This is a genomic window from Methylovulum psychrotolerans, assembly GCF_002923755.1.
Taxonomy (GTDB): domain Bacteria; phylum Pseudomonadota; class Gammaproteobacteria; order Methylococcales; family Methylomonadaceae; genus Methylovulum; species Methylovulum psychrotolerans.
In genome coordinates, this window is the sequence record NZ_PGFZ01000007.1 from 2,141 (window position 1) to 109,693 (window position 107,553).

86 protein-coding genes, 3 tRNA genes, 1 pseudogene and 1 riboswitch are annotated in these 107,553 nt (G+C 52.4%); of the genes and pseudogenes, 54 read left to right on the forward strand and 36 right to left on the reverse strand.

Features of this window, described 5'->3' with window-relative positions:
• The 5 genes and pseudogenes from AADEFJLK_RS26000 to AADEFJLK_RS14750 all read right to left on the reverse strand — a co-directional run.
• Positions 1–3,793, reverse strand: a pseudogene (locus AADEFJLK_RS26000) (DUF6531 domain-containing protein); the annotation flags it as partial.
• A 5-nt stretch (positions 3,794–3,798) separates the two neighbouring features.
• On the reverse strand, positions 3,799–6,429 hold the full coding sequence (locus AADEFJLK_RS14735; protein ID WP_103974800.1) for a transglutaminase-like domain-containing protein: 2,631 nt from the start codon (positions 6,427–6,429) through the stop codon (positions 3,799–3,801).
• A gap of 12 nt (positions 6,430–6,441) precedes the next feature.
• Entirely contained in the window at positions 6,442–7,119 is a 678-nt protein-coding gene (locus AADEFJLK_RS14740) for a hypothetical protein (RefSeq protein ID WP_103974801.1), read from the reverse strand.
• Between the two features lie 11 nt (positions 7,120–7,130).
• The gene (locus AADEFJLK_RS14745; RefSeq protein WP_103974802.1) at positions 7,131–8,438 is read right to left on the reverse strand and encodes a leucine-rich repeat domain-containing protein; all 1,308 of its coding nucleotides are present in this window, start codon (positions 8,436–8,438) and stop codon (positions 7,131–7,133) included.
• A gap of 373 nt (positions 8,439–8,811) precedes the next feature.
• Positions 8,812–9,381, reverse strand: coding sequence for a hypothetical protein (locus AADEFJLK_RS14750; protein ID WP_103974803.1), 570 nt, complete (start codon positions 9,379–9,381; stop codon positions 8,812–8,814).
• A gap of 425 nt (positions 9,382–9,806) precedes the next feature.
• Between AADEFJLK_RS14750 and AADEFJLK_RS14755 the strand changes: the two genes are divergently transcribed.
• The 8 genes from AADEFJLK_RS14755 to AADEFJLK_RS14790 all read left to right on the forward strand — a co-directional run bounded on the left by AADEFJLK_RS14755 (position 9,807) and on the right by AADEFJLK_RS14790 (position 18,353).
• Positions 9,807–10,790, forward strand: coding sequence for a glycosyltransferase (locus AADEFJLK_RS14755; protein WP_103974804.1), 984 nt, complete (start codon positions 9,807–9,809; stop codon positions 10,788–10,790).
• The gene (locus AADEFJLK_RS14760; protein ID WP_103974805.1) at positions 10,790–12,733 is read left to right on the forward strand and encodes a capsule polysaccharide biogenesis protein; all 1,944 of its coding nucleotides are present in this window, start codon (positions 10,790–10,792) and stop codon (positions 12,731–12,733) included. The genes AADEFJLK_RS14755 and AADEFJLK_RS14760 overlap by 1 nt, the downstream gene beginning before the upstream one ends.
• 113 nt (positions 12,734–12,846) lie before the next feature.
• Positions 12,847–15,279, forward strand: coding sequence for an endopeptidase La (gene lon, locus AADEFJLK_RS14765; protein WP_088620403.1), 2,433 nt, complete (start codon positions 12,847–12,849; stop codon positions 15,277–15,279).
• Between the two features lie 194 nt (positions 15,280–15,473).
• Complete coding sequence (locus tag AADEFJLK_RS14770) at positions 15,474–15,746, forward strand: HU family DNA-binding protein (RefSeq protein ID WP_088620404.1); 273 nt, start codon at positions 15,474–15,476, stop codon at positions 15,744–15,746.
• 12 nt (positions 15,747–15,758) lie between these two features.
• Positions 15,759–15,834 (forward strand) — tRNA-Val (locus AADEFJLK_RS14775).
• Between the two features lie 6 nt (positions 15,835–15,840).
• A tRNA-Asp gene (locus AADEFJLK_RS14780) sits at positions 15,841–15,917 on the forward strand.
• 80 nt (positions 15,918–15,997) lie between these two features.
• The gene (locus tag AADEFJLK_RS14785) at positions 15,998–17,878 is read left to right on the forward strand and encodes a SurA N-terminal domain-containing protein (protein WP_103974806.1); all 1,881 of its coding nucleotides are present in this window, start codon (positions 15,998–16,000) and stop codon (positions 17,876–17,878) included.
• 118 nt (positions 17,879–17,996) lie between these two features.
• Entirely contained in the window at positions 17,997–18,353 is a 357-nt protein-coding gene (locus AADEFJLK_RS14790) for a DUF2489 domain-containing protein (RefSeq protein WP_146054619.1), read from the forward strand.
• 9 nt (positions 18,354–18,362) lie between these two features.
• Here AADEFJLK_RS14790 and AADEFJLK_RS14795 read toward each other — a convergent pair whose 3' ends face one another.
• The 3 genes from AADEFJLK_RS14795 to AADEFJLK_RS14805 form a co-directional block, all read right to left on the reverse strand.
• The gene (locus tag AADEFJLK_RS14795) at positions 18,363–19,712 is read right to left on the reverse strand and encodes a cyclic di-GMP phosphodiesterase (protein WP_103974808.1); all 1,350 of its coding nucleotides are present in this window, start codon (positions 19,710–19,712) and stop codon (positions 18,363–18,365) included.
• Between the two features lie 153 nt (positions 19,713–19,865).
• Positions 19,866–21,602, reverse strand: a complete 1,737-nt coding sequence (locus AADEFJLK_RS14800; RefSeq protein ID WP_103974809.1) for a sulfite reductase subunit alpha — start codon at positions 21,600–21,602, stop codon at positions 19,866–19,868.
• 83 nt (positions 21,603–21,685) lie between these two features.
• Complete coding sequence (locus tag AADEFJLK_RS14805) at positions 21,686–27,175, reverse strand: glutamate synthase-related protein (protein WP_103974810.1); 5,490 nt, start codon at positions 27,173–27,175, stop codon at positions 21,686–21,688.
• 253 nt (positions 27,176–27,428) lie between these two features.
• Here AADEFJLK_RS14805 and AADEFJLK_RS14810 point away from each other — a divergent pair, with 253 nt between their 5' ends.
• The 10 genes from AADEFJLK_RS14810 to ihfA all read left to right on the forward strand — a co-directional run bounded on the left by AADEFJLK_RS14810 (position 27,429) and on the right by ihfA (position 36,876).
• Entirely contained in the window at positions 27,429–28,646 is a 1,218-nt protein-coding gene (locus tag AADEFJLK_RS14810; protein ID WP_103974811.1) for an FAD-dependent monooxygenase, read from the forward strand.
• A gap of 23 nt (positions 28,647–28,669) precedes the next feature.
• Entirely contained in the window at positions 28,670–29,665 is a 996-nt protein-coding gene (locus AADEFJLK_RS14815) for an Rpn family recombination-promoting nuclease/putative transposase (RefSeq protein ID WP_103974812.1), read from the forward strand.
• Between the two features lie 76 nt (positions 29,666–29,741).
• Positions 29,742–29,818: transfer RNA gene (locus AADEFJLK_RS14820), tRNA-Val, on the forward strand.
• A gap of 66 nt (positions 29,819–29,884) precedes the next feature.
• The gene (thrS, locus tag AADEFJLK_RS14825) at positions 29,885–31,792 is read left to right on the forward strand and encodes a threonine--tRNA ligase (RefSeq protein WP_103974813.1); all 1,908 of its coding nucleotides are present in this window, start codon (positions 29,885–29,887) and stop codon (positions 31,790–31,792) included.
• A gap of 23 nt (positions 31,793–31,815) precedes the next feature.
• Positions 31,816–32,340, forward strand: coding sequence for a translation initiation factor IF-3 (gene infC / locus AADEFJLK_RS14830; protein WP_088620412.1), 525 nt, complete (start codon positions 31,816–31,818; stop codon positions 32,338–32,340).
• Between the two features lie 139 nt (positions 32,341–32,479).
• Positions 32,480–32,677 (forward strand): 50S ribosomal protein L35, encoded by a 198-nt coding sequence (gene rpmI / locus AADEFJLK_RS14835; RefSeq protein WP_088620413.1) that lies wholly within the window; start codon positions 32,480–32,482, stop codon positions 32,675–32,677.
• Positions 32,678–32,688: 11 nt separating this feature from the next.
• Positions 32,689–33,051 carry a 50S ribosomal protein L20 gene (gene rplT, locus AADEFJLK_RS14840; RefSeq protein ID WP_088620414.1) on the forward strand — a complete coding sequence of 121 codons (363 nt, stop codon included), beginning with the start codon at positions 32,689–32,691 and terminating at the stop codon, positions 33,049–33,051.
• 132 nt (positions 33,052–33,183) lie between these two features.
• Complete coding sequence (pheS, locus tag AADEFJLK_RS14845) at positions 33,184–34,182, forward strand: phenylalanine--tRNA ligase subunit alpha (RefSeq protein ID WP_249028065.1); 999 nt, start codon at positions 33,184–33,186, stop codon at positions 34,180–34,182.
• A gap of 17 nt (positions 34,183–34,199) precedes the next feature.
• Positions 34,200–36,575: a phenylalanine--tRNA ligase subunit beta gene (pheT, locus tag AADEFJLK_RS14850; protein ID WP_088620416.1), complete on the forward strand. Its 2,376-nt coding sequence runs from the start codon at positions 34,200–34,202 to the stop codon at positions 36,573–36,575.
• Between the two features lie 4 nt (positions 36,576–36,579).
• Positions 36,580–36,876: an integration host factor subunit alpha gene (ihfA, locus tag AADEFJLK_RS14855; RefSeq protein WP_088620417.1), complete on the forward strand. Its 297-nt coding sequence runs from the start codon at positions 36,580–36,582 to the stop codon at positions 36,874–36,876.
• Between the two features lie 180 nt (positions 36,877–37,056).
• Here the strand turns inward: ihfA and AADEFJLK_RS14860 are convergent, their stop codons facing one another.
• Complete coding sequence (locus AADEFJLK_RS14860; RefSeq protein WP_088620418.1) at positions 37,057–37,404, reverse strand: hypothetical protein; 348 nt, start codon at positions 37,402–37,404, stop codon at positions 37,057–37,059.
• A 208-nt stretch (positions 37,405–37,612) separates the two neighbouring features.
• Complete coding sequence (locus AADEFJLK_RS14865) at positions 37,613–38,965, reverse strand: leucine-rich repeat-containing protein kinase family protein (RefSeq protein WP_103974815.1); 1,353 nt, start codon at positions 38,963–38,965, stop codon at positions 37,613–37,615.
• Between the two features lie 567 nt (positions 38,966–39,532).
• On the opposite strand from AADEFJLK_RS14865, the gene cobS reads away from it, so the two are divergent.
• Genes cobS through AADEFJLK_RS14880 form a run of 3 tightly spaced genes read left to right on the forward strand, consistent with a single transcriptional unit; the run spans position 39,533 to position 41,330 of the window.
• Complete coding sequence (cobS, locus tag AADEFJLK_RS14870) at positions 39,533–40,279, forward strand: adenosylcobinamide-GDP ribazoletransferase (RefSeq protein WP_103974816.1); 747 nt, start codon at positions 39,533–39,535, stop codon at positions 40,277–40,279.
• Positions 40,264–40,827, forward strand: a complete 564-nt coding sequence (cobC, locus tag AADEFJLK_RS14875; protein WP_088620224.1) for an alpha-ribazole phosphatase family protein — start codon at positions 40,264–40,266, stop codon at positions 40,825–40,827. The genes cobS and cobC overlap by 16 nt, the downstream gene beginning before the upstream one ends.
• Before the next feature lie 5 nt (positions 40,828–40,832).
• The gene (locus AADEFJLK_RS14880) at positions 40,833–41,330 is read left to right on the forward strand and encodes a bifunctional adenosylcobinamide kinase/adenosylcobinamide-phosphate guanylyltransferase (protein WP_088620225.1); all 498 of its coding nucleotides are present in this window, start codon (positions 40,833–40,835) and stop codon (positions 41,328–41,330) included.
• A 5-nt stretch (positions 41,331–41,335) separates the two neighbouring features.
• On the opposite strand, the gene AADEFJLK_RS14885 is transcribed toward AADEFJLK_RS14880, so the two are convergent.
• Positions 41,336–41,968 carry a glutathione S-transferase gene (locus AADEFJLK_RS14885; protein ID WP_103974817.1) on the reverse strand — a complete coding sequence of 211 codons (633 nt, stop codon included), beginning with the start codon at positions 41,966–41,968 and terminating at the stop codon, positions 41,336–41,338.
• A 125-nt stretch (positions 41,969–42,093) separates the two neighbouring features.
• Positions 42,094–42,294, forward strand: a riboswitch (cobalamin riboswitch).
• Positions 42,295–42,414: 120 nt separating this feature from the next.
• Here AADEFJLK_RS14885 and AADEFJLK_RS14890 point away from each other — a divergent pair.
• Together AADEFJLK_RS14890 and AADEFJLK_RS14895 are read left to right on the forward strand one after the other, a co-directional pair.
• Positions 42,415–44,262, forward strand: coding sequence for a TonB-dependent receptor domain-containing protein (locus AADEFJLK_RS14890; protein ID WP_103974818.1), 1,848 nt, complete (start codon positions 42,415–42,417; stop codon positions 44,260–44,262).
• 108 nt (positions 44,263–44,370) lie between these two features.
• Positions 44,371–44,937, forward strand: a complete 567-nt coding sequence (locus tag AADEFJLK_RS14895) for a hypothetical protein (protein ID WP_103974819.1) — start codon at positions 44,371–44,373, stop codon at positions 44,935–44,937.
• A gap of 58 nt (positions 44,938–44,995) precedes the next feature.
• On the opposite strand, the gene AADEFJLK_RS14900 is transcribed toward AADEFJLK_RS14895, so the two are convergent.
• Complete coding sequence (locus tag AADEFJLK_RS14900) at positions 44,996–47,416, reverse strand: beta strand repeat-containing protein (protein ID WP_170065127.1); 2,421 nt, start codon at positions 47,414–47,416, stop codon at positions 44,996–44,998.
• A gap of 25 nt (positions 47,417–47,441) precedes the next feature.
• Positions 47,442–47,579 (reverse strand): hypothetical protein, encoded by a 138-nt coding sequence (locus AADEFJLK_RS24595; protein ID WP_170065128.1) that lies wholly within the window; start codon positions 47,577–47,579, stop codon positions 47,442–47,444.
• Positions 47,580–47,601: 22 nt separating this feature from the next.
• On the opposite strand from AADEFJLK_RS24595, the gene AADEFJLK_RS14905 reads away from it, so the two are divergent.
• From AADEFJLK_RS14905 to uvrB, 4 genes are all read left to right on the forward strand, one after another.
• On the forward strand, positions 47,602–50,106 hold the full coding sequence (locus AADEFJLK_RS14905) for a glycogen/starch/alpha-glucan phosphorylase (RefSeq protein ID WP_103974821.1): 2,505 nt from the start codon (positions 47,602–47,604) through the stop codon (positions 50,104–50,106).
• Positions 50,107–50,108: 2 nt separating this feature from the next.
• Positions 50,109–50,579: a tRNA (uridine(34)/cytosine(34)/5-carboxymethylaminomethyluridine(34)-2'-O)-methyltransferase TrmL gene (trmL, locus tag AADEFJLK_RS14910; RefSeq protein ID WP_103974822.1), complete on the forward strand. Its 471-nt coding sequence runs from the start codon at positions 50,109–50,111 to the stop codon at positions 50,577–50,579.
• A 61-nt stretch (positions 50,580–50,640) separates the two neighbouring features.
• On the forward strand, positions 50,641–50,778 hold the full coding sequence (locus AADEFJLK_RS24600) for a hypothetical protein (protein WP_170065129.1): 138 nt from the start codon (positions 50,641–50,643) through the stop codon (positions 50,776–50,778).
• Between the two features lie 35 nt (positions 50,779–50,813).
• The gene (uvrB, locus tag AADEFJLK_RS14915) at positions 50,814–52,817 is read left to right on the forward strand and encodes an excinuclease ABC subunit UvrB (RefSeq protein ID WP_103974823.1); all 2,004 of its coding nucleotides are present in this window, start codon (positions 50,814–50,816) and stop codon (positions 52,815–52,817) included.
• A 2-nt stretch (positions 52,818–52,819) separates the two neighbouring features.
• On the opposite strand, the gene AADEFJLK_RS14920 is transcribed toward uvrB, so the two are convergent.
• Positions 52,820–53,230: a thiol-disulfide oxidoreductase DCC family protein gene (locus AADEFJLK_RS14920; RefSeq protein WP_088620233.1), complete on the reverse strand. Its 411-nt coding sequence runs from the start codon at positions 53,228–53,230 to the stop codon at positions 52,820–52,822.
• Between the two features lie 86 nt (positions 53,231–53,316).
• Between AADEFJLK_RS14920 and mepA the strand changes: the two genes are divergently transcribed.
• The gene (gene mepA, locus AADEFJLK_RS14925) at positions 53,317–54,147 is read left to right on the forward strand and encodes a penicillin-insensitive murein endopeptidase (protein ID WP_088620234.1); all 831 of its coding nucleotides are present in this window, start codon (positions 53,317–53,319) and stop codon (positions 54,145–54,147) included.
• A 135-nt stretch (positions 54,148–54,282) separates the two neighbouring features.
• Positions 54,283–55,209, forward strand: a complete 927-nt coding sequence (locus AADEFJLK_RS14930) for a choice-of-anchor A family protein (RefSeq protein ID WP_103974824.1) — start codon at positions 54,283–54,285, stop codon at positions 55,207–55,209.
• Positions 55,210–55,295: 86 nt separating this feature from the next.
• Here the strand turns inward: AADEFJLK_RS14930 and AADEFJLK_RS14935 are convergent, their stop codons facing one another.
• The 14 genes from AADEFJLK_RS14935 to AADEFJLK_RS15000 form a co-directional block, all read right to left on the reverse strand.
• Complete coding sequence (locus AADEFJLK_RS14935) at positions 55,296–56,645, reverse strand: esterase-like activity of phytase family protein (protein WP_103974825.1); 1,350 nt, start codon at positions 56,643–56,645, stop codon at positions 55,296–55,298.
• A 285-nt stretch (positions 56,646–56,930) separates the two neighbouring features.
• Entirely contained in the window at positions 56,931–58,379 is a 1,449-nt protein-coding gene (gene pyk, locus AADEFJLK_RS14940; protein ID WP_088621653.1) for a pyruvate kinase, read from the reverse strand.
• Positions 58,380–58,383: 4 nt separating this feature from the next.
• The gene (gene gap, locus AADEFJLK_RS14945) at positions 58,384–59,397 is read right to left on the reverse strand and encodes a type I glyceraldehyde-3-phosphate dehydrogenase (RefSeq protein ID WP_088620237.1); all 1,014 of its coding nucleotides are present in this window, start codon (positions 59,395–59,397) and stop codon (positions 58,384–58,386) included.
• A gap of 251 nt (positions 59,398–59,648) precedes the next feature.
• A complete protein-coding gene (locus AADEFJLK_RS14950) occupies positions 59,649–61,898 on the reverse strand; it encodes a methyl-accepting chemotaxis protein (protein ID WP_088620238.1) in 2,250 nt (749 codons plus the stop codon).
• Positions 61,899–61,967: 69 nt separating this feature from the next.
• Complete coding sequence (locus tag AADEFJLK_RS14955) at positions 61,968–65,180, reverse strand: hybrid sensor histidine kinase/response regulator (protein ID WP_103974826.1); 3,213 nt, start codon at positions 65,178–65,180, stop codon at positions 61,968–61,970.
• 20 nt (positions 65,181–65,200) lie between these two features.
• Complete coding sequence (locus tag AADEFJLK_RS14960; protein WP_088620240.1) at positions 65,201–65,698, reverse strand: chemotaxis protein CheW; 498 nt, start codon at positions 65,696–65,698, stop codon at positions 65,201–65,203.
• 16 nt (positions 65,699–65,714) lie between these two features.
• On the reverse strand, positions 65,715–66,077 hold the full coding sequence (locus tag AADEFJLK_RS14965; RefSeq protein WP_088620241.1) for a response regulator: 363 nt from the start codon (positions 66,075–66,077) through the stop codon (positions 65,715–65,717).
• A gap of 70 nt (positions 66,078–66,147) precedes the next feature.
• A complete protein-coding gene (locus tag AADEFJLK_RS14970) occupies positions 66,148–67,077 on the reverse strand; it encodes a response regulator (RefSeq protein WP_088620242.1) in 930 nt (309 codons plus the stop codon).
• Between the two features lie 704 nt (positions 67,078–67,781).
• Positions 67,782–69,932, reverse strand: a complete 2,151-nt coding sequence (locus AADEFJLK_RS14975) for a RelA/SpoT family protein (RefSeq protein ID WP_088620243.1) — start codon at positions 69,930–69,932, stop codon at positions 67,782–67,784.
• Between the two features lie 13 nt (positions 69,933–69,945).
• A complete protein-coding gene (rpoZ, locus tag AADEFJLK_RS14980) occupies positions 69,946–70,185 on the reverse strand; it encodes a DNA-directed RNA polymerase subunit omega (protein WP_088621654.1) in 240 nt (79 codons plus the stop codon).
• 155 nt (positions 70,186–70,340) lie between these two features.
• A complete protein-coding gene (locus AADEFJLK_RS14985) occupies positions 70,341–71,513 on the reverse strand; it encodes a phosphoglycerate kinase (RefSeq protein WP_088620244.1) in 1,173 nt (390 codons plus the stop codon).
• Between the two features lie 30 nt (positions 71,514–71,543).
• Positions 71,544–72,101, reverse strand: a complete 558-nt coding sequence (locus AADEFJLK_RS14990) for a thioredoxin family protein (RefSeq protein WP_103974827.1) — start codon at positions 72,099–72,101, stop codon at positions 71,544–71,546.
• Positions 72,102–72,110: 9 nt separating this feature from the next.
• Positions 72,111–73,094: a methenyltetrahydromethanopterin cyclohydrolase gene (gene mch, locus AADEFJLK_RS14995; protein WP_088620246.1), complete on the reverse strand. Its 984-nt coding sequence runs from the start codon at positions 73,092–73,094 to the stop codon at positions 72,111–72,113.
• Between the two features lie 38 nt (positions 73,095–73,132).
• Entirely contained in the window at positions 73,133–74,224 is a 1,092-nt protein-coding gene (locus AADEFJLK_RS15000; RefSeq protein ID WP_103974828.1) for an ATP-grasp domain-containing protein, read from the reverse strand.
• A 412-nt stretch (positions 74,225–74,636) separates the two neighbouring features.
• Here AADEFJLK_RS15000 and AADEFJLK_RS15005 point away from each other — a divergent pair, with 412 nt between their 5' ends.
• The gene (locus AADEFJLK_RS15005; RefSeq protein WP_103974829.1) at positions 74,637–75,122 is read left to right on the forward strand and encodes a flavin reductase family protein; all 486 of its coding nucleotides are present in this window, start codon (positions 74,637–74,639) and stop codon (positions 75,120–75,122) included.
• A gap of 88 nt (positions 75,123–75,210) precedes the next feature.
• Here AADEFJLK_RS15005 and AADEFJLK_RS15010 read toward each other — a convergent pair whose 3' ends face one another.
• From AADEFJLK_RS15010 to AADEFJLK_RS15020, 3 genes are all read right to left on the reverse strand, one after another.
• The gene (locus AADEFJLK_RS15010) at positions 75,211–75,690 is read right to left on the reverse strand and encodes a hypothetical protein (protein WP_103974830.1); all 480 of its coding nucleotides are present in this window, start codon (positions 75,688–75,690) and stop codon (positions 75,211–75,213) included.
• 155 nt (positions 75,691–75,845) lie between these two features.
• The gene (locus tag AADEFJLK_RS15015; RefSeq protein ID WP_088621198.1) at positions 75,846–76,976 is read right to left on the reverse strand and encodes a hypothetical protein; all 1,131 of its coding nucleotides are present in this window, start codon (positions 76,974–76,976) and stop codon (positions 75,846–75,848) included.
• Entirely contained in the window at positions 76,973–77,884 is a 912-nt protein-coding gene (locus AADEFJLK_RS15020; protein ID WP_146054620.1) for a hypothetical protein, read from the reverse strand. The genes AADEFJLK_RS15015 and AADEFJLK_RS15020 overlap by 4 nt, the downstream gene beginning before the upstream one ends.
• Positions 77,885–78,106: 222 nt before the next feature.
• Between AADEFJLK_RS15020 and AADEFJLK_RS15025 the strand changes: the two genes are divergently transcribed.
• Positions 78,107–78,772, forward strand: a complete 666-nt coding sequence (locus tag AADEFJLK_RS15025; protein ID WP_088621196.1) for a response regulator transcription factor — start codon at positions 78,107–78,109, stop codon at positions 78,770–78,772.
• Positions 78,773–78,785: 13 nt separating this feature from the next.
• Entirely contained in the window at positions 78,786–80,123 is a 1,338-nt protein-coding gene (locus AADEFJLK_RS15030) for an ATP-binding protein (RefSeq protein ID WP_088621195.1), read from the forward strand.
• A gap of 43 nt (positions 80,124–80,166) precedes the next feature.
• Here AADEFJLK_RS15030 and AADEFJLK_RS15035 read toward each other — a convergent pair whose 3' ends face one another.
• A complete protein-coding gene (locus AADEFJLK_RS15035; RefSeq protein ID WP_088617975.1) occupies positions 80,167–81,051 on the reverse strand; it encodes a carbon-nitrogen hydrolase in 885 nt (294 codons plus the stop codon).
• Positions 81,052–81,192: 141 nt separating this feature from the next.
• On the opposite strand from AADEFJLK_RS15035, the gene AADEFJLK_RS15040 reads away from it, so the two are divergent.
• From AADEFJLK_RS15040 to lpxA, 7 genes are all read left to right on the forward strand, one after another.
• A complete protein-coding gene (locus AADEFJLK_RS15040) occupies positions 81,193–82,371 on the forward strand; it encodes a glycosyltransferase family 4 protein (protein WP_103974833.1) in 1,179 nt (392 codons plus the stop codon).
• Between the two features lie 27 nt (positions 82,372–82,398).
• Positions 82,399–83,553, forward strand: coding sequence for a glycosyltransferase family 4 protein (locus AADEFJLK_RS15045; RefSeq protein ID WP_103974834.1), 1,155 nt, complete (start codon positions 82,399–82,401; stop codon positions 83,551–83,553).
• A gap of 67 nt (positions 83,554–83,620) precedes the next feature.
• Positions 83,621–84,943 carry a UDP-glucose dehydrogenase family protein gene (locus AADEFJLK_RS15050; protein ID WP_088617972.1) on the forward strand — a complete coding sequence of 441 codons (1,323 nt, stop codon included), beginning with the start codon at positions 83,621–83,623 and terminating at the stop codon, positions 84,941–84,943.
• Positions 84,944–84,958: 15 nt separating this feature from the next.
• Positions 84,959–85,843, forward strand: a complete 885-nt coding sequence (gene xerD, locus AADEFJLK_RS15055) for a site-specific tyrosine recombinase XerD (protein WP_088617971.1) — start codon at positions 84,959–84,961, stop codon at positions 85,841–85,843.
• A 55-nt stretch (positions 85,844–85,898) separates the two neighbouring features.
• Entirely contained in the window at positions 85,899–86,792 is an 894-nt protein-coding gene (locus AADEFJLK_RS15060; RefSeq protein ID WP_088617970.1) for an Rpn family recombination-promoting nuclease/putative transposase, read from the forward strand.
• A gap of 24 nt (positions 86,793–86,816) precedes the next feature.
• Positions 86,817–87,587 (forward strand): ATP-binding protein, encoded by a 771-nt coding sequence (locus tag AADEFJLK_RS15065; protein WP_103974835.1) that lies wholly within the window; start codon positions 86,817–86,819, stop codon positions 87,585–87,587.
• A 62-nt stretch (positions 87,588–87,649) separates the two neighbouring features.
• Positions 87,650–88,423 carry an acyl-ACP--UDP-N-acetylglucosamine O-acyltransferase gene (gene lpxA, locus AADEFJLK_RS15070; protein ID WP_088617968.1) on the forward strand — a complete coding sequence of 258 codons (774 nt, stop codon included), beginning with the start codon at positions 87,650–87,652 and terminating at the stop codon, positions 88,421–88,423.
• Positions 88,424–88,427: 4 nt separating this feature from the next.
• On the opposite strand, the gene AADEFJLK_RS15075 is transcribed toward lpxA, so the two are convergent.
• Positions 88,428–88,790, reverse strand: a complete 363-nt coding sequence (locus AADEFJLK_RS15075; RefSeq protein ID WP_088617967.1) for a nuclear transport factor 2 family protein — start codon at positions 88,788–88,790, stop codon at positions 88,428–88,430.
• A 109-nt stretch (positions 88,791–88,899) separates the two neighbouring features.
• On the opposite strand from AADEFJLK_RS15075, the gene AADEFJLK_RS15080 reads away from it, so the two are divergent.
• The 3 genes from AADEFJLK_RS15080 to AADEFJLK_RS15090 all read left to right on the forward strand — a co-directional run bounded on the left by AADEFJLK_RS15080 (position 88,900) and on the right by AADEFJLK_RS15090 (position 91,386).
• Positions 88,900–89,580, forward strand: a complete 681-nt coding sequence (locus tag AADEFJLK_RS15080) for an HAD family hydrolase (RefSeq protein WP_249028058.1) — start codon at positions 88,900–88,902, stop codon at positions 89,578–89,580.
• A 50-nt stretch (positions 89,581–89,630) separates the two neighbouring features.
• Complete coding sequence (locus AADEFJLK_RS15085) at positions 89,631–90,593, forward strand: beta-ribofuranosylaminobenzene 5'-phosphate synthase family protein (RefSeq protein WP_088617965.1); 963 nt, start codon at positions 89,631–89,633, stop codon at positions 90,591–90,593.
• 355 nt (positions 90,594–90,948) lie between these two features.
• Positions 90,949–91,386 carry an NUDIX domain-containing protein gene (locus AADEFJLK_RS15090; RefSeq protein ID WP_088617964.1) on the forward strand — a complete coding sequence of 146 codons (438 nt, stop codon included), beginning with the start codon at positions 90,949–90,951 and terminating at the stop codon, positions 91,384–91,386.
• Between the two features lie 151 nt (positions 91,387–91,537).
• On the opposite strand, the gene AADEFJLK_RS15095 is transcribed toward AADEFJLK_RS15090, so the two are convergent.
• Genes AADEFJLK_RS15095 through AADEFJLK_RS15105 form a run of 3 tightly spaced genes read right to left on the reverse strand, consistent with a single transcriptional unit; the run spans position 91,538 to position 93,305 of the window.
• Positions 91,538–92,323, reverse strand: coding sequence for an SDR family NAD(P)-dependent oxidoreductase (locus AADEFJLK_RS15095; RefSeq protein WP_088617963.1), 786 nt, complete (start codon positions 92,321–92,323; stop codon positions 91,538–91,540).
• A 5-nt stretch (positions 92,324–92,328) separates the two neighbouring features.
• A complete protein-coding gene (locus tag AADEFJLK_RS15100; protein WP_103974836.1) occupies positions 92,329–92,733 on the reverse strand; it encodes a VOC family protein in 405 nt (134 codons plus the stop codon).
• Positions 92,734–92,762: 29 nt separating this feature from the next.
• The gene (locus AADEFJLK_RS15105; protein ID WP_249028059.1) at positions 92,763–93,305 is read right to left on the reverse strand and encodes a peroxiredoxin; all 543 of its coding nucleotides are present in this window, start codon (positions 93,303–93,305) and stop codon (positions 92,763–92,765) included.
• A 228-nt stretch (positions 93,306–93,533) separates the two neighbouring features.
• Here AADEFJLK_RS15105 and AADEFJLK_RS15110 point away from each other — a divergent pair, with 228 nt between their 5' ends.
• The 12 genes from AADEFJLK_RS15110 to AADEFJLK_RS25195 form a co-directional block, all read left to right on the forward strand.
• Positions 93,534–97,670: a DEAD/DEAH box helicase gene (locus AADEFJLK_RS15110; protein WP_103974837.1), complete on the forward strand. Its 4,137-nt coding sequence runs from the start codon at positions 93,534–93,536 to the stop codon at positions 97,668–97,670.
• A gap of 141 nt (positions 97,671–97,811) precedes the next feature.
• Positions 97,812–98,468 carry a pyridoxamine 5'-phosphate oxidase family protein gene (locus AADEFJLK_RS15115; protein WP_103974838.1) on the forward strand — a complete coding sequence of 219 codons (657 nt, stop codon included), beginning with the start codon at positions 97,812–97,814 and terminating at the stop codon, positions 98,466–98,468.
• An 84-nt stretch (positions 98,469–98,552) separates the two neighbouring features.
• Entirely contained in the window at positions 98,553–99,512 is a 960-nt protein-coding gene (locus AADEFJLK_RS15120; protein WP_103974935.1) for an ABC transporter substrate-binding protein, read from the forward strand.
• Entirely contained in the window at positions 99,509–100,255 is a 747-nt protein-coding gene (locus AADEFJLK_RS15125) for an ABC transporter permease (protein WP_088617958.1), read from the forward strand. Before AADEFJLK_RS15120 ends, AADEFJLK_RS15125 begins: the two co-directional genes overlap by 4 nt.
• The gene (locus tag AADEFJLK_RS15130; protein ID WP_103974839.1) at positions 100,243–100,974 is read left to right on the forward strand and encodes an ABC transporter ATP-binding protein; all 732 of its coding nucleotides are present in this window, start codon (positions 100,243–100,245) and stop codon (positions 100,972–100,974) included. Before AADEFJLK_RS15125 ends, AADEFJLK_RS15130 begins: the two co-directional genes overlap by 13 nt.
• Before the next feature lie 57 nt (positions 100,975–101,031).
• Complete coding sequence (locus AADEFJLK_RS15135; protein ID WP_103974840.1) at positions 101,032–101,856, forward strand: undecaprenyl-diphosphate phosphatase; 825 nt, start codon at positions 101,032–101,034, stop codon at positions 101,854–101,856.
• Complete coding sequence (gene tilS / locus AADEFJLK_RS15140; RefSeq protein WP_103974841.1) at positions 101,844–103,196, forward strand: tRNA lysidine(34) synthetase TilS; 1,353 nt, start codon at positions 101,844–101,846, stop codon at positions 103,194–103,196. Before AADEFJLK_RS15135 ends, tilS begins: the two co-directional genes overlap by 13 nt.
• Positions 103,197–103,253: 57 nt before the next feature.
• Positions 103,254–104,900 carry a CTP synthase gene (gene pyrG, locus AADEFJLK_RS15145; protein ID WP_103974842.1) on the forward strand — a complete coding sequence of 549 codons (1,647 nt, stop codon included), beginning with the start codon at positions 103,254–103,256 and terminating at the stop codon, positions 104,898–104,900.
• Positions 104,901–104,944: 44 nt separating this feature from the next.
• Entirely contained in the window at positions 104,945–105,421 is a 477-nt protein-coding gene (locus AADEFJLK_RS15150; RefSeq protein ID WP_088617953.1) for a Uma2 family endonuclease, read from the forward strand.
• 285 nt (positions 105,422–105,706) lie between these two features.
• Positions 105,707–106,540: a 3-deoxy-8-phosphooctulonate synthase gene (gene kdsA, locus AADEFJLK_RS15155; RefSeq protein ID WP_088617952.1), complete on the forward strand. Its 834-nt coding sequence runs from the start codon at positions 105,707–105,709 to the stop codon at positions 106,538–106,540.
• A gap of 10 nt (positions 106,541–106,550) precedes the next feature.
• Positions 106,551–107,159 (forward strand): Uma2 family endonuclease, encoded by a 609-nt coding sequence (locus AADEFJLK_RS15160; protein WP_103974843.1) that lies wholly within the window; start codon positions 106,551–106,553, stop codon positions 107,157–107,159.
• 53 nt (positions 107,160–107,212) lie between these two features.
• On the forward strand, positions 107,213–107,553 hold a 341-nt coding region (locus tag AADEFJLK_RS25195; protein ID WP_211299231.1), incomplete at its 3' end, for an AAA family ATPase.

The following is a 107,553-nucleotide window of genomic DNA, read 5'->3' on the forward strand; positions in this document are numbered from 1 at the left end:
GCACGGATTGCAGCGCGTCGTGGTGGAAGGTGCTGTTGATGAGGTCGCCTGCGGCGTTGCGCTGGTAGGCGTTGACAATCTCGTCGATGACGCCGCCCCGGAAGTATTTGGCTTGCAGGACGGCTTGGTCGTCGTAGACCGCTTCCAGATGCTCGCCTTCCAAGTGGTAGTTTTTGGTGGTGGTGGGGTTGACGACTTTTTTAATCCGGTAACCGCTGGGGTCGTAGGCGAAGCTGACGGCATCAGCGGTTACCAAACGGTTGTTGGCATCCCAAGTGAACACCAAGTTGCGGGCGTTGGCGGGATCGCTGGGGAGGGCGATGGTTTTCAGGCTGCCGTTGTCGTCGTAGGTGTAATTTTCCAGTATCGGCCCAGTCAGGCTGCCGGTTTTGGTGCTTGCCAAGCGGTTGCCGCTGGTGTAGCTGTGGTATAGGGTGCTGGTGGTCGGGGTCAGCGAGCCGGTGGTGGTGGTCAGGCGGTTGCCGACCGCGTCATAGGTGTAGGACTCGTCGCTGGTGACGGTGCCGGCATAATCGGCGCTGAGCAGGTAGTAGGCGGGGCTGTAGGTATAGTTGCGGGCGACGTTGAGCTGGCCGGTGCCGCCGGAGTCAGTTTGGCTGAGGATGTTGCCGACCGCATCGCGGACATAGCTGCTGTTGTTGACGGTTTTGCCGGTGGCGGTGGTGTTTTGCAACTGGGTGAGCCTGCCTGCGGCATCGTAGCCGTAATGGCTGTGGCCGCCGTTGCTGAGAATGCGGTCGAGCAGGCGGCCGGCCGCGTCATAATGGTAGCTGACTTGCAGGTAGGCGGGGTTGGCTTCCGCCACCAAGCGGTTGGTGTTGTCGTATTGGTAGGTGGTTATTTCGCTTTGGTAGTCGGTTTTGGTTTTGAGGTTGCCGACCAAGTCATAGGCCCAAGCCAGCTTTTTGTTTTGGCGGCTGTCGGTCTTGCTTTTTAGCTGGTGTTTGGATGTGTAGGTATAGGTGTAGGTTACGGCGGCGTTTTGGCTGCTGACCAGATCGCCAAAGTCGTCGTAAATGGCCGATTCGCTGCTGCCGTCGGCCAGATCGGTTTGGGTGTTGCGGTTGAGCAGGTCGTAAGTATATTGGCTGGTTTGGCCTTTGCGGTCGGTTGTTTGGATTAGGTTACCGGCTTCGTCGTAGACAAAGGTTTGGGTTTTATCGGTTGGGGCTTCTATCAGGGGATCGACGACTTCAGTCAGGCGGCCCAGATCGTCATAATTAAAGGTTGTGGTGCGGGAAAGTGCGTCCCGCACGGTAAGGCGGTTGCCGAGCAGGTCGTAACTGTAGGTGGTGCCGGCGTTGGCGGCGTTTTTGCTGACGGTCTGGCGGTTGAGTTCGTCATAAGCCCGCCATTCGGTACAGCCGTTGGTGTTGAGCGGCTGGTAATCGGGGGCGGTGGTGTCGGTGTGTTCGTTGGCGTCGATGAGGCAATACAGGTTGCCGTTGGCATCATATTTATATTGGGTGCTGTTGCCCAACGGGTCGGTAGTTTGGAGCAGATGCCCAGTTTTGTCGTAGGTGCTTTTTGCCGTTTCGCCGTTGGCGTTGGTGACGGCGATAGGATGGCCGGCGAGGTCGTATTGCGTTTCGGTGCGCCGCCCGTTGCCGTCAATGACGGCGGTTTTGCGGTTCATGGCATCGTATTCGTAGCGGGTGACGTGGCCGTTGGCATCGGTGGTCTTGATGACATTGCCCGCTTCGTCATAAGCAAAGCTGGTGTTGGCACCTAAAACGTCTTTGCTGCTGATGCGGCGGTCGGCGGCATCGTATTGGTGGGTGGCTTCGGTGCAGACCACATAGCCGCCAGTGGGGGCGGCGCAGTTGGGGCGGGTGACGGTGGTCGGGTAAGACATTTTTTCTTGGTAGACTTGGCCGTTCGCGTCAAATACGGTCTCATGGATATTGCCGTCGGGGTCGGTGGTTGTGACCAGGCGGTCAAGGTCGTCGTAGGTGTAATGGGTCGTTTGCGCCACCAAGGCCGGGACGGTCGGGGAGGTTTGCCGATACAGGGTTGCGCTTTGTTTGCGGCCTAGGGCATCGTAGGTGAAATGGGTATGGATGGTTTTTCCGGAGCCTTTGATGTTAACGTCGGAAACATTGAGGCCGTTGCTGACGGTTTCGTAGGTGTATTGGGTGACGCGCTTGCGGGTGGCATCGGTCGGGTCGATGTATTCGGTCAGGGTGTTTAGGGTGCCGTTGCTGTTCCAGCAATAGTCACGCAGGGTGACATTGGTGAGCGCTTGCCCGGCTTGGGTCAATTTCGACAGTGTCACCGATTGCGGCTTGCCGATTTTGCTGCATGTGCCGGCGGCGGTGTAATAGGTGGTGCTGGTGGTGATGTTGCGTTTGTCTTTGACAGCGGCGACTTGGTCGTAGGGGCCATAACTGGTGTCGGTCGTATAGTTAAAGGCATCTTGTTCGCGGCTGACGTTGCCGAAGTTGTCGCTGGCGGTGTCGGCGATGGTTTTGCCGTTCAGGTAGCTGTATTGGGTGGCGTAGCCCAGCGCGTCGTATTTTTTGTTGCGCAGGCCGTCATTTTGGCTTTCGAAGATCAGGACGGCACCGTCCGGTTCTTGTAGTTTGGTCATGAAACCGTCGGCATCGTAGGTATAGGTACGGACTCCGCCTCTGGGGTCGGTGACGCGGGTGATTTTACGGAACAGGTCGTAATCGAGGGCTTCAGTATGGCCTAGGGCGTTGCTGTAGTTGAAGACCCGGCCATTGCTATAATAGTTGAAAGTGGTTTTGACGGCTTGAGTGCCGCGCAGTAAGGGCAGGATGATTTCGTGCAGCAGATGCCCGTTCTGGTAGGTGTAAGTGATCTTTTCTTGTAAGGGGTTGGTTTTAGCGGTCAAATCATCGCCCGTATAGTCATAATGCCATGTCCGCCCCGTCCAGTCGGTGATGTCTTGGATGCGTTTGGTCGTGCCGTAATAGGTGAACGTTAAGCCAGTGCGGGCGGCAATGTTCAGGTTGTCTTTGACGGTGCTTAAGCGGCCGCTGGCGTCGTACGCCAACGTCAATTTGTCGCCCCAAGGGTTTTCTATGGTTTTTAGGCGGGCTTTGGTGTTAGGGGTCGCTTTCAGGTTGCCTGTGACGGTCTCGAAGGTGTATTTCACTCCGTTACGGAAGGTTAGGGTATGCTGTCCGGTGGCGCTGTCCAAGGTCAGTTGGTCAAAAACCCCTTTGGGGTTGGTGACGGCGAAGGTGGTCTCGTTGACCAAAAAGTTTTGCTCGCCGCCGCGCTCGTCGGTGTAGGTGATGGAGGAGGTTTTGCCGTTGCCGTTTTCGGGCTTGGCGGTTGTGCCGCAATTGGGGCAGATGCCGAAATCGTTGGACTCCAGGCGCATCCCATAAGAATGCACCCAGCCGTAACCTAGCCCTATATCGACGGCTGTGGCGCTGGCGGCGCTGTTGTAGGTACGCGTAAAGACATAGTTCAAGTCATTGCGCCCGCGGATTTGGATGTCCGTTTCGTCATGATAGTTGTTGCCGGAGACCGTGGATACGGGATCTGCCGTGGAAGGGGTGCGGATTTTGTCGTTATTGACGGTGGCGACTAAAACTTTGTCGGTGAACTGGTCGTTATTAAACACAGGTGTGGCCGATACGGCGCCGGTGTTGATGGCGGTGGCGGTTTGGAGCGTGGTGTTGGCGTCCACATAGCTGCCCGCCACGGCAAGTTGTGCCGCTGCTGAGGTAAGGACGGCCAAGGTTGCGATAGCGCGGTGCAAACGGGTCAAGCTTAAATGCGAAGGGGTCTTGTTCATGGCGTTTATTTTGTGAGGTTGTTGATTTCGAAAGCCATCGACGTTAAGCGGTTGTCGGCAGTTGAATATTCTTTGTGGATATCGACGGTAAACCGATAAGTCGTTCCTATCGTCAATTTGGACGGGATTAGGTATTCGGCCCAAGATTTGCTTAGATCCCGATCATAGAGGTTGCTGCGGATGTTGGCGATGTTGGTTGTTTCTTGGGCATCATTAGCGGGCGGTGCCGTGCGGTAAACATATAAGCTTTTGTCGAAGGGGTCTGGAGTATGCTTGGTATCGAAATAATCGAAATATTTTTGCCCAATCATCTGTGGGATGATGGTGTTTTTCCAGTCATTGTTAATGCCATTAAGTAGATCCGCTTTTGAACCGGATATCGCTGTGCCGTCACAGGTTGTGCCTGTATAAGAACCTTCCGGCGAAGCATTTATGGAGCTTATTTGATCGGATACGCATTTTGACCAGCCATAGAGGCCAGAATTTGGCGTATAAGAATACTGTCCATACGATTTGCGTAAATCACTGGTATTTTGCCCAATGGTGGCCTGAAAAAGATCGAAGGTGCTGCCGTTGGTGGCGTGCTTCCAAGTTGCAGGGGCGGTCGTGCCAATGGTGAACGGGCTGTAGGTGAATGCGGTGGCGGGATTGCCTATGCTGAAGCCTAAAGCGCCATAGAGGCCGGGCAAGGTGTCGGCGGTGGCGTTCTTTTTAGGGTTAAGCAAGGTTGCGCCGTTGCTTAGCGCCATTTGGATGCCGCGTACTGTTGATACGGCATCATACCCGGTCAGTTCTTGCCATGTTTCATGCTCTAGGGATGAGGTGATATGCCCTAAAAACTCAAATTGGCGGTTGGAATAGGTCAGGGGTGTGTCGTTGGTGCGGTACGAGCCTGCGATGGTGATGCCTTTCATATCAATTAACAGGCCACCGGGTAAGATTGAAAATGCCGTGCCGTCGATGTATTCGGCTTCATGTGTCGAGCTGACGATGCCCAAAAAACCGACGATGGGGGTTTTGGCTTTCATTAACAGGTCGGCGCGTTGGAATTGTTCGCGGACTTTGGTGTAATACTGGGTGGCGGCGACATAGAGCAGGCCGCCCGTTAGGGCATCTAACGCGGGTTTGTTGTCTAACAGCGTTGGGTCGGAACTGTCCCAACCGTTCTTGGTGGCATCGACAAACGGTGTGCAATTTAGCCCGCTGGCTTTGTCGCATCCTGATTCGTTAGGGTTGAAGACAATTTTATAAGTGTCATTGGCGGTTAACAATTGGTTGGCCGCGTTATGGACTTGTTGCCAATTGGACGATTCGCCGCCGGTGGCGATCAGATAATAACCGCCAAGAATACCGTAATAAGTGGCGGAAACGGTGTTGTCATCCGTGCCGCCTGTCGGGTCGGGGGTGCCGTCCATAGATACATAAATGGTGTAAGCGTCGCCGACTTTTGGGTTGTAGCCGACTATTGTGCCTGAACCGCCGAGCGGGCGGGCGATTTCAACGCCGCCCAGTCGGGTGACAACATTGGGGATATTGCCGGGCGGAGGGAATTCGGTCGCTAGGGTCAGGCGTTTTGTGTTCAGTTCCGCCAATAAAGGGTTGCCTGCACCCAAGGTTGCGGTAAAGGTACCGCCGCCTGTTAATGGGGCGACTATTCCAACGGTGATGGATAGCCGCTTACCCCAATCTTTGGCTTCTGTGCCGACGGCGGCGGTATCATGTGAGGCCACCGAATCATAATGGCGGACGCTCCCTATGCCGCCCACTACTTTAAAAGGCAATGAGGCGGGCAGTAGGCCGTCGTGTATTTCGATGATTTGCCCGGCATCGGCAACATCTTCTAGGGTATTGCCGGGTTTGTTGGCCCGTAACCAAGTGCCGATTTGCTCTTCTAAAATAGTCAGCGGGTTTTTGTCTTTGCGGAGCAAGGTATCGGTTGCCGAGTTTTTAATGGCGTTGTAATAGCCGGTGTAGTCGAAACTTAAGGCGCTATAAGGGTCTATGTTTAAACCGTTGTAGGTTTTTTGTTTAAAGCTGCCGTCCAGCGGTACCCAATCGCAACGCGCCGCGTAACTGGCTAGTGAACAGTCTACGGTTGACGGTAGGGTCAGGCCGCGGTATTGCTCAAAAGGCACCAATACTTCAGACCAGACATGTTCAAAATCAACCGTGCTGCGGTCGGCCGCAAGGGCAACTTTTTGGATGCCCTGGTCTTTTAATACTTGTACGGCCACATCAAGATTCGCGATGCCTAGCCAATTGGTGAATTGTGCGGCGGGCATCCGTACGGTTGCGACGGCATAACGGGCGGGGATGTTCCGCGCCCGCATCATGGCGATTAGGGCGGTGGCGATATCGACATCGCTGCCGCGTTGGGCATTGAAGGTGTTGACCGAGCCGGAGCGTGAGCCGTGGTAAGTCGAAAATTCGAAATTATTGTGGACGTATTCGTAAATGGCGACCGCAGTACCCAGTTGCCCGGCTTTGGCGGCCAAGGGTGCAGCATCACTGCCCGTGAAGACAATTTCAGGGGTTTGGAGTTGTGCCGCTAGGGCTTGCTGTTGCGGTAAGGCCGCTAATCCCAAAAAAGCAACGGTTAATAGGGGGATTCTTGACAACAATAGACGGTTTGGCATGGCAAGTCCTTATTAGTGGTTGGCCTGGGTAGGGGTGGGTGCGGAGGTTTTCGCAGGTGCGGTGCTGCGGAATAATGCCCGCAGGGTCGGCGAATGGTGTTTTATGGGTTTTCTTAATACACTGTGCTGTTGGGGTTCGAGCTTATCGCGGAACGCCATTAGCCGTAATAAGCGGGGCGTTTTTGCGTTGTTGTCGGCAAGGATATTTTCTAGGTGTTTTGCCCAACGCTCATACAGTTGCCCGCGTTGTTGGCTTATCGGAAAACCGCTTGAATATAAGGTTTGTTGTTGTGCCATTAGCCCGGCTTCTTGGTGCAGTGAGGCAGCTACATCCAACGCTTTGGTTTGCGCGGCTTTGCGTGAGTTTTCTCTGAGCGTCTGTTGTTGGGCCTGGTCAGGTGTCAGGGCGGCGTTGCTGTTATGCGGTTTAATTTGTATAAGCTGTTGTTCGGCGGCAATTAAGTTGTCTAAGGTTGTGCGCAACTGTGATAAGGCGGCTTGTCCGGCGGGGTCGGCGGCATCTTTAGGCTGTTTGGCTAAAAGGATGTTGCGGCCTATTTCACGGATGGCCGCTAATTTTTCGGGCGGCAATTCGCCTGCTTGGGCATCTTTGCCCGTGTTTGGAAGGGCTAGCGCCGATGCGGTTTGGAGTATCCCGGCCAGTAATAGTGAAGATAAAAAAAGACGCATTGAAATTCTCCTTAGCAGGCTTGGAAACGGCGGATATGGCGCATAATGGCGGCTAATGCCAATGCCAACAGTATTTGCCCAGGTAACGGTAAGGCGGGTACAGGGGTACTGGCCTGTTGCCCTTGTGCATTGGCCAACAGTGCGCCGGGGCTGGTGACCGGATTGCCAGCCAGTTGCAGGGTCGTCAGTTGGGTTAAATTCTGCAATGGGCTTTGGTCGGTAATGTTGTTGTTGCGCAGATCGGCGCTGGTCAGGTTGACCGCCCATTCTAGGCCGGTGAGGCTGTCAATGCCTTTGCCTACAGCGGATAAGCTGGTCAGTTGGGCGAGTTGCCCACGGTTTAGGCTATCCATGGCATTGCGCCCTAGAGCTTGGTTGATGGCTTGGCGTAAGGCTTGGTCGGGTATGGTTACGGCTGTCGCCAAACTGGGGAGTTTGCTGGCGGTGGCTAAGGCGCGGGTCGCTAAGGCGGTGATGTAAGCATCGCCCGCTGTGGCAGTTGTGGTGTCGCCGTTCCATTTCCAACTGCCGTCTGCCGCTTGGCTGTTAGTGAGGTTGGTTAAAAATGCGGTGGTTTTGGCACTGTCGCCAGCGGCCTGCGCGGCCTGCGCGGCCTGCGCGGCCAGCGCTTGGAGTAAGGGCGGCGCATTGGTGTCAACCAACACAGCTAAGGTGTTGAGGGCATTGGTGATATTAGTGCTGAGCGTTGTGTCCCTTCCGGTATAAAGTGCGAGGGCTTGGACGACTATCGCAGTGGTTGCGGGGTCGCTGCTGTCGGCAGGGTTGATTGCCCAGCCTTTATCATTAGCGGCGGTGTGCTGGGTGCTTTTGAGGTAGTTGAGCGCCCCGGTGATGTTTACGCCCGTTTGGTTCAGTTTGTTGTACGCGATCAACGCCAAGGCGGTATCGATGGCCGAACTGGTGTAGTTAGATGACAGACCCCAACCATAGTAGGCTGTGCCGACAGATTCTTGGGCATCTTTTAGGTAGGCTTGGGCGGTGCTGACATCGTCGCCATGGCTGATGAGCGCCCGTGCGAATCTTGCGGTCAGGTCGACATTGTTGCTGGCGTGGTTTTCTAACCAAGTCAAACCTTCATAATAGTCTTTTTGCTGGTTGGAGGCGGACTCAAAGGCTTGAATTACCGCACTGGTGTAGACGGGCTGGATGTCTATGGCGGAAGTCCCCCAGCTGCCGTCGGCATTTTGCTTAGAAGACAGCCAGGTTATGGCGTTTTTGATATTGGTGTCGTAGAGGTCGGCGTGGGCTGCGCTGCTGATTGACAGCAATAGGGTTATCCAGACTTTGTTGAATTTCATAAATAATGTCCGTCATGAATTTTGATGGCAAAAATCAATGGTTTTTGGGTGTTAGGCCGTTTATTTTGGGATTGTCCTTCTGCCAACAGAGTGCTGTCGGATGTAATATGCCTAAATGATAGGGGGGCAGTTATCAAAATAATGGGCAATAATTTGCCTGTACGCCTAAATAATGTTTTACGGCGCGGTAAAAGTTATCATTTTGTGAATTTTTCTGGTTTTTGATGTTTTATAGCGCCGCTCTGGCAAGCTCATTAGTGTCCTAAGCTTCTTTGTATGGGCAAATGCCGCCCCCCTAAAATCACTGGGTGTCATTTAGGGGGAAGCTTCCCTGCTATACGGGGATGCCGAAAGGCAACAAGTTGTTTGTCGGTTAAACCACCAAGCCATCAGCCGTTGTAGTTGTGAGGGCTATAAGATGAATATTCGTCTCTGGGCTAATGACTACATGAAGCGATGATGATATGGGCTCTACCACTAAAGCTGTGCCATAGCCATCATCGTAGTTTTCCGGGTCGTATCTAGTGCCATAAATATTGTATTCATAGGTTGCGTGTACTAGAACGATGTCGCCGGAGGTGTCGGTTTGCCCGCCGCCGTTGTCGCCGCCGTCGTCAGTGGTGGATACTGTGTCGCCCGTGGTGTCGGTGGGGGTAGTGCCGGAAGTGTCGATTTGCCCGCCGTCGAATAAATAAACGTCTGAAGGTATGATATAGCCAGTGTTTGCTGGGTTATTGTCCTTAGTGCTATCAAGGGAAGTTTCATCGCTTGTTGTAGCAGTTATGCCGTTCAGTGCATCTTGATTGGCGGTGTCATTAGTTGCAGGCGCTACTGGGTCGCTGGTATCAGTAGGAGTGCTGGTAATGGTGGTATCCGTATCTGGGGTTTGCGTATCGCTTTGGATATAATCTGTTGTAACCAGTAATGTGCTGTTAGTTGCCATGATAAAAGCCAAGTTAAGGTAATATGCGGAAGATTTAACTAATATAGGTAAAGTTGTCTCTAGTATGCGTTAGTTACTTATCTTTAAGAAGAAGGTGATTTTTATTATCAGTTAAATGGATGTTATGTGTTTATTTTAGTGCTTATTTATTTTACATGTGGTTTTCTTTGTAATGAAATCAAAAAAACAGATACGGTTAAGTAATTATGTGAAATAGCAATATTGATTAATAAGGTATTGATTTTTCAATGAATAAAAGCCATATAATAGATTTTGTGCTTTAATGAAATTTAAATAAGTGAAATGCTTCACAAAAAATAACTGCAATCATTGCCAGAAACTATCCGTTATTTGTTAAAAACAAAGCAAGTTCACTTGGCTATCTGGCTGTTATAATCACCATAATTTTTAGCTTTGAGCCTGCTATGGAACCCGCCCCAGCCCCTAAGCCCACGGTTTTTCTGATCGAAGAGTGTGCGAACCCTTCCACGGATTTTTTTATCCTGCCGCTGTTGGCGGCGGGTGGGTTTCCGCTTGTCCGGTGTTTTCATGCCGATGTGCCGGAACCTGAAGCATTAACCGATGCGATTGTCATTTTTGTCCGTTATGTGCCGCCTGCGTGGGTGCGGCTGGTTGGCGCGTGCCGGGTGCGGTTGCGGGCGTTGGTGTTTTTTATGGATGACGATGTGTTGGACATTGCCGCGTCGGCGGGGATGCCGCTCAGTTACCGTTATAAATTGGCAAAATTGGCGTGGCGGCAACGGGCTTGGTTGCGTGGCCAGCAGCCGCAGCTTTGGGTGTCGACACCGTATCTGGTGGAAAAATACGCGACGTGGCGGGCGCAATTAGTGTTGCCTACGCCGATTGCGTTCCCTGAGCCGATCCGGCGGATTTTTTATCACGGTTCGATTGCCACGCATCAGGCGGAAATCCGTTGGTTACGTCCGGTGGTGGCGGAGGTGCTGGCACGGGACCCGCAGGTGGCTTTTGAGATTATCGGGAAGAAAGATGTGTTTGAGCTGTACCGGGGCTTGCCGCGCGTTACCGTGGTGCATACCTTGAAATGGCCGGCCTATCAGGGTTTTTTGGCGCAACCTGGGCGGCATGTCGGCTTAAATCCGTTGTTGGACGTGCCGTTTAATTTGGCGCGTTCGCAGACCAAGTTTTTGGATATTACCCGTTGCGGGGCGGTCGGAGTGTATTCGCCGGGCGGCAGTTGTGCGGCGGTGGTCGAGCATGGGCGGCAGGGTTTGGTGGTGGCGAACGAGCAGGCGGCGTGGGTGGAGGCGATTTTAAGCCTGACCCAAGACGAGACTTTCCGCTATGGCTTATGGGGTAATGCCCAAGCGAAGACACTGGAAATGGCGGCGCAGGCGCAACAGGCTAACCGCCAGTTGTTGGGGGGCTGATGGCTAGGCCGTCGCTTTCTGCCGAAGATTTGGCGCAGGCCGCTGTGCGCTTGTTGCCTAAGCCGCGTTTGCTGACTTTGTGGGCGTTAAGTTGGCGCTGGCGGCGGGTGGTGGTATATCGCCCGGTGCAGCCTGCAAACCGCCGTCTGTTGGCGGCGTGGCGGCGTGGCGGCGAGGTGTTGGCGCGGTTAGGCGGTCTGGTGCTGTGGGAAGCCACCGAGGGCTGTGTTGCGCCTTTTAATGCTGCGGATGGGGTATTGTCGCTCTGTTGGGCCAGTGCGTTGGAAACGGCGATAGCGGTGGCTTATAGCCCTGCCCAGCAAGCGCGGGCGTGGCAGTTGCAGGGGTTGTGGCAAAGCCAGCAGTTATCGCGCTATAACCACGCGCGGGCGTATGCTTTGCCTTTACCGCCCCATTATGTAGTGGTAGTTGATGCGGGGGATGCGGCGGGGTCGGCGCGGATGCTGGCGGCGGCTTTGGCGGAGTATCCCGATGCGCAGGTGCTGGTGTTGCCTTGCCCTGATGTGCCTGGGCAGCGGCGGACGTTGGCCGATGCGGCGCGGGTGCAGGCGCTGGCGGCGGATGTGCATCCGGCGGCGGTGCTGGCCGGGGCGCAAGCGGTGTATTGTCAGGCTTCTAGCTTGGGTTGGGAAGGCTTGTTATGGGGTAAGCGGGTGTGCACCTTTGCGATGCCGTATTATGCGGGCTGGGGCTTGACCGATGATGCCGTGCCGCCACCTTTAGGCCGCCAGCCAGTGCCCTTGGCCAATTTGCTGTATGCAGTGCTGGTCGCTTGCGCGGCTTATGTTGATCCAGAAACAGCACAGCGCTGCGAACCTGAGCGTTTGCTGGCTTGGGCGGGGTGGCAGCGGGTGCAGCGCGGGCGGTTTCCGGCGCGGCTGTACGCATACGGTTTTTCCGATTATAAGAAGCCGATTGTGAGGCGGTTTTTTCAGGGTAGCGTTGTGCTGTTTGATGTTGCGCAGCCGCCCGAACAGGCCACGCTGGTGGTCTGGGGTCGGCAAGCGCTCACGGTGCTGCCGGAAAATGCCAAACAATGGCATACTATTCGCTTGGAAGATGGTTTTATCCGTTCCGTAGGCTTAGGTGCCGATCTGATCCGGCCATTATCATGGGCTTTGGACAGTACGGGTATCTATTACGATGCGACAAGGCCTTCCGATTTGGAGGCTTATCTACAAAATTATCCCTTTGATACGGCATTGCTGGCGCGTGCTAAGCAGCTACGCGAGCGCTTGGCCGCTGCCCGGTTGACCAAATACAATGTCGGCACGGGGGGCTGGCAACGCCCGCCGGGCAGTTTGGCGGGGCCGGTCATTCTGGTGCCGGGGCAGGTGGAAAGCGATGCGTCGTTGGCTTATGGGGCGTTGGGGCTACGCACTAATTTAGGCCTGTTGATGGCGGTGCGTAGTGCCGAACCGACGGCTTATATCATTTATAAGCCCCATCCTGATGTGGTGGTGGGCTTGCGGCAGGCGGGGCAGGACGAGGCGCAGACGCATTTATGGTGCGACGAGATTGTCGTCGATGTGGCGATGGGGCAATTGCTGGAACAGGTCGATGAGGTGCATACCTTGACTTCGTTAACGGGCTTTGAGGCGTTGTTGCGCGGCAAAAGGGTTGTCTGCTACGGTTTGCCTTTTTACGCGGGGTGGGGGTTGACTGAGGATAAGCTGGTGGCGGACAGGCGTTCGCGCCGCCTCAGTGTCGATGAATTGGCGGCGGCGGCGTTAATCCTTTATCCTACCTATATCAGCCGGGTCAGTGGCCAATTTACCAGCCCTGAGCGGGCTTTAGACGAATTGTTGGCATGGCGCGGACAAGCGGCTTGGCGGCTGTGGGGGCGTAAGCTGTTGCGTAAGGCTTTGCTGTTGGAATTGTGGCTGAAAGCCCGCCGCCAGCCAGTACCCCCTCCAGGTTAGCCTGCTTCCTTAGCCTGGCCAGAAAAAAAAGCGGCTATTTTATGGCCGGATCCTTGCTATTTTTATTACCGTCCTCATAATCTTATTTTTACAATCGTGTTCAGGGCGCATTTATGGAAACACATAACATGACAGAGTTACAGCCAAGCGATGTCTTCATTCCGGTTTTGCCGCTACGCGATGTAGTGGTGTACCCGCACATGGTCATCCCCTTATTTGTCGGGCGTGAGCGCTCAATTGATGCCTTGGACGCAGCCATGCGTGACAGCAAGCAAGTGTTGCTGGTGGCGCAAAAGGAAGCCGAGGTCGACGAACCGGACATTACCGACCTGTATCAGGTGGGGACGCTGGCGAATATCCTGCAATTGCTGAAATTGCCGGACGGGACGGTGAAAGTGTTGGTGGAGGGTAGCCAACGCATTAACGTGGTCTCCTATCATAATGCCGGGGCGTTTTATTCGGCGGTGGTCAAGCCGATGGAAGAGGTCTGGGACTTGTCGGAGCAAGAGCAGGATGTGCTGCAACGCACCGCGATCAGTTCGTTCGAGCAATACGTTAAGCTCAATAACAAGATCCCGCCTGAAGTGCTGACCTCGTTGGCGGGCATTGATGACCCTAGCCGTTTAGCGGACACGATGGCGGCGCACATGAGCCTGAAGGTTCAAGATAAGCAGGGAATTTTGGAAAACCCCAATATCCAAAGCCGTCTGGAAAACCTGATGATGCTGATGGAAGGCGAGGTGGATATTCTGGAGATGGAGAAGAAAATCCGCGTCCGCGTTAAGCAGCAGATGGAGAAAAACCAGCGCGAGTATTATCTTAACGAGCAGATTAAGGCGATCCAAAAAGAATTGGGTGACATGGAAGATGCCACCAATGAGATTGAGGAGCTGGAAAAGAAAATTGCCGAAGCGGGGATGTCGAAAGAAGCCAAAACCAAGGCCGAAACCGAACTGAATAAGCTGAAACTGATGCCGCCGATGTCGGCTGAGGCGACGGTGGTGCGCAATTATATTGACTGGATGGTCAATGTGCCGTGGAAGAAAAAGACCAAGGTGCGCCATGACCTGAAAATTGCCGAGCAGGTGTTGGAAGAAGAGCATTATGGCTTGGAAAAGGTCAAAGAGCGGATTCTGGAATATCTGGCGGTGCATCAGCGCGTCAAGCAGCTTAAAGGGCCGATTTTATGCTTGGTAGGGCCGCCAGGGGTGGGTAAGACCTCGTTAGGCGAGTCGATCGCCCGTGCCACCAACCGCAAATATGTGCGCATGGCTTTGGGTGGGGTGCGTGACGAAGCGGAAATCCGTGGTCATCGGCGTACCTATATCGGTTCTATGCCGGGCAAGATTTTGCAAAATCTGGCTAAGGTAAAAACCCGCAACCCAATGTTCTTGTTGGATGAGATCGACAAGATGGCGGCGGATTTCCGGGGCGATCCGGCTTCGGCACTGCTGGAGGTGTTGGACCCTGAGCAAAACCATACTTTTTCCGACCATTATTTGGAAGTCGATTTCGATTTGTCGGATGTGATGTTTGTCGCCACCGCCAATACCATGAATATCCCGCCCGCGTTACTGGACAGGATGGAAGTGATCCGCTTGGCCGGGTACACGGAAGACGAGAAGATTAATATCGCTTTGCGTTATCTGGTGCCTAAGCAAGTGAAAAATAATGGCCTGGAATTGCACGAAATTGAAATTACTGAGCCTGCGGTCAAGAATATGATCCGCTATTATTCGCGCGAGGCGGGAGTGCGCAGCTTGGAGCGGGACATTTCCAAGATTTGCCGGAAAGTCGTCAAAGCCCTGCTGTTAAAGTCGGTCGGCGGCAAGGTGGTGGTGACCGCCGAGAATCTGGGCGATTATTTGGGCGTGAAACGCTTTGATTATGGCGTGGCCGAAGAGCGCGACCAAATCGGCCAGGTGACTGGCTTGGCGTGGACGGAAGTCGGCGGCGAATTGCTGACTATCGAAACGGCGGTGATTCCGGGCAAGGGCAAGCATTCGGCGACCGGCAAATTGGGCGATGTCATGAAAGAGTCCATTGAGGCGGCGATGACCGTGGTGCGGAGCCGTTCGGATATTCTCGGCATTAATAACGAGGTGTTCCAGCAAAATGATATCCATGTCCATGTCCCTGAAGGGGCAACCCCGAAAGATGGCCCTAGCGCGGGTATTGGCATGTGTACGGCGATCATTTCGGCCTTGACCAAGATTCCGGTACGCGCCAATGTCGCGATGACCGGCGAGATCACTTTGCGCGGGGAAGTGTTGCCGATTGGCGGTTTGAAGGAGAAGTTATTGGCGGCGCACCGGGGCGGCATCACGACCGTTTTAATTCCTGCCGACAATGAAAAAGATTTGGTGGAAATACCCGATAATATCAAGGCTAACCTGACCATTAAGCCGGTACATTGGATTGATGAGGTGTTGGCGGTGGCTTTGCAGTATGTACCTGTTCCTATTGAGAAACTGGTTATTGAAGAAAAGGCGAAAAGCGATGCGGATAGTGTCAAGGCCTTAAAAACTGGATTGACTGCCCATTAATAGGGTCTGCGCCAAGGCTTGCCGACCTACGGCAAGCCTTGGTAAACGTGGCCTCGGCTATCTTTAAAGCTTGACACTACACAATGGCAGTTGATATAAATAACAGTGTTTCTTGTGTTGCTGCTGTCAGGGCATAAGAATTACACATCAGCCTAGCACAACACCTATAACAATGACTTCCTGAGGGGGGAATAATGAATAAATCGGATCTTATCGACGCTATAGCGGAGTCTTCAGAATTAACCAAAGCCGATGCCGGCCGCGCGTTGGATGGCTTTATTAAAGCTGTAGAATCTGCATTAAAAGCGGGTGATTCCGTGGCTTTAGTGGGCTTTGGTACCTTTTCCGTGAAAGCGCGTGCCGAGCGTAAAGGCCGTAATCCGCAGACCGGTGAAGAAATAATTATCAAAGCAGCAACAATTCCATCATTTAAAGCTGGTAAATCTTTAAAAGATGCTGTAAACTAGTCAGCATTAGTCGGGTGCTTAGCTCAGCTGGGAGAGCGTCGCCCTTACAAGGCGAGGGTCGGGGGTTCGATCCCCTCAGCACCCACCAGACTTTGGAGTGGTAGTTCAGTTGGTCAGAATACCGGCCTGTCACGCCGGTGGTCGCGGGTTCGAGCCCCGTCCACTTCGCCAAAAAAATCAAAAGCCCCGTACCACTTTGGTTCGGGGCTTTTTTTTTGCATCATACATCGGATTTATTAGGGCCTGAGCTTATGCTGACGACAATTAGAGAAAAATCGCAAGGTGCTTTTGCAGGGGGTATCTTATTATTGATTGGTGTGCCGTTTGTGTTATGGGGCATCAACAACTATATGGATAATGGTAAGGAAGCGGCGGTCGCTTCGGTGGGCGACAAGGATTTTTATCAGCGTGATGTCAATAAAGCCTACGAGCAGTATAGCCAAAGCTTGCGGGGCATGGGTATTGATGAACAGGCCTTAAAAGCCCAAGCCCTGCAAAAGTTGATTAAAGACGAGGTGTTGTTGCAGTACGTCCAATCCCGCGGGCTGACCGCCACTGATGAGGCTGTCCGTGACTTTATTAAAGGTTTGGAATACTTCCAAACCGACGGCCATTTCGATGATGCCAAATATAAGGCTTTGCTGGCGACCCAGCATATGTCCTCTAATGAATTTGTCGGGCGGGTGAAAAACGCGCTGGTGATGGAGCAGTTCCAACACAGCATCGTCGATACCAGCTTTGCCAGCCAGTATGATGTGGAGGGTTTTTTCAAAATCCAAAACCAGCAACGTGATGTCGAGTATTTGACCGTGCCCGTGCAGGTCGCCGCCGAACCGCCTAAGGACGAGGAGATTAAGGCTTATTATCAGCAGCATCAGGATGCTTACCAAGCGCCTGAGCAGTTGTCGGTCGATTATATCGAGTTGTCGTTAGCGGATCTGGCGAAAAAGGTCGAGGTCAGTGACGACAAGCTGAAAGCTTTTTATACCGAACAAAAAGACCAGTACACCACGCCCGAACGCCGTAAAATCAGCCATATCTTATTTGCTGTCGATGCCAAGACGGATGAGAAGGCGGCCTTGGAAAAGGCTAAAAAAGCCAAGCTGGAGCTGGCTAGCAAGGATTTTGCGAAGGTGGCGGCCGAACTGTCCGATGATAAGGCCACTGCCAAAGAAGGCGGCGATTTGGGCTTGTTTAGCGCGGGGGTGATGGAAAAGGATTTTGAGGCCGCCGCGACGGGCTTGAAGTTGGGGGAGGTGTCTGAGCCGGTCAAATCCGCTTTCGGCTACCATCTGATTAAAGTGACCGAGTTGGTGCCGGCGCAAATCAAGCCTTATGACAGCGTGAAGGATGAAGTCGCTAAGGCGTACCAAAAAGCCCAAGCGGAAAATGGTTTCTACGAGGCGGGCGAAAAATTGACCGAAGCCAGTTATCAAAATCCTGACAGTTTACAGGCGGCTGCCGATGCCTTAGGCCTGACGATTAAGACTTCCGCTTTGTTCACTAAGGAAAAAGGCGACGGGGTAGCTGCCGACGATAAAATCCGTAGCGCGGCGTTTACCGACGAGGTGTTGCATGGCAATAACAGCGCACCTATTGAGCAGGGTAGCGATAAGTTGGTAGTGTTGCGTATGCACGAGCATAAACCGGCCGCGACACGCGACTTGGCGGCGGTAAAAACCGATATTAGCGCGATTTTGGCAATGGATAAGGCCAAGCAATCGGCAGTTGAACGGGCCAAGCAACTTAAAGTCCGCTTACAACAAGGCGAGGCCATCCAGCAAGTGGCGGGCGAGGCTAAGCTGGAGCTGAAAACTGCCCAGGGTCTGACGCGCCGGAAAACGGATTTGCCCGCACCTTTGGTCGAGGCGATTTTTAAGGCCGCTAAGCCCGTCGCCAATAAGCCAAGCATTTTTATCGCCGCTTTGCCGTCAGGCGAGCAAGTTGTCGTCAGCCTGAATAAAGTCACCGAAGGGGTGATGGGCGAAAGCGATAAAGCGCAATTGGAGTTGGCGAAAAAGAGCATGGGCAATGCCTTGGGGCAGAGCGAGTTTAATGCGGTGCTTAATAGTTTGCAGGCCGATGCGGATATTTCTGTGGTAAGCAATAAGGCGCAAGCCGCTGCCGAATAGTCTTATAAGGCCTTTAGGAAGCGGTAAAGCCGCCGGAAACGCCTTTTATGGCGGCTTTTTTGTTTGCGGCTTTTGGGGGGTTACCCACAAGGTGGGTTTGGTGTACGGATGGGTATTTATGGCCAATGAACAAGAGATGAGCGCAACCCGGCAGCGTGTCGCCTCGGTTGCGCAAGCGATGTTAAGCGGCGAGTTGGCGTTTCTGGAAGGGGTTTTTGAATTGGCGGAACTCAGTCATGATCCGGCACTTGCAAGACATGATGCCGGGCTTAGGCTGTTTGTTGTCATGGCATCGGAACTAGATGGTTTGCCGATTGGGCCGGCAAGGCAATATTGGTCAAAAGCGGCTTTGCTGCGGCATCAGCCAAGCATCGAGGCGGCAACTGTTTGGGCAAGGGGGTTAAGCGCCGAGGCTTTACGCAATTTGGTGGCGCGGTTTGGGGGTAATGGGGTGTGCGGGTTGGATGACGGATAAGGGAGGCAGCTACGACTTCGCCATTTTCCTAAAGCTAAAGCCTTTGTCGATAAACTTAGGGCTGTAGTATTGTTTGGGGTTGATGTGGTGGTGTTGCGGGTCGACGACATTTTTTATCGTGTAAACGTTGCCTTTTTTGTCGGTGGCCATTTTTGCCAAATCGACGATTTCTTCAGGCATGGCTCGGCCTTCTTCGTTACGCAGCACTACGACTTTAGGGCGCAATTTCATGCGTTCATTGGCTTCGACAATAATCGCCAGTGCCCCGCTGGTCATTTGAACAATGCAGCCGGGCGGGTAAACCCCCATGCTTTCGATAAATTTAATCAGTAAGTCGCGGTCCAGTTTGCTGCCGACCAGTTTGGTCATCTGGTGGGTGGCTTCCAGGTGAGTTTTGCTGGCTTGGTTAGGACGGCCATTAATTATCGAGTCATAAGTGCTGGCAATTGTGACGATTTTAGTAAAATCGGAGATGCTGGCTTGCTTAAGCTGGCGCGGATAGCCGTTGCCGTCTAGGCGTTCGTGGTGGGTCAAGGCGGTTTCCAACACGCAAGAATCTATGTTGTCACTGGATTTGAGCAACTCATAGCCGAGTATGGTATGTGACTGCATGAGCTTTAGCTCGTCGCCTTGAAGCTTGCCTTCTTTGCTGATGAGCTTATAAGGGATGCGCATTTTGCCGATGTCATGCAACATGCCACACATGCCTAAGTTCACCAAAGCCGTTTCCGGCAGGTTAAGGTGACGGCCTAGGATGATCGACAGCACGGCGACATTTAAGCTGTGCCGTGTGGTGTGTTCGTCTTTTTCTTTCAGTCGGATCAGCCATAACAGCGCGTCGGGAGACTGCAAGACGCTGTTGACGCAATCGGTGATGGCCTTTTTCGCCAACCAGCCGTCAATTTGTTTGCCCTGCGCCGCTTGTTTCATGCAATCGTTGATCAAGCTGGTGGTGTGGGCATGGGCTTTTTCCGCTTTGACGATTTCCCGTTCAAATGAACCCAGTTTTTGGGGCGGAACGGTATTTTTAAAGTCGATAACCTTTGACAGGCTAGTGTTTGCGGCATTGCCGCCAAGCTTGTTGGTTTGGGAGAGGGTACGGGTTTTGGTCGCGTCTATATACACATAAGCGCAAAGGTTTTTAACCGCCTGCAATTGCGCTTGGGTGCGCACTTCAAAGCCTTGGAACATAAACGGCGAGTCCAACCAAGGGCGGTCAAGCTCGACGATGTACATGCCTAAACGCAACTGGTCAATCGGCGTATAGCTTTTTTCGACCGACGTGCCTAAGCCACCTAGGCTAGGAGTGGTTTTTTTAAGCTTTTTTTGCTGCCGGAAAGGCCACAGGGTCGAAAGCATGAGAGGCTTCTTATAAACAGATTAACCGATATTAGCTATAATGATAGGCAGTTTTTTCGGGATGTAAAGGTAATTTTACCTAAAAAAAACATTTTTTTTTAAGGTTTTTTTAGCGGTTTGGCAGCCCTTGCCCAGCAAGGGCTGCCAGCGTGCTTAATACACGTCGCGGACGTAACGTTTGGTTTTTTTCAATTGGTTAACGTATTCGGCGGCCTGTTCTGCGCTTAGCTTGCCTTGTTGGGCGATGACTTCATGCAGGGCTTTGTCGACATCTTTCGCCATCCGGTAAGCGTCGCCACAGACGAAGAAATAACCGCCTGCTTCCAGCCAAGCGAACAGTTCGGCGGCATTGTCGAGCATTTTGTCTTGGACATAAATTTTTTCGGCTTGGTCTCTGGAAAAAGCCAAGTCCAAACGGGTCAATAAGCCGCTGGCCTGCATGTCGGCCAGTTCGTCCTGATACAGGAAGTCGGTGGCGGCGTTACGGTCACCAAAAAACAACCAGTTTTTGCCGGTGGCTTGTCGGCATTGGCGTTCTTGCAAGAAGGCGCGGAACGGGGCGATACCGGTGCCAGGGCCGACCATAATCATCGGCAGGCTGTTGTCTTCGGGAACACGGAAGACTTTGTTGGGGGTAAAAAAGCACCGCACTTCGGTGTCCGATGTTACCAGATCGGCCAGGAACGTCGAGCAGACACCTTTATGCTGGCGGTTATGGCTATCATAACGGACACTGGCGACGGTCAGGTGGACGGTGTCGGGGTAGGCTTTGCTGCTGGAAGAGATGGAGTAGGCGCGGTGTTGCAGGGGTTTTAACAGGCTGATGAATTCGGCGGCGGAAAATTCCATTTGCGGGAATTGTAGCAACAAGTCTAGGGTATCGCGTCCCCAGAGGTAATCGCTGAGTTGGTCTTTGCTGCCCGCGCTTAACAGGCCGTTCAGTTCTTGGTCGCCGGAGCGTTTGGCGATTTCTTCCAACAGTTCTTTGCTGGGGTTTTTGATCTCAAATTGGGTGCGTAAAGCTTCGCGTAACGGCATCAGTTCGCCGTTGACAGGTTCTTCTTCGTCGCCTTGGCAACCGATGGCAGCTAAGAGTTCGGCAACCAAGTCCGGGCAATTGGTCGGTACGACACATAAGGCATCACCCGCTTCATAAGTCAGGCCCGAACCGGCAATGGAAATTTCATAATGGCGGGTTTCTTTGGAAGAGTCAGGGCTAGTGACCCAGCGGTTGGCCAGCATTTTGGCCGGAAACGGGTTTTTGCGGTGGTATTGCGGTTTGTCGTTGGTGCTGGTGTCGGCGCTCACGATAGTGGTGGCGGCCCCGTCAGCCATTTGCGGGATGACGGCACTAAGCCAAACGTGCGCGGGTTCTTCAAAATCGACATCACAATCGGTGCGTTCGTACACGCGCGTAGCACCAAGTTGATGCAAGCGGTTGTCCCAATCTTTGCCGGCTTGGCAAAACAGGTCATAGCTGGTGTCGCCTAAAGCTAAGACCGAATAGTGCAGTTTTGGTAAGGTAGGGGCGGTGTCGGCCTGTGCCGATTCCCAGAGCAGTTGCGCGTTATCAGGCATTTCGCCTTCGCCGTAGGTGCTGGTGATGAGCAGCAGATGTTCCATAGCCGCTAAATCGGCAACGCTGATTTCGTCCATGCTTCTCACGACAGGCTTTAAGCCGTGGGTTTTGGCGATGGCGGCGGCATCGTTGGCCACCGCTTCGGCGTTGCCGGTTTGGCTGCCGTACAGGATATCCAGGATCCGCACGTCTGCGCTGGCAGAATCGGTGGTTTGTATCATACGGGTGTGCATACCAGCGAAAAAGCCGCTTAACCAAGCTCTCTGGCTGGCGCTGTAAGGCGCGTCTAAGGGAATCTGAGGTGTTTTCATTATGTCACTGCAAAATCAATTATCAATCGGCCTCCGGTTGCCAAGGCGACCGGAGGCCGGGGTAGTGGTTAAAGTGCGAGGGATCAGGCGGTAGGTTCGCTCAATAAATTTTGAGCAATTCCCAAGCCAACCAAGCTGGCCAAGTAGGCTTCTATGGATGGGATGCCTGCCAACGCTTGTTTATTGATCTGTTCTTGCTCAATAATCCAAGCGGTGGAGCCTATCGAATAAATGCTTTGCACCGAACGGTTAATCAGCGCGGTTTTATAGTCATTGAGGCGTTTGGCGGCCAGCAGCCATGCCAAATGCCCGTCGCTGTAGTTGCTGTAAGCTTCGCGGGTGTTTTTGACCAGCGCCTCTTGTAATTTACGCGGACGTTCCAGAATGATTTTACGCGCCGCCTGTTCGATCTGGCTTTGCCCGCGTAAGGCTTCCGGCAGATGTTTGAGGCTGTCACGCGCCACTTGTTGGGCTTTGTCCAATACCGCAAAGCTGTTAATGAGCTTAAACGTCAAGTCGGTGTCGCTGCTGCCGTAATCGGGGATAATGCCGCCAAACAAGGGTTGTGTGCTCAGGTAAGCCTGTTTGACTTGCCCTATTTGTTGACGCGCCAATTCTTGCGCCAATTCTTCGAGCATTTCTTTGCGGTCGGTGGTTTGTTGCAGATACTGCGCATCTTGGGTTTTGTATAGCCAGAGCGGTACGGCAAATTTGAAATGCCCACGTTCTTGCGCCCAGTTTACCAGTAAGTTTTTGGCTTTACTCGAATTCGCATTATCGGCATGTTGCTCCAACATGGCAAGAATAAACTGCTCATGCCCGCGCGCCGTGTCGGTGTCTTCGGTCAGACGGTGCAAGGCCACCGAGGATTTGTCGTACAATTTTTCCAAACGGTCTTCGGGGTCGTACTGGTAGGCGTTACCGCCGGACATGCCGTTGCAAAAACCTTTGCCGAAACCGCCGATGTTCAGCACCGCGCCGTTGGTCATGTATTCGCAGGCGAAATCGCCCACGCCTTCCACGACGGCCATCGCGCCGGAGTTTCTGACCGCAAAGCGGTCGCCCGCCTCGCCGTTGATGAAGGCTTTGCCGCCGGTTGCGCCGAACAGGGCGAAGTTGCCGATCAGGACGTTGTTGCCGGGGGTTTTGATGCCGCCCCCCGGAGATTCGATCACCAAGGTGCCGCCACAGGCGGATTTGCCAACCCCGTCGTTACAAGTGCCCAGATGTTCCATGCGCATCCCGTCGTTGAGGAAGGCGGCATAGCTTTGTCCCGCCGAGCCGGTGGTGCGGATGACGATGCTGTCAGGGGCGAAATAACGGCGGCCTGTGGCGGTTTGGTAAATGATTTTCGCGGCGGCGACGCTGTCGGCATCCAGTTGGTAGGCCAACAGGCGTTCAATATCTATCGCCGCTTGGCCGCCGACGGTTTTGTTGCGGTTATTGAGTTTGAAGCCGTCGCCTTCGATGATGACTTGCTCTTGGCGGTCACGGATCAAGGTGTTTTTGACTTGTTCGATGATGCGGTCATCGACACTAAAATTAGCCTCCAAATAAATCGGTTTGGCGATTTTGATCTCTTCGACTTCGGCCAGCATTTTATGCAGATCAATTTGCCCGACCATGCAAGGGTGGTCAATCAAATGCAGCAGTTCGGTTTTGCCACGGATGTCTTGCAAACTGGTATAGCCGAGGCTAGCCAAGATTTCGCGGACTTCGTGCGCCAAGTTCATGAAGTATTGGGCCAGGACGCGCGGGTCGCCCTTAAATTCTTCATGTGAGGTGGTCAGGCCGGCCGGGCATTTGATGTTGCAGTTTTTCGCCATGACGCAACGTAGCATCATCAGGGCGGTGGTGCCGAATTCAAACGAGTCCGCCCCTAAGATCGCCGATTTGACGACATCAATACCGCCTTGGTGGGCGCCGCTACAACGCAGAATGACTTTTTCGCGCAGGCCATTGACTGCCAGGGCCTGATGGACTTCGGCAATGCCGATTTCAGGGGAGCGGCCACTGTGCTTGAGGCTGGTGACGGCCGCCGCGCCGGTGCCGCCGGTATTGCCTGCGACGTTAATGATATCGGCACCGGCTTTGGCGACGCCGACGGCGATAGTGCCGATGCCTTCGGAAGACACCAGCTTAACGCCGACTTTGATCCGTGCCGCTTTGGCATCGTGAATCAGTTGGCCTAGGTCTTCGATGGAGTAAGTGTCGTGGTGCGGCGGCGGGCTGACCAGTTCGACCCGGGGCGTACCGCCGCGTAAGGCGGCAATTTCCACGGATACTTTCGCGGCGGGCAATTGTCCGCCTTCACCCGGTTTCGCGCCTTGGGCGATTTTAATTTCAATTTCTTGGATGGTCGGATCGGCCAGATAGCCTGCCCATACGCCAAAACGGCCAGAAGCGAACTGTTTGATTTTACAGGAGCGCAAGGTGTTGAAGCGGCTGGAATGCTCGCCGCCTTCACCTGAATTGCTTAAGCCCCCGACAATGTTGGTGCCTAAGGCGACGGCCTCATGGGCTTCCGCCAACAACGCCCCGTGGCTCATCGCACCTGACGCTAAGGTCGGGGTGATGGTATGGGCGGGCTGCACATCGGCTAGGGCGATAGGGTCACGCGCGGGTTTGACGGCTTGTAAATAGCCCGCCAGTAAGCTGGTTTCAGGGGTGCTGACCCGCAGTTCCTCCGCGGTGACGGTCAAGCTAAAGCCGCTGTCGCCCGCCGCGCCGAAACGCTGTTGCAGATGGGCGGCAAGCTGTTCTAAGCGGGCTTTGGACGGGTTACCGTCTAAGCTAACGGTAAAGCTGCCGGTAGCCGTTTGCTTGACGCTGAGGCCTCGCACCAAATAGTTGATGTTGCCGCGCAGATTTTGCTGGCCTAAGCTGCGGTCAAAATCGGCACAGGTTTGTGCGCTGCTGACATCGGCCGGAAACGCCATGATGTCACGCAGGGCGGCTGGCCGCTCGGCGCGTTCTTGATAGAGGTTCTTGGTGAAGCTACGGTAGGCAGGGGTGATGCCGAAACTGTCCAATTGTACGTCGGTGCGTTTTTCGTAACCGAAGTCCAAATAGGCCGTGTCGCTGGCTGTAGGGGCTTGCTCTTGAGGGATGTAGAGTATCGCCTCGTCGGTCATGTTGATGTATTCGCGCACGGCGGTGTTGCCGTAGGAATGGCCGGCCCCGTCTTGGCGTTCTTTGAACAGGCCTAAGAAAGGGATGTCCTTTTCTTCGTGTACCGATAGGGCTTTGTGGTGCCATTCGGTGGCGCTGGCAGCCAAGTCGGCGTAGCGGACACCGCCGACGGAGGCGTGGATGTTGGGGAAATACGGGCTGAGCTTGGGCTCGTCGGTGTCAAGGTAGTTCGATTCGAAGAACTCGCCGCCGATATAACTTTCGACGGTGCACAAGCCGAATTTGCCCATGGTTTTCATTAACGATTTTTCCGTGCCTTTTTGGAATTTATCGAGAATTTTTTGCTGTTCGGCAGGCGCGTAATGGCTCATGACGCGGTTGTGGACGCTGAGCGGACAAATCGCCGACGCGCCGAAACCTAAGATAGTGGCAATGTCATGGGGGCTGGCGGCCTGTCCGGTTTCGGCAATCAGCGAGGAGTTAAAACGCAGGCCTTGTTTGACCAAACGTTGGTTGGCGGCGGCTATCATCAGGATGGCAGGGATGGCCGCTTGGTTCTGGCTGATGTTGATGTCGCTTAAAATAATAATGCCGACATTGTTTTGCGCGGCTTGTTCGACATGGTCGCAGACTACGGCCAAGGCTTGTTCTAGGTTGTCGGCATTGAGCTGGGCATCGGCAAAGTCCGGCGTGTATAGCGCGTCTAAGGTAATGGTGCTGACGGCGGTTTGGCGGCGGATTTGCTCCAGTTGGGTGCGTTGTAAAATAGGCGTGTCGATGACCAGTTGCCGGGTCTGTGCGTCCGAAAAGTTCGGTTTCGCGCCTAAGGCCACGCGTAAGGTCATGCCATCGCTTTCTCTGATGGAGTCCAGCGGCGGGTTGGTGACTTGCGCAAAGCGTTGGCTAAAGTAGCGGGACATGCCGCCTTCGGCACCTGACAGGGCGTTAGGGGCAATGCCGTAGCCCATTGCGGTGACTTTTTCCATGCCGGTCGCCAGCATGGGGTCAAGCAAGAATTTAAAGCTTTCTTGGTTCAGCGAATAAGCGGTATGTTGTTGGTCGACGTTGAAGGTGGTGTTGTACGTCAGTTCCGCTAAGGGGACGGGCGGCAATTCCGTCAGATGCAGGCAACGTTTTACTAACAAGGCCTGATAGTCTTGCTCGGCGGCGAGCCGCTCCATGATTTCGCGGGTGTTGTAAGCCTGTTGGGTGGTGTGGTCAAAATAGATCATCCCGCCTGCTTCGATGCGGCCACGTTTGATGACTTCTTTGGGCGGGAAGTCAATCTGTCCGGCTTCGGACATGACGCACAGGTATTCGCCGGTTTCAACCGAACGCAAAGGGCGCAGGCCTAAGCGGTCCAGCCGGGCACCGACGCGGATGCCGTCGGAGAAAATCAGCGCTGCCGGGCCGTCGTTTTTTTCTTCGTAAAGGCTGAAGTATTCGAACATGGCGCGTACCTGCGGCGACAAGGTGGTGTCGTTTTCCCAAGCGGGCGGCATCATCGCCAAGACGGCGGTGACAATATCCATTTCATCTTCATTGATGCGCCGCGACAGGGTTTGGTCTAAGCGGCCAGAGTCGGATTGCCCGCACGGGAAAATAATGTGTTTGTTATTTTGCCGGGCAATCGCGCTTTCGCTCAGGCGGTTTTTCTTGTCGGTGTTCAACTCGCCGTTATGCGCCATATATCTGAACGGCTGCGCCATGGTAGTGGCGGGGGCGGTATTGGTCGAAAACCGGGTGTGGAAGAAGAGGGTGCTGATTTCGTGGTCGGTGTCGTACAGGTCGGTAAAGTACGGGATGACCTCAAAAGAATTCAGGCGGCCTTTGTAGACTTGGGTGCGCGAACTCATCGACAGCGGATAAAAGCCTGTCAGTTCGGGTAGGCTGTAGCCTTCCACTTCAATGTCTAGCAAGGTGGCTTGGATATGCCTTTCAAAAACCGCATGTGAGGCATCGCGTAAGGCTTCGGGGCGGCCAAACACACACTGTTTAATGGGTAATTGGGCTTTGACGGAGGCATCGTTAAGGACGCTTTTGTCGATAGGCACAGCCCGCCACAATAAAATCGGTAGCCCTGCGGCTTGCAGGTGCCGTTCGACCATGGCTTGGGCGGTCGAGTCGTAATGGTCGTGGTCTTCCGGGAAAAAGAAGTTGGCGACACCAAACTGGCCTAGCTCTAAATCGGCGATGCCGGTGATTTTGCGGAAAAAATTCCGCGACAGGTCAATGTTGACCCCGGCGCCGTCGCCAATACCTTCCGCGCTCATGCCGCCACGGTGTGGGATGGTGCATAAGGCATCATGGGATTTGGCCAGCAGGTCGTGGGTTTGCTTGCTTTGTTTGTGGGTGATAAAACCTACGCCGCAGCTATCTTGCGATAGTTCGGGGTTATAAAGCATGGCTTCTTGTTGGGTTAATCGGGAATGTATGTTCATGAGGCGGCCCCGTTGTCTATTCATGCTGTAAATATGCAGCGTACAGTGTATGTTTTTTCTTGCAATGCGTGGTCGTTTTTTTTGGCAATGCGTGATAGAGTCAATGGCACACATTGGTGCGGTGCCAGACGGCAAGCTTTGTAAGATAATTTTCAGTTAGCGAAACCCGTTAATTGTAATACAGTCGCGTTTATCTGTCACATTACGGCCATTTTTATTTGCAGAAATTTAGATTACTTGATAGTTGATTAATATGAAAGAAATTTTTGATGTGGTGATCATAGGCGGCGGTATGGTCGGGGCGGCTGTGGCCTGCGGTTTGGGTGGCAGCGCCCTGAAAGTCGCGGTAATCGAGGCTTCGCCGCCCGTGCCGTTTGCCCCGGAGCAGGCGCATGACCTGCGGGTGTCCGCCCTGAGCATCGCTTCAAAAAACATTTTGGCCACGGTCGGGGCGTGGGAGGGGCTGGTGGCGCGGCGCGTCTGCCCGTTCCGTAGGATGCGGGTTTGGGAGACGGCGGGCGACACCGAATTTTGCAGCGACGACATTCATTATCCTGAATTGGGCTATATTGTCGAGAACCGTGTCACTCAATTGGCGTTGTTGGAGCGTTTGCAGGCCTTTGCCAATATCGAATTGATGTGTCCGGCGACTATTAAGTCGATAGATTACGCGCCTGGGCGTTTGAGCGAGGTGGAACTGGAGGACGGGCGGATATTGTCGGCACGGCTTTTGGTCGCGGCGGACGGCGGGCAATCCCGGGTCCGGCAAGCGGTCGGTTTGGGGGTGACCAGTTGGGATTATGACCAGCATGCGTTGGTCATTTATATAGAAACCGCTTATGGGCAGCAGGATATTACTTGGCAGCGTTTTGTGCCCAGTGGCCCGCAGGCGTTTTTGCCCTTGACCGGGCATTTTGGTTCGATCGTTTGGTATCACTCGCCGGACGAAGTCAAACGCCTAAAAGCGTTGCCGTTGGCGGAACTTAAGGATGAATTGGTGGCGGCTTTTCCCGATTGTCTGGGGCAAGTGGAGCAGGTGTTGGCGGCCACCAGTTTTCCGTTGAAGCGCCAGCACGCCCAGCATTACATTAAAGCAGGGGTGGCGCTCGTGGGCGATGCCGCGCATACCATCAATCCGCTGGCGGGGCAGGGGGTGAATATCGGCCTGTTGGATGCCGCCGCCCTGGCGGAGGTGTTGGTGGGGGCGGTCAAAAAAGGCCAAGATATCAGCGATGTTGCGGTGCTTAAGCGTTACGAGCAGTTGCGCCGCCATGAAAACCTAAAAATGATGACGGTCATGGATGTATTTTATCAAGTGTTCAGCAACGATGTTTTGCCGGTCAGGCTGTTGCGTAATTTGGGTTTGGGTTTGGCGGAGCGGGTTTTGCCCGCCAAACATATCGTTATGCGCAATGCGATGGGCTTGGCGGGTAATTTGCCTAAGCTTGCCAAGGCCGAGCCGATTCTTTAAGCGGATTCGGGCGGGGGATAGGTATGAAGCACCGTATTGATCCGAAAGTGGATTGCGTTTTTAAGGCGTTGTTGGGCGCGGTGGAAACCCGCAATTTGTTGGTGCATTTTTTAAATGCTTTGCTGGGCGATGATTTGCCAGCGCCGATCCGCGCGGTGGAGTTGCTCAACCCGTATAACGGCAAGGAGACGCTTGACGACAAGGTCAATATTGTTGACGTGAAGGCGGAAGACAGCGAGGGCAATCTCTATCAGATTGAGATCCAATTGCTCAACCATCGTCATTTGCCGGCGCGTATGTTGTACACTTGGGCGGATTTATATAGCCAGCAACTTAAGGAAGGGCAGCGGTACGGTTTGCTCCAGCCGACGTATTCGGTTTGGCTGTTGGATAAGGCAATGCTGCCTGATGACGGGTGCTATTTGCGCGATTATCAGTGGCGCGACCGTGAGGGGCGGCGGTTATTGGAACACGGCGGCATTTGGTTGGTCGAATTGGGCAAGTTTGACGTACCAAGCGTTACGAACGAACAGCAGCGTTGGCTGCGTTTTTTTAAACATGGCGGGCAATTGGATGATGTGCAGTTGCCCGACTGGATGTCTACCCCAGAAATGGAGCAAGCGATGAGTGTCTTAAGGCAATTTTCGGAAAAAGAACGCGATTACCATGCGTACCAATCTCGGCAAAACGCCTTGCGCGTGCAGGCTGATATTGATTATGAGTTGGAGGAGTTGCGCCAAACTAAAGAAGAGCTGCTTCAGATTAAGCAAGCTAAGATTGATGCCGAGCGGGAGAAGCTGGCCGCCGAGCAGGAGCGGGAAGTCGCTGAGCAGGAGAGGCAAGCCGCCGAGCGGGAGCGGGAGATTGCCGAGCAAGAGAAGCTAGCCGCCGAGCAGGAGCGGCAGCTTGCTGAACAGGAAAAGGTCGTCGCCCAACAAAAAGCGGCAGTGGCCGAGCGCGAAAAACTGGCGGCGCAAGCCGAGTTGGCACACTTAAAAGCGTTATTGGGCCAGCGATAAAATGGCGGTGAAATAAATTAATAGTTGCACAAAAAAAATCTGTTGATATAATAGACGGCCTTGAAGTTACAACTTCAGGCGCGTAGCTCAGTTGGTTAGAGCACCACCTTGACATGGTGGGGGTCGTTGGTTCGAGTCCAATCGCGCCTACCAGATTTTCTTAAGCACTGCAACGCAGTGCTTTTTTATTGCACAGAAATTAATCGAATAGACTCAAAAATGCCAGTCATTACTCTTCCTGATGGTTCTCAGCGTGATTTTGCACAAGCTGTAACGGTTATGGATGTTGCCAAATCGATAGGTTCCGGTTTGGCGAAGGCGACGCTGGCAGGTAAGGTTGACGGTCGGTTAGTGGATGCCAGTTATCTGATTGACGACGCTGTCAGTCTGCAAATCATTACCTCCAAAGACCCTGAAGGGCTGGACGTTATCCGCCATTCTACGGCGCATCTTCTCGCCCATGCGGTCAAGCATCTGTTTCCCGAAGCGCAAGTCACTATAGGGCCGGTCATAGAAAACGGTTTTTATTATGACTTCGCCTATCAACGCCCCTTTACCCCTGACGATTTGGCCGCCATTGAGGCGGAAATGCAGCGTCTGGTGGCTCAAGACCTTCCCGTTAAGCGTTTGGTTTTGCCCCGGGATGAGGCAAGCGGCTTTTTTCGTGGCTTAGGCGAGCATTACAAAGCCGAAATCATTGATGCCATCCCTGCCGATCAAGATTTGTCTTTGTACGAGCAAGCCGACTTTACCGATTTGTGCCGTGGCCCACACGTTCCCAGTACCGGGAAACTAGGGGCTTTCAAACTCATGAAGGTTGCTGGGGCTTACTGGCGTGGCGATGCAAATAATGCCATGTTGCAGCGTATCTATGGTACGGCTTGGCTGGATAAAAAAGCCTTACAAGACTATTTGCACCGCTTGGAAGAAGCGGAAAAACGCGATCACCGTAAGTTGGCGAAAACATTAGATCTATTCCATAGTCAAGAAGAAGCGCCTGGAATGGTATTTTGGCATGAGAAAGGTTGGGCGTTATACCAGCAAGTCGAGCAGTATATCCGTGCCAAATTGCGTTTGAACGGTTATGCCGAAGTCAAAACCCCGCAATTGGTTGACCGCTCCTTATGGGAGAGGTCTGGGCATTGGGATAAGTTCGGCAGCATGATTTTTACCACCCATTCGGAAAACCGCGATTACGCGATTAAGCCGATGAACTGCCCTTGCCATATCCAGATATACAATCAAGGCTTGAAAAGTTACCGGGATTTGCCGATCCGTTTGGCGGAATTCGGTTCTTGTCACCGTAACGAGCCGTCGGGTACTTTGCACGGTTTGATGCGGGTTCGCAATTTCGTTCAAGATGATGCCCATATCTTCTGTACTGAAGGCCAGATCCAAGCAGAGGTTGCCACTTTTATTGACTTGCTGTTTGCGGTTTATAAAGATTTTGGTTTTGAAGAGGTTATTATCAAGCTATCGACCCGTCCGGAAAACCGCGTCGGTGACGATGCCGTTTGGGACAAGGCCGAAGCCGCCCTGCAACTGGCGTTGGACAGCAAAGGCTTGGCTTGGGACTTGCAGCCCGGCGAAGGGGCATTTTATGGCCCTAAAATCGAATTCTCTTTAAAAGATTGCATCGGTCGGGTCTGGCAATGTGGTACTATCCAAGTTGACTTCTCCATGCCTAGCCGTTTAGATGCCGTGTATATTGCCGAAGATGGTTCCAAACAAGTGCCGGTGATGCTGCACCGGGCTATTTTGGGGTCTTTAGAGCGTTTTATCGGCATCCTGATTGAACAACATGCGGGAACGTTTCCGGCTTGGTTGGCTCCCGTGCAAGCCGTAGTGATGACCATTGCCGACCGCCATCATGCGTATGCGGGGCAGGTAGCGGATAGTCTTGCGCAGCAAGGTTTCCGGGTCAAAATAGATTTGAGAAATGAAAAAATAGGATTTAAAATCCGCGAGCACTCTATGCAACGCATACCGTATCTGGTCATTATCGGTGACAAAGAATTAGAACAACAAACAGTTACGGTGCGGACGCAAAAAGGTGACGATTTAGGCAGTCTGACAATCCATGAATTTACCGAACAGTTAAAACATACGGTTGCAGACAGAAAATAATAGTATTTTTGGAGGATTAAGGTATCGCTGCTAAAAAAGATGAAACTCGTCTGAATGACATGATCACCGCCAGACGGGTGAGGGTAACCGGCGCAGATGGGGAGGCGTTAGGGATTATCTCTTTAGATGAAGCCAAACAACTTGCGTATGCGGCAGACTTGGATTTAGTGGAAATATCGCCAAATGCGGATCCTCCGGTTTGCAAAATAATGAACTATGGCAAATTTCAGTTTGAGCAAAATAAAAAACTGCAAATTGCCAAGAAAAAACAAAAGCAGATTCAAGTTAAGGAAATCAAATTCAGGCCGGGTACGGATGAAGGCGATTATCAGGTTAAGTTAAAGAGCCTAATTAAGTTCCTTAATGACGGCGATAAAACCAAGATTACCGTTAGGTATCGCGGGCGCGAAATGGCGCACCGTGAAATCGGTATGGACCAGCTGAAGCGTATCGAAAAAGACTTGGAAGAAATCGCCATTGTCGAGCAGTTCCCTAAATTGGAAGGGCGGCAAATGATTATGGTCATGGCGCCCAAAAAGAAAAAGTAAGGGTAAGCCCCTTACCCGCCAGTGCCGGACGCGCTGGGTAAACGTGCCTTAGGGCGCCGTTAATTCTTCAGGGCCATGCATTTTGCCTTGTTGGGTTATATCTCAGGGATTTTGTATTTTTAATTATTGGAGCAAACAAATGCCAAAAATAAAAACTAACCGCGGTGCCGCCAAGCGTTTCAGACGCACTGGCAACGGCGGCTTTAAGTGCGGCCAGTCGCACCGCCGTCATATCTTGACGAAAAAGACCACCAAAAGAAAAAGACAGTTGCGTAAGCCTGCTGCCATTCATCCATCTGATCTGCGTATGGCGATACGCATGATGCCCTATAGTTAAGGAGCTTATTCATGCCTAGAGTAAAACGTGGTGTCACAGCCAGAGCCAGACACAAAAAAGTCTTAAAACAAGCGAAAGGTTATTATGGTGCGCGTAGCCGCGTCTACCGCGTCGCTAAACAAGCGGTTATTAAAGCCGGACAGTATGCTTACCGCGACCGCAAACAAAGAAAACGCCAATTCCGCGCGTTATGGATTGTCCGTATTAACGCCGCTTCGCGTATTTATGGCATTTCCTATAGCCGTTTGATCAATGGCTTGACTAAAGCCAATGTTGCTATAGACCGTAAAGTGCTGGCCGATATTGCCGTGCGTGATATTGCCGCCTTCGGTGAGATAGCTAAAATTGCTATCGCCAATCAAAGCAAACCTTAATCGGCCTTAACGCGTCGGTCTTGGCCTAGCCACCCCTTTCGGGGCGGCTAGGCTTTAGGTGTTAAGCCAAACCATAAAAATCCCTTCTCCACTCATACAGCGAGCTAATCCGTGTCCGCTACTTTAGAAGACATTCTCGCGCAAGGCTTAGAAGAGCTTGTTCGGGCAACAGACCTTAACCAACTCGATCAGGTTCGTGTCCAGTATTTGGGCAAAAAAGGCCTGTTTACCCAGCAGATGAAAGAACTGGGTACGTTGGAGCCGGAACAACGCCGCGCTGTCGGCCAAGTCATCAATCAAGCCAAAGACCAATTTCAAGCCCAGTTAGACAGCCATAAGGAACGTTTGGAAGCTGCCGCTTTGGCCGCACGTCTTGCCAGTGAGCGGGTCGATGTCAGTTTGCCAGGTCGTGGCCAAGCGGCGGCGGGTCTGCATCCGGTGACCACTACGCTCAGGCGTATCGCCAAAATTTTTACCAGCGTCGGCTTTACCGTCGTTGAGGGGCCGGAAATCGAAGACGATTACCATAACTTCGAAGCCCTGAATATCCCCGCCCATCATCCCGCCCGCGCCATGCACGATACTTTTTATATCGACTTGCATACGGTGTTGCGGACGCATACCTCGCCCGTGCAGATCAGGGTCATGGAGTCGAAGACCCCGCCCCTGAAAGTGATTGCCCCAGGTCGGGTGTACCGTTGCGATTCTGATATTACCCATACGCCGATGTTCCATCAGGTTGAAGGCTTTTTGGTCGATACCGATGTCAGTTTTGCCGACCTGAAAGGCGTGGTGTACCAGTTTTTACGCGCCTTTTTTGAAAAGGACATTCAAGTACGCTTCCGTCCGTCGTATTTTCCGTTTACTGAACCGTCCGCCGAAGTCGATATCGAGTGTGTGATGTGTAATGGCGCAGGTTGCCGGGTCTGTAGCCAGACCGGGTGGCTGGAAGTCATGGGTTGCGGGATGATCCATCCGGCGGTGTTCAAGTCGGTGAATATTGACAGCGAACGCTATAGCGGCTTTGCGTTTGGCATGGGCGTGGAACGCTTGGCCATGCTCCGTTACGGCATTAACGATTTGCGGTTGTTTTTTGAAAATGATCTCAAATTCTTAGAACAATTCAATTAAGCAGGAACTTATCCGACATGCAAATTAGTGAAGCCTGGTTAAGGGAATACGTCAATCCGGCCATCAGCACCCAAGAATTGGTCGCCCAATTGACTATGGCAGGCCTTGAGGTCGATTCGGTCACCCCTGCCGCCGCTGTGTTCAGCGGCGTGGTCATTGGCGAAGTGTTGGCGATGGTACAGCACCCTGATGCTGACCGTCTGCGCGTCTGCCAAGTAGAGGTAGGGACGGGCGAGCCTTTGCAAATCGTTTGCGGGGCAAGCAATGTCCGCGTCGGCTTAAAAATTCCGGCGGCTTTATGCGGTGCGGTGTTGCCGGGCGATTTTAAAATCAAAAAATCCAAGTTGCGCGGTGTTGAGTCGTTCGGCATGTTATGCTCGGAGAAAGAATTAGGTTTGGCGGCGGATGCCCACGGCCTGATGGAATTGTCCGCCGACGCGCCGGTCGGTGTCGATATCCGTGAGTTTTTGGCTTTGGACGACCAACTGATTGAAGTTGACCTGACCCCTAACCGGGCCGATTGCCTGAGCGTCGAAGGTATCGCCCGCGAAGTCGCGGTGTTGAACCGTATGGATTGGTCGGCGTTGCCGATGGCGGTTTTGGCGGTAACGGAAGCGGATGCTTTGACGGTGGCGGTGGAAGCGACGGACGCTTGCCCTCGCTATTTGGGGCGGCTAATTACTGGCGTTAATGTCAAGGCCGAAACGCCGCTATGGATGCAAGAGCGCCTGCGCCGTTCCGGGGTGCGTAGTTTGGGTCCGGTAGTTGACGTCACTAATTATGTGCTATTGGAATTGGGTCAGCCTTTACATGCCTTTGATGCCGATAAGCTGGAAAGCGGCATAACTGTCCGTTGGGCCAGAGAGGGTGAAGATTTGGCCTTATTGAATGGCCAGACCATTACTTTGGACGGCGAAGCTTTGGTCATCGCCGATGCCAAGCAGCCTTTGGCGTTGGCGGGGGTGATGGGCGGCAGTGCTTCGGCGGTCAGCGACAGCACCCAAAATGTGTTTTTGGAATGCGCGTTTTTTACCCCGTACAGCATCGCCGGTAAAGCCCGCCGCTTTGGCCTGCATACCGATTCTTCGCACCGTTTTGAACGCGGCGTCGATGCGACCTTACAAGACCGTGCCATTGCGCGGGCAACCCAATTGATAGTCGACATTGCCGGCGGTAGCGTCGGCGGCATTACCGAGGTCACCACGGCGGCTACCTTACCGCAACGTCCGGCGATTTTGGTCAGACGGCAGCGCATCGAAAAAATCTTAGGCATGGTGCCTGACGATGCCGTGGTGCTGGATATTTTCCAACGTTTAGGGATGGTGGTGCTTGCCGAAGCCGACGGCTGGCAAGTTACCCCGCCCGGTTTCCGGTTCGATATTGCCATCGAAGCCGATTTAATCGAAGAAATCGCGCGTATTTACGGCTATAACCAGTTACCGAGCAGCAGTCTGTTAATGCGGGCGGACTTAGGTAAGGCCACTGAAAGTGTTCTGGATATCAGCCGCGCTGCCGATGTGTTAGTGGACAGGGGCTACCAGGAAGCCATCACCTATAGCTTTGTTGACGAAGACATCCAAAAAGCGGTGGCACCCGATGATGACGTTATCCGCCTGAAAAACCCGATTTCTTCTGAGTTGGCGATCATGCGCACCACTTTATGGTGTGGCTTGTTGAAGGCGGCGTTATATAATACTAACCGCCAACAAAGCCGGGTCAGGTTGTTTGAAACTGGCCTGCGTTTTGTGAAAAGCGGCGGCGTTACCCATCAGCAACGCCGTTTGGCAGGTTTGGCCTTAGGGAGTGCCTTGCCTGAGCAGTGGGGCGAAACCACGCGTAAACTGGACTTTTTCGACATTAAGGCCGATGTCGAGGCATTGTTCGCCTTAACAGGCCGTACCGTGCGTTTTGCCGCCGCCACCCACGCTGCCCTGCATCCGGGGCAATGTGCGCAGGTTTTGTCGCTGACGGGTGATGTGGTCGGCTGGCTGGGGATGTTGCATCCGACGCTGGAAAAGCAATTGGGCTTTGACACCCCGGTCTTTTTGTTTGACTTTGACCAAGCCTTATTGCTGGATAAGCAAGTGGCGGCTTTTAAGCCGTTATCGAAATTCCCGTCGGTACGGCGGGATTTGGCTTTGATTGTCGAAGAAGAAGTCACTGCCGATGCCGTCAGCCTCTGTATTCAGGCGTGCGGCGAACCGATGTTGCAGAATGTGGTCATTTTTGACATTTATCGCGGCAAAGGGGTTGCAGAAGGCAGCAAAAGCGTGGCGTTAAGCCTGCATTTACAAAATGATTTACAAACGCTAACCGATGCTGAGATTGACGCGATAGTAAGCCGAATCTTGGCCAGATTGACTAATCAAATCCATGCAAAATTGAGGGACTAACTAAATGGCATTAACAAAAGCAGATTTTGCTGAAAAATTGTTTGACGAACTGGGGTTGAACAAACGCGAAGCTAAAGAAATGGTGGAACTGTTTTTTGAAGAAATTAAAAGTTCTTTAGAGCAAGGCCAGCAAGTAAAAATTTCCGGTTTCGGCAAGTTTGAGTTGCGTGACAAAAGCAGCCGCCCCGGCAGAAACCCCAAAACGGGTGAAGAAATACCGATTACCGCCCGACGGGTAGTGACCTTCAGATCCGGCCAAAAACTCAAAGCCCGTGTCGAAGTGTACGCCGGTGCCGAATAAGCTTTACCAGCTTATGTCCGTAGAGGACAAGGGCCGTTAAGCAGGTTTAACCCTATAGGCCTGATAGTCAGATGGGGTTTATAGGCTTGCCGACGGCCTGATATTCCCGCATAAAAAAGCCCCAAGGTTATCCCGATAGCCTTGGGGCCTAAGTCAAAAGCCTGTTATGGGCCTTCGAAATTATAACGATTTATACAAATCTAACGCTTTTTGCAATTCGCTGGCTGATTTTTGCACATCGCCTTTGTTGGCTGAAATTTGCCCTTGCACAACGTTATCGTTAGCTTGTTTCACGATAGCATCATGGCCGCTGATTTTTTCAGACGCTGTACGCGCCGCTTTCAAATGTAAACGGGCGGCAGAGAAGTCGCTTTTATTGACTTCTTCCAAGGCTTTTTCAACATGCGCAATGGTTGCGGCTGTGTCAGAAACCGCACCTTTTGCCGCTTCTTCGGCGACTGCAAAGGTGCTGGCACCTAAAGACATCGCCATGAAGCAAGCCAGCGCAGTTTTTTTAATGATATTCATAAATGTGAAAAGCCTTTAATTTAAATGTGGATTAGGGGAGGGTTGGTGCCAGGCTCCTAACGGAGCAAATGGCAACCAGCCCCTATGATAACGTATTAATGGCAGAGCCACCTGATTAATTGCTCTAGAAGGTGTCTTTGCTGGCGGTAAAGGCCGCATGGCTGTTGACGGGTGTCTTGGCAGCGGAAAATGTCTATCTATTTAGACGCTACGCTAGCGTGTACTTTAGCGTGGCTTCTTTGGTAACCTCAATTAACCGCCTGGTGATGTCGGCAAAAGAAGGCCGCCGCTTACTGTCATCCGCCAAACATGCCGACTGTAACTCTGTAAGAAGCTTAAGGGCATTCAGGCCGTTAGCTGTGGGATGGCAGCGTTCAAGCAATTCTTCTAAGAGGCAACCAAAAGCTCTGACTTCAAGCCGCTCTAGCCCATCGGCAATGTCCTTATCATGGGTCGGGTAAAACGATGCCGCACCGAAATCGCCAAGCAATGCCCGTCCCTGAGCGCAATGCAGAATATTATGGCCATAGAGGTCGCCATGCAGGATGCCTTGCTGGTGCAAATGCTGGGCGGCCGAAGCAATGCCTTCTGCTATCTGTAAGACCATCGGCAAATCGAAACGGGTATCTGAGGGGTAAATGTCGCGCGTGCAAGACACAAAGCTAGGAGGCTCTGCCAGCGTGCTGAATGCCGGGCTAATCAGTTCCAGCACTAAGCCGCTGATACCCGACGGATGGCCGCTCACCCTGCCCAACACTGTAATGAGATTGGGATGTTGTCCGGCCGCGACGGCTACCGCCATTTCAGAATGTGGCAAGCCGTCACTGGTCACCGCACCTTTGAACAGCTTGGCCGCAACATGACAAGAGCTGCCGTCAGGCTTATGATAGTTAACGCGATGAATAAACCCAGACGCGCCCTCGCCTAACAGATGCTCACAATCTAGGCTATCCCAGGGAATATCGGCAACCGAAGCCGTCAGTATCCTGTTTTCCCATTCAGCCCCGAAGGGATTGCCGGAATAGGCCAGCCACGATAAGCGCGGCAAAGACAATAACCAAGCCGGTAAACTATTAAGCCGATTGGCGGCGATACGGAGTAATTCAAGCCGTTTGCAGTTGGCCAGGGAGTCGGGTAAGGTTTGGAGATGATTGCCGGCCAACATTAGCTTTTGCAGTTGGGTGCAGTTCCCTATTGCCTCAGGCAACTCTCCGATCGCGTTATCCGTCAGAATCAACCACCGTAACGCAGCAGGGAGCGCCTTGGCGGGCACTGTGCGGATGTGGTTGGCCTTAAAGCCGATCATGCTCAGTTCAGGGCAACTGCCCAGCACTTCCGGCAATACTGTGAATTGGTTATCGGAGCAGAACACGATACGCAGCTTACTCAGCCGTGCAAAATCATCGGGGAGTTCAGAGAGCGCGTTGCCGGATAGGTCAAGAATCTCCAGCGTATCCGCTAGGCTCATAATCTCGCGGGGGAAACGGCTTAGGCCACAGGACAGTTTCAGATGGCGAATACCGGCAAGCGCACCGGAGCGGAGTTGGTCGATTGTTTGCATTGCTAAGCCTTTGACATTACTGAAATACCCTGCGTGTCTATTTAACGCCGGAAGTGGTTTTTCTACATTATCAGCGAAGGGTACGCTGCGTATATCCTTAGCCGCCAAGTAAGAGAGGTATGGCCTATCTTACTTGGCTAGGCCGCTGTCCGCAAACGCCTGTGATGCCACAACCACTGCCAAATAAGCCCGGAAGTGCCGCACAGACAGTTTACTGTTTGTATTACGGCCTTGAATCTGAGTAAGTGGCCCGGCTGCCTGTCTCAGCTTGCGTCACTTTGGGGTGCTGGTGGATTAAAGTCTGTCCGAAGTGGTGGCTACCTAAAAATGGTCTAGACTATTGGCCTGTTATCCAAGGTTGAGGGTTTAGGGTAAAATGTCCCGATAAATCTGAGTTTATTCAGTTGATCGATAGGGGTTAAAATCAGTGCGTTTAAAGCGGAAAACCCTAATAACGCTATGAAAGACATTTTTATTGATTTTTTGAAATCGGACATTCTTGCCCTTAAGTTTTGCTGCCTTGTAGTTATTCTTAAGTGAGCAGAAATTCATCTATTTTTTTCTTTCATGTTTAAACTAAAACACTTCCAACTGGCTTTAAGCTTTTATACCCGCTTACCCACCCCGCAAAATCTAGATTACCAACAACTGCCCCAGGCCAGTGTTTATCTGCCGTTGGTGGGGTGGATGGTGGGGCTTGGGTGCGGGTTGGTGTTTGCTGGAGCGGCGTTGTTATGGTCGCCATGGACGGCGGCTATTTTGGCGGTGGTGGCGGGAATTTTTTTAACAGGGGCGTTCCATGAGGACGGTTTTGCCGATGTTTGCGACGGTTTTGGCGGCGGTTGGGGGCAGGAGCGGATTTTGGAGATTATGAAGGATTCGCGGGTGGGCGCTTATGGGGCTATCGGCATTGGTTTGTTGCTGCTGTTAAAAATCAGCGTGTTGGCGGCACTGCCGATGGCTGTTGTGCCGTGGTTGTTGTGGGCGGGGCATAGTGCTAGCCGTTTGCCGCCGTTGTTGTTGATGCGCCGTTATGAATATGCGCGGATCGGCGCTAGCAAGGGTGCGGCAGGGGTGTTTAAGCCGAACAGTCGGGCGTTGGGCTTTGCGGCGTTGTGTGCGCTGTTGCCGTTGCTGGGTCTGCCGCTGTGGTGTTGGTGGGCGGTGTTGCCGATGTTGGCGGTTAACGCGCTGTTGGGCGGGTATTTTTACCGTCAGATCGGCGGTTATACCGGGGATTGCTTGGGGGCGGCGCAGCAAGTCGCGGAGGTGGTGTTTTATTTGGCGGTGAGCGGGTTATGGACATTTATTTAATCCGCCATACCCAGACGGCGGCGGCACCTGGTTTATGTTACGGGCGTACGGATATTGGTTTGACGGCGGGTTTTACTGAGGAGTTGCAGAAAATCCGCGCCAAGTTGCCGCCGTTGGCCAGCGATTGTTTGGTGTTTTCTAGCCCTTTGCAGCGGTGTCGGCTGTTGGCGGAGGCGTTGTCGGGGCAGGTGCGTTTTGATGACCGTTTGTTGGAGATTAATTTCGGGGCTTGGGAAAATACGCCTTTTACCGCGATTGACGAAGCAGCGTTACGGTATTGGACGGAACATTTTGTCGAGAGTACTCCGCCGGATGGCGAAAGTTTTACCGATTTATGGCGGCGGGCGGGGGCGTTCTGGCAGGATTTGGTCTGTCATGAGGCCAAGCAAGTCGTGGTGGTGACACATGCGGGGACAATCCGGGCGTTGTTGGCGCAGGTGTTGGATTTGCCGTTGGCGAATGCTTTTCAGTTCCGTATCGGGTTAAGTTCCGTGCATAAGCTGCATTACACGCCTGACTATACTTATATCGATTATCTTAACCAATAAGTGCTATGAAGACTCTTTTTATCGGCGGTGTTAAAAGCGGTAAGTCGCGCTTGGCGGAGGCGTATATTTTGGCGCAGGCGGGGCAGGTGCAGCCGTATTATTTGGCGACGACCGAATTGCTGGATGTGGGGATGCGGGCGCGGATTGCCGAGCATCAGGCGCGGCGGCAAGCGGCGTTTAGTACCTTGGAGGAGCCTCTGGACTTATTGGCGGCGGTACAAGGTTGTACCGCGCCCGTGTTGGTGGAGTGTGTGACCATGTGGCTGAACAATATGCTGTATCACCACTATGGCGAGGCGGAGATTTTGGCGCGTTTGGCGGCGTTATTGGCATGGCCTGGCGATTTGGTGCTGGTGCATAATGAAGTGGGTTTAGGCGTTATCCCGGATAATGCTTTGGCGCGGCAGTTTGTCGATTTGTCGGGCAAGGCCGCGCAGATGATGGGCGCGGCTTGTGATAAGGTGTTTTTTTGCAGCGCGGGCTTGGCCTTGCCGATGAAGTGAGGCGGTCAGGGGAATAGTTGGGGTTCGCTCGCCGCTGTCCAATCGGGATATTTGCGCATGATGGTGTGGAAGTGTTCGGAGGCCAAGAAATTGTCTAGCCACTGCTGGAGGGCAGTATAGCCGCTGTGTTGGAACCAGTGCGGGTCGACGGCGGCGAATTGGCGGACGAACGGTAAGATAGCGGCATCGGTTAGGGAAAAATCCGCACTGCTTAGCTGGGCGTGCTGTTGCAAGCGCCCATTCAGTATCGCCAAAAATTTGCTGCCTTGTTGCCGATAATACGCTAAAGGGTAATCGGGATAGCGGTCGGCGTATTTGTAGCGGTCTAAAAAATATTTAAATTCGCCGTCGTTTTGGGCGATGAGCGCAGGGTCGGCGGGCTTGAGCCAGTTTGCGGGGTCTTGTTGGCCTAATGCCCAGTGCATAATGTCCAAACTTTCTTCTAGCACTATGCCGTCGGGTAAGTGCAAGACGGGGACGGTAGCCTTAGGTGAGAGGGCGAGCAGTTCTGGCGGCTTGTTTTTTAACGCCACTTCCCGGAGTTCGGTGCGGATGCCGCTATAGGCTAGGGCGAGTCTTGCCCGCATGGCATAAGGGCAACGGCGGAAGCTGTAGAGAATGGGTAGGGTGGCAGACATCGGGTTATGGATGGGTTGAAAAAGAGCTTATTAATTCAGAAGGCAAGCGGGAAAGCAAGTTTTCCTTGTCTTCCAGCCGTTGCCAGACGGCAACTTTAAGTTGCTATTCGGCGACAAAAACCTATAATGTTCGCTTGCTTTTAGGTTCCGGCGGATAAATGTCTGTCGGTTAAACGGGAAGTCGGTGCTTTAAGCCGACGCTGCCCCCGCAACGGTAATTCAGTAAAGGCTTGTCGAAATGCCACTGTGCTTTGTGCATGGGAAGGTGACAAGTCAGGCTCCTGCCACTGTTAAGCCCGGAGACCGGCCTAAAAGCGTATTCGGCACAGCGGCGGGCTGTTCTGCGAAATAAGGCTATGGCGCATTTCCTTGTGCGTAGGCCTGCTTTTGTGTCTGTCCGCGCTGTGATTCTCTTTTCACGATGCGCGGGCGGCGCAGAGGACATCATGCAAAAAATTATAGCCACTCCTTTTTTAAGTCTTATTATCCCTTTTTCTAGCGTTTATGCCGGGCAACCCGTCGATTTGCCAGGCGTTGTTGTGACCGCGACCCGTGCTGAAACCTTGCAAAACGAACTGGCGGCAGGGGCTACCGTCTACACGCGGCAAGATATTGAGCGCTTGCAAGTCAAAACCTTACCCGATTTGTTTAAAGGCACGCTAGGTGTTGATATTGCCCAGAGCGGCGGCTATGGGCAAACTACCGATTTGTTTTTGCGCGGGACTAACCCTGGGCATGTCTTGGTGCTGATTGACGGCATTAAGGTCGGCTCGGTCACTACCGGGACAATGCCTTATGAGTTGATCCCTATTGACCAAATCGAGCGCGTGGAAATCGTTAGGGGGCCGCAATCGAGCTTATACGGTTCGGAAGCTATCGGCGGGGTGATCCAGATTTTTACCCGCAAAGGCAGTCATGGTGATGATAAGCCGCATGTCAGTTTGCAAGCGGGCGGTGGCTCTTATGACACGGCCCATACTGCCGGGACGGTCAGCGGTAATCTGGGCCGCAATTGGTATAATTTGGGGGTGTCGCATATTGATTCGGCAGGCTTTAATGCTAAACAACACAGCGACCCTGACCGTGACGGTTATGAAAATACGGGGGTCAATGCCCGGTTTGGCCATCGGTTTGCCAATGCTGCCGAAATTGAGGGGTTTTTTCTCCGGTCACAAGGCACTAACCAATATGATTCCAGTTTTGGCGGCAATAATTCGGCGTTTATCAATCAAGTGTTTGGCCTGACCGGGCAGATGGATGTACGAAAAGATTGGCATACCTTATTACGCTTGGGCCGCAGTACCGATGATTTGGACACTTTTTTCCCGGACGGCAGTTTCGAGAGCCGTTATAACACGACCCGCTGGAACGCCAGTTGGCTGAATCAGGTGCGCTTAAGCGATGCCCATCAGTTGACGGTCGGTGCGGATTACCGTTTGGATGAAGTGGCGAGCGGTGATTTGGATACTTATAGTCCGGGTTTTAATACTTATAGCCAAAAGTCGCGTTATGATGCCGGGCTGTTTTCGGAACTGCATAGCCGGGTGTTGGAGCGGCATTTTCTCAATGCTTCGGTGCGGGGCGATAAGAATGAGGCTTTTGGCGATTATGTGACGGGCAGTGTCGGCTGGCGTTATAACTCAGTGCTGGGCATTAACCCTTTCGCGAGTTTCGGTAATGCTTTTAAGGCTCCGACCTTTAATGAGCTGTATTGGCCGAATACCGGGTTTGGCGGCGGTAATCCGCACTTAAAGCCGGAAGAGTCGCAATCGGTTGAAGTGGGGGTGTCCGGGGTGCATAAACAAGTGCAATGGGAGTTACGCGCGTATCATACCGATGTCGACCAGCTTATTTCCGGCTGGCCGCCTGTCAACATCAATAAGGCGCGTATTGAAGGCATTGAAGCGCAATTGGTGACGGATTTCTTGGGCTGGCATCATAAACTCAATCTGAATTTGTTGAATCCGGTGGATGTGGCGACGGGCCTGCGTTTGCAGCGCCGTGCCGATAAGTCCTTGTCATTTGATTTGTCGCGCTCTATCGGGGTGTTTGATGTTGGGGCGGCGGTGTTGGCGCAAGGCGACCGCCCGGATATTGACTACAATACTTATCCTTATCAGCGCGTCAGTCTGCATGGTTTCGTTACCGTAGATTTGCGTGCCGCTTGGCATATCAATAAAAACTGGCTGCTCAGCGGTAAATTGAACAATTTGCTGGATGAAAATTATCAGACAGTGAATGGTTATAATACCCCTGACCGAAACTTTTTTGTCTCAATCCATTATAACGATTAAGCTACACGGTATGGGTGTTGTTTGGCCGTTTGGTAACGCCCCGCTGAAGCCTTGAGTAGGGCTTAAATACGGGGTGATGACAGTTTTTTATGTAATTTGGAGAATCTTATGAAGTTGACTATGAATAATACGGCTATTTTGCCATTGTTGGCCTTGATGGCGGCGACCCGCGTGCATCATTTCGGTTCGGCGTGGTCTTTGCCGGACGCGTCGCTGGCGGTGTTTTTTCTGGCAGGCCTGTATGTGAGCCAACGGGCTTGGCTGGCGGGTCTGTTACTGGCGGCAGGATTGTTGGATTATCTGGCGATTAACCAATTTAACGTCAGCGATTGGTGTATGTCGCCTGCTTATGGGTTTCTGATCCCGACTTATGCGGTTATGTGGTTGGCCGGGCGGTATTGCCGCTTGTTTATGGCGGCGGGCCAACAGGGCTGGTTGTTGTTGATGGCGTTGGCGGCGGCTTCGGCTTCGGTGGCGTTTGTCATTTCCAACGGCAGTTTCTTTCTGTTCTCAGGCCGTTATGCCGATATGCCGATGGTGGATTATAGCCTTTCGGTCAGCCAGTATTTTCCCGCTTATGTTGGTGCGGCGGTGGCTTACGCAGTGGCGGGTTTTGCGGTGGTTAAGGCCGTTGGGGTGTTGATGGCGGCGGTTGGGCAAGAAAAAGCCGTTTAAGCCTTTTGTAACCCGCCCAAGGCCAGGGTGTCCCTGGCCTTGGGCGGGTTGATACCGTTTAGGCGATAAAGCCGTAATCCGCCAAGCTGGTGTTGGCGTTAGTGCCGAGAATGGCGATGGTCGTCAATTCGCTGGCGGTCACTTGCGCGTCGGCATTGGCGGCGGTAAATAAGAAAATGCCGCTGGCCGTGCCGTTATCGACCACGAACAAGGCGGTTTTGCCGACCGTATACGCGGCGGTTGCCGAGCCGATGGCGGCGGCGGCAGAACTGGTGGTGATGCCGCCGCTGATGTTTTGCTGCATAATCACCAATTCCGCGCTATTGGCAAAACCGCCTGTGCCGGAAGCCCTCACTGCACCGCCGTCCACTAAGGCATTGCCGTTACCGATGTGGATGCCCGCTTGGCTAAACAGCAATTTATCGGCACCGGCAGCAAAGTCATTGACCACATCAAAGCCTATGGTGCTGTTAAAAATAAATGTATCGGCCCCCGCCCCGCCGGTCAGTTTGTCCGTACCCGCCCCGCCTGTTAGGGTGTTGGCATTGGCGGTGCCGATCAAGGTGTCGTTAAAGCCGCTGCCAATCAGGCTTTCAAAATTCAATACCGTGTCTGTTCCAGCCCCTAGGGTATTTTGTGCGCCGCTGATACCTAAGTTGATGCTGACACCTGCGCTGGCGTTGGCGTAGGATACCGTGTCGGTGCCGTCCAGGCCATTCAGGATGTTGTTGCCGGACGTACCGGAGAGGGTGTTGTTGAGGGCGTTGCCCGTGCCGTTTAATCCCCCTGCGCCTAAGAGGTTCAAGTTTTCCAGTTGGCTGCCCAAGGTATAAGGGATACTGCTGTTAACGGTATCTAGGCCGGAGTAATCGCTGATGACATCGCCCGCATTATCAATAAAATAGGTGTCGTTGCCTTCGCGCCCGTTCATATAGTCGGCACCGCCTGCCCCGTTCAGGATGTTGTTGCCTGCATTCCCTGCTAAGGTATCGTTACCTGCTTGGCTACCCGTGAGGTTTTCGATATTGCTTAAAGAATCCCCTAAGGCATCGCCGCCTGTGGCGGTGTTATCCCAGAGCCGGACAGTTACGGGGAAGGCCGAATCAAGGTAGCTGGCGGTATCGGTGCCTGTGCTGCCATCTAAGCTATCTCTGCCTGTGCCGCCCGTTAAAATATCGTCACCCGCCCCGCCGTTGAGGGTGTCATTATCGCCGCCACCGAATAATTTGTCGTTGCCAGCACCACCAAAAAGTACGTCTCTTCCGTCATTGTTGTTGCCGCTAGGGCTGCTGCTTAGGTAGCCATATACTACATCGTCGCCCTGTTCGCCGAACAAGCGGTCGTTACCTGTGCCGCCGGATAGGCTATCGTTACCTAAGCCACCAAATAAGTCGTCGTTCTTGTTGTTGATGTCTGGATTGGTATCGCCCGTCAACGTGTTGTTGGTGTTGGCGGTCGCTAAGATGGCATTGCCCGCCGTCAGGCTACCTGGTAGGACATGGAGGAAAAAAACGTCATTTTCAAAACCATTGGCATAATAAATAAGCGCGGAATCAAGAGTGGTGGAGAGAAAGCTGAGGGCTTTAATGGTGTCAAAGTCGCTGATGCCCAGGGCGGTTACGTCAATTTTATCTTGGGTGACATCAAAATCGGTGATGGTGTCATTTTGCGAACCGCCGCCGAAGTTTAAGACAAAAGTGTCGGGGCCTGCACCCCCAGTCATAAAATCGTTGCCTGAACCGCCATCCAATTTGTCGTTACCGTCGCCGCCAAATAATTGGTCGTTGCCAGTGCCGCCGAAAATTTTGTCGTTACCCGCGCCGCCGTATAATAAGTCGGTGTCGCCGTTCGCCGTGCCGTAAACGGTGCTGGCAGTGTTGCCATAGAGAATATCATCGCCGCCTTCGCCGAATAAGCGGTCATTGCCGAGGCCTCCTGAGAGGATATCGTTACCGAGGCCACCGAACAGGTCGTCTTTCATGTTGCCGCCGTTCAGGGTGTCGTTGCTGATGTTAGTGGCAAAGATAAAGTTCGCGGCGAACAGGTCGTCTTTGCGGATGCCGACCATGAGGGTAGTTGTCCAAATGTCATTACGCGAAAAGCCTAAGACAGCGTTATTATTGCTATCTTCGAATAAGAGGCTTTGTAGGGTGGCAAAATCGGCAATGCCCAACTGTCTCAGGTCGATGCGGTCTGCACCCAGCTCGAAATCGGAGATACTGTTACCGATAGAGGTGCTTTCGGTATCAATGACGAAGGTGTCTTGTCCCGCCCCGCCGATGTAATAATCGCTGCCGTTGCCGCCGTCTAAAATATCGTTGCCGTTACCGCCGTAGAGGGTATCATTGCCGTCACCACCGTAGAGGGTGTCGTTACCGTCAAGCCCTACCAGTACATCATCTCCGCCTAAACCCAAAATTTGGTCGTTACCTGCCGTGCCGTTCAGTTGTTCGCCTGCATTAGTGCCTGTGATTGCCATAAGATTATCCTTGTTAAGTAAGGTGTTAAAGAGGAGGGTAGAAGCTTTGCAAAGCTTGGCGGGTGTCGCCGCCATTATCCGCTTGAAGCTGGGCGACATTCAAGAAATTATTAGACAGAATATTTTTGTGTAACTTGGTAAAATGTTCCGTGAACTTTTTCATGCCAACTGTCCGTGAGTTAACTATGCCTAATAAAATATTCAAGAAAAGCCAACCCAAGCCCAGTATTACCTTAGTGCCTAGTTTGGGTTTGGATGTTGATGACCTTGTTACCGATTTTAAGCGTAATTATAGCCATCGTCTAGGCCGCGACCAAAACTGCCGCTCGCCACATTATGCTTACGAGGCTTTATCGCTGACCGTCAGTGACCGTCTGATAGAGCGGTGGAAAAACACTTACAATGCCTATCGTGACCAGGATTGCCGCCGTGCTTATTATCTGTCAATGGAGTTTCTGATGGGGCGGACGCTGAGCAACGCCATGCTCAACCTCGGCATCAGCGATGCGGTGCACAAAGCCATGCATGACGTAGGGTTAGAGTTGGAAGAGTTGTTGGAAAGCGAACCCGACGCAGGTTTGGGTAACGGCGGCTTGGGACGCTTGGCGGCTTGTTTTATCGACAGTTGCGCGACTTTGCAATTACCTGTGACCGGGTACGGCTTGCGTTACGAGTACGGGATGTTTACGCAAACTATTGCCAATGGCGAACAGGTGGAAAAGCCTGACCATTGGCTGCGCTATGGGAATATCTGGGAAATAGAGCGTTCCGAATACGCTTACCGTATCAAGTTTGGCGGCCATACCGAGCGGCATATTGACGAAAACGGTAATGTGCGGGTGTGTTGGTTGGATACCCATGACATTTTGGCGATCCCTTATGACACCCCAGTACCCGGCTATCAAAACGGCACGGTCAATACCTTGCGCTTATGGAAAGCGGCCGCTACCGAAGAGTTTGATTTGCAGGAGTTTAATGCGGGTGATTATGCCGAGTCGGTAGCGGCAAAAAACACCGCCGAAAATATCACGATGGTCTTGTATCCTAACGATGCCAATGAAAACGGTAAGGCATTACGCCTGCGCCAACAATATTTGCTGGCTTCAGCCAGTTTGCAAGATGTGATTGCCGGTTGGGTGCGCGATCATGGTCGGCATTTTGCCCATTTTGCCGAAAAAAACTGCTTTCAGCTCAATGATACCCACCCCAGTATCGCGGTGGCGGAACTGATGCGCCTGTTAATGGACATTCATGGCTTAAGCTGGGATGCGGCTTGGAAAATTACCCGAAACACGATGGCGTATACTAACCATACTCTGTTGCCGGAAGCATTGGAGCGTTGGTCGGTCGGCCTGTTCAAGCAGTTGCTGCCTAGGTTGATGGAAATTATTTTTGAAATTAACGCCCATTTCTTGGCCGAAGTGTCCACACATTGGCCGGGTGACAATGAGCGCTTAAAACGTATGTCCTTAATTGAGGAAGGCCCGCAGCAATATGTCCGCATGGCGTATTTGGCGATAGTCGGCAGTTATTCGGTCAATGGTGTGGCGGAACTGCATTCTAAGCTGTTGCAACAAGGCTTGTTCCGGGATTTTTATGAGCTATGGCCGCAAAAATTCAATAACAAAACCAATGGGGTCACGCCCCGCCGCTGGTTGGCGGCCTGTAACCCTGAATTGGCTGAGCTATTGACCGAAACCATCGGTGATGGCTGGATAACGGATTTGTCAGAGTTGCAAAAACTCAAACCGTTTGCCGAGGATAAAAAATTCCGCAAACGTTGGCATACCGTCCAACAGGAAGCTAAACAGCGGTTGATTGATTTTAAAAAGCAGGAATTGGATGTGGACTTAAAGGTCAATGCCTTGTTTGATGTCCAGGTTAAGCGTATCCATGAATATAAACGTCAGTTACTGAATGTCCTGCATGTTATCCATCTGTATGACCGTATCAAACGCGGTGACATCGCCAATTGGACGAACCGTTGTGTGTTGATTGGCGGTAAGGCCGCGCCGGGGTATTTCATGGCGAAAAAAATCATTAAATTGATTAATAATGTCGCTAATGTCATTAACCATGACCCCGAAGTGGGCGATAAGCTCAAGCTGGTGTTTTTGCCGAATTACCGTGTCTCGGCAATGGAAAAGATTTGTCCGGGCACGGATTTGTCGGAACAGATTTCCACGGCGGGTAAGGAAGCGTCCGGTACGGGTAATATGAAGTTTATGATGAACGGAGCCTTGACTATCGGCACTTTAGACGGTGCGAATATTGAGATTAGGGAAGAGGTGGGCGACGATAATTTCTTTTTGTTTGGCTTGACCGAAAGCCAGGTGGAAGAACTGCGCCACCATTACGACCCGGTGTCGATGATCGAAAACGATGTCGATTTAAAACGGGTGTTGATGCTGCTGGAATGCGGGCATTTTAGCCAATTTGAACCGGGTATTTTTGATGCGGTGATCGCCTCGCTGAAAAGTCCGCAAGATCCGTGGATGACGGTGGCAGATTTCCGCAGTTTTATCGATGCCCAAAAACAAGTGGAAAAGGCTTATAAAGACCAAGACCGCTGGACAAGAATGAGTATCTTAAACTGCGCGGGTAGCGGTAAGTTTTCTACTGACCGGACGATTAATGAATATAATCAGGAAATATGGAAACTGACCCCTGTGCCGATCAGCCACCCTTAAGCATGTTCCATATTGTTTTATACGAGCCGGAAATCCCCGCCAATACCGGCAATATTATCCGCTTATGTGCCAATGCGGGGGCATCGTTGCATTTGCTTAAACCCTTGGGGTTTGCGATGGACGATAAGAAGTTGCGCAGGGCAGGGCTGGATTACCACGAATGGGTAACGGTGCAAACCCATGACTCGTTGGCGGATTTTCTGGCGGCGGTTAAGCCGGCGCGGCTATTTGCGCTGACCACCAAAGGCCGCCAGCGGGTTTGTGATGCGGCTTTTCAGGCGGGTGACGCGCTGTTGTTCGGCCCTGAAACCCGTGGCTTGCCGCCTGAGGTGTTGGCGGCTTGCGGCGAACCGCAGTGCTTGTATCTGCCGATGCAGGCGGAAAGCCGGAGCCTGAATTTGTCCAATACCGTGGCGATTGTGTTATACGAAGCGTGGCGGCAAATGAATTTTGCCGGGGCTTTGGTGAAGTAAAGGCATACCTAGCGCCCGCTAGCGGTGCGGGCCGGTTTTAGCCACCAATGAGGCTGTTTTTATGTGGATTATTATTTTTATCGTCGCCGTGCTGTTTGTCTTAGGCAGTGCCTTGCTGTTATTGCGCTCGGCGAACATGCCGAAAATCCCCGCACAGCTAAAATCAAAGCCTTATGATGACGATGATAGCGGGTGGTGATGTGTTTTTTGTTGTTTTCAGCCTAACGGAATCCCGTGCAAAAACCGTTTAAAATCCATAGCCGTTTCCAGCCTGCGGGCGACCAGCCGACTGCCATCCGGCAGTTGGTTGAGGGTTTGCAAGATGGCGAAGTCCACCAGACCCTGTTAGGGGTCACGGGTTCGGGCAAAACCTTCACGATTGCCAATGTCATTGATCAGGTGCAGCGTCCGGCGCTGATTATGGCGCCTAATAAGACCTTGGCGGCGCAGCTCTACGGGGAGATGAAGGAGTTTTTCCCGGAGAACAGTGTCGAGTATTTCGTTTCCTATTACGACTATTACCAGCCGGAAGCCTATGTCCCCGCATCCGATACCTTTATCGACAAAGACGCGTCGTTGAACGAACACATTGAGCAGATGCGTTTGTCGGCCACCAAAGCTTTGTTGGAGCGTAAAGATACCATTGTGGTGGCGACGGTGTCGGCAATTTATGGCTTGGGGGAACCGGAGTCGTATTTCCAGATGGTGCTGCATTTGGTCAAAGGCGATTTGTTGGAGCAGCGCACTTTATTGCGCCGTTTGGCGGAAATGCAGTATACCCGCAACGATGTCGAATTACGGCGGGCGACCTATCGGGTGCGCGGTGAGGTGATCGACATTTTTCCGGCGGAGTCCGACAGCGAGGCGTTGCGGGTCGAGTTGTTCGATAATGAGGTGGAACGCTTATCGTTGTTTGACCCGTTAACGGGGGAGATTATCAGCCGTATCGCCCGTTATACCGTCTATCCGAAAACCCATTATGTGACCCCGCGCGAGCAATTGCTGGCGGCGGTGGATGCGATTAAGCTGGAGTTGAAAGAGCGGGTGCTGCAATTGGAAGCCGCCAATAAGCTGGTCGAGGCGCAACGGCTGGAGCAGCGCACCTTGTTTGATATTGAGATGATTTTGGAAGTCGGCTATTGTTCGGGGATAGAAAATTATTCGCGCTATTTGTCCGGCAGTGCCGCAGGCGAGCCGCCGCCGACCATGTTCGATTATCTGCCCGACGATGCCATTGTGGTGATTGACGAAAGCCATGTGACTGTGCCGCAAATCGGCGCGATGTATAAGGGCGACCGTTCGCGTAAAGAAACCTTGGTGCAATACGGTTTCCGTTTGCCGTCGGCTTTGGATAACAGGCCGTTGACTTTTGCCGAGTTTGAGCAAAAAACCCCGCAACGCATTTATGTCTCGGCCACACCGGGGGCTTATGAAAAAGCCCATTCCGGGGTATTTGTCGAACAGGTGGTCAGGCCGACAGGGTTATTGGACCCTGTGGTGGAGGTGCGTCCGGCAGTGACCCAAGTCGATGATTTGCTCTCGGAGATTCATAAGCGGGTGGTGTTGAAGGAAAGGGTCTTGGTAACGACGCTGACCAAGCGCATGGCGGAGGATTTGACCGAATACTTGACCGAGCATGGCGTTAAGGTACGCTATCTGCATTCGGATATTGATACGGTCGAGCGGGTCGAGATTATCCGTGATTTGCGCTTAGGTCAGTTTGACGTGCTGGTCGGCATTAACCTCTTGCGCGAGGGCTTGGACATTCCTGAGGTGTCCTTGGTGGCGATACTGGATGCCGATAAGGAAGGTTTTTTGCGCTCGGTGGTGTCTTTGGTGCAGACTATAGGCCGCGCCGCGCGTAATGTCAGCGGCAAGGCCATTTTGTACGGTGATAAGATTACCGCGTCTATGGCTAGGGCCATTGATGAAACCGACCGCCGCCGCGAAAAACAGCATCTGTTTAATACCCAGCACCAGATTGAACCGAAAACCATTTTTAAATCCATTACCGATATTTTGCAAGTCGCCATCCCCGGTTCCGGCGGTTCGGGTAAGGCCGTCGCTAAGGTGGCTGAGGCCGGTGCCGATTACACGGTCATGACCCCTAAGCAGTTAGCGAAAACGCTTAAGCAATTGGAGGAGTCTATGTATCAGCACGCGAAAAATCTGGAGTTTGAGCAGGCCGCTAAAATCAGGGATGAGATAAAGCGCTTACAGGTGCAACTGTTGGTGTGAGGCTAGTCGGGCTTACCGATCCTGCATTGGCCGTCTGTGCATCTGCCGCCGCCTAACCGACTGCCTATACCCAATCTGTACCGGGCAAACAGCCGATAGAGCAGGGCAAAGGCGGGGCTGAGCAGCGGCCAGCCAGTCGGTGCCAGCAGCCAGCCCAAACCGACGGCTTGGTAAGCGGCGCGGAACACTGGCATACCGATGAGCAGGGTGCCGTCTGCCTGTAGGCCATGGATTTCTGCCAGCATGTCCGCGTAGGTTTTACCGTAGGCTTCGGCTTGGAAGTCTGGCGCGTTGATGTCTTGTAAGATTAAGCGGCCTTGGCGGTTGCAACGCCGTAGCCAAGCCACTTCGGCTTGGCATATAGGGCAGAGGCCATCGTAAAACAGGGTGAATTGGGGTGGCGGTATGGTCATCTGGGTTCCTGTGGGCGAACGGTTGTTGGGTAGTGTAAAATAATTTTTCTTTTACCGTGATTATATCGGGTGTAGCCGTGTTAAAAATGAAGCTTTGGGGCGTTGCTGCCCTGTTATTGTCGGTGCAGGTGCAGGCTAATTCCTGGTCGCAAGTCACACAACCCGCCATAATTGCCGATACGCCGCAAAGCATCGGCACTTATACCAGCGGTTGCCTGAGCGGGGCGGCCATCTTGCCGAAGGAGGGGTTAGGGTATCAGGTGATGCGTCTGTCAAGAAACCGTTTTTATGGCCATCCTGAATTGACGCAATTTATCGAAAAACTCGGCCAAGCCACGGCGGCGCAAGGTTTGGGGGCGTTGTTGGTCGGTGATTTGGGGCAGGTGCGCGGCGGCCCTACGTTAAGCGGCCACCGTAGCCACCAAACGGGTCTGGACGTGGACATTTGGTTTATGCTGTCGCAACAGGCGATGCAGCGCAGTTTGACGCTCAGCGAGCGGGAATCGTGGAGTGCGCCGTCGGTTCTGGCGGCGGATGGCGATAGCATTGACCTTAGGCAGTGGACGGGCGCTAATGCCAAAGTGCTGGAGTTGGCGGCTACTATGCCGGAAGTGGACAGGATTTTTGTCAACGCCAGCGTCAAGCGCGAACTTTGCCTGCGGCGGGTGGGTAATAGCCCTTGGTTGAGAAAAATCCGCCCGTGGTGGAAGCATGACGACCATTTTCATGTGCGTTTAAAATGTCCTGCCGGTAATGCCCATTGTGCGGCACAGGAGCCTTTGCCTGCCGGTGACGGTTGCGATGCCAGTTTGGCTTGGTGGTTTTCGGATGAGGCGAAAAACCCTGCTAAAGGCGGCAAACCGTCGCCGCCACCACCGCCATTACCGGCCTTATGTAGCCGTGTATTGGCACAATAACCAGAACTTAGGCGTTTTTTATGCGATGAAATTCACATTTTAGGACATTACTCTTTGACAAATCCTCTGTATAATAGTTCGCTATTAACGGGTTGTTTATAACTACCCCGCCAGCCATTTATTTGAGGATAAACAATGCGTCTAGCAATGACTTTAGCCGCCACTTTATTAGTGGCGGCGGTATCGCCTGCCCAAGCCGGATTGGTCGGGGCAGCGGCCAACTACAATGTGTTTGTGTTTAATAATTTCACTAGCGCCAATTCGGATACTGAAGGTAATTTGGCGGCGGGCGGTAATGTCAATATCAGCAATTATTCGGTGGCATCGAGCATTGCCGGGAACGGTTCGCAATCGCCCAATGCTGCCAGATTGGTGGCGGGCGGTACGGTCACTGCCACGAATGGTGGGGTAGGTAATGGTCAGAACGGGGCGGTTTATTCGGTAGGCGGCGCCAGTTTGACCAGTTTTACCGCGACGGGCGGTTCGTTTGTCCAAAGCTTGGTCAATTTTTCCACGTCACAAAGCCAATACCAAAATTTGTCGACGGCTTGGAGCGGTTTGGCGACGACCGGTACGACCAGCAGCGCTTATGGTACGGTCAATTTAAGCGGCACGAATGTCGGCCTGAATGTGTTCTCTTTGAACGGCAGCACGTTAACCGGCAGCAATACCATTAATATCACTGCACCCAGCAATTCGACGGTATTGATTAACGTGTCGGGTACGGGCGAATTTTTCCAAAATGGCCAAGTGTTTTTGACCGGTGTCGATCCTTCCCATGTCATTTACAATTTTTATAATTCGACAGCGGTAACATTAACCGGCAGTAAAAATCCGATGGGGTCTATATTAGCCCCTTGGGCGGCGGTGACGGGCGGTTACGGGGCGTTATACGGGCAATTAATCGCCAGTTCGTTTAGCGGTAATATCGAATTCCATAATTATTTGTTCGGTGGCACGATTGCCGACGCTAATAGTGTACCTGAGCCAATGGGGCTGTGGTGGTTTGTGTTAGGCTTGGCCGGGTTGGCTTGGCATGGACGTAACCCTAAGCGTGCCTAAATCGGTTAGCATAGAAAATCAGCCATAAAAAAGGCCGCATCACGCGGCCTTTTTTTTGCCTAAGGATAGGGCTTTAACGATTTTGCTTAACCGCGGTCGGTTTTGTCGATCGGGTTGATGGTGATGGTTTGTGGGACGTAGCTGGGCAATTCGCTAGGGTCTACCGCGAAGACAAAGAATTTGTTCGGGTTGGCAACGCCGTTAAACGTCGGCAGGAAATCGTTGTCGTTAGCGATGAATAAGGTGTGTTTGGTCACACCGCCAATAACTACGTCTGGGCCGAAGGCGACGCCTTCCAATTTAGCCGGCACTTGTGTGGAAGGTACGCCATTGGCGTTTAATTTTGCCAAGACATCTAAGAACAGGGTTTTAGCGACGACAGGGGCGCTGGAAGTGATGGCGGGAGTACCGGTAATTTCCGTAGCACCTGCCAAATCGATTTTAAACAGTTTTTTAACCACGGCGGCATCACCGTTGCCTAAACCGCTGCCGTCACGTTCGTCAACCAAAAATTCGTGGCTGTTGATGGCCAAGATGTCGCTGACGCTAGAGCCGTCAGTCAGTTTGTAAGCGTATTCGTGGGTAGTGCCAGTGGCAATGTCAATAGTGATGATACGCAGATATTTTTTGGTGTCTTGAATCAGGTTTTGTTGCATCATGCCGATCAGCGTGGTGCCGTCTGGCGTAATGGCCAATGCTTCCATGCCTTTGTTGGCTATTCTGCCGACAGTGTTGTTGGCAATTTCAGTGTCACCGACCGCGTTTAAGTTTGTCGCCGCATAGTAAGAAGGCAGAGTGAATGCTTTCATGATGCGGCCAGTGTTGCGGTGGAATTGATAGACATAAGGGCCGTATTCGTCAGTGATGAAGACGCTGGCACCGTCTTTTGACACGCGGATGCCTTCTGGATCAAGGCGGGCATGGCTTGGGCTAGTGGAGGCGCGTGTGCCAAAATTATCGGAACGGCCTGTGTAGTAAAAGCTGGTGGCTGTGTTTAAGGCCGGTGCGCCGCCTGCTGCATAAATGCGTGGCTGGGCACTGGACAACAACGTGGTCGCCGTTAATTCGGATGATAACAGGTAAGGCATGGAGCCGACGGTTAAAGAATCGTAGCTAGGGTTAACCGCCAAAGCCAGATTCAGAGTTTGGAAACGGTTGATGTAAGATGTGGTGTTGTCAATCGCCGCGTTATAAGCGATGGCATTCGGGCCACGGTCAGGCAGGGCAATAAAGGTGTTGCCGCCAGCATAAGCCAAACCGGAGCCGATACCGCCAAACAAGTTGCCCGCCACGCCGTTTTCTAAGGCGCCTGCGGTTCTTGCCGAAAGGTCTTGGTAGTTGCCATCAATGGAGCCGATGGCGATTAAATCAACCGCTTGGGAAGCAGGGGCAGCCATTAATAACGGCAATAAAAAAGGCAGAAGTTTTTTGGTCATGACGGGTCTCTGAAAAGTTAGGGATTAACGCTTTGCTCTAAAGCCCTACGATTATCGTCTATGCGTGTTACTGGAATATGAATTGGCTGTGCGGTATGGGTAACGATTAAACGTTTTTACTTGGTGGGTAGGAGGGTAACGTGCGGGGAGTGCGAAAGCCTTAGCTCTTGCAGGTAGCCTATAAGCTGGGCTTCATTTTGTGTGTGGGGGGGATTAACTTTGCAATCAGTGGTGGCTACCCCCGCTACTTTGCGTAGCGGGGGCGGCTAATCGGAGCGGGGAAGCTTAGGGCGTGAGGCCTTGGCCGACCACGATCACTTTCAGGGCGTTTGTGCCGCCTTTAACGCCTGTCAAATCACCTTTGGTGATAATGAACTTATCGCCGTCTTTGGCAATATTCCATTTTCTCAGTTCTTTGACGATGCTGCGGTTAACTTCGGCATGGTCTTGGGTTTCTTCCAGCTTGAAGTAAATAGGGAAGACACCGCGTAACAAGGTGGCTTTGCCCAACGTTTCTTCAACGCCGCTAAAGGCAAAAATAGGGATGGCGGAACTGATTCTGGACATCCATAACGGTGTGGAGCCAGATTCGGTCAAGGCCACAATGCCTTTAATTTTGGTGTGGTTCGCCATATACATGGCTGACATGGCAATCGCTTCGTCATCGCGGTCAAATTGGATGTTGATGCGATGATCAGATTCGCGGACGATAGGCTGTTTTTCCGCTTCGACACAAATCCGGTGCATGGCTTCAACGGCTTTGATCGGGTGTTTGCCCGAAGCGGTTTCTGCCGACAGCATGATGACATCGGTACCGTCGTACACGGCATTGGCCACGTCGAATACTTCGGCACGGGTCGGAATCGGGTTATCAATCATCGATTCCATCATTTGTGTCGCGGTAATCGCCACGCGGTTTAATTCGCGGGTACGTTGGATCAGTTTTTTCTGCACGGCAGGTAAGTTAGCATCGCCAATTTCCACGCCCAAATCACCCCGTGCGACCATCACTGCATCAGACGCTAAGATAATTTCGTCCATGACCGGCTCGACAATCGCTTCGGCGCGTTCAACTTTAGAGACGATACCTGCGTAGCAACCTTGGGCTTCTAATAAGCGGCGGGCTTCGTTCAGGTCTTCGGCGCAACGTGGGAAAGACACGGCGACATAATCACATTTGATTTTGGCAACGGTGATGATGTCTTCTTTGTCTTTATCCGTTAAGGCTGCTGCCGATAAGCCGCCGCCTAACAGATTGATGCCTTTGTTGTTGGACAGGTCGCCACCGACGGCAACAGTACAGTTGACGCGCATATCGACAACATCAACTACATCTAAGACAATCCGCCCGTCATCGAGCAACAAGCGGCTACCCGGACGCACTTCTAACGCCAGCGGTTCGTAAGTGATGCCGACTTGGGTGTTGTCGCCCGCGAGCGGGTCAAAATTAATGTCAAGGGCGAAATCTTGGCCTTCAATCAGGTTAACTTTCGTGTCTTTGAAGCGGGCGATACGGATTTTCGGGCCTTGCAAATCGGCCAGAATACCGACCCGCCGGCCGGTTTTTCTGCTCAGCGCACGAACGGCTTCGGCTCTGGCGATATGGTCTTCAGCAGAACCATGAGAGAAGTTTAGACGCACGACATCAAGCCCTGCCTCAAACAAACCCTCAAGCACACCCGGCTTGTCAGTCGCAGGCCCGAGTGTGGCTAAAATTTTGGTCCTTCTTAACATGGTTTTATCCTGCATTGATTAAGGCAATAGAAGTATCGAGCATACGGTTTGAGAAGCCCCATTCATTGTCATACCATGACAGGACTTTGACAAAGTTGCCGTCCAAGACTTTAGTCAGCGGCGCTTCGTAGATGGAAGACGCTGGGTTGTGGTTAAAGTCGGTGGAAACCAGCGGTTTTTCGTTGATTTCTAAAATGCCTTTCAAAGAACCGGCGGCAGCGGCTTTCAGGACTTCGTCGATTTCGGCTTTGCTGGTGTTTCTTGCCGCAGTGAAGGTCAAATCAACAACAGAGACGTTGATGGTTGGGACACGCATGGCGAAACCGTCCAATTTGCCGGCCAATTCAGGCAGTACCAAGCCGACTGCCGCTGCTGCGCCAGTTTTGGTTGGGATCATGGATTGGGTGGCGGAACGGGCGCGGCGCAAGTCACTGTGATAAACGTCGGTCAGCACTTGGTCGTTGGTGTACGAGTGGATAGTGGTCATTAAGCCGTGGACAACGCCGATGGCATCGTGCAACGGTTTAACCAGCGGCGCTAAGCAGTTGGTGGTGCAAGAGGCGTTGGAGATGACGGTGTCGGTCGCTTTCAGGGTGTCGTGGTTAACGCCGTAAACGATGGTGGCATCAACATCGTCACCGCCGGGTGCTGAGATGATGACTTTTTTCGCGCCTGCGGTGATGTGTGCAGAGGCTTTGGCTTTGCTGGTGAACAGGCCGGTACATTCGTGGACAACGTCAATATCCAAGTCGCCCCAAGGCAATTTGGAGGGGTCGCGTTCGGAGAAAACTTTGATTTTATCGCCGTTGATCACCATGAATTCGCCATCAACGCTGACATCAAAAGGGAATTTGCCATGCACGGAGTCATATTGGGTTAAATGTGCATTGGTGTTGGCATCGCCTAAATCATTGATGGCGACAATTTGGATTTCATCAGTGCGGCCCGCTTCGTATAAGGCGCGGACGATATTCCGGCCAATACGACCATAACCATTGATAGCAACTTTAATTGGCATTTAATTTCTCCAGAGAGTGATGGGACAAAATTGACACAAACGTGTACAAATAGACATAAACCTTGCAACTATATCAAAATATGCGGCACTTCGTCCATTGATGATAGACGTTGGTAGACGCGTACCTAAGGCTTGGGCGAAAACGCTTTAAAAAATAACTACCTATCTTTAGGGTCAAAAAGAGTTAACAACGCTTGGTTTAATAGCCTGCGCCGGACGGGTAGTCCGGCGCAGGCTTGGGCGGATGGAGGCTACTCGCTGTCTTTGGGTAGGGTGAAAACCTTGACTGAAGATACCAGCAAATCGGATAAGTTCACCAGATGCTCGGTTTGTAGGCTTTGATCCTGTAATTGTCCGTAAGTCTGTTCGGTGCTTTTTTCAATTTGCTTAGCGCGTTGTACCAGACGTTGCGAGATTTCTGACTGGTTGGTAGAGCTGCTGGCGATGATCTGTACCAATTGCACCAGTTCGGCGGTGGTGTCGCGGGTTTCGCGCATTTCGTCACCCGCTTGTTGGGCGAGTTCGGTACCGCGCACCACTTGGCTGATGGCATTGTTCATGGTGGTAACGGTATCGGCTGTCTCCACTTGGATATTGTTAACCAGCGAGGAAATTTTCGAGGTCGCCTCGCGGGAGTTTTCCGCCAATTTTTGTACTTCGTTGGCGACCACGGCAAAGCCGCGTCCTGCCTCGCCCGCTGACGCGGCGTGCATGGCGGCGTTGAGCGCGAGGATGTGGGTGCGTTCGGCAATGTCGTTAATCAAGTTGACCACGCCGCCAATTTCTTGCGAACGCTCGCCCAGCCGTTTGATCCGTTTTTCGGTCTCGCGGATCGTGTCACGGATAGAGGTGATGCCGTTAATGGTGTCCAATACCGTTTCTTGCGCCTTATCGGTGTTTTGAATGGCTTTTTCGGCGGCTTGGTTGCAGTCGGTGGCCAATTTGGCAATGGCGAGCATGGCGGACGAGGCGGCGACCAACTCAATGGAGGCCTGTGCGATCTCGCGTTTTTCATCGGTGGCCACATCAATGACCAGTGCCGATTGGCCTTGTACCTGCTGGGAGACTTGGGCGACTTCGTCGGCAATTTTGGTGACGCGCATTAACACCCGTCCGGTTTCTTCGGCGAGCATGTTTAACGCGTCGGCGACGGGGCCGGTGACGTTCTCCGCCACTTCGGCTTTGACGGTCAAGTCTTTTTGCGCCAGTTTCGCCACCGACATCAGCAGTTCGACAATGGAGTTGTTGAGCACTTCGTTTTCTTCTTCAATGCCTTGCCGAATGGTTTCGCGTTGGTCGACCATGCTGTCGAATTGGCGGCTTAAGATGCCGATTTCGTCTAAAGATTGTAGGTTGGCGCGGATGCTGTTGTCGCCTGCCGCCAGCTTTTGCATAACTTCGACCAAGAGGCCGATAGGTTGGGTAATGGAACGGATAATGAAGGCGGCAACCGAGGCGCAGGTTAAGATCAGGCCTAAGATAACGATGGAAACGACCAATAATTGTTGGTTGGCGGCTTTTATCTGCCGGTTAAACATGGCATCCAGTTCGGCGGTGCCAGCGTCAATGACGGCAAACATACCGTCAATGGCTTGGGTGTACTGTTTGTAGTAATCGGTAGAAGAATAGCTAGGGGTCGGTTTGTTAATAATTTCCGCATCGGAAAGGGCAATGGCTTTATTGACGGTTTCGGTAGCGGTTTTCAATTGCCCCAATAAGTCCGTTTCCAGTTTACCGTTATATTTGACGACCTTGTTAAAATCGCGGGTCGCCTCATAAGCTTTGGCGTTGGCGATGCTGGTCATCAGGCTTAGGCGGCCACGGTCTTGCAAAGTCAGCACTGTGGGGATAGTGGTGGGGTCTTTGCCTTGCGCCGCTTTTGCGGTCCTTGCCAATAAACCTGTACCCCAGCCTCTGGCTTGGCCTAGGTATTCGGTCAGCACAGGACTGTCAACTAAGGTGGCGCGCATTAAAAAATAGGATTCGGCATAGGGGTCGAGTGACAATTGCGAGTCGTCGACCACCAAATCCAGCACTTCCAAGACCTTGGCGATAAGTTGGGTATGGCTATCGAAGTTTTCGGGGGGGGTAACAGACTTGTCGGCCACTTTTTTAGCGATAACAGGCCAGTCTTGTTTAACGGCATCCCATGTTTTGTGCAGTTCGGCATCTTTGATGGTTTTGCTTAAGGCATCGAACTTAGCGATTTGTTGGTCAACCCGTTCTCGGCTGGCCTGTTCTTCAGCCGCCATCGCGCTGTTGCCGCTCAGTAAACCGGTCGAGGAGCCACGGTGCCTGGGTAGGGCCTGTAATAGTGTGAGCAGTTCTTTGGCCTGATAAAGGCCTTGTTGCTCGTGCTTGGTGAAATTGATTTTATCCTGTTGGTTATTGACATAGGAATAAAAAGCGACCCCTAATAAAAGCGATGCAAGCACCGCTAAAAGGCCGAATTTTTTTCTTAATGACAGGCGGCTAAACAGTTTTATCTTTTCTTGGGGCATGATTCTGGCTCAATGATAGTGTAATGGGGCAATGCGTGCCGTCCATGGCTAAGCCGGGCGGTGGCGGTTTTAGGCCGTTGCGTGGCTGTCGATCAGGTGCTGCATTTGGGCTAATAAATCGTCTTCGCGGACGGGTTTGACCAAATACAGGGAAATTCCTGCGGCTTCCGCCATTTTTCGGTGCATCTGTGTGGTTCTGGAGGTGATCATAATCACGGGCAAGCGGCTGAATTTGTCTCGGATACGGATATGTGACGCAAACTCTATACCATTCATGCGCGGCATTTCCAAGTCGGTCAAGACAATATCGGGCGTGAAGGTATCCAATTGTTCGGCAGCTTCAATGCCGTCCCGCGCAGTTTGGACGTGGTAGCCGGCATCTTGCAGCAGTTGTTCCAAGGCGCGGCGTTGGCTAAGCGAGTCGTCAACGACTAGGACTTTAGGCAGGTTGGCGGTGAGTGGCAGCGGATCGGCAAAATTCAGGAAGGCGGCATAGTCAGCGTTGCTGTCTGCCATTAACAGCAATTCGGGCAAATCCACCACGGGTGCGACCGCCCCGTCGCCGAGAATGGTCGCGCCGATAAAGCCAGGAATTTTCTTAATATAAAAGCCAAAGTTTTTGATAACAATATCCAAGCCATCGGCAATGCTGTCGACCATAACCGCCCAGCTTTGCTGGAGACCCTGCACCAATAGGGCGGTTTGGTGAAATTGTCCGACCGGACGCTGGTCGGGCAAGTGTAACAGTTTATTGAGGGTGATGACCGGATAAAGGCTATCCTCTATCAGCAGTTGTTTGCCATCGGGGCTGTCACTGAAATCATCAGGGGCCGCAAACAGGATTTGCCGGATACCTTTGTTGGCGAGGGCGATACGGTAAGGGCCGATGTGGGTCAGTAAGGCATGGGAGCGGCTTAACGGGAGCGGGATTTTCATTTCTACGGTCAAACCCACACCCGCTACCGAGTGTAGCGCCAAGCTGCCACCTTGTGCCTGTATTTGATAGTTCACCACATCCATGCCCACGCCCCGGCCTGAGGTTTGGGTGGCTTCGGTGCGGGTCGAAAAATTAGGCCGCAGGATAACTTGTTGCAACTCCGCTTCGCTGGCTGTTTGGCCGGGGCTAAGTACCCCGCGCTGTTCGGCGACTTGGCGGATGGCGGCATAATCCAAGCCCCGCCCGTCATCCCGGACGCGCACCACGATATAGTTGCCGTCGCGGGCGAAGTCTATGGTGATGTTACCTTGTGCGGATTTGCCAAGGCTTAGGCGTTCCTGCGGATCTTCAATGCCGTGGTCGACGGCGTTGCGTAACAAGTGCATGATAGGGTCGATCATGGCGTTAGGGGTGTTGCCGTCCACCATCATCTGTTCGCCAGTCAGCTCCAATTCGCAGTCTTTGCCGGTCAGGCGGCAAGTTTGCCGTAAGCTTCTTTGTAGGCGGTGGAAAATCGACGAAATGGGCACTAACCGTGCCGCCATAATGGTTTCTTGGGTTTCCGTGACCAACCGTTGCTGGTCTTCCAGTAAGCGGTACATTTCCGCCAAGTCTTTGCTGGCATCCAAGTTCATTTCGCGGGCATCGAACGCCGCTTCTACCATCCGGCGGCTGGCAGTATGGAGCTCGTTGTATTGGTCCATTTCTAACGCATCGTGCAGCGGTTTGTCGGGGCTTAATGACCGCCCGGACAAGTCTTTTAAGTCGGTCAGCTGTTCCAATTCGTCGCCTAAACGGCGCAACAGCTCAAATTGCTCTTGCATCGCTTGCAATTGGTTTTTCATACGGCGCAGGCGTTCGTTGGCCTGACTATTGATAATGATATTTTCGCCTGCTTGGCGGAACAGCTGTTCGAGTTGCTCGGCCTCGATTCTGACCATCGGCGCCTGTTGTTTGTCTGCCGCATCTGTGGGGACAACTTCGGTGGCGGCAGCTTCGGCGGGCGTTGCCAAAGGTTGGGGCGGCGGGGCGGAGGCGGCGATTTCATCTAAGCCATTCAGCTCGATGCGCTTTGCCCAATCTAAAATAGCCTGCAAGACGGCAGTGGCATTATCGGGCGGCGGACTTTGCCCAAGCAGGGATTCGCTCATTGCTTCAAGACAATCGGCCGCTTCGATTAAGGTGTAGAGCAAGCCAGCTCCGGGTAAGGTGTGTTGTTCGGCGCAGGCGACCAGCACGTCTTCGAGGTAATGGGTGAGTTGGGCGACGCCTTTGATGCCGACGGTGTTGGCCGCACCTTTGACGTTATGGGCAATGCGTTGGGCAGTGTCTAAGTCCGCCAAGCTGCCGCCCGTTTTTAAGGCTTGCAGGGCGGTGGAAAAGGCTTGGGTTTGGACGGGCAGTTCCTGCAATAAGATGGCGAGCAATTCGTGGTTGACATCATCAGGTAAGGCGAGGGTGACATCTTCCGGCGTGGCGAGTTCGATGCGGCCGATGGCCGGTGCGCTGTTGTCGGCATCGCTACCAGTGGTTTGGAGCAGGGTCATCAGGATAGCGGCGGCTTCCATCGTGATCGGTTGCGGCCAATCGGTATGGCCCAGTTGCGCGAGCATGGGCATACCCGCCCCGGTTTCGTTAAAACCGGACAAATAGCGGGCGACATTGGCTATCCAGTCTTGTAAGGCTTGTAATTGCGGGGCGGCAAAGCGTTCGGGCTGGTCACGGCAAAGCTGGACATTGCGGCCGATATGTTCGCAAATTAAGGCCAAGCCTTCAAATCCGGCCATTTTCGACGCGTTCACATAGCGTTCCAAATTATCGGCAAGGCTGGCTAGCGGATCAGTTGCGCCAGCGGTATCCAGATCAATGGCGCAAAGCAGGCGTTGGATCAGTGCCGCTTCCATTTCCAGTAACTCGACCAACTCCATCGTTTCTTTTGATAAAGAGCTAGAGGTAGCACCGTCCTCAGCCGCTTCCGGCGTTGCTTCTTCTTCATCTATAGGCCATGCGCCGGCAGTCAGGTCGGTGGTCAGTTGCTCCGCTAAGGCGGTCAGTTCGTCCTCGGTCAGGGCGATCTGTAGGTTGGGGTGGCTGATGATGCCGATGATGTCGGGAATGGCCGATTCGGCCCCGAAGCTGTATTCGCTAAAACATTCCGACAGGCGTGCCAAAGCGGTTAATAGCCCGGTGGTGACGCTAGCGGTTGGTAGGGCACTTAAGGCTTCGACAATCAGCAAGCCGACATCCTGTAAGCTATAAAAGCCTTCGGCGGCGGCCTGTTCGGCAAGCTCTCCGATGCTTTCTAGGGTATTGCTAATGTCGCTGGGTTCGGCGGTTTCCATCATGCGTTGGTTTTTGGGTTAGCTTATGAGTTGCCTAACGTTGCAAACAATGCCCCAAATTCGGCTTGCAGCCAAATTTGGCCATCATGCGAATAAGCGTGGCTGACGCAAGGTTGTAATAGCTCAGGCAAAGGCGGTAATGAGGGCAATGGCGTAGCCATATCGGGTAACAAGAGCGGATAACCGTCTATCCATAGGGCGACGGTTTTTTCACCGCGCCCTATGGTCAACAAATAACGTTTTTTAGGGGGGCTGCCAACCGTATTGGGCAGTAAATACAGGTCAACAACAGGGACAATCGTGCCGCGCATATTCAATAAGCCGCTAAACCAAGGCTTAACTCTGGGTATGGGATTGACGGGCAGGTGGCCAATGACTTCGCAATGTAAGCTAATGGGCAATAAAAACCCCAAATCGCCGATACGGAAACCTAAAACGGTGGCGGCGATTTCTGGGGCATCGGCAAAAGAGCTGCTTAATGCCGAATATTTTTCGGCTGTGTTCGGATGTTCAACCGCCATCTGTCATTATCCCCAACTAAAATGCCGCCAGTACGTCGGTTATTTCAGCCGCTTCAAAGGGTTTGCTGATCAGGTTTTTCGCCCCTTGCATCATGGCCCACACCTTATCGGCTTTTTGGTTCCGTGAGGTGACGAAAATAACCGGAATGTTTTTAGTGTCGGGATGGTCGCGTAAAGCACGGCAAGCCGCAAACCCGTCCATGCCCGGCATGATGATGTCCATAAAAATAATGTCCGGTTTTTCTGTTTTGGCTTTAGCGACGGCCTCGTCGCCGTTATTGGCGGTCACTACGACGCAGTCGGTATTTTTTAAGGCGTTTTTTAGGTTAGTAAGGTCGGTTTGCGAATCGTCGCAAATCAAGATTTTTTGAATGGCCATAACGTCGGTTCCTTTTCTAAGATAAGGGTGTGCCGTTCCGCCTGTGCCAGCGGATACGGCACGAGCCTATTTAATGTCGCACAAGACTGGCTTCGCTGGCAAGCGTTGTTTGCTCTTCTTGTTTGCGTGCGGTTAACCAAGCTAAGACCCGAATACTGAGTTTTTGGAAAGCGTCGTCTTGGACGGGTTTGGTCAGGTAGGTGGTGCAACCTGCCATAACGCCTTTAACTTCATCTAAGGGAGAGGTTTTTCCCGAAATCATAATAATGGGGGTTTTTTTATAGCGCGGATTGTTACGCAATTGGGTACAAGCTTCGTAACCGTCCATACCCGGCATCATGACATCCAAGAAAATAAGGTCATAGTGTTGGGCTTGCGCCATTGCCAAGGCGGTGATGCCGTCAGTGGCAAAATCGATGCCGCCGATTTGGGGCAGGCCGGACAGCTTTAGCTCCAATGCTTTTTGGATAGACAAGCTGTCATCCACCACTAGGGCGCGGTATTGATGGGGATCACTCAAAGCCGCTTGCATGGTTGGCGTTGGTATGCTGGGAACGGGAACGGCTTGTACCAGCTCTAGCCTGGGTGATGAGACTGGCTCAGGGCCCTGCGGGGCTTTGGCAATCGGTGGCGGTATCCTGTCCAGTACCGCCATAAGCCTGGCGGCGGTCAACATGCCCCGGATATGGTGCGGTGGTGGGTTATCGAGAGGCCCTTGGCTGAGAGCAATAACCGCGATGCTGCCGCCTGCGTTATTAATAAGGATGTCTTTTTTTATTAATGCTAAGGGGTTGTCATAGTTGACCAATAAAATATGGATGTTGGTTTCGGTGGCTGCAACTAAGCGGTAAGTTTGCTTGTCAGTTTTTTGCTGTTGAAACAATTGCTTAAGTTTGCTTTCTAGAGCTGCTCCGAAGCCTAAGGCAGAGACCGATAAAGGGGTGTTAGGGCGCATATCAGAAAGGTGTTGATGTTCTTGGCGCAGACTGTTCGCTTGCATAAGAAAGCTCCTATTTTTTAAATCCGGCTAAATAGCTTATGTTGGATAGCTATCTGTCATTTATATCAGTATTCGAGGCCTATAAAGCGCGTGGAAAAGGCGTTAATCTATAGTGCCGTTGCAAACACTGTCCACCGATTTTTAAATCGGCGGCACTTAGGGCTTTATGGCCTGGATACAGCAGTATGGGTTTTTTAAAGTTGGGTTTGCCTATCATCATGCAATAATGATGCCCGTATTTTTATTTAATATATATCAAAAGGTTGTCGTTTTGAAGAATAGTATAGGTGTTAGGTTTGTGATTTATGCACCATAATGATTGGTAATATCACCCATTTTTGCTTTATTTTGGTGCAACTTTGGTTGCAATAGTGCTGTGATGGTAAAGTGTGCGGGCAAACAGGCAAATTTAAGGTGTAGGTAGGCTGCTGGCGGACACTTTGTCGGTTATCCTACATACGGTGGGGCGAGTAGGAAACGGCTGTTCTGTAGTGGTGCAAAGGCTTTTAAACCATAGCCGCCGCGTCCCGTCAAGCTTTTCAGTTGAGTGGACTATTGGTAAGAGGCGTTGATAAACCCAAGCTGAAAGCAGGAGTAGCTGTTTAAAAAGTATTTGCCACAAAGCCCACGAAAAGCCTGATCGGTAAGGCTCTGCATTCTCGTGGCCAATGCGTTTGAAAGAATGGGTCTCAGCATCGGTGCGCTTAGGCTTTGACCCGGGTGATTTTTAAGACAATAGGCAATTCTTTTAAGCGGCGCATGATTTTTGCCAAATGCACACGGTCCCGTGCGGTCAGGGTAATCAGATCGATACAGACGCGGTCGTCTTGGTCGACGACGTTGACATTTTCGATATTGGAGTCCATGTCGGAAATGGTCGAGGCGATAGTGGCTAACGCGCCGCGCTGGTTCATGATGTCCAAACGCAATTCGGCAGGGAAGTCGCCGATGATGTCTTGGCTCCATTCGACATCCAGCCAACTGGTGTCTTTTTTGCGCAAGACTACGCGGTTGCGGCATTCATGGTGATGCACGACAATGCCGGTGCCGGGGTTGAAAAAGCCGATGATGGAGTCGCCGGGAATGGGGCGGCAACACTTGGCCAAGGTGATGACCATGCCCTCGGTGCCTTTGATAATCAGCGGCGTTTTGGGGATTTGTTCGTTATTGTCAAGCTTTATATTGGCGTTGATGTCGTCTTGGGTCAGTTGTTTAGCGACTAAAAACGGCATTTTGTTGCCTAGGCCAATATCTTCCAGCAGTTCATCTAGGGACGGTAGGTCGATAATTTTCAGCAAGGCTTTAATGCGTAATTTGTCGATGTCGTCAAGATGCAGGTTCATGCTTTGCAGTTCTTGTTCCAGCAAACGGCGACCCAAGTTGATGGCTTCTTGTTGCTTAAAGTTTTTTAGGTAGTTACGGATGCTGGAGCGGGCCTTAACGGTGGTGGCATAGTTTAGCCATAGGGGGTTAGGTCTGGCCCAAGCGGCGGTAATGACTTCTACGGTCATGCCGTTTTCCAGTTTGGTCTGTAAGGGCACCAGTTGCCGGTCGACCCGTGCGGACACGCAGGCGTTGCCGATGTCGGTATGGACGGCGTAGGCAAAATCGACGGTGGTCGCCCCGCGCGGCAGTTTGATGATCGCACCCTTAGGGGTGAAGACAAACACTTCCTGCGGGAACAGGTCGATTTTTAAGTTGTCGATAAACTCCAGCGAATCGCCTGCTGATTTTTGGATTTCCAATAAATCACGCAGCCATTCGTTAGCCAAGGCTTGGGCTTTTTCGGTTTTGTCGTCGTCGGATTTGTACAGCCAGTGGGCGGCGATACCGGATTCGGCCATGCGGTGCATGTCATGGGTACGGATTTGTATTTCTATGGGAGTGCCAAAGGGGCCCATCAATACCGAATGCAACGATTGGTAGCCGTTTTCTTTGGGTAGGGCGATATAATCCTTAAAACGCCCTGGGATAGGTTTATAGAGATTATGGATGACTCCCAGCACCCGGTAGCAGGTATCGACCGAGTCGCAATAAATTCTGAACGCATAAATGTCAAAAATATCCGATAAGAGAATTTTCTTATCGGTCATTTTTTTGAAAATGCTGTAGAGGTTTTTTTCCCGCCCCGCGACTTCGCAATTTAAGTGGGCTTCGGATAAGCGGTTTTTTATCGAGCTTTCGATGGTTTCCACAACTTTGCGGCGGTTGCCGCGTTCTTTTTTGACGGCTTTGTCCAGTTCTTGGTAGCGGTCCGGGTACATGGCGGCAAAGCTGAGCGATTCCAGTTTGTGCCGGATGTCGTTCATGCCTAGGCGGTTAGCGAGCGGGGCATAAATTTCTAGTGTTTCGTGGGCAATGCGTTCGCGTTTTTCGGCGGGCATTGCGCCGATGGTCTGCATATTATGCAGACGGTCGGCGAGTTTGACGATAATGACCCGCAGATCTTTGGCCATCGCCAAAAACATTTTGCGGACGTTTTCGGCTTGGGCTTCGGCGCGTGACTTATTGTCGATTTTGCCGAGTTTGGTCACGCCGTCAACCAGTTCGGCGACTTCTACGCCGAACTCATTGGCAAGCTGTTGTTTGCTGATATTACAGTCTTCTATGACATCGTGCAGGATGGCCGCCATAATGCCGTTGGCATCCATGTGCATTTCGGCGAGGCTAATCGCCACCGAAATCGGGTGGCAAATATAATCCTCGCCGCTTTTGCGCACTTGCCCCTGATGGACATTGGCGCCAAATTGGTAGGCGCGGACGCAGTCGTCGATCTGGCTTTGGTCAAGATAGAGCGACAAGGTGTCGCATAAGCGGCAGATTAGGACATCTTGGGGACGTTCAAGCACGGTCATAGGCAAGGGGCAATCAGAATGAGGGTGGATAATCCTGGATTTCGGTGGTGCGGTGCAATCGCTTGATGTTTTCGTTAGTGACATGCCCGGCGGCGATCTCACGCAAGGCCAGTACGGTGTCTTTATCTTTGGCGCGGGGCAGAAACTCGGTCGCACCTTGGCTGAGCTGACGTGCCCGCGTACTGGCGAGCAGCACCAGCTTGAAGCGGTTTTCCACATGTTCTAAACAATCTTCGATAGTAATTCTAGCCATTTTTAATCCTGTAATTAAATGAAAATCGGCGGCGGTGCGCCGTAAAAAATAAAAGTCCACCACACCTTACACCTGCTATGACTATAACAGAACTGGAAAAGTGCAGTGAACTTATATTAATTTGTCAGTGTGCCATTATAAATAATGGCGGGGGCTTATTGTCTGGATTTTAAGATGGCGACGGCCGGCAATTCTTTGCCTTCCAAAAATTCCAAAAATGCGCCGCCGCCTGTCGAGGTGTAGGACACATCGTTTTCAATGCCGAATTGGTCAATCGCCGCCAAGGTGTCGCCGCCGCCGGCAATGGAGAATGCAGGGCTTTCGGCAATGGCTTTTGCTAAGGTTTGGGTGCCGTGGCTGAATTGTTCGATTTCAAACACGCCGACCGGGCCGTTCCAGACGATAGTGCCGGCTGATTTTAACAGCTCGGCGTACTGGGCGGCGGTTTCTGGCCCGATGTCCAAGACCATATCATCAATTTCAATATCGGCGACTTTTTTCACGGTGGCGACGGCGGTGTCGGAAAATTCTTTGGCGCAGACCACGTCAACGGGGATAGGGATGTCGGAACCGGCTTTTTTTGCCGCTGCAATCAGGCTTTGGGCTTCGGCGATCAAATCCGGTTCATACAGGGATTTGCCGACCGGAAAGCCGGCCGCTGCGATAAAGGTATTGGCAATGCCGCCGCCGACAATCAGTTGGTCGACTTTTTCTGACAAGGATTTTAATACAGTCAGTTTGGTGGAGACTTTCGAGCCGCCGACAATCGCCACTAACGGTTTGGTAGGGGTTTCCAAGGCCTTACCGAGCGCGTCCAATTCGCTGGCCAGCAAGGGACCTGCGCAAACGATGGGGGCAAATTTGGCGACGCTATGGGTGGAGGCTTGCGCACGGTGGGCAGTACCAAAGGCATCCATGACGAAGATATCACACAATTTCGCCATTTTTTGTCCCAACTCGTCGCTGTTTTTTTCTTCGCCAACATTAAAGCGTACGTTTTCGCACAGGACAACTTCGCCCGGCACTATCGCTAAGCCTTCCAGCCAGTCTTTTTCCAGTCTGACCGGTTTGCCCAGCAAGCTGGCCAGACGTTCGGCGACCGGTTTTAATGAGGATTCTTCATCATAAATGCCTTCGGTAGGGCGGCCCAGATGGGACATGACAATCACGGCGGCTCCGGCTTCCAAAGCTTTTTCAATCGTGGGCACACTGGCTTGGATACGGATATCGCTGGTCACTTGGCCATTTTTTACGGGTACGTTCAGGTCTTGGCGGATTAACACCCGTTTGCCCGATAATTCCAGATCAACCATTCTTTGAATTGACATATTTTACTCTCGCTTGTGCTGTTAAATTAATTAATGGGTTTTCCATTTGATGGAGCAGCCAATACTGGGTATTTGCTGCGCTGGCCCCTGTCCGGTAGCGGCAATGGTTTGCATGGCTATAAATAGTTCGCGTATTGTATCAGGCGCGGCGGCTTGTTTGCGACTGGCATCTAAGCGGCCACGGTATTGCAATTGCAGGTTAGCGTTATAGCCGAAAAAATCCGGTGTGCAAACCGCCCCGTAGCGGCGGGCGACGTTTTGGCTTTCATCCAACAGGTAGGGAAACGGGTACTGGTGTTGCGCCGCCGCTAACCGCATATTCACGAATGAGTCGTCGGGATAGGCGGCGGTGTCGTTCGACATAATGGCGACCGAGCCGATGCCGATGCTTTGTAGGGCACGGGCATCGCGCACTATCCGGTCGTGGATGGCTTGGACATAAGGGCAGTGCTGGCAAATGAACATGACCAACAGGCCTTTAGGGCCACGGCAGTCGGCCAGCGACCAGGTACATCCGTCCACGCCCAACAGGGCGAAGTCGGGAGCGGGTTTGCCAAATTCGCAGACGGGAGGTTCTAAAGCCGCCATAACCAGACCCTACGCGCCGAATGACAGGTTGAGCAGTTCGTTGTCCAAGCGTCCGGCGCGGAAGCTTTTGCCGGAGTCGACGGCGGTGACAATGACGCTGGCGGGGCTGAACAGCATGGCATCAATCTTAAAGAAGTCGTATTGGTATTCTTTAAAGATTTTGGCGAACGGTTTGCCATAGTCTTTGGAGGTGGAACTGGGCAGTTGGTTAGCCAGTTGTTCCGCCGCGTCGTCGCCGCCTTTGACAAACAGGTGGACTAAGCCCGCAAACAAAATCGCGTCGTTGGTGCGTCCCATAGCGCCAACAAAGTTAGGGTGCGGCGGACAGACGGGGGCACTGCCGCTGCCGTCAATAATATTTTCCAGCGGAAAGTGCAGGGCATGGGCTTTGTGCATGGCCACTTCCAAGACCCGTCCTACCACTTGTACGCACCCAGCCAAGCTGCTGGTGGGGGTGACGATAATGGTCAGTTGCGCAGGGGCTAGGCCACAGGCGGCGGCGATTTTTTCGACGATTTCCACCGGCGGCAGTTTGTCGTTTTCAATGACCAGTACGGTTTGCTCGTGGCTGTCCTGATAGGCCAATTCTTTGTACAGTTCTTCGACAGGTTGGCTAACGCCGTCTTTGGTTTTGGTGGCCATAGCACGGGCGGGGCCTGAGCCTAGGGCGTAGTATTTTTCATGCGACAGGCTCCAGCCAGCATATTGGCTGCCCAAGCAGGCCAGCACGGGATTGGTGCTATAGACGTTGACGGTCAACGGCCAGTTATCGGTATAGTTGCTGTGCGACAAGCTGACGGTGCCCATGCCGCCCAGGCAGATTTCGGTGATGATGCGGCCTGCTTCCAAGCCGCCCGGCGCATTGATGCCGGCATCAATTAAGGTGCAGCCATTGTCTAGGGTATGCAGGTGCAATCTTAATTTGTCGGCATTATTAAGCAGTTCTTGTACTAAAGGCTGGGCAAGTTTATTGACGCTAGCGGTAAATTCCATGGGGCTGAAAACCTGTTTGTTCTGTTAATAAAGAGGGGTTATAGGCAAGGCAATTGGCGCAAAAGGGCGCGTTGTTGATATTGTAACTGTTCGTACACCATTTGTGCGGTTTTCTGGCGCACAAGTAGGCTGCAAATGGGCTGTCCGGTATGGCAGATAGTCCCCGCAGGCGGTAAATCCGCGCAGTTTTGTGGCCAAGCTAGCGTGTCTGGGATATAAACTGTTTCTTTTGCGTAAATAATCTGGTAGGCACACGCTTCAGTTCCGGCCTTGTCTTGATGATAAATTGTCGGCAGGTGGCCTGCACAAGCGTGGCGGTGCAGGCTGAGCAAGTCGCTGCCATAAAGCTGCATACTGGCCGAGGGGCGCGGGTTGATTTCCAGTACCCATAATGCCGTGCCGTCTTGGATAAAGTCCAGCGAATTGAGGCCTTTGAGGCCGAGTATCGGCACCAATTGGCTTAACCACGCAGTTATTAAGGCTTTATGCCGTGCGCTTAATGCCGTGCAGTTAATGAGTCCGGCAAACAAAAAACCGTCCGAGCCGGCCGCCGTTGTCCATTGCCGATGAAAGCCCAGCACTTGCAGGTGCTGCCCGTCGGCGAGAAATAATACCGAGTGGGGTAGTCCGGTTTGGTATTTTTGCCAATAGTTCTCTGCTAAGGGTTCCGCTTGCCAATGCCGTATGCCTAGCCCGCCTTGGCCGCATAAAGGTTTGCTTAACCAGCCGCCATCAGGGGCGGGCGGGGTAAATACGCTGTCCGGGTAAGGGATTTGTAAGCTGTCCAGTACCGCAAAAAAGGCTTGTTTGTTAACGGTATTAACGAAAACAGCCGGGGTATTGCCTATTAAGTGTAGCCGTTGGCTTAGATAAGACAAACTTTCTGGAAAAGATTCAAAGCCGCTGCCATAAATCAGGTCGAGGAGCGGATACTCGGCGAGTAAAGGCTCTAGGGCAGGGAGCAGGTCGTTTAGGCTTAGGGAGGCGACTTGCCGCCACGCGGTGGCATAGCGGCGGGTGTCGGTGTCGGCAAACAGATCGATGACGACCGCCTGAATACCTGCTTGGTAGGCGATTTGTGCCAGCATCCGTGCGGATGTGGCAATAATGAGCAGGTAAGGGGAGGGCATGTGCTAGGGAATCTGAGGTGTCAATTAGGAACCTGCATAAAATAACGTCGGCAAATCTTATCGTAAGGTGGTTTGTTATTTGGAGCGCGGGCATCTTGCCCGCAAGGGCGGGCAAGATGCCCGCGCTCCAAGATCCCTACGCTTTAGCGTTGCCTGGGTTATTGCCTATCTATTTCTTAAGGCACTTGGGCGGCTAAGGCGGCAAATAGGGCGTTGTGGCTAAGTATTGTCCACGAAAACATCTTTAAATAGTGATATTAATTTGGCTTGCGGCAATTTGCCGCAATGGCGGTGGTGTCCGGTTCGGAGAAAATACCTGACTACGGCGTTTGCCAAGAATCCGCCCATGCTATACTGACACCCTCTGCAATACTAGGCAGAAGCTTCTAAAATTAATAACTGGAAAAGATAAATGACTGTTAGCGTTGATGATTTCAAAAAAGCGTTGCAACTGTGGGGCAGCGGTGTTTCGGTAGTGACGACCTGCTCGGAAAAGTTCGGTAATCAAGGCATGACGGTCACGGCCTTTACCAGCGTGTCGGTCAGTCCGCCGCAAATTTTGGTGTGTTTGAACGCCTTGGCAGATACGGGCGAAGGCATTGGCGAAAGTGGGCGGTTTGCCGTTAATATTTTGACTGACGCGCAACAGGAGATGTCCAATCAGTTCGCAGGCGGCAGTAGCCAAGCGCAACGGTTTGCCAACACGCCTTGGCAATTGGGTGGGAGCGGTGTGCCGGTGCTGACTGAAAGCTTGATGTCGTTGGAATGCACGGTGGTTGAGAAAGTCCGTGCGGGTACGCATTGGATTGTGGTCGGTGAGGTGCAATACAGCCATTGCCGCGAAGGTGCGCCTTTGCTGTATTACTGTGGCGCTTATCGGCAGTTGGCGGACAGTTAGGTGTTCCGCCTTAGGCCGATTGTCTAAGGCGTGCACAATTGGGCGGATGTTGCCGGGGCCGGGCTAACATCCGTCCGTTGCCTGGGGCTTAGAAATGGATAAAGATCAGAGAGGCTTTGCAGGTAAGGTCAAAATATTTGCTGCTGTTGACAACGCCGATGTAAGGGCCGCCGATAAAGGGCGTGGCAATGGTGGTGATGGCCAATTGGCTGGTGAATTTGGCTTCGCTGACGACCTCGCCTAGGGAGTTTACGCCTAAGTTAATGGTCGGGATGATGAAGGAAGCTTTTTTAATTTCGACATCAGGCATGAATTTGATCGTGGTTGAGGTGACGGTGCCGAGGGTGGTGGCTTTGCTTTCGATGCCCTTGCCATCAGCGGTGTATTTTTTGTTGCCGAAGGCGAAGTTGAGTTGGCTGCTGCCGATACCGTAGGATTTGTCATAAAAACTTACGGAAATATTGTCGCCTTTGCATTCATAATAATTGGGCGTATCCGCTTGGGCTTGTGCGCCGCTTAATGCCAATAATAGGGTTGCCATAGTGGCTGACAGGGTTTTTACAGACATGGTAGGTTCCTCAAAATGATGGGTTAGGGAGTATCTGCCGTTAGCCGACAGCTCGGCTAACGGCAGATGCGCTTAAGATACGCTAAGGATGGTGAATGCAATGTTAACTACGAGAAATGGTGGATAAGCCGTTTACTGCTAAGTGTTTGGCCGATTTATTTTAGCTTCGCGCCGTGTTGGATAACGGGGTTGGTTGCTGCTATGTTGTCGCGGTATTTATCGGCGGCGTGTTGGATTGGTGCGCCGACTTCCGGGTTTTTGAAGGCGTTTTCAGGGGTGGCGGCGAATTGCTTTAAAGAATCTTCGTCATTTATTTGGGGTACCCAAGCCGCAAGGTTTTGGCTGCTTTCGATAGGGGCATCTTTAGCATAATCGATAAGTATTTGGGTGGCGTTAGGCGAGTTTATGCTGGCTAAACCGCGGCCACTGGCATCAAAAGCGGCGCTGCCTATGGGCTCTTGCTCCAGGCCTTTGGCTAATGCGGCGGCGGCGGCGGGGTTGCGTATTTGTGGGATGGCGCTGAAAGCCCCTTCTTGTTTGGCGCGGCGGGTCGCTTCGCTGTCTTGGCTGGTGTTGGTTGTGGAAACGGTCTGTAATAATTGCGCTACCCCTTTGGGTGCGCCGATGCTGGCGATGGCTTTTGCCAAGGCCGCTAAAAATTCCACGTCGTTGCGCATGGGATTATCCCATGCCGCTTCTAAGGTCGGTGACAGCTCTTCATGAAATTGCCCGCCCCAACGGTTATCGCCAATGCGGGCGATGCTTTGCAGCACTAAAACCGATAACGACGGGTCGAGTTCCAAATCGGCAAAATCCAGTAATTGGTTTAGGGCTTCCGGGGTGGCGGTGTCAGTCAGTAAATCGAGCAGGATCGCTTTGTTTGCCAACGGTTCGTTCGGGTGCAAAACATGAGTGCTGATGCGTAAGTATACGTCGGGGTCGGGCTGTTGGCGTAGGCTTTCAGCCAGTTGCGCGGCTAAGATCGGGGCTTGTTGGCGTTCTTGTCGGGACAGGGCTGTTTCCAGTTGTTGCCAGTCGTTTAACGCTGTGGGGTTATTGGCGGGCGGCAAACTGATGTGCAGTTCGGTGCTGGGCGCTTGATCTACGGCACTTTGCCTTAGGTGGCTTGCGTGTTTGTGTCGGGGTGGGTGGCCGCTTTGGGTCTTGTCGGCTGTCGCGCGGTTGGCTCCGAATTGACTGATGGCTTGGTAGGCTTGCCTGCTGCCTAAGCTGACCATCAGGGTGAGGATTAAGCAGGCAATAAGAGGCAAAGGGCGGACTGTCACTTCGCCAGCCACCAGGATTGGGTCAGTTGTGCCAGTCCAGAGCTGAGCAGGGCATCTTGTTCGGGTGCCGCCGTTAGGCTGAGGGTGGCGGCGCGGCGGGTGCGCGGGTGCATTAGGGTTGGCCGGCTGGCGTTGCTGTCCTGTTGCGCTTGCAAGGCCAGTAAGCCGATGACATGCTTGCGTTGTTCGCTGCCTGTTTGTAAAAACGCTTCGGCGGCAAGAATGCCTTGTGCTTGCCCGACTAAGGCTAAGCGGACATTCGGGTGGCGGTCGGTTATGCCCAGCACCGCCGCGCGTACTTCATGACCTAGGCGGGTATAAGCCACGCGCTTGTCAGGCTTGGCGACCACCAAGGTGGCCGGACCGTCAGATTGGCTGGCGGTGGCGGCCAACAGATCGTAATAGCCGAAAGCGATGCGGTAGCAGTAGACGTGGTTGTCGGGGTCGGAAGAATCGTCACCTAAGACGACGCCGCCGTAGATAATCGGGCAAAGGTTATTAAAACGCTGTTTGGCAAATTCATTCCAAACGGTATGCCGCTCGTTTTCGCCATGCAACAATAAGAGCGCTTTGGCGGGTTTGGCCGAGGCGGCGGATTTGATGAAGCGTACCCCGATATGATGGTTATCGGTGGCTTTTAGGGTGCATAACGGCCCTTGGGTAGCGGCGCAATCGCCCGTCCAAGCTTGGAGGCGGTAGCCTTTATCAGGTATGGCGAACAGGCTGGTTAGGGTGTCGCTAGGGGCTTCGATAAGGCAACCGGAGGCACAGTCTACGCTGGTAGGCAGGGCGGCGATATGCCCGCCGACCCCATCCTCGACGTATAGGCTTAAGGTGGCGGCGGTGGCGGGTAAGCTGAAAGCCCAAAGCCATAGCCATACCAGCTGTTGCAGAAGGGATTTTTTCATCTGTTTGCTCATAGAGAAGTAGTGGGATAAAAATCGGGTGACGTTTAAACGTTGTGGGTTTTTCTCCATAATACCGGACAATAGCCGCTTGTGCGAGGCGCTTTTTTTGTTAACAAACCGTTCACAATTAAGCTGTTAGAATCGGCTATTTTGGGGTTATGCTGGGCTTTTGCCGATTCTTGGTGCGGCAGGGCTTTCTGAGTAGATGAGGAATGGGCGATTATGCGTATTTTGATTATTGAAGATGAAACCGACATCCGCAGCCAAATCCGGCGGCAGCTTGAAAAAGAGGGCTATCGCATTGATGAAACGGGCGATGGCTTGGAAGGGCTGTATTTTGCCCAAGAATATCCGGTGGATGCCGCGATTATTGATTTGGGTCTGCCGCGCTTGTCGGGATTGGACATTATCAAACGCTTGCGCGGGCAAGGCAGTACCTTACCCGTGTTGGTGTTGACGGCGCGGGGGCGTTGGCAAGAACGGGTCGAGGGTTTGGAGGCGGGGGCGGATGATTATCTGGCGAAGCCGTTTCAAATGGAAGAGCTGTCCGCCCGTTTGAAGGCGCTACTGCGTCGGGTGGTGGGTGCGCCGCAATCGCTGTTGGATTGCGGCTATTTGGTATTGAACTTGGCAACCCAACGGGTAACGATGGATGGGCAGTTGATTGAATTGACGGGTTTTGAGTATCGGATGCTGGAATATTTGGCGCAACAACAGGGTAAAATCGTTTCTAAAGACGACTTGGTCGATTATCTTTATCCCCACGACACTGACCCCGAAAGTAATGTGCTGACGGTATTGGTCGGGCGTTTGCGGCGTAAACTCGACCCCGACGGCCTGCGTAATCCGATTGAAACCCTGCGCGGGCGCGGTTATCGCTTAGTGTAGGCCCGTGTTCGGCATGATGAATTCCCTGTATTTCCGGCTTAATCTGACCGCCATTGTGGTGTTGGTGATATTTTTAGGTGTCACAGGAGCGGTGTTAGACCGTGCTTTTAGTGAAACGGCCCGTTTGGCGTTGCGTGGGCAGATGCTGGGGCAGCTCTATCAATTGCTGGCCGCCGCTGTGGTGGATGAGGCAGGCCAACTGATTATGCCTTTACCGACCCATTTGCCTTATAGCCAATTGGCTTTACCGGATTCGGGCTTGGCGGCGTTTGTCAGTAACCAAAGCGGCGATAAGGTGTTGTGGCGGTCGCCGTCTATTTTGGCAAGGCCGTTGCCTAGCGTGTTGCCGTTACAGATCGGTGAGCAGCGGTGGCAGGATATAGAGCAGGACGGCAAAACGTATTGTCTGTTAGGGTTTGGCTTTCAGCGCACCCTGAAAACCGGCTTGGCGGTGTTCAATTTTTATTTGCGGGACGAACTTGCGCCTGTGCAGGAACAAATCATCCAGTATCGGCAACGCTTATGGGGTGGTTTGGCGTTGACGGCACTATTATTGTTGGCTTCGCAAATCTGGCTGTTGCACTGGGGCTTAAAGCCCTTGCGGCGGGTCAGGTCGGAACTGAATGCGATTGAAGCGGGCGAATGCCAACAGCTTAACGGCACCTATCCTAGGGAGGTCGGGCAATTGACTGACCGTATCAATAGCCTGTTAGCCGCTGAGCGGGCGCGTCAGACCCGCTACCGCAACGCTTTAGCAGATTTGGCGCATAGCCTGAAAACGCCGCTGGCGGTATTGTTGGGGGCGATTGACCAACCGGAGACTTTGCCGGAATCGGTCACGGAACAAAGCACCCGGATGATGCGGATTGTCGAACGGCAATTGCAACGTGCAGGTACGGCCAACCATTCCGCCACCGCTCCCGCCATTGCCGTGCCGCCAGTTGCCGATAGACTGACGGCTTCCTTATGTAAGGTATACCGCGATAAACAGATTAGTGTCCATAACCGGATGGATGCGTCGGTACGTTTTCGTTGCGACGAGGCTGATTTGATCGAAATGCTCGGCAATCTGCTCGATAATGCCTTTAAATGGTGCCATTCGCGGGTCGAAATTCAGGGTTACAAAGACCATCAGCACCTGTTGATCGGTATTCATGATGATGGGCCGGGTATTCATCCCCAGCTGATTGCCCATATCCTCCAACGCGGGGGGAGGGCGGATGAGTCTATCCCAGGCCACGGCTTGGGCTTAAGTGTGGTGGCGGAAATCGTCACAGCTTACCAAGGTACGTTGCGGGTTGAGGCGAGCGGTTTGGGCGGGGCGGCGGTGATTATGGAGTTTTTGTTGTAAGGGCAATCATTTTGTGGTTGCCCTCATTCTTTGTCGTTAGGGCTTAATCAATAAACCGTTTGGTTATATCCGCGTAAGCATCAATACGGCGGTCGCGCAGGAACGGCCAGATTTGTCTGACGCGCTCTGTCCTGGCGCTGTCCAGTGTCCAGGTCAAAAGGGTGTCGTCGGTGGCGGTGGCGCGGCTGAGGATTTCCCCTTGCGGGCCGGCGATGAAGCTGTTGCCCCAGAATTGGATGCCCTTGTCGGAATCGGGGGCTTTTTCAAAACCGATGCGGTTGCAGGCGATGACGGGCAGGCCGTTGGCGACGGCGTGGCCGCGTTGGACGGTGACCCACGCTTCTAATTGCCGTTGCTGTTCGGCTTCGGTGTCTTCCATATCCCAGCCGATGGCGGTGGGGTAGATCAGCAGTTCCGCACCCGCTAAGGCCATGAGCCGCGCCGCTTCGGGATACCATTGGTCCCAGCAGATTAACACGCCCAATTTGCCGATGGAGGTTTGGATGGGAGTGAAGCCTAAATCGCCGGGGGTGAAGAAATATTTTTCGTAAAAGCCCGGGTCGTCGGGGATGTGCATTTTCCGGTATTTGCCGGCGATGCTGCCGTCTTTGTCGAACACGACGGCGGTGTTGTGGTAGAGGCCGGGGGCGCGTTTTTCAAAAATAGTTGAGACAATGACCACGCCCGCTTGTTTGGCGGCATCCGCTAAGATGGCTGTGGTGGGGCCAGGAATGGCTTGGGCGAGGTCAAAATGGTTATAATCTTCGTTTTGGCAAAAATACGGCCCCAGATGCAGTTCCGGCAGGATGACCAGATCGGCTTTGTTGGCTGCTGCTGCGTGGATTTGGGCGATGGAATAGTCCAGATTGGTCTGGCGGTCTGCGTTGCAGGGCTGTTGCACTGCGCTAACGGTTAAGGATGCTTTCATGGTCGCGGTTAAGCTATTGGGTAGTTTTTAATCGGTATAGTTTATAACGATTTGCCCAAAAATTTGAGAAGTGGCACACATTATTCGACGGGAAAGCATTAATGCAATAACATAGCCATTATCGGAAAACGGCCTGCTATTATGAGAATACTGACTTACACCACTTTATACCCCAATGATGTGCAGTTACGCCACGGCATATTTGTCGAACAGCGCCTTAGGCATTTGCTGGCACAAAAGCATGTAGAGGCTAAGGTGGTCGCCCCGGTGCCGTGGTTTCCGTCAAGCGCCAAGCTATTTGGCGCGTATGGCGATTATGCGCGGATTAGCCGCCAAGAACAGCGGCACGGTATCGACATTTATCATCCGCGCTATGCGGTGATCCCTAAGTTTGGCATGATGGTCTCGCCCGCGCTGTTGGCGGCGGCGAGCTTGCCGTTACTCAAGCGGCTGATTGCCGACGGGTATGATTTTGATGTGCTGGATGCGCATTATTTTTATCCTGATGGTGTGGCGGCGGCTTTGTTGGCAAAAGCCTTAGGCAAGCCGTTGGTCATTACCGCGCGGGGTACGGATATTAACTTGATCCCGCAACAGGCTGTGCCTAAAAAGATGATTTTATGGGCGGCACGGCAAGCCGGGCAGATCATTACTGTTTGCGAAGCTTTGCGCTCGGAAATGATCGCGCTGGGTGTGCCCGGCGAAAAAATCCATGCCTTGCGCAATGGCGTGGATTTGCAGGTTTTTTGTCCGCAAGACCGCACCGCATTGCGTCAGGCCATGAATTTGCATAAGCCGACCTTATTGTCGGTCGGGCATTTGATCGAGCGCAAAGGCCACCATTTGGTGATTGAAGCCCTGCAACAGTTGCCTGGCTATGAGTTGTTGATTGCGGGTGACGGCGAAGAGTCGGCTAATCTGCAAGCGTTGGTGGCGCGTTTGGGCTTAAGTGAACGGGTGCGTTTTTTAGGCGCGTTGACGCATCAGCAACTGAGGGATGTTTATAATGCCGCCGACGCGCTGGTGTTGGCCTCTAGCCGCGAAGGGTGGGCGAATGTCTTGCTGGAGGCGATGGCTTGCGGCACACCGGTAGTGGCGACCGCGATTTGGGGTACGCCGGAAGTGGTGCGCACCCCTGCCGCTGGCGTGTTGGTCGGGCAACGCACGGCTAGGGCACTTGCCGAAGGTGTGCAGGCTTTGTTTGCCCAGTATCCGCACCGCCCCGATACCCGCGCCTATGCGGAAAAATTTTCTTGGGATGATACAGTGGCGGGGGTTTACGCGCTGCTCGACAGCCTATTGCCTAGCCCGCACCATTAAGTTTCGCCCTTATTTTTTTAGCACAAGATGAAAATTCTCTATCACCATCGGATTGCCTCCAAAGATGGGCAATATGTCCATATTGAAGAACTGATCACCGCCTTAAGGGCTTTGGGCCATGAGGTTATTATGGCCGAGCCGGACGCTATAGAGCATAAAGGCTTTGGCAGCAGTTCCGGGTCGGTAAAAATGATCCGTACCCTGTTGCCGGGTTTTTTGCACGAGTTTATTGAATTTGCCTACGCGCTGTTTGATTTCGCCAAAATCGTGCCGTTGATGCTTAAGCATAAGCCGGATGTGATTTACGAGCGTTACAATCTGTTTTTGCCGTCCGGCATTTGGGCGAAAAAACTCTTTAAGGTGCCGTTGTTGCTGGAAGTCAACGCGCCGCTGTATGCCGAGCGTAAAAAGCATGACGGCATCCAATTGGATTGGCTGGCAAAATGGACGGAGTCTTATGTCTGGCGGCAAGCCGACTATGTGTTGCCCGTGACGCAGGTCTTGGCTGACCAAGTCATTGCCGCCGGTGCGTCGGCGGCTAGCATTAGGGTTATCCCTAATGGCATTAACCAAGCGCGTTTCAGCCACGCTATCGATAGCGCTACAGTGCTGGACAAGTACGGTCTGCACAACAAGCTGGTGTTGGGTTTTACCGGTTTTGTCCGCGACTGGCATCGGCTAGATAAGGTGGTGCAAGCCATTGCTGATAATAAAGGCCGCGCTTGGCATTTATTGCTGGTCGGCGACGGCCCGGCCCGCGCCGCCATTGAGCAACAGGCGGCGGATTTGGGCATCAGCGAGCATATCACCATTACCGGTATTATTGACCGTGATGAGGTGGCCAATTATGTCGCGGCGTTTGATATTGCCCTGCAACCGGATGTGGTCGAATATGCTTCGCCCTTGAAGCTGTTTGAATATATGGTCTTGGGCAAGGCGATTATTGCCCCTGACCGTGCCAATATCCGTGAGATATTGACGCACGGCCAAGACGCGCTGTTGTTCGACCCCGCACAAGAGCAGGCTTTTACCGAACAGTTGTGTGCTTTGTGCTTAGACGGGGACTTACGCCAGCGGCTAGGCAAGGCCGCCGCGCAAACCTTGGCGGAAAAGGGCCTATATTGGCAGGAAAATGCCAAGCGGGTCGTCACCTTGCTAGAAGACAGGAAAAACGATAAGTAAAAAAAACAACACACAGCCCTTTTTTCACTCTTGACAGTTAGACGATTGCTACCCTTAGGAAAACAACATGAAAGTGACAGTATTTGGTTCTGGTTATGTAGGTCTGGTTACGGGCGTTTGCTTGGCGGAAGTCGGTAATGATGTGCTCTGCATTGATGTCGATGAAGCCAAAATAGCGAATTTGCGCCAAGGTATCGTGCCTATTTTTGAACCGGGGTTGGAAGACATGGTCAAGGATAACCAAAGGGCCGGACGCTTGAAATTTACCACCCATATTTTGGAGGCGGTAGCGCACGGGGTCTTCCAGTTTATCGCCGTGGGTACGCCCCCCGATGAAGACGGTGGCGCCGATCTGCAATATGTTTTGGCGGTCGCCAAATCCATCGCCGAAAACATGATGGAGTATCGGGTGATTGTCGATAAGTCCACCGTCCCTGTCGGTACGGCCGACCGGGTGAAGGCAGTGATTGAGCAAGTCCAGGCGGCACGGGTGGTCGATGTGCCTTATGATGTGGTGTCTAACCCCGAATTCTTAAAAGAGGGTGCGGCGATTGATGATTTTATGAAGCCTGACCGGATTATTATCGGTACCGATAACCCGAAGGCGGAAAAGCTGTTGAAAGCGTTGTATGCGCCGTTTAACCGCAACCATGAGCGGATTATCACGATGGATGTACGTTCGGCGGAGTTGACCAAATATGCCGCCAATGCCATGTTGGCGACTAAAATCAGCTTTATGAACGAATTGGCGAATCTGGCGGAACGCTTGGGCGCAGATATTGAAAAAGTGCGTAACGGCATCGGTTCCGATTCCCGCATCGGTTATTCGTTTATTTATCCGGGTTGCGGCTATGGCGGCTCGTGCTTCCCGAAAGACGTTAAGGCGTTAGAACACACTGCCCAGCAAATGGGTTATGAGGCAGAGCTGTTGCAAGCGGTGGAAAACGTCAATAATCGCCAGAAACAAGTGCTGTTCTCGAAAGTATCGGCGCATTACCACGGTGATTTGCAAGGCAAAACCTTTGCGATGTGGGGCTTGGCGTTCAAACCCAAAACCGACGATATGCGCGAAGCGCCCAGCCGCGTTATTTTGGAGGCATTGATTGCCGCTGGTGCGTCTGTCCGCGCTTATGACCCTGAAGCGATGCTGGAGGCGAAGCGGATTTATGGCGATAAGCCCGGTCTGACGCTGGTGGAGTCCGCCGAAGAAGCCCTGACCGATGCCAACGCCTTGCTGGTTGTGACCGAATGGAAAAACTTTTGGAGCCCTGATTTTGATTTGATTAAGGCGAGCTTGAAAGACGGGGTGATTTTTGACGGCAGAAACTTGTATAAGCCAGAATTGCTCAAAGAAATGGGCTTTACCTATTATGGTATCGGCAGGGCTTAAGCGTTTGGCGGCGTTATGAGCGGCGATGAGCTGATCGACCAGTTTTTGGATGCCGCGTGGGCAGAGCAGGGCTTAAGCGAGAATACCCTGTCCGCCTACCGTAGCGACTTGCGCATTTTTGCCAAATGGTTGGCGGGCAAGCCTTTGCTGGAAGTGGATAACGGGCAGGTGGCGGGCTTTCTCGGCAGCCGTTATAAAGACGGTATCGGCAGCCGCTCTTCGGCGCGGATTTTGTCCAGCTTGCGGCGTTTTTACGGCTATTATATCCGCGAAAACCGTATCAGCGCCGACCCGACCGCGCTGATTGCTTCGCCGCACATCGGCCACCCTTTGCCGATGTCCTTATCGGAAAACGATGTGGAGTTGCTGCTGGCCGCCCCCGAAGTCAGCAGTCCGCTGGGCTACCGCGATAAGACCATGCTGGAAATGCTCTATGCCACGGGTTTGCGGGTGACTGAGCTGGTCGATTTGAAGTTTGAGCAAGTCAGTTTCCGGCAGGGTGTGGTGCGGGTGACGGGGAAGGGTAATAAGCAACGCCTGATTCCGGTCGGCGAAGAGGCGATGAGCTGGCTGGAAGGCTATATGGGGCAAGCCCGCAAAGCCATCTTGGGCGAGCGCCAAAGCGATTATCTGTTTGTCACCAGCCGCGCCAGTAATATGACGCGGCAAGCCTTTTGGCATCTTATCAAACGTCATGCCCTGAAAGCGGGCATCAGCAAAGAACTGTCGCCGCATACCCTACGCCATGCCTTCGCCACCCATCTGCTCAACCACGGCGCGGATTTGCGCGTCGTGCAACTGCTGCTGGGGCATTCGGATTTGTCCACGACACAGATTTACACCCATGTCGCTAACCAGCGGTTGAAGGAATTACATGCCCAGTATCATCCTAGGGGGTGATGTTGCATCTGTGCGTCTTAATATCCATGAATATGTCTAATCGGCGGAGATAGCGATGGCTCAACGTAAATTGATCAGTTTTGATTGGGCGATGAAGCGCTTATTGCGCAGTAAGGCCAATTTTGAAGTCTTGGAAGGCTTTTTGTCGGAATTGTTGAAGGACGATATTGAGATTTTGGAAATATTGGAAAGCGAGGGCAATAAGGCGACGCATGATGATAAGCTGAACCAAGTCGATCTGAAGGTGAAAAACCGTAACGGGGAGATTATTTTGGTGGAGGTGCAGCATGACCGGGAGTTGGATTATTTGCACCGTATCCTGTATGCCAGTTCCAAAACGATTACCGAGCATCTGAAAGAGGGCGATGCGTATCAAGAGGTGGTGAAGGTGGTTTCGGTGAGCATCCTGTATTTTGATTTAGGGCAGGGGCAAGATTATGTGTACCACGGCAAGACCGATTTTATCGGCATCCACCAGCATGACCATTTGCAATTGAACAGCCGCCAGCAGCGGATGTTTAATAAGCAGCAGGCTTATGCGATTTTTCCCGAATATTATTTGCTTAAGGTCAACCAGTTTGACGGTGTGGCGCGGGACAGTTTGGACGAATGGATGTATTTTTTGAAAAACGGCGAAATTAAGGAAGATTTTGCCGCTAAGGGTCTGAAAAAAGCCCAAGAGGTGATGGCTGTCCTTAAGCTGTCGGATGCCGAACGCGCCCAGTATGAGCGTTATGTCGATTACATGCACTATGAGGCGAGCATGTCATGGTCTTTGTATCAGGATGGCCGTTTTGACGGTATCGCCGAGGGTATCGAGCAAGGGCTTGAACAGGGGCGGCAAGAGGCGATGTTGAATTTGGCAAAGAATATGAAGCAAGCGGGCGAGAGCTTGGAAAAAATCGCCAGTTATACGGGGTTGGGCTTGGCGCAATTGCAACAGCTTTGATTTTATCGTCTAGGGGTATGAGCCATGATTGATTGGAATGTCACTTACGCCGCCATTTGGCGGCAACGCAAAGAATACCTGCGCCCGGTGCGCCACATTGATCCTATCCAATTGGATGATTTATTGGGGATTGACGGTAAAAAACAGTTGCTGGTGGACAATACGGAACGCTTTCTGGCGGGCAAGCCCGCCAACAACGCTTTGTTGTGGGGTTCGCGGGGTACGGGAAAATCGTCGTTAATCAAAGCCTTGCTGAATGCTTATAAAATCGCTGGCTTGCGCCTGATTGAAGTGGATAAGCAAGATTTGGTGTATTTGCCGGAAATTGTCGATGACATCCGCGAACTCCCCCAACGCTTTATCATTTACTGTGATGATCTGTCTTTTGAATCTGGCGATAGCCATTACAAATCGTTAAAAAGCGTGCTTGAAGGCTCGGTTGAGCTGCCGCCGGACAATGTCTTGGTTTATGCCACCTCCAACCGTCGGCATTTGCTGCCGGAGTTGATGAAAGATAACCTCGATTCCCATTTAGTCGATAGGGAAGTGCATTATTCGGACACGGTAGAAGAAAAAACCTCGCTGTCTGACCGTTTTGGCCTGTCGTTAGGGTTTTATCCGCAAACGCCCCCAGCGTATTTGGCTATTGTCGATAGCCTTTTTCCTGAGGTGGCGGACGCTGCCCGCGCCAGCCTGCATAAAGCCGCCTTGGATTTTGCCCATCAACGTGCGTCAAAAAGCGGGCGGACAGCTAAGCAGTTTTATAATGCGTTTGTCGGCACGGCTTTTGTTTGACGGATGTGCCGGGTGGCTCGGCTTTTACTTTTATTTTTTAACAAACGAAACGGACATTAACCATGACAAGCCTTATCCATCCCTCCGCTTATATTGCCCCTGATGCCAAACTCGGCGATAACGTCACTGTCGGCCCGTTTGCCGTCATCGAAAGTGCGGTGGAAATTGGTGATAACTGTAACATCGGCGCGCAGGCCGTGGTGCAGCCTTATGTCAAAATGGGCGCGGGCAATATATTGCACCCACACGCGGTATTGGGTGGTTTGCCACAGGACACTGGCTTTAAGGCAGAAACGTTGTCATGGTTAATTTGCGGGGATAATAATGTGTTCCGCGAAGGCTTTACCGCTCACCGCGCCAGTAAGGCGGATGGGGAAACCCGTATCGGTTCGGGCTGTTATTTTATGAGCAATAGCCATGTCGCCCATGATTGTGATGTCGGCGATAAAACCATTTTTGCCAATAACGTGGCGATAGGCGGGCATGTCCAGGTCGGCAATAATGTTTTTATGGGCGGGGCGGTGGTCGCGCACCAATTTTGCCGCATCGGGGCTTTTGCGATAGTGCAGGGGACAACGGGCTTAAATATGGATGTGATTCCCTTTACGCTGATTGGTGGCCGTCCTGCTAGACATTATAAGCTCAATACCATTGGCTTAAGACGGGCGGGCATTACGGGCGAGCGTTATAACGTCTTAGCCGCTGCGTTCCGTTTATTGCGGAATAAACAGAGTTTGGACGGCTTACAGGAAACCGAAGAATTGCTGATGCTGAAAGCCTGGTTGGCGGTGAAGTCCAAACGTGGCCTGCATGGCTTTATGTCGCTTGATGATTAGCGCGTTAAGGCTGGCAGTAGTGTGCCTGCACCCGTTGTATTAATCCTTCCCTATTTAATTCCATGACTTCGGCGGCCAGTAAGTTATTGACGCTGGTATAGATTAAGGTAAGGCTGTTGACTCCGGTAACGACGTGCAATAATTGGAAAGCCAGTTCGGGATATTTTGCTAAGCCTTGGGCAAAATAGCCAGCCAAGGCGGTTTTGCCGTGGACGGTGCCGTCTGAGCTGTTTTGTAGGGCGACGATAAACGGGCTGGTAAAGCTAATGTCTTCGGCGTAATGGCTGAGAATGTCGGGCAAGTCGTGGCGGTTCCAGGCATTAAGCCAAGCTTGGGCTAGGGTATTGGCGTGGGATTGGGTTAACATGATGGTATTGGGCTTAAGTTGTTTTATGTGGGTAGTTACCGGGGCGGTGTTCCTTCGGGTACAGGCCTTGCCTATTATTTTAAGCCGTCACTAACTAAAAACCAAAACTGTGAACGATAAGCTTATGCCTTTTTCTGCCGTTCTCTTTGATATGGATGGCCTTGTCCTTGATACCGAAAGCACTTATTGCCAAGCGTGGCAACAGGCGGCGGCAAGGATGGGTCACTATTTATCGGACAGTTTTTGTAGGTCTTTATCCGGCCTGCATCATCAGGCTATAGACGCTAAATTACAGGATGCTTGCGGGGCGGATTTTGATATACAGGCATTTAACCGCCGTGCAGGTGCGTGTTGGCGGGAACGGGTGACGACAGACGGTATTCCGGTAAAGCCTGGGGTGGCCGAGTTGTTGGCGTATCTTGAGGCGCGGCAAATTCCGTTTGCCTTGGCGACGAATAGCCGGGCGGCGAATGCTCAGGAGTGTTTGGCCTTAGCGGGGTTGGCTGGCGCGTTTAAGGTGCTGGTGGGTCGTGATGACGTGGCGGCGGGCAAACCGTCGCCGGATGTGTTTTTACGCGCGGCGGCCTTATTGCAAACGCCTATCCATGCCTGTTGGGTGTTGGAAGATTCGTTGACTGGCATTATGGCCGCGCACAGCGCGGGGGCGTTTCCGGTGTTGGTGCCGTCCGGCTCTCCGGTTGAGACGCAGGCACTGGCGTTATGCGCTATGATGCGGCCTGATTTATCGGCGGTCTTGGCAACTATCCGCGCTGAGTTCGCCCATCGGTAACGCAATCGGGTATAATTTCATTATTACGCACTACTTTTTGTATCTTCAATTTGAAAGCTCATTATTCTTCAGTCTCCGTCATTGCCCCCGCCCGCTTGCACATGGGATTCTTTGATTTAAGCGGTTCGTTAGGCCGCCACTTTGGCAGTATCGGTGTGGCCTTGAATGAAATCAGTACCCGCCTTTCTGCTAGCCCCGCTGCCACCCGTTTGGTCACCGGGCCGTCTTCGAAGCGGGCGGAACTGTGCCTGACTATGCTTTGCCAAGCCTTGGGGGTATCCGACCAACTGCGTATCCGTATTGATAGCGCGATACCTGAGCATGTCGGTTTGGGTTCGGGTACGCAAATGGCTTTGGCGATAGGTATGGCCCTTAACGGCATTTATGGCTTGGGTTTGTCGGTGCGGCAGATTGCTGCCGTCACCGAGCGGGGCTTGCGTTCGGGCATTGGCATCGGTATTTTTGAGCGGGGCGGCTTGGTTGTGGATGGTGGCCGTGGTGAAAAAACCATTACCCCACCCGTTTTGGTACAGATGGATATTCCTGAGGATTGGCGGTTTGTGCTGGTGTTTGATGAGCGTGGCCAAGGCTTGCATGGTTCGCAGGAGGTTCAGGCCTTTAGTCAGTTGCCGCCGTTTTCGGCACTGGAGGCGGCGCGTTTGTGCTATTTGCTGTTGATGCAGGGCTTACCTGCCGTGGCAGAGCAAGATTTAGGCAAATTCGGCGAGGTGATAACCGAACTGCAACGCTCGGTGGGCGAGCATTTCGCCTCGGCGCAAGGCGGTGTGTTTACTAGCCCCGAAGTGGCGCAGGTGATGGCTTGGCTGGCAGGGCAGGGGGCGGTGGCCATCGGACAAACATCGTGGGGGCCTACGGGCTTTTGTGCCTTGCAAGGCGTGGCTTTGGCAGAAGCTCTGGCGCAACAGGCGCGGGAGCGGTTCACGCATTTTGACAAAGTGACGATAGTGGTTGCCAGTGCGAGAAATAGCGGCGGCGAAGTGGCGGTTTATTAAGTCAGGCTAGCATATAAAGTGGGTTGACGCATTGCTTTGGACTATTTTTGCCTTATTATAGTGCAAAAGCTAATAATGGTCTGTAGGGGTGTTATGCTAGAACATGTTAAGTCATTGAATGTCAGGATTATTATGGATATGGCATCATAAGTGCAGGTACTAAGGTAAGTCAAGATACCGTCACGTTCGCCTGTGTTTGGTGCCATCCTGGCGTTCTATTTTCTCGGATAGAACGCCTTTTTTATTGCCCGCCGTTTGCTTGCTGGGCATTGTATAGCAGCCGGTGGTTTTACCTTTATTGTCAGTAAGGGGTAAAATCGTCGGTTTGGTCTGCTATCTTTGTTCAGGAATGTCTATGTATAAGCCCGTTACACCACTGTTAGCCGCCGATATTATTATCGAGCTGATTGATTTGCCCCATCGCCCCTTTGTATTGATTGAACGCGCTAACCCGCCGTACGGCTGGGCATTGCCGGGCGGTTTTGTTGATGTCGGCGAAACGGTCGAGCAGGCGGCGTTGCGTGAGGCGCAGGAAGAAGTGGGGCTGGAGGTGACGCTGAAACTGTTGCTGGGTTTATATTCCGACCCCAAGCGCGACATTCGTAACCATACGGTGACGGCGGTGTATGTCGGCGAAGCGCGGGGAATGCCAAAAGCGGCGGACGATGCGAAAAATTGCGCTATTTTTACGTTTGATAATTTGACCACTGAACTGGCCTTTGACCACGCGCTGGTGTTGGCGGATTATCAGTATTATCTGACCGCAGGGCAAGTTACGCCAATCCGGGTTTAAGGGGCCGTCCGCAGGGTGCTTGATAGGGAGTCCGGCGTTTGGCGGACTGCATGTTGGTACACTCGGTTAAGCCATCGTGCAATGGCTAAAGACCATTGCACTCCGCTCTGTGTTGCCCAATAAGTGACGGCCCATCGCGGACGGTTTACGCTTACCGTAAAAACCGCCCGCCGCTGATGTCAATTAACGCGCCGTTGATATGCGAGGCCATGTTGCTGCTCAAAAACAGCACCGAACTGGCGACTTCTTCGGCGTAGGTGTTGCGGCCTAAGGGCGTTTGTTTGCGGTAGTTTTCCATCATTTCCGGGGTCGAGTGGATTTCATGGTGTTGGGTCTCCACTGTGCCGGGCATGACCGAATTGGTACGGATCTGCGGGGCCAGTTCTTTGGCTAAGGTGTGGGTAAACACCATCAACCCGCCTTTCGCGGCGGCATACGCCCCGCCGCCGTTAGCCCCGCCGGTTTGTACCGACAAGGAGAGGATATTCACTATACTGCCGTTACCCGTAGCGCGTAAATGCGGGATGGCGCGTTTAGTGACCAAAAAAGCGCTGGTCAGGTTGATGTCCAGCGATTTTTGCCAGTTTTCTAACAGGCAGTCCTCAATCTTGGCGCGTTTTACCAGACCGCCACTGTTATTGACGACAATGTCTAAGCGTCCGGCCTCGGCGACCAGCTTGTCAATGGCGGCGTTGGCTTCGGCTTCTTGGGTCAGGTCGGCGGGCAATAAAATGCTTTTGATGTGTTGGGTGGCCAATTCTTCTTGCAAACTGAGGGCGGCGGCGGCACTGCTATAATAATGCAGGCCGATAATCGCCCCGGCTTTGCCTAGGGCCAAGGCGGTGGCGCGGCCTATGCCGACCGCCGCGCCGCTGATAAAGGCGGCTTTGCCGCTCAGGTCAAGATGTTGTTCGGGTGCTGTTTGTGCAGAGGTCATGGCTGCTATGCTCCTGGGGCGGATAAGTCCAGTTGCTCCCCCGCAAAGTTGAGTTCAATGCGGATGCCGACAGGGTCGTACAGGAACAACTGGGTCATTGCGGGCGCAGGACGGTAATCCACATCATAGCGTATCTGATGGCTGTTTAAGTGCTGCACCCAAGCGGCGACACCGCTACAGCTTAGGGCGACATGGTTAAAGTGGCCGTTACTGCCCCGGTAAGGGGGTTGTTCAACCACCGACAGGTGGATAATGGCGGTGTCGTGGCAATACAGCCACGCGCCATTGCGTTTGGAAACCGCCCGTAAACCTTGCTTTAAGCCGATGATCTGCTCATAAAACGTCACTACGTCCGGAAACTGCCCGGCCGAAACGACAATATTGATGTGGTTGATACCTGATACGTCCATGCGTAAACCTTAATAGTGGTGGATAGTGGTTATTGCGCCTCGGCGGTTGTTTCGTCCGCCGCTGCTTCTGTTACTTCTTCTGCTGCTGTTTCTACTGCTGCGCTTTTGCCCAAATTTTTGATTTTTTCTAAGATTTCTTGGGCGTGGCCTTCGGGGGTGACACCGTAGATCACTTCGGCTAAGACACCGTGTTTATCAACAATGAACGTCGAGCGGAAAATCGCCATGCTTTTAACGCCTTCTTTTTCACGCTCACGCCAAACCCCGTAGTTCTCACACATTTCGCCGCGCGTGTCCGCCAGCAATTCGACTTTCAGGGCGTATTTTTTGATAAATTCGCTATGGCTTTCGCATGAGTCTTTGCTGATCCCGATAATGACGGTATCCAGTTGGGCAAATTCGTCTGCCAATTGGGTAAATTGGTTGGCCTCTATGGTGCAGCCGGGGGTGTCGTCTTTAGGATAAAAATATAAGACGAGGTTCTTTTCTCCGGCGTAATCGGTTAAACTGACTAATTGGTTGTTTTGGTTCAAGGCTCTGAACATCGGTGCATATTGTTGTTTTTCTAGCATAAAAAACCCCTCATTTGGACAGTTGAGCATTATTGGACAGTGACGGTAACGCACTTGGTGTGTTCCGTGTGTGGCATGATAGATAGCTGGCAGGTGAATGTCCAGCGATTAAACCCCGAAAACAAATTAAAGATTTATGATTTTAAAATCATGTGCTTAATGGTCTGCTTTGTGTTTTTAAAACCTCATGGCGATAGCTTTAACCCTAAGGATTAGCGATTTCTGAAAATGAATAAAAAATTACTTGCTGCGTTTAATGCGCTGACTCCTGCCGAACAAGACATTATGATGGCCTTAGCGGTAGTTTATGCACCGATTAGCCAGACGAATTTGCAAAGTTTGTTGACCAAAGCAGGTGGTTTCGAGGTAAAAACCGTCCGTTTAGTAGATAAGGTTCTTAAGGAAAAGTTGCATAAAAGTAAATTCATTATTGCCACTAATGATGGCTGGGCCTGCCATCCCAGTTATAGCGAAGGTCTGATGCGTTTGGCTGTCGAGCAGCCTTGGTTTAAAAAATTGGCGACTTTGCTGATCGCCGATAGCGGTTATTATCCCTCGCACCGGGTGATTGCCAGCCATATCGTCAAGCAATTGCGGCTGTTCTTGTATCAAGGCAGCGTGTCGGCATTTATGGCCAATATTGACCGTTTATATGCCAATTATCCGCAATATTTTGCCGAACATATTAACTGCGTCTTTTTCAACGATTTTGATGCCGATTGGTTCACCAGCTTACCTGTGCAAATGCAATATGGGGCATTGAAATATCTGGTGGCAAACAATTACACGGAATTTACCGCCGATAAAAAACCTTATTTGTTGCTGGAGCAGTTGTTTGGCAATACCAAACCCGGTTATCCAGAAATTGCCCATACGGTTATTGAGCAACGGCTGTTACGCGGCAATTTTCAGGATGCGCAGCTGTGGTTGGAGGGCGATGCGACCAGTGAGGGTTTAAAAATATTAGCGACCGCCCGGTTTTTCCAAAACCGTAATGATGAGGCGATCAGCTTATTTAATGCGGCGTTACGGCAACTAAAAAAAGAGACCAATAAGCGTAATATCACCATTACTGGCTTGTATGGCTGTTTCTTTGCTTTGGCGTTGCTGCGCTCGCAAACCGGGGACAATGTGGCTTACCTTAAAAAACAGCATTTGCCGATGCTGGCGAAAGCGGGCTATGACCCGTTTTATCTCGCCCATAGCCTGTTAGACCAAGCCATTGATGTGTATCAGGCCAAAGCACCTATTGAGTCTTGTCATCAATTGCTGAAACACACCACGTTCCCTTACGAGCGTTTGTTTCAGGCTTTGATCTTATATTGGCTGGTCGATAGCGACAGCATTGCCAATAATGCCCCGATGGTGGCGATTATGGCGGGCTTGGCGAAACTGTGCCAGCAAGCGCAAAATGCCGGTTTTGTTTGGTATGCGGCGGTCAGTTCTTTACTGTTACAGCGTGTGCAGTATAAGGATGCCGATTGCCGACAAATCGCCGCGTTTTATGCCGGATCGCCGTTTGCTGAGATTATCGACTTGTTGCCGAAAGTCTCGTTATGGGAGCGGGCTTTAACGGCGTTAACCCAGCTCAGCGGCCAGCCAGCCGCTAGCGCACAGACTAGCCAAGAATTGCGCATGGTGTGGAGTTTGAGCTTGGAGGGCAATGAGGTATTTCTGGTGCCGAAAGAGCAGCGCTTGAGCAAAAATGGCCAATGGAGTAAAGGCCGTCCGGTCGCGTTGAAAAAACTTTACCATGATTTGGCCGATTATGAGTATTTGAGCGAGCAAGACCGGAAGATTTGCACGAAAATCGTCATTGATAAAGAAAGCGATTATTACGGCTATTATGCCAAAGACGTGTATGAATTGTCGGTGGATGGCCTGCTGGCCGCGGCCGGACACCCCAATGTTTATTGGGCGGGTCAAGAGCAAACGGGCAAGCCGGTCGACATCAGCATTACCGAGCCGCAATTATTGGTCAAGGAGGAGGGGGATAATTTGCGTATTTCGTTGCTCCCAGAAATCAGCGGCCAACGCATTATCGCCCAAAAAACCGCCAATCATGGCCTGATTATTTATGTCATTAACAACCAGCATCTGCAAGTTGCTGAGATTCTAGGCAAAAATGGCTTGGTCGTACCCGCTTCCGCCCGCCAGCAAGTCATTGATTCCATTGCTTCAATCGCCTCTATGCTGACGGTGCAGTCGGATATTGGCGGCACTTCCAGCCATGCCATTGATGTCGCCGCCGATAGCCGCCTGCATATCCATTTGCAGCCGGTTGGGCAGGGTATCCAAATCGATGTGTTTATCCAGCCGTTTCTTAGCGGCGGCCCTTTGTACAAGCCCGCCAGTGGCGGTACGACAGTATTAGCGGATATTGACGGCCAGCAATACCAAACCACCCGCGATTTTAAGGACGAAAATGCCCATGTCGCTAAGCTGTTCGCCGATTGTCCCCGCTTGTTTAAGGACAAGGAACTGAAATGGCTGTTGGATGATCCTGAAATGGCGCTGGAGGTATTGCTGGATTTGCAGGCACTGAGTGAAGATTTTGCGGTGCTGGAATGGCCGAAAGGCAAAAAAATCCGCCTCAGCCGTGAGGCAGGCCTGTCACAGGCGCAGTTCTCGATCCGTAAAGAACAAAACTGGTTTAGCGTTGACGGGGATTTGGTTGTTGATAACGACCAGGTCTTTAATATGCAGCGGCTGATGCACTTGTTAAGTGGCTCTAACAGCCGCTTTTTGAAATTGGAAGACGGGCAGATTATTGCCCTGACCCGTGAATTGCGCCAGCGTCTGGATGATCTGACGGGCTTAGGTGAGGTGCAGGACGATAAAATCCGCTTCCATGCCTTAGCGGCTCCGGCCTTGGACGGCATTACCGAAGGTATGGCGATTACGGCCAGTAAGCCTTGGAAAGACCAGTTAAAGCATTTGAATGCGATTAGCGACTTAAACCCGCAAGTGCCGTCCACTTTGCAAGGCGAGTTGCGTGATTACCAGCGCGAAGGCTTCCAATGGATGTCGCGTCTGGCACATTGGGGGGCTGGGGCGTGTTTGGCCGATGATATGGGCTTAGGCAAAACTGTCCAAGCCTTGGCCTTGATTTTATCACGCGCCCCAGAAGGGCCGACTTTAATCTTGGCCCCGACCTCCGTGTGCATCAATTGGCTGGAAGAAGCCCAACGCTTTGCGCCGACGCTGAACGTCCAACATTTTGGTCATGGTGACCGCCAAGCCATGTTAGATAATGCGGCCGAGTTTGATTTGATCGTCTGTAGCTACGGTTTGTTGCAAACCGAAGCTGAGCGTTTAGGGCAAGTCCGCTGGCAAACGTTGGTGGCGGACGAAGCACAGGCGATTAAGAACGCCCTGACCAAACGCTCCAAAGCGGCGATGTCCTTGCAAGCCGAGTTTAAGTTGATCACCACGGGTACGCCGATAGAAAACCATCTGGGCGAACTATGGAATTTGTTCAATTTCATCAATCCCGGCCTGTTAGGCTCGCTGAGCCGCTTTAACGAACGCTACGCCCATGCCATCGAAAATCAGCAAGACCATGCGGTACAGCAACGCCTGAAAAAACTGTTGCGGCCCTTTATTTTGCGGCGGCTGAAAAATGATGTTTTGACCGAATTGCCGCCGCGTACCGAAGTTACCCTGCATATTGAGCTGAGTGCCGAAGAGCGGGCTATGTACGAAGCCTTGCGCCGTAATGCGATGGATGCCATTGCTTCCGCGAAAGAGCAGCCGGGCAACCAGCAGTTAAAGGTGTTGGCGGAAATTATGAAGTTGCGCCGTGCTTGTTGTAACCCGCGCTTGGTGATGGAAGATTCTCATATCGGCAGTTCCAAGCTGCAAGCGTTTGAGGAGTTGGTGGATGAGTTGCTGGATAACCGCCATAAGGCTTTGGTGTTTAGCCAATTTGTCGGACATTTGGATCTGATCCGCGAGTTACTGGATAAGAAGGGCATTACTTATCATTATCTGGACGGCTCGACCCCCGTACCGCAACGCAAAAAAGCCATGAATGCTTTCCAAGCGGGCGATGGCGATTTGTTTTTAATCAGCCTGAAAGCAGGCGGGACAGGTTTAAACCTGACCGCCGCCGATTATGTTATCCACATGGATCCGTGGTGGAATCCGGCGGTCGAAGACCAAGCTTCGGACCGCGCCCACCGCATGGGGCAAAAACGCCCCGTGACCATTTACCGCCTAGTCGCTAAAGATACCATTGAAGATAAGATTGTCGATTTGCACAAGCATAAACGCGATTTGGCGAACAGCTTGCTGGAAGGGGGCGAGGTGAGCGGTAAGATGTCGGTTGAGGATATGATGGCGTTGATTAGCGATATTGATTAACTACGCGCTAAGCGAACGATGTTTACAATAAATCCGGTGCGTAACGGCCTTGGCTTTAAGGGTTATCCGCTGGCAACGCATTTTTGCTATCATTTAGAATAAATTTATAGACTAGCCACTTTACCTGACCGGAGCCAACCCATGAATGACCTATACGGCGATCAACACCTTTCCCTGCAAGACCAATTTGCGACCCGTGGGCTGGCGGAGCGGGTGGGGCAAATCATTGTCCAACCGGAGTTGGATGATATGCACAAGGGCTTTATCGAGACCCGTGACATGCTGTTTTTGACGACGGTTGACCATCGCGGTTATCCCACTTGCTCGTATAAAGGCGGTGTGCCGGGCTTTGTTAAGGTGTTAGACAGCAAAACTTTGGCTTTTCCCAGTTACAATGGCAATGGCATGTTTTTGTCGATGGGCAATATTAGCGTCAATGCTAAGGTCGGTTTGCTGTTTATTGATTTTACAACCCCGCACCGCATCCGTGTGCATGGTGTCGCCAGCATTGACCGCGATGATCCCTTATTGGCCGAGTTCCACGAAGCGGAATTGGTAGTGCGCGTGACCGTCACCGAGGTGTTTGTCAATTGTCCGCGCTATATCCATCAATACCAGCGCGTGGCGACCTCCAAATATGCCCCGCAGCCGGAATGCCCCACTCCGTCGCCGCAATGGAAGCGCATTGATGCCATTCAAGATGTCCTGCCCGAAGCTGACTTGCATCAGGTTGCGGGGTGTGGCGGCACTATTACGCCGGAAGAATATGGTATGTTGGTGATGAAGGGTGAAGGTTAGGCGGAAATAGTAAACATTCTCACACGCGTGCTGGCAGACACGTTAAAATAGCGGCTTTTAAACTTCTGCAAAATGATTGGTTTTATGAAATTTACTGGCTTTCTCATTGCATGTTGTCTGACGGCTAACTTGGCGGTAGCTGCGGAAAAAACTACTATCCATCTTGCGGTACAAGCCACGGGAACGGTGGCTTGGGAGTTGGCTACCTTAAACAAACATCCGGCGGCGGATTATGAATTGGTCGTCCAGCAGGTCGCCAATCCTGAAGCGGCTAAGGTGGCGTTGCAATCTGGCGCGGTGGATGTGATTGTCTCCGATTGGTTGTGGGTGGCGCGGTTACGCGCAACGGGCACGGATTTTACGTTTTATCCTTATTCCAGTGCCTCTGGCGCGTTGGTGGTGGCGAAAGACAGCCCTATCCATACGCTGAAAGACTTGGTGGGCAAGCGTTTAGGCGTTGCGGGCGGCGAGTTGGATAAAAATTGGCTGTTGTTGCAAGCGTTGGCGCAACAAGAGCATTTGGATTTGAATGCTTCGGTGGAAAAAACCGTCGGTGCGCCGCCGTTGCTAAACGAGCAGCTTTTACAGAAACGGGTTGATGCGTTGTTGACCTATTGGCATTTTGCCGCCCGTTTGGAAGGCCAAGGCTATCGGCAAATCATTGACGGTAAGGGCATTTTACAAGGCCTAGGGATTCACGAAACAGTCCCCACGTTAGGCTATGTGTTTAAGCAAAGTTGGGCGCAGGCGCATCAACAGGCTCTGACGCATTTCTTAGCGGCCAGTGCGGCGGCGAAAATCCAATTGTGTACCGATGATGCCGCTTGGCATGAAATTGTGCCGTTGACTCAGACAGATGATGTGGCGACGCAAGCGGTGTTGCGCCGCCATTATTGCGAGGGCAATATCAGCGGTTGGGGCGATAAGGAGCAACAAGCCGCCGCGCGTATTTACAGTTTGTTACATTCCTTAAGCCAACAGCAATTGACGGGGGCTAGCGAAACCTTGCCGGCAGGTACTTTCTGGACTCCCGGCCCGCTTTGAAGTTTCGCCCGTTTATTTTACCCGCGCTGTCCTTATTGGCCTTAATCGCCCTTTGGCAAGGCGTGGCTTTGTTGGTGGATAGCCATACTTTGCCCGCGCCTTATACGGTCGCGGTTGTGCTGTGGCAGGCGATAGTGTCGGGGCAGTTGCCTTACCATTTGGGGGTGACCTTACTGAGGCTGGTGGTGAGTTTTACGGTCGCCATGCTGATGGGGTCGGCTATCGGCATTGTGTTAGGACGTAGCGAAAAGCTGAATGCGTTTTTCGATAATTGGCTGGTGATTTTTCTTAACGTCCCCGCTTTGGTGACGATTATCCTGTGTTATGTCTGGCTGGGTTTGGTGGAGTCGGCGGCGATACTGGCGGTGGTCATTAATAAATTGCCGAATGTCATTGTCACGGTCAGGGAAGGCACCCGTGCTTTAGACCAGGATTTGTTGGAGATGGCGCGGTGTTATGGTTTTAGCAAAGGCAAAACCTTACGCCATGTTATCTGGCCGCAACTGCATCCGTTCGTCATGGCGGCGACCCGTTCCGGTTTGGCGTTGATTTGGAAAATCATTCTGGTGGTCGAGCTGTTAGGGCGTAGCAACGGCATGGGCTACCAACTGCATTTATTTTTCCAATTGTTCGATGTCGCCAGCATCCTCGCTTATACCGTGGCTTTTGTGGTGGTGATGCAGGTGTTTGAGGTCGCGGTGTTAAAGCCTTTGGATAGGTCGGCGCAACGGTGGCGGCGATGAAGATCCATATCCAGAGCAAAACTTATCCGGCGGTGGGCAAGGCGGCGGTGAAGGCGGCGATTGCGGATTTTGCTTTAGACTTAAACGCCGGCGAGTTTGTGTGCTTGGTCGGCCCTTCGGGTTGCGGCAAAACCACTTTGCTGAATATTTTGGCGGGGCTGGATAAGGATTATCAAGGCGAGATTGGGGGAGGGCAGCCGCCTAAGATAGGTTATGTGTTCCAAAACCCGCGCCTGTTGCCGTGGCGGACTGTCCGTGAGAATATCGAGCTGGTGTTAGCGGAGGCGACACCCGCCAGTACCGTTGATGCGCTGTTGGACGCGATGCAGCTGACCAGTGTCCAGCAAGTCTATCCCGAACGCCTGTCGCTGGGCATGAGCCGCCGGGTCGCCATTATCCGCGCGTTTGCCGTTAATCCTGATTTGTTGCTGATGGACGAGCCGTTTGTGTCCTTGGACGCGCCGACCGCCCGGCAGGTGCGCGAATTGCTGATGCAGCTTTGGCAGCAACGTCCGCACCGGGTGTTGTTTGTCACCCATGATTTGCGCGAAGCCATTGCTTTGGCCGATAAGCTGGTGTTTTTGTCGGCCTCGCCGATGACGGTCGTCCGCACCCTGACCGTGCCGATTGCGCGTAATAAACGTAATGATGAAGCGGCGGTTGAAGCCTTTCGGCAACAGCTTAAGCAGGACTACCCTGATATTAATGTGCTGTTATAAGCCCCGCCTACCTTTCTAAATCGTCATCCCCTTTCTCACTTTCTACCCACGTTAATTATGGATCTCATACTACTGATTAAAGCTTTTATTTTAGGCATTGTTGAAGGATTAACCGAATTTTTGCCGATTTCCAGCACCGGACATTTAATCTTGGTGGGCGATTTGCTCAATATGAATGATGAGAAAGGCAAGGTTTTTGCCATTGCTGTCCAAGTTGGGGCTATTTTGGCGGTATGCTGGGAATATCGCCGAAAAATCGCCACGGTGGTGATGGGTTTGCCTAGCCAAAAATCGGCACAAAAATTCACTTTAAATTTGGCGATTGCTTTTATGCCGTTGGCGGTTCTGGGATTGCTGTTCGGTAAAATCATCAAAGCCGAGCTGTTTAAGCCCGTGCCGGTCGCCTTGGCGTTTATTGTCGGGGCGTTGGTGATTATCTGGGCAGAAAAGCGTCAGCATAAGATCCGCGTCCAAGAAGTTGAAGATTTAAGCTGGCTGGATGCTTTGAAATTAGGCTTGGCGCAAGCCTTCGCGCTGATTCCTGGCACATCACGGTCAGGGGCGACGATTATCGGCGGCTTGTTATTTGGCCTGTCACGCAAGGCGGCGACCGAGTTCTCGTTTTTTCTGGCGATCCCCACGTTGCTTTTGGCGAGTGCTTATGATGTTTATAAACACCGTGAACTGTTCGATTTGGCGACCGACGCACCGCCGTTTGCAGTGGGGTTTATTGCTGCGTTTATTAGCGCCTTAATCGCCATCAAAGCTTTGTTGCGTTATATCAGTCACCACGATTTTATCGTCTTTGCTTGGTACCGCATTGTCTTTGGTTTGGTGGTGCTGGCAACCGCGTATAGCGGCTTGGTGCAGTGGTCGGCTTAACGCCTGAGCTGATTATCGCCGCCTTAGCGCCCACCCCGCCCACTGCGCGTATTATCATCGGCTATAGCGGCGGGGTCGATTCGCATGTGCTGCTGCACTTGGCGGCGGCTATACTGCTGTTGCGCGAACGGATCACGGCGGTGTATGTGCATCATGGCTTACAGGTGCAAGCCGGGCAGTGGGCGGCGCATTGTCAGCAAACCGCCGCGCACTTGGCGGTGGGGTTTCAGGTGCTGCACGTTAACGCCCAACCTCAGCCCGGTGAAAGCCCCGAAGAAGCGGCCAGAAATGCCCGTTATACGGCTTTAAAGGCCTTATTGGCTAAAGATGATGTGTTACTGGTCGCCCAGCACCGTGAAGACCAATTGGAAACGGTGTTGTTGCAATTGTTTCGGGGCAGTGGTTTGCGCGGCTTGTCGGGGATGCCCGAACGCATGGCGTTTGGGGAGGGGGTTTTAGTCAGGCCGTTACTGGCGGTCGCTAAACAGGCGATTGCCGATTATGCAGACCGACATGGCTTAGTGTGGGTGGAAGACCCCAGCAACCAGCATAGCGATTATGACCGCAATTTTTTGCGTAACGAGATTGTGCCGTTATTAAAGCGTCGCTGGCCTGCTTTGGATAAAACCGTGGCGCGGAGTGCCGGGCATTGCGCCGAAGCCGAAGCGGTATTAAGTGACCTCGCTGGCCGCTTGGCAGCACCCGTATTTAACCCCGCCGACCAAACCTTAACGATTAGCCGCTTATTAGCCTATAGCGAGGCTGAGCAAAAGCGGGTTATCCGCCATTGGTTGCAAGGTTTACACGTTAAAATGCCCTCCCAGAAGCTTCTGGCGCATCTGCAAACCGAAGTGCTGGCGGCACGTCCCGATGCCTCGCCTGTCGTGGCGATTGCCGATTACTGCCTGCGCCGTTATCAAGATAAGCTGTATTGTCTGCCCCCCCATAGCCTGAGCTTGGCAACAGGCGTATGGCCGCAAGGTCAAGCGGCTTTTGTGTTGAATGCCCGGCAGTGTTTGCAGTGCGTGCCTGCTTCTACAGGGATTGCCCTAGCGGTTTGGCAACAGAGCTGTGTCGAGGTGCGGGCGCGGCAAGGCGGGGAGAAAATCCGTTTGCCGCATCGGCAAGGGCGGCATAGCTTAAAGAAATTATTCCAAGAGGCGGGGATACCGCCGTGGGAGCGCGAGTTGGTGCCGTTGGTTTATTTGGATGGGCAACTGGCGGCGGTGGGGGGGTATTGGCTGGCTGCGGAGTTTTATTGCCAGTCAGAAAATGCCTGTCTGCGTATTTGTCTATCAAAACTCCCGAAAGCCCATGACGAAATGGCCTTTGTCGATTAAAATGCTCACTATTTATTCGTTTGTCCTCCGTTCTCTTCTGAAGACCTTATTATTTACATGACCAAATACATATTCATTACTGGTGGTGTCGTTTCATCGCTGGGCAAAGGCATTGCCGCTTCCTCTCTCGCGGCTATTCTTGAAGCGCGGGGCCTTAAGGTCACGATGACCAAGCTTGACCCTTATATTAATGTTGATCCCGGCACGATGAGCCCGTTTCAGCATGGCGAGGTGTTCGTTACCGAAGACGGCGCGGAAACCGATTTGGACTTGGGGCATTATGAGCGTTTCCTTAAAACGACGATGACCAAGAAGAACAATTTCACCACGGGTCAGGTCTATGACAATGTGTTGCGCCGGGAGCGCAAAGGCGAGTATCTGGGCGCGACTGTGCAGGTGATTCCGCATATCACTGATGAAATTAAGGCCCGTATTTACCAAAGCGCCGAGGGTATGGATGTGGCCTTGATTGAGGTCGGCGGTACGGTCGGTGACATTGAGTCACTGCCGTTTTTGGAAGCCATCCGGCAAATGCGTTTTGATTTGGGCGCTGACCGTGCCTTGTTTATCCATTTGACGCTGGTGCCGTATATCCGCTCGGCGGGGGAAATCAAAACTAAGCCGACCCAGCATTCGGTCAAGGAATTGCGCAGTATCGGTATCCAGCCGGATATTTTGATTTGCCGTTCTGAGCAGCCGGTGCCGGTCAGTGAGCGGCGCAAAATCGCTTTGTTTACTAACGTTGAAGAAAAAGCGGTCATTTGTGCGGTGGATGCCGATTCGATTTACCGTATCCCCATTTTGCTGCATGACCAAGGTCTGGATGACATTGTCGTCAATAAGCTGCGTTTGGATGTGCCGCCTGCCGATTTGACCGAATGGCATAAGGTGCTGGATGCGTTGGCTAATCCGGTCGATAGCGTCAATATTGCTATTGTCGGCAAATATGTTGACCATTCGGATGCCTATAAGTCGCTGAATGAGGCCTTGATCCATGCGGGTATCCGTACGCGCACTAAGGTCAATATCGTTTATATTGATTCTGAGGTGATTGAGGATGAGGGTGTCGCGAGGCTGAAAGAGGTTGATGCCATTTTGGTGCCGGGCGGGTTTGGTGAGCGTGGGGTCGAAGGCAAAATTGCGACTGTCCGGTATGCGCGTGAGAACAATATCCCGTATCTGGGCATTTGTTTGGGTATGCAAGCGGCGGTTATTGAATTCGCCCGCGATGTCGCCGGGTTAGAAGGGGCGCACAGCACCGAGTTTTTGCCTAAATCGCCGCATCCGGTCATCGGCCTGATTACCGAATGGATGGAGGAGAGTGGGAAATTGGTCACGCGTGACGAAAATTCCGATTTGGGTGGCTCTATGCGTTTGGGCGGTCAGCAGTGCCGCTTACAACATGATACCTTGGCGTATAGTCTGTATCAAAAAGATGTGATTACTGAGCGCCATCGTCACCGTTATGAGTTTAATAACCAGTATTTTGAGAAATTGGAAAAAGCCGGGATGCGTTTTTCGGGTAAGTCGATAGACGGGCGTTTGGTTGAGGTGGTTGAGATACCGGAACATCCGTGGTTTTTGGCTTGCCAGTTCCATCCTGAGTTTACGTCGACACCGCGTAAAGGCCATCCGTTATTCTCTGGTTTTGTCTCGGCGGCGGTGCGTTACAGTCTGATGAAGAACGAACCGGCTTACCGATAAGCGGCTTGGCCGGCCTATTGCAGGTATCTAGGAGCAACGGCACTATGAATTGGCAAGAAGTTTGTGATCACCCCAGTTTAAGGGATTTGCCTTTTAAGATTGAGTTGGACGAGTATGGTCGGGTTATTATGTGTCCTGTAAAGCTTTATCATTCTATTTTGCAAGGTGAAATAGAATTCTTATTGCGTTGTCTGCTAAAAGAAGGGAAAACACTCCCCGAATGCGCGATTAAAACCAGCAAAGGCACGAAAGTTGCCGATGTTGCGTGGGTATCGTTAGGCTTGTTGGCAAAAATTAAAGGTGAAACTGAGGCCTCTATTGCCCCAGAAATTTGTGTGGAAATCATTTCCGCCAGTAACACGGCAAGGGAAATGGCGGAAAAACGGCAATTGTATTTTGAGGCGGGTGCGCAAGAGGTTTGGATGTGCGATGAAAAAGGCGCAATGAGCTTTTTTAATGCCGACTATCCGCTGCTACATTCTGTATTGGTGCCGCAGTTTCCTGAAAAAATTGACGTATGATGGATTAATGATAAGCCTGTCGCCGATATTGGGGACGGATATAGGGTTCGCCACCAAGCAAGCGCCAACCTGAATGTTGGTACACACTGCCAGAGGCCATCGTGCAAAGGCTAAAGACCTTTGCACTCCACTCGGCCGCCCAATTAGTGGGTGTATCTATAAGGCGGTTCCGTGCTTATTTCCTGACCTCGCCATCGGCTTGACCGGAGTCTTTGGCGTGTGGGCGTACGAATAATGCCATCACTGGCTTAACGGTTACTATTTTACATAACAACGAGAAAATTCATGCAATTATGTGGCTTTGAAGTCGGTTTGAACCAACCCTTATTTTTAATCGCCGGCCCATGTGTGATTGAGAGCGAGCAATTGGCGTTGGATACGGCGGGTTTCTTAAAAGAAATCACGACGGCGTTAAACATTCCGTTTATTTATAAATCGTCATTTGATAAAGCTAACCGCTCATCGCATGAAAGCTTCCGTGGCTTGGGTGTGGAGCGCGGTTTGGAGATTTTGGCGAAAGTGAAACAGCAAATCGGTGTGCCTGTGCTGACGGATGTCCACGAAGACACGCCGTTGGCGGAAGTCGCCAGCGTGGTGGATGTGATGCAGACCCCGGCATTTTTATGCCGCCAAACGAATTTTATCCAAGCGGTTGCTGCCCAAGGCATTCCGGTCAATATCAAAAAAGGCCAGTTTCTTGCACCATGGGATATGGTGCATGTGGCGAATAAGGCCAAAGCGGCGGGCAACCAGCAGATTATGGTCTGCGAGCGGGGTGTGTCGTTTGGCTATAATAATTTAGTCTCGGATATGCGCTCTTTGGCGGCGATGCGCGATACCGATTGCCCGGTGGTGTTTGATGCCACGCATTCGGTGCAATTGCCCGGTGGTCAAGGTACGTCATCGGGTGGCCAACGGGAATTTGTCCCGGTTTTGGCTAGGGCGGCGGTGGCGGTGGGTATTGCCGGATTGTTTATGGAAACCCATCCTAACCCCGCCGAAGCTAAAAGCGACGGCCCGAACTCTTGGCCTTTACACCGTATGCGCGAGTTATTAGAAACGCTGATGCTGTTGGATCAAGCCGTGAAAAGCCAGCCTTTGATTGAAACGACCTTATAGGGAGTGAGTTATGCCTGCCATCACCGAATTGTCACAGCTAGACTTGAACGCCAGTTACAGTTACGCGGATTATTTGACGTGGCAGTTTGACGAGGCCGTGGAGCTGATTAAGGGCAAAATCTCGTTGATGTGTCCGGCACCGAATGTCAAACATCAACGGATTTCATGGCGATTAAATGGCGCTTTATTTAATTATTTTGAAAGCAAGCCCTGTCAGGCTTTCGCCGCACCGTTTGATGTCCGCCTTTACGACCGCCGCAAATCGCTGTTAGCCGATAAAGAAGTGACTACGGTGGTGCAGCCGGATATTTGCGTGATTTGCGACAGCAGCAAGTTGGATGAGCAAGGTTGCAACGGCGCACCCGATTGGATTATTGAAATTTTATCCAAGGGCAATTCCAAGAAAGAAGTCAAAACCAAACACGCGCTTTATGCCGAAAGCGGTGTTAAGGAGTATTGGCTGGTGTTTCCTTATGAGGAGGTTATCAGCCAGTTTGTTTTGGATGACGGGGCGCAGCAATACCGCTTGCTGAACAGTTATGCGGGTGACGATAAGGCGGTGTCTTATTTGTTCCCTGATTTGGCGGTGGATTTGGCGGTGTTGTTTAAAGAGCTTTGACATGATGCTTTCGGAGTTGCCCAGAACGCCACTGGTTAAATTTGGGGTGCAAAATGGCTGATTCATCGCGTATAAAATCTGTTTCTGTTACGGGTTTATTTCATCAATATGATCACCATATTGAGTTTAACCAAGAAGATCGTATCACTATTTTGCATGGTATCAATGGGGTTGGTAAAACTACCCTGTTGCGTATGATTAATAGCTTGTTTGCTTTTCAGATTGCGGCTTTTAACGAAATACCTTTTCGTGATTTTACTGTTGAGAAGTTGGATGGGGATTTAATAAAGATTGAGAAGCCTGTTCAAAAAAGTCACTTTGTAACGTTGCTGATTAATGGGGAAAAGATTGATACGCCAATAGGGGGACTTTTAAAAAAAGTTAGTCTTATAGA

Bases quoted from the DNA above. Each gene is read 5' to 3' on its own strand.
- AADEFJLK_RS14735 (WP_103974800.1), bottom strand. From the start codon at position 6,429: ATGCCAAACCGTCTATTGTTGTCAAGAATCCCCCTATTAACCGTTGCT.
- AADEFJLK_RS14740 (WP_103974801.1), bottom strand. From the start codon at position 7,119: ATGCGTCTTTTTTTATCTTCACTATTACTGGCCGGGATACTCCAAACC.
- AADEFJLK_RS14745 (WP_103974802.1), bottom strand. From the start codon at position 8,438: ATGAAATTCAACAAAGTCTGGATAACCCTATTGCTGTCAATCAGCAGC.
- AADEFJLK_RS14750 (WP_103974803.1), bottom strand. From the start codon at position 9,381: ATGGCAACTAACAGCACATTACTGGTTACAACAGATTATATCCAAAGC.
- AADEFJLK_RS14755 (WP_103974804.1), top strand. From the start codon at position 9,807: ATGGAACCCGCCCCAGCCCCTAAGCCCACGGTTTTTCTGATCGAAGAG.
- AADEFJLK_RS14760 (WP_103974805.1), top strand. From the start codon at position 10,790: ATGGCTAGGCCGTCGCTTTCTGCCGAAGATTTGGCGCAGGCCGCTGTG.
- lon (WP_088620403.1), top strand. From the start codon at position 12,847: ATGGAAACACATAACATGACAGAGTTACAGCCAAGCGATGTCTTCATT.
- AADEFJLK_RS14770 (WP_088620404.1), top strand. From the start codon at position 15,474: ATGAATAAATCGGATCTTATCGACGCTATAGCGGAGTCTTCAGAATTA.
- AADEFJLK_RS14785 (WP_103974806.1), top strand. From the start codon at position 15,998: ATGCTGACGACAATTAGAGAAAAATCGCAAGGTGCTTTTGCAGGGGGT.
- AADEFJLK_RS14790 (WP_146054619.1), top strand. From the start codon at position 17,997: ATGGCCAATGAACAAGAGATGAGCGCAACCCGGCAGCGTGTCGCCTCG.
- AADEFJLK_RS14795 (WP_103974808.1), bottom strand. From the start codon at position 19,712: ATGCTTTCGACCCTGTGGCCTTTCCGGCAGCAAAAAAAGCTTAAAAAA.
- AADEFJLK_RS14800 (WP_103974809.1), bottom strand. From the start codon at position 21,602: ATGAAAACACCTCAGATTCCCTTAGACGCGCCTTACAGCGCCAGCCAG.
- AADEFJLK_RS14805 (WP_103974810.1), bottom strand. From the start codon at position 27,175: ATGAACATACATTCCCGATTAACCCAACAAGAAGCCATGCTTTATAAC.
- AADEFJLK_RS14810 (WP_103974811.1), top strand. From the start codon at position 27,429: ATGAAAGAAATTTTTGATGTGGTGATCATAGGCGGCGGTATGGTCGGG.
- AADEFJLK_RS14815 (WP_103974812.1), top strand. From the start codon at position 28,670: ATGAAGCACCGTATTGATCCGAAAGTGGATTGCGTTTTTAAGGCGTTG.
- thrS (WP_103974813.1), top strand. From the start codon at position 29,885: ATGCCAGTCATTACTCTTCCTGATGGTTCTCAGCGTGATTTTGCACAA.
- rpmI (WP_088620413.1), top strand. From the start codon at position 32,480: ATGCCAAAAATAAAAACTAACCGCGGTGCCGCCAAGCGTTTCAGACGC.
- rplT (WP_088620414.1), top strand. From the start codon at position 32,689: ATGCCTAGAGTAAAACGTGGTGTCACAGCCAGAGCCAGACACAAAAAA.
- pheT (WP_088620416.1), top strand. From the start codon at position 34,200: ATGCAAATTAGTGAAGCCTGGTTAAGGGAATACGTCAATCCGGCCATC.
- ihfA (WP_088620417.1), top strand. From the start codon at position 36,580: ATGGCATTAACAAAAGCAGATTTTGCTGAAAAATTGTTTGACGAACTG.
- AADEFJLK_RS14860 (WP_088620418.1), bottom strand. From the start codon at position 37,404: ATGAATATCATTAAAAAAACTGCGCTGGCTTGCTTCATGGCGATGTCT.
- AADEFJLK_RS14865 (WP_103974815.1), bottom strand. From the start codon at position 38,965: ATGCAAACAATCGACCAACTCCGCTCCGGTGCGCTTGCCGGTATTCGC.
- cobS (WP_103974816.1), top strand. From the start codon at position 39,533: ATGTTTAAACTAAAACACTTCCAACTGGCTTTAAGCTTTTATACCCGC.
- cobC (WP_088620224.1), top strand. From the start codon at position 40,264: ATGGACATTTATTTAATCCGCCATACCCAGACGGCGGCGGCACCTGGT.
- AADEFJLK_RS14880 (WP_088620225.1), top strand. From the start codon at position 40,833: ATGAAGACTCTTTTTATCGGCGGTGTTAAAAGCGGTAAGTCGCGCTTG.
- AADEFJLK_RS14885 (WP_103974817.1), bottom strand. From the start codon at position 41,968: ATGTCTGCCACCCTACCCATTCTCTACAGCTTCCGCCGTTGCCCTTAT.
- AADEFJLK_RS14890 (WP_103974818.1), top strand. From the start codon at position 42,415: ATGCAAAAAATTATAGCCACTCCTTTTTTAAGTCTTATTATCCCTTTT.
- AADEFJLK_RS14895 (WP_103974819.1), top strand. From the start codon at position 44,371: ATGAAGTTGACTATGAATAATACGGCTATTTTGCCATTGTTGGCCTTG.
- AADEFJLK_RS14900 (WP_170065127.1), bottom strand. From the start codon at position 47,416: ATGGCAATCACAGGCACTAATGCAGGCGAACAACTGAACGGCACGGCA.
- AADEFJLK_RS24595 (WP_170065128.1), bottom strand. From the start codon at position 47,579: ATGAAAAAGTTCACGGAACATTTTACCAAGTTACACAAAAATATTCTG.
- AADEFJLK_RS14905 (WP_103974821.1), top strand. From the start codon at position 47,602: ATGCCTAATAAAATATTCAAGAAAAGCCAACCCAAGCCCAGTATTACC.
- trmL (WP_103974822.1), top strand. From the start codon at position 50,109: ATGTTCCATATTGTTTTATACGAGCCGGAAATCCCCGCCAATACCGGC.
- AADEFJLK_RS24600 (WP_170065129.1), top strand. From the start codon at position 50,641: ATGTGGATTATTATTTTTATCGTCGCCGTGCTGTTTGTCTTAGGCAGT.
- AADEFJLK_RS14920 (WP_088620233.1), bottom strand. From the start codon at position 53,230: ATGACCATACCGCCACCCCAATTCACCCTGTTTTACGATGGCCTCTGC.
- mepA (WP_088620234.1), top strand. From the start codon at position 53,317: ATGAAGCTTTGGGGCGTTGCTGCCCTGTTATTGTCGGTGCAGGTGCAG.
- AADEFJLK_RS14930 (WP_103974824.1), top strand. From the start codon at position 54,283: ATGCGTCTAGCAATGACTTTAGCCGCCACTTTATTAGTGGCGGCGGTA.
- AADEFJLK_RS14935 (WP_103974825.1), bottom strand. From the start codon at position 56,645: ATGACCAAAAAACTTCTGCCTTTTTTATTGCCGTTATTAATGGCTGCC.
- pyk (WP_088621653.1), bottom strand. From the start codon at position 58,379: ATGTTAAGAAGGACCAAAATTTTAGCCACACTCGGGCCTGCGACTGAC.
- gap (WP_088620237.1), bottom strand. From the start codon at position 59,397: ATGCCAATTAAAGTTGCTATCAATGGTTATGGTCGTATTGGCCGGAAT.
- AADEFJLK_RS14950 (WP_088620238.1), bottom strand. From the start codon at position 61,898: ATGCCCCAAGAAAAGATAAAACTGTTTAGCCGCCTGTCATTAAGAAAA.
- AADEFJLK_RS14955 (WP_103974826.1), bottom strand. From the start codon at position 65,180: ATGATGGAAACCGCCGAACCCAGCGACATTAGCAATACCCTAGAAAGC.
- AADEFJLK_RS14960 (WP_088620240.1), bottom strand. From the start codon at position 65,698: ATGGCGGTTGAACATCCGAACACAGCCGAAAAATATTCGGCATTAAGC.
- AADEFJLK_RS14965 (WP_088620241.1), bottom strand. From the start codon at position 66,077: ATGGCCATTCAAAAAATCTTGATTTGCGACGATTCGCAAACCGACCTT.
- AADEFJLK_RS14970 (WP_088620242.1), bottom strand. From the start codon at position 67,077: ATGCAAGCGAACAGTCTGCGCCAAGAACATCAACACCTTTCTGATATG.
- AADEFJLK_RS14975 (WP_088620243.1), bottom strand. From the start codon at position 69,932: ATGACCGTGCTTGAACGTCCCCAAGATGTCCTAATCTGCCGCTTATGC.
- rpoZ (WP_088621654.1), bottom strand. From the start codon at position 70,185: ATGGCTAGAATTACTATCGAAGATTGTTTAGAACATGTGGAAAACCGC.
- AADEFJLK_RS14985 (WP_088620244.1), bottom strand. From the start codon at position 71,513: ATGTCAATTCAAAGAATGGTTGATCTGGAATTATCGGGCAAACGGGTG.
- AADEFJLK_RS14990 (WP_103974827.1), bottom strand. From the start codon at position 72,101: ATGGCGGCTTTAGAACCTCCCGTCTGCGAATTTGGCAAACCCGCTCCC.
- mch (WP_088620246.1), bottom strand. From the start codon at position 73,094: ATGGAATTTACCGCTAGCGTCAATAAACTTGCCCAGCCTTTAGTACAA.
- AADEFJLK_RS15000 (WP_103974828.1), bottom strand. From the start codon at position 74,224: ATGCCCTCCCCTTACCTGCTCATTATTGCCACATCCGCACGGATGCTG.
- AADEFJLK_RS15005 (WP_103974829.1), top strand. From the start codon at position 74,637: ATGACTGTTAGCGTTGATGATTTCAAAAAAGCGTTGCAACTGTGGGGC.
- AADEFJLK_RS15010 (WP_103974830.1), bottom strand. From the start codon at position 75,690: ATGTCTGTAAAAACCCTGTCAGCCACTATGGCAACCCTATTATTGGCA.
- AADEFJLK_RS15020 (WP_146054620.1), bottom strand. From the start codon at position 77,884: ATGAAAAAATCCCTTCTGCAACAGCTGGTATGGCTATGGCTTTGGGCT.
- AADEFJLK_RS15025 (WP_088621196.1), top strand. From the start codon at position 78,107: ATGCGTATTTTGATTATTGAAGATGAAACCGACATCCGCAGCCAAATC.
- AADEFJLK_RS15030 (WP_088621195.1), top strand. From the start codon at position 78,786: ATGATGAATTCCCTGTATTTCCGGCTTAATCTGACCGCCATTGTGGTG.
- AADEFJLK_RS15035 (WP_088617975.1), bottom strand. From the start codon at position 81,051: ATGAAAGCATCCTTAACCGTTAGCGCAGTGCAACAGCCCTGCAACGCA.
- AADEFJLK_RS15040 (WP_103974833.1), top strand. From the start codon at position 81,193: ATGAGAATACTGACTTACACCACTTTATACCCCAATGATGTGCAGTTA.
- AADEFJLK_RS15045 (WP_103974834.1), top strand. From the start codon at position 82,399: ATGAAAATTCTCTATCACCATCGGATTGCCTCCAAAGATGGGCAATAT.
- AADEFJLK_RS15050 (WP_088617972.1), top strand. From the start codon at position 83,621: ATGAAAGTGACAGTATTTGGTTCTGGTTATGTAGGTCTGGTTACGGGC.
- xerD (WP_088617971.1), top strand. From the start codon at position 84,959: ATGAGCGGCGATGAGCTGATCGACCAGTTTTTGGATGCCGCGTGGGCA.
- AADEFJLK_RS15060 (WP_088617970.1), top strand. From the start codon at position 85,899: ATGGCTCAACGTAAATTGATCAGTTTTGATTGGGCGATGAAGCGCTTA.
- AADEFJLK_RS15065 (WP_103974835.1), top strand. From the start codon at position 86,817: ATGATTGATTGGAATGTCACTTACGCCGCCATTTGGCGGCAACGCAAA.
- lpxA (WP_088617968.1), top strand. From the start codon at position 87,650: ATGACAAGCCTTATCCATCCCTCCGCTTATATTGCCCCTGATGCCAAA.
- AADEFJLK_RS15075 (WP_088617967.1), bottom strand. From the start codon at position 88,790: ATGTTAACCCAATCCCACGCCAATACCCTAGCCCAAGCTTGGCTTAAT.
- AADEFJLK_RS15090 (WP_088617964.1), top strand. From the start codon at position 90,949: ATGTATAAGCCCGTTACACCACTGTTAGCCGCCGATATTATTATCGAG.
- AADEFJLK_RS15095 (WP_088617963.1), bottom strand. From the start codon at position 92,323: ATGACCTCTGCACAAACAGCACCCGAACAACATCTTGACCTGAGCGGC.
- AADEFJLK_RS15100 (WP_103974836.1), bottom strand. From the start codon at position 92,733: ATGGACGTATCAGGTATCAACCACATCAATATTGTCGTTTCGGCCGGG.
- AADEFJLK_RS15105 (WP_249028059.1), bottom strand. From the start codon at position 93,305: ATGCTAGAAAAACAACAATATGCACCGATGTTCAGAGCCTTGAACCAA.
- AADEFJLK_RS15110 (WP_103974837.1), top strand. From the start codon at position 93,534: ATGAATAAAAAATTACTTGCTGCGTTTAATGCGCTGACTCCTGCCGAA.
- AADEFJLK_RS15115 (WP_103974838.1), top strand. From the start codon at position 97,812: ATGAATGACCTATACGGCGATCAACACCTTTCCCTGCAAGACCAATTT.
- AADEFJLK_RS15120 (WP_103974935.1), top strand. From the start codon at position 98,553: ATGAAATTTACTGGCTTTCTCATTGCATGTTGTCTGACGGCTAACTTG.
- AADEFJLK_RS15135 (WP_103974840.1), top strand. From the start codon at position 101,032: ATGGATCTCATACTACTGATTAAAGCTTTTATTTTAGGCATTGTTGAA.
- pyrG (WP_103974842.1), top strand. From the start codon at position 103,254: ATGACCAAATACATATTCATTACTGGTGGTGTCGTTTCATCGCTGGGC.
- AADEFJLK_RS15150 (WP_088617953.1), top strand. From the start codon at position 104,945: ATGAATTGGCAAGAAGTTTGTGATCACCCCAGTTTAAGGGATTTGCCT.
- kdsA (WP_088617952.1), top strand. From the start codon at position 105,707: ATGCAATTATGTGGCTTTGAAGTCGGTTTGAACCAACCCTTATTTTTA.
- AADEFJLK_RS15160 (WP_103974843.1), top strand. From the start codon at position 106,551: ATGCCTGCCATCACCGAATTGTCACAGCTAGACTTGAACGCCAGTTAC.